Source organism: Bacillus sp. COPE52, from assembly GCF_003355115.1.
Classification (GTDB): Bacteria; Bacillota; Bacilli; order Bacillales; family Bacillaceae_G; genus Bacillus_A; species Bacillus_A toyonensis.
The window spans coordinates 3518038-3633380 of record NZ_CP031292.1 but is presented as its reverse complement, the minus strand read 5'-3'; the positions used below and the strand labels follow the sequence as shown (position 1 = coordinate 3633380).

General features: G+C 35.2%; 116 protein-coding genes and 3 pseudogenes (1 of these 119 running past the window's edge). 92 read left to right on the top strand and 27 right to left on the bottom strand.

What is annotated here, in order from left to right:
• From DPQ31_RS18230 to DPQ31_RS18180, 11 genes are all read left to right on the top strand, one after another.
• On the top strand, positions 1–801 hold the 3' portion of the coding sequence (locus DPQ31_RS18230; protein ID WP_097958477.1) for an aminotransferase class I/II-fold pyridoxal phosphate-dependent enzyme. Its footprint begins 363 nt before the window's first position; the window shows 801 of its 1164 coding nt (coding positions 364–1164); the start codon falls outside the window, past its left edge; it ends in the stop codon at positions 799–801.
• Positions 802–1092: 291 nt separating this feature from the next.
• Positions 1093–3030, top strand: a complete 1938-nt coding sequence (locus DPQ31_RS18225) for an asparagine synthase-related protein (RefSeq protein ID WP_097958475.1) — start codon at positions 1093–1095, stop codon at positions 3028–3030.
• Positions 3031–3045: 15 nt separating this feature from the next.
• Complete coding sequence (locus DPQ31_RS18220) at positions 3046–3171, top strand: paeninodin family lasso peptide (protein WP_000712621.1); 126 nt, start codon at positions 3046–3048, stop codon at positions 3169–3171.
• A 76-nt stretch (positions 3172–3247) separates the two neighbouring features.
• Positions 3248–4219 carry an aldolase gene (locus DPQ31_RS18215; protein WP_208730837.1) on the top strand — a complete coding sequence of 324 codons (972 nt, stop codon included), beginning with the start codon at positions 3248–3250 and terminating at the stop codon, positions 4217–4219.
• On the top strand, positions 4182–4490 hold the full coding sequence (locus tag DPQ31_RS18210) for a lasso peptide biosynthesis PqqD family chaperone (RefSeq protein WP_097958472.1): 309 nt from the start codon (positions 4182–4184) through the stop codon (positions 4488–4490). Before DPQ31_RS18215 ends, DPQ31_RS18210 begins: the two co-directional genes overlap by 38 nt.
• A 36-nt stretch (positions 4491–4526) precedes the next feature.
• Entirely contained in the window at positions 4527–5000 is a 474-nt protein-coding gene (locus DPQ31_RS18205) for a lasso peptide biosynthesis B2 protein (protein ID WP_208730835.1), read from the top strand.
• Position 5001: 1 nt separating this feature from the next.
• Positions 5002–6204 carry a nucleotidyltransferase domain-containing protein gene (locus tag DPQ31_RS18200; protein ID WP_016108920.1) on the top strand — a complete coding sequence of 401 codons (1203 nt, stop codon included), beginning with the start codon at positions 5002–5004 and terminating at the stop codon, positions 6202–6204.
• Positions 6201–8000, top strand: a complete 1800-nt coding sequence (locus DPQ31_RS18195) for an ABC transporter ATP-binding protein (RefSeq protein ID WP_098821725.1) — start codon at positions 6201–6203, stop codon at positions 7998–8000. The genes DPQ31_RS18200 and DPQ31_RS18195 overlap by 4 nt, the downstream gene beginning before the upstream one ends.
• A gap of 227 nt (positions 8001–8227) precedes the next feature.
• The gene (locus DPQ31_RS18190; RefSeq protein ID WP_001102631.1) at positions 8228–8551 is read left to right on the top strand and encodes a PadR family transcriptional regulator; all 324 of its coding nucleotides are present in this window, start codon (positions 8228–8230) and stop codon (positions 8549–8551) included.
• A complete protein-coding gene (locus DPQ31_RS18185) occupies positions 8544–9086 on the top strand; it encodes a DUF1700 domain-containing protein (protein ID WP_001031393.1) in 543 nt (180 codons plus the stop codon). Before DPQ31_RS18190 ends, DPQ31_RS18185 begins: the two co-directional genes overlap by 8 nt.
• Entirely contained in the window at positions 9087–9890 is an 804-nt protein-coding gene (locus DPQ31_RS18180) for a DUF4097 family beta strand repeat-containing protein (protein WP_208730833.1), read from the top strand.
• Positions 9891–10004: 114 nt separating this feature from the next.
• Here the strand turns inward: DPQ31_RS18180 and lexA are convergent, their stop codons facing one another.
• Entirely contained in the window at positions 10005–10625 is a 621-nt protein-coding gene (gene lexA, locus DPQ31_RS18175; protein ID WP_000413736.1) for a transcriptional repressor LexA, read from the bottom strand.
• Between the two features lie 141 nt (positions 10626–10766).
• On the opposite strand from lexA, the gene DPQ31_RS18170 reads away from it, so the two are divergent.
• Positions 10767–11423, top strand: a complete 657-nt coding sequence (locus DPQ31_RS18170) for a YneB family resolvase-like protein (protein ID WP_208730830.1) — start codon at positions 10767–10769, stop codon at positions 11421–11423.
• A 45-nt stretch (positions 11424–11468) separates the two neighbouring features.
• Positions 11469–11708 (top strand): DUF896 domain-containing protein, encoded by a 240-nt coding sequence (locus tag DPQ31_RS18165; protein ID WP_000931861.1) that lies wholly within the window; start codon positions 11469–11471, stop codon positions 11706–11708.
• A 31-nt stretch (positions 11709–11739) separates the two neighbouring features.
• On the opposite strand, the gene DPQ31_RS18160 is transcribed toward DPQ31_RS18165, so the two are convergent.
• Positions 11740–13323, bottom strand: coding sequence for a bifunctional metallophosphatase/5'-nucleotidase (locus DPQ31_RS18160; RefSeq protein ID WP_208730828.1), 1584 nt, complete (start codon positions 13321–13323; stop codon positions 11740–11742).
• A 185-nt stretch (positions 13324–13508) separates the two neighbouring features.
• On the opposite strand from DPQ31_RS18160, the gene DPQ31_RS18155 reads away from it, so the two are divergent.
• From DPQ31_RS18155 to DPQ31_RS18090, 14 genes are all read left to right on the top strand, one after another.
• Positions 13509–14447: a phosphate/phosphite/phosphonate ABC transporter substrate-binding protein gene (locus DPQ31_RS18155; protein WP_208730826.1), complete on the top strand. Its 939-nt coding sequence runs from the start codon at positions 13509–13511 to the stop codon at positions 14445–14447.
• Positions 14448–14542: 95 nt separating this feature from the next.
• Positions 14543–15316 (top strand): phosphonate ABC transporter ATP-binding protein, encoded by a 774-nt coding sequence (gene phnC, locus DPQ31_RS18150; RefSeq protein ID WP_000569223.1) that lies wholly within the window; start codon positions 14543–14545, stop codon positions 15314–15316.
• Positions 15313–16107 carry a phosphonate ABC transporter, permease protein PhnE gene (gene phnE / locus DPQ31_RS18145; protein ID WP_001000771.1) on the top strand — a complete coding sequence of 265 codons (795 nt, stop codon included), beginning with the start codon at positions 15313–15315 and terminating at the stop codon, positions 16105–16107. The genes phnC and phnE (DPQ31_RS18145) overlap by 4 nt, the downstream gene beginning before the upstream one ends.
• On the top strand, positions 16107–16910 hold the full coding sequence (phnE, locus tag DPQ31_RS18140; protein WP_208730824.1) for a phosphonate ABC transporter, permease protein PhnE: 804 nt from the start codon (positions 16107–16109) through the stop codon (positions 16908–16910). Before phnE (DPQ31_RS18145) ends, phnE (DPQ31_RS18140) begins: the two co-directional genes overlap by 1 nt.
• Before the next feature lie 289 nt (positions 16911–17199).
• Positions 17200–19200, top strand: a complete 2001-nt coding sequence (gene tkt / locus DPQ31_RS18135; RefSeq protein WP_199634240.1) for a transketolase — start codon at positions 17200–17202, stop codon at positions 19198–19200.
• A 156-nt stretch (positions 19201–19356) separates the two neighbouring features.
• Complete coding sequence (gene sirA, locus DPQ31_RS18130; protein WP_000860638.1) at positions 19357–19797, top strand: sporulation inhibitor of replication protein SirA; 441 nt, start codon at positions 19357–19359, stop codon at positions 19795–19797.
• A gap of 78 nt (positions 19798–19875) precedes the next feature.
• Positions 19876–20097, top strand: a complete 222-nt coding sequence (locus tag DPQ31_RS18125; RefSeq protein WP_001123316.1) for a YneF family protein — start codon at positions 19876–19878, stop codon at positions 20095–20097.
• Positions 20098–20221: 124 nt separating this feature from the next.
• A complete protein-coding gene (locus tag DPQ31_RS18120; RefSeq protein ID WP_000862305.1) occupies positions 20222–21973 on the top strand; it encodes an ABC transporter transmembrane domain-containing protein in 1752 nt (583 codons plus the stop codon).
• A complete protein-coding gene (locus DPQ31_RS18115; protein WP_000818434.1) occupies positions 21973–23736 on the top strand; it encodes an ABC transporter ATP-binding protein in 1764 nt (587 codons plus the stop codon). The genes DPQ31_RS18120 and DPQ31_RS18115 overlap by 1 nt, the downstream gene beginning before the upstream one ends.
• 134 nt (positions 23737–23870) lie before the next feature.
• Positions 23871–24914 (top strand): GH25 family lysozyme, encoded by a 1044-nt coding sequence (locus DPQ31_RS18110; RefSeq protein WP_001181410.1) that lies wholly within the window; start codon positions 23871–23873, stop codon positions 24912–24914.
• Positions 24915–25190: 276 nt separating this feature from the next.
• Positions 25191–26198, top strand: a complete 1008-nt coding sequence (locus tag DPQ31_RS18105; protein WP_000386795.1) for a nuclease-related domain-containing protein — start codon at positions 25191–25193, stop codon at positions 26196–26198.
• A 70-nt stretch (positions 26199–26268) separates the two neighbouring features.
• Positions 26269–26772: a hypothetical protein gene (locus DPQ31_RS18100; protein ID WP_208730822.1), complete on the top strand. Its 504-nt coding sequence runs from the start codon at positions 26269–26271 to the stop codon at positions 26770–26772.
• Positions 26773–27020: 248 nt separating this feature from the next.
• The gene (locus DPQ31_RS18095; RefSeq protein ID WP_000849372.1) at positions 27021–27167 is read left to right on the top strand and encodes a BC1881 family protein; all 147 of its coding nucleotides are present in this window, start codon (positions 27021–27023) and stop codon (positions 27165–27167) included.
• Between the two features lie 108 nt (positions 27168–27275).
• On the top strand, positions 27276–28031 hold the full coding sequence (locus tag DPQ31_RS18090) for a sulfite exporter TauE/SafE family protein (protein WP_000974640.1): 756 nt from the start codon (positions 27276–27278) through the stop codon (positions 28029–28031).
• Between the two features lie 318 nt (positions 28032–28349).
• On the opposite strand, the gene DPQ31_RS18085 is transcribed toward DPQ31_RS18090, so the two are convergent.
• The gene (locus tag DPQ31_RS18085) at positions 28350–28550 is read right to left on the bottom strand and encodes a DUF3903 domain-containing protein (protein WP_000624210.1); all 201 of its coding nucleotides are present in this window, start codon (positions 28548–28550) and stop codon (positions 28350–28352) included.
• A gap of 141 nt (positions 28551–28691) precedes the next feature.
• On the opposite strand from DPQ31_RS18085, the gene DPQ31_RS18080 reads away from it, so the two are divergent.
• A complete protein-coding gene (locus tag DPQ31_RS18080) occupies positions 28692–29105 on the top strand; it encodes an NUDIX hydrolase (RefSeq protein WP_000442987.1) in 414 nt (137 codons plus the stop codon).
• Between the two features lie 11 nt (positions 29106–29116).
• On the opposite strand, the gene DPQ31_RS18075 is transcribed toward DPQ31_RS18080, so the two are convergent.
• Positions 29117–29794 (bottom strand): LrgB family protein, encoded by a 678-nt coding sequence (locus DPQ31_RS18075; protein ID WP_098821720.1) that lies wholly within the window; start codon positions 29792–29794, stop codon positions 29117–29119.
• Positions 29791–30156 (bottom strand): CidA/LrgA family holin-like protein, encoded by a 366-nt coding sequence (locus DPQ31_RS18070; protein WP_000872363.1) that lies wholly within the window; start codon positions 30154–30156, stop codon positions 29791–29793. Before DPQ31_RS18070 ends, DPQ31_RS18075 begins: the two co-directional genes overlap by 4 nt.
• A gap of 152 nt (positions 30157–30308) precedes the next feature.
• On the opposite strand from DPQ31_RS18070, the gene alsR reads away from it, so the two are divergent.
• Positions 30309–31208, top strand: a complete 900-nt coding sequence (alsR, locus tag DPQ31_RS18065) for an acetoin biosynthesis transcriptional regulator AlsR (RefSeq protein ID WP_000423218.1) — start codon at positions 30309–30311, stop codon at positions 31206–31208.
• Positions 31209–31300: 92 nt separating this feature from the next.
• Here the strand turns inward: alsR and DPQ31_RS18060 are convergent, their stop codons facing one another.
• Positions 31301–31900 carry a hypothetical protein gene (locus DPQ31_RS18060; protein ID WP_001222410.1) on the bottom strand — a complete coding sequence of 200 codons (600 nt, stop codon included), beginning with the start codon at positions 31898–31900 and terminating at the stop codon, positions 31301–31303.
• Positions 31901–32073: 173 nt separating this feature from the next.
• Between DPQ31_RS18060 and DPQ31_RS18055 the strand changes: the two genes are divergently transcribed.
• The 3 genes from DPQ31_RS18055 (at position 32074) to DPQ31_RS18045 (ending at position 34588) form a co-directional block, all read left to right on the top strand.
• Positions 32074–32649: an FtsX-like permease family protein gene (locus DPQ31_RS18055; protein WP_097958444.1), complete on the top strand. Its 576-nt coding sequence runs from the start codon at positions 32074–32076 to the stop codon at positions 32647–32649.
• A 90-nt stretch (positions 32650–32739) separates the two neighbouring features.
• Positions 32740–33651 carry an ABC transporter ATP-binding protein gene (locus DPQ31_RS18050; protein ID WP_000180632.1) on the top strand — a complete coding sequence of 304 codons (912 nt, stop codon included), beginning with the start codon at positions 32740–32742 and terminating at the stop codon, positions 33649–33651.
• The gene (locus tag DPQ31_RS18045; RefSeq protein WP_000482778.1) at positions 33644–34588 is read left to right on the top strand and encodes an ABC transporter permease; all 945 of its coding nucleotides are present in this window, start codon (positions 33644–33646) and stop codon (positions 34586–34588) included. The genes DPQ31_RS18050 and DPQ31_RS18045 overlap by 8 nt, the downstream gene beginning before the upstream one ends.
• 40 nt (positions 34589–34628) lie before the next feature.
• Here the strand turns inward: DPQ31_RS18045 and DPQ31_RS18040 are convergent, their stop codons facing one another.
• Both DPQ31_RS18040 and DPQ31_RS18035 read right to left on the bottom strand, forming a co-directional pair.
• Complete coding sequence (locus DPQ31_RS18040; protein WP_097958442.1) at positions 34629–35774, bottom strand: M20 peptidase aminoacylase family protein; 1146 nt, start codon at positions 35772–35774, stop codon at positions 34629–34631.
• A gap of 156 nt (positions 35775–35930) precedes the next feature.
• Positions 35931–36839, bottom strand: coding sequence for an EamA family transporter (locus DPQ31_RS18035; RefSeq protein WP_000947021.1), 909 nt, complete (start codon positions 36837–36839; stop codon positions 35931–35933).
• Positions 36840–37156: 317 nt separating this feature from the next.
• Here DPQ31_RS18035 and DPQ31_RS29710 point away from each other — a divergent pair, with 317 nt between their 5' ends.
• The 3 genes from DPQ31_RS29710 (at position 37157) to DPQ31_RS18025 (ending at position 38627) form a co-directional block, all read left to right on the top strand.
• Complete coding sequence (locus DPQ31_RS29710; RefSeq protein WP_073990665.1) at positions 37157–37306, top strand: peptidase T; 150 nt, start codon at positions 37157–37159, stop codon at positions 37304–37306.
• A 16-nt stretch (positions 37307–37322) separates the two neighbouring features.
• Positions 37323–38030: a cytochrome c-type biogenesis protein CcdA gene (ccdA, locus tag DPQ31_RS18030; protein ID WP_208730820.1), complete on the top strand. Its 708-nt coding sequence runs from the start codon at positions 37323–37325 to the stop codon at positions 38028–38030.
• 90 nt (positions 38031–38120) lie between these two features.
• Entirely contained in the window at positions 38121–38627 is a 507-nt protein-coding gene (locus tag DPQ31_RS18025) for a CcdC family protein (RefSeq protein ID WP_001028440.1), read from the top strand.
• A gap of 70 nt (positions 38628–38697) precedes the next feature.
• Here DPQ31_RS18025 and DPQ31_RS18020 read toward each other — a convergent pair whose 3' ends face one another.
• Both DPQ31_RS18020 and DPQ31_RS18015 read right to left on the bottom strand, forming a co-directional pair.
• Entirely contained in the window at positions 38698–39129 is a 432-nt protein-coding gene (locus tag DPQ31_RS18020; protein WP_000889376.1) for a DUF2621 domain-containing protein, read from the bottom strand.
• Positions 39130–39233: 104 nt separating this feature from the next.
• A complete protein-coding gene (locus tag DPQ31_RS18015) occupies positions 39234–39530 on the bottom strand; it encodes a hypothetical protein (RefSeq protein ID WP_000262403.1) in 297 nt (98 codons plus the stop codon).
• A gap of 245 nt (positions 39531–39775) precedes the next feature.
• Here DPQ31_RS18015 and DPQ31_RS18010 point away from each other — a divergent pair, with 245 nt between their 5' ends.
• Positions 39776–40363, top strand: coding sequence for an AAA family ATPase (locus DPQ31_RS18010; RefSeq protein ID WP_140158429.1), 588 nt, complete (start codon positions 39776–39778; stop codon positions 40361–40363).
• Positions 40360–40920, top strand: a complete 561-nt coding sequence (locus DPQ31_RS18005) for a DJ-1/PfpI family protein (RefSeq protein WP_079996517.1) — start codon at positions 40360–40362, stop codon at positions 40918–40920. Before DPQ31_RS18010 ends, DPQ31_RS18005 begins: the two co-directional genes overlap by 4 nt.
• A gap of 28 nt (positions 40921–40948) precedes the next feature.
• Here DPQ31_RS18005 and DPQ31_RS18000 read toward each other — a convergent pair.
• Positions 40949–41893 (bottom strand): annotated as a pseudogene (locus DPQ31_RS18000) (class I SAM-dependent methyltransferase); the annotation flags it as partial.
• A 195-nt stretch (positions 41894–42088) separates the two neighbouring features.
• On the opposite strand from DPQ31_RS18000, the gene hutP reads away from it, so the two are divergent.
• The 10 genes from hutP (at position 42089) to DPQ31_RS17950 (ending at position 54094) form a co-directional block, all read left to right on the top strand.
• Positions 42089–42529 (top strand): histidine utilization transcription antiterminator HutP, encoded by a 441-nt coding sequence (gene hutP, locus DPQ31_RS17995; RefSeq protein WP_000926519.1) that lies wholly within the window; start codon positions 42089–42091, stop codon positions 42527–42529.
• 103 nt (positions 42530–42632) lie between these two features.
• A complete protein-coding gene (gene hutH, locus DPQ31_RS17990; RefSeq protein WP_016108912.1) occupies positions 42633–44150 on the top strand; it encodes a histidine ammonia-lyase in 1518 nt (505 codons plus the stop codon).
• Between the two features lie 23 nt (positions 44151–44173).
• Positions 44174–45832 (top strand): urocanate hydratase, encoded by a 1659-nt coding sequence (hutU, locus tag DPQ31_RS17985; protein WP_000416716.1) that lies wholly within the window; start codon positions 44174–44176, stop codon positions 45830–45832.
• A gap of 12 nt (positions 45833–45844) precedes the next feature.
• Positions 45845–47116 (top strand): imidazolonepropionase, encoded by a 1272-nt coding sequence (hutI, locus tag DPQ31_RS17980; RefSeq protein ID WP_208730816.1) that lies wholly within the window; start codon positions 45845–45847, stop codon positions 47114–47116.
• The gene (gene hutG / locus DPQ31_RS17975) at positions 47095–48066 is read left to right on the top strand and encodes a formimidoylglutamase (protein WP_000399860.1); all 972 of its coding nucleotides are present in this window, start codon (positions 47095–47097) and stop codon (positions 48064–48066) included. The genes hutI and hutG overlap by 22 nt, the downstream gene beginning before the upstream one ends.
• 280 nt (positions 48067–48346) lie before the next feature.
• Positions 48347–48808, top strand: coding sequence for a CarD family transcriptional regulator (locus DPQ31_RS17970; protein ID WP_000486323.1), 462 nt, complete (start codon positions 48347–48349; stop codon positions 48806–48808).
• Positions 48809–49372: 564 nt separating this feature from the next.
• A complete protein-coding gene (locus tag DPQ31_RS17965) occupies positions 49373–50500 on the top strand; it encodes an alkene reductase (RefSeq protein ID WP_000204424.1) in 1128 nt (375 codons plus the stop codon).
• 67 nt (positions 50501–50567) lie between these two features.
• Positions 50568–52142 carry an FMN-binding glutamate synthase family protein gene (locus DPQ31_RS17960; protein WP_208730814.1) on the top strand — a complete coding sequence of 525 codons (1575 nt, stop codon included), beginning with the start codon at positions 50568–50570 and terminating at the stop codon, positions 52140–52142.
• Positions 52143–52519: 377 nt separating this feature from the next.
• On the top strand, positions 52520–53458 hold the full coding sequence (locus DPQ31_RS17955) for a ring-cleaving dioxygenase (RefSeq protein ID WP_000412734.1): 939 nt from the start codon (positions 52520–52522) through the stop codon (positions 53456–53458).
• Between the two features lie 24 nt (positions 53459–53482).
• The gene (locus tag DPQ31_RS17950; RefSeq protein ID WP_000975464.1) at positions 53483–54094 is read left to right on the top strand and encodes an alpha/beta hydrolase; all 612 of its coding nucleotides are present in this window, start codon (positions 53483–53485) and stop codon (positions 54092–54094) included.
• Between the two features lie 53 nt (positions 54095–54147).
• On the opposite strand, the gene DPQ31_RS17945 is transcribed toward DPQ31_RS17950, so the two are convergent.
• Entirely contained in the window at positions 54148–55680 is a 1533-nt protein-coding gene (locus DPQ31_RS17945; RefSeq protein ID WP_016108908.1) for a BA3702 family sensor histidine kinase, read from the bottom strand.
• Between the two features lie 235 nt (positions 55681–55915).
• Here DPQ31_RS17945 and DPQ31_RS17940 point away from each other — a divergent pair, with 235 nt between their 5' ends.
• On the top strand, positions 55916–56287 hold the full coding sequence (locus DPQ31_RS17940; protein WP_000844356.1) for a VOC family protein: 372 nt from the start codon (positions 55916–55918) through the stop codon (positions 56285–56287).
• Positions 56288–56306: 19 nt separating this feature from the next.
• On the opposite strand, the gene DPQ31_RS17935 is transcribed toward DPQ31_RS17940, so the two are convergent.
• A complete protein-coding gene (locus tag DPQ31_RS17935) occupies positions 56307–57116 on the bottom strand; it encodes a YitT family protein (RefSeq protein ID WP_000617799.1) in 810 nt (269 codons plus the stop codon).
• Positions 57117–57260: 144 nt separating this feature from the next.
• Here DPQ31_RS17935 and DPQ31_RS17930 point away from each other — a divergent pair, with 144 nt between their 5' ends.
• Genes DPQ31_RS17930 through DPQ31_RS17920 form a run of 3 tightly spaced genes read left to right on the top strand, consistent with a single transcriptional unit; the run spans position 57261 to position 58801 of the window.
• Positions 57261–58064 (top strand): protein phosphatase 2C domain-containing protein, encoded by an 804-nt coding sequence (locus DPQ31_RS17930; RefSeq protein ID WP_001223366.1) that lies wholly within the window; start codon positions 57261–57263, stop codon positions 58062–58064.
• A 15-nt stretch (positions 58065–58079) separates the two neighbouring features.
• Positions 58080–58532, top strand: coding sequence for a peptidoglycan recognition protein family protein (locus tag DPQ31_RS17925; protein ID WP_000402959.1), 453 nt, complete (start codon positions 58080–58082; stop codon positions 58530–58532).
• Between the two features lie 17 nt (positions 58533–58549).
• Positions 58550–58801 carry a DUF2164 domain-containing protein gene (locus DPQ31_RS17920; RefSeq protein ID WP_002039315.1) on the top strand — a complete coding sequence of 84 codons (252 nt, stop codon included), beginning with the start codon at positions 58550–58552 and terminating at the stop codon, positions 58799–58801.
• 24 nt (positions 58802–58825) lie between these two features.
• Here the strand turns inward: DPQ31_RS17920 and DPQ31_RS17915 are convergent, their stop codons facing one another.
• Together DPQ31_RS17915 and DPQ31_RS17910 are read right to left on the bottom strand one after the other, a co-directional pair.
• Positions 58826–59038, bottom strand: coding sequence for a CsbD family protein (locus DPQ31_RS17915; RefSeq protein WP_000160404.1), 213 nt, complete (start codon positions 59036–59038; stop codon positions 58826–58828).
• A 171-nt stretch (positions 59039–59209) separates the two neighbouring features.
• Complete coding sequence (locus tag DPQ31_RS17910; protein ID WP_000061814.1) at positions 59210–60022, bottom strand: hypothetical protein; 813 nt, start codon at positions 60020–60022, stop codon at positions 59210–59212.
• Positions 60023–60175: 153 nt separating this feature from the next.
• On the opposite strand from DPQ31_RS17910, the gene DPQ31_RS17905 reads away from it, so the two are divergent.
• From DPQ31_RS17905 to DPQ31_RS17875, 7 genes are all read left to right on the top strand, one after another.
• Positions 60176–60379: a hypothetical protein gene (locus DPQ31_RS17905; RefSeq protein WP_000810202.1), complete on the top strand. Its 204-nt coding sequence runs from the start codon at positions 60176–60178 to the stop codon at positions 60377–60379.
• On the top strand, positions 60376–60936 hold the full coding sequence (locus tag DPQ31_RS17900) for a GNAT family N-acetyltransferase (RefSeq protein ID WP_142313861.1): 561 nt from the start codon (positions 60376–60378) through the stop codon (positions 60934–60936). The genes DPQ31_RS17905 and DPQ31_RS17900 overlap by 4 nt, the downstream gene beginning before the upstream one ends.
• A 267-nt stretch (positions 60937–61203) precedes the next feature.
• Entirely contained in the window at positions 61204–61992 is a 789-nt protein-coding gene (locus DPQ31_RS17895; RefSeq protein ID WP_000505607.1) for a helix-turn-helix domain-containing protein, read from the top strand.
• A 169-nt stretch (positions 61993–62161) separates the two neighbouring features.
• On the top strand, positions 62162–63775 hold the full coding sequence (locus DPQ31_RS17890; protein WP_199631906.1) for a long-chain fatty acid--CoA ligase: 1614 nt from the start codon (positions 62162–62164) through the stop codon (positions 63773–63775).
• Between the two features lie 123 nt (positions 63776–63898).
• Positions 63899–64474 (top strand): biotin transporter BioY, encoded by a 576-nt coding sequence (locus DPQ31_RS17885; RefSeq protein ID WP_097958426.1) that lies wholly within the window; start codon positions 63899–63901, stop codon positions 64472–64474.
• 65 nt (positions 64475–64539) lie between these two features.
• Complete coding sequence (locus DPQ31_RS17880) at positions 64540–66003, top strand: acyl-CoA synthetase (RefSeq protein WP_097958424.1); 1464 nt, start codon at positions 64540–64542, stop codon at positions 66001–66003.
• Positions 65996–67087, top strand: coding sequence for an acetyl-CoA C-acyltransferase (locus DPQ31_RS17875; RefSeq protein WP_070189662.1), 1092 nt, complete (start codon positions 65996–65998; stop codon positions 67085–67087). Before DPQ31_RS17880 ends, DPQ31_RS17875 begins: the two co-directional genes overlap by 8 nt.
• An 8-nt stretch (positions 67088–67095) precedes the next feature.
• Here DPQ31_RS17875 and DPQ31_RS17870 read toward each other — a convergent pair whose 3' ends face one another.
• A complete protein-coding gene (locus tag DPQ31_RS17870; RefSeq protein ID WP_001247736.1) occupies positions 67096–67677 on the bottom strand; it encodes a DUF6434 domain-containing protein in 582 nt (193 codons plus the stop codon).
• A gap of 104 nt (positions 67678–67781) precedes the next feature.
• Here DPQ31_RS17870 and DPQ31_RS17865 point away from each other — a divergent pair, with 104 nt between their 5' ends.
• Complete coding sequence (locus tag DPQ31_RS17865) at positions 67782–68225, top strand: NUDIX hydrolase (RefSeq protein ID WP_000432590.1); 444 nt, start codon at positions 67782–67784, stop codon at positions 68223–68225.
• Between the two features lie 199 nt (positions 68226–68424).
• On the opposite strand, the gene DPQ31_RS17860 is transcribed toward DPQ31_RS17865, so the two are convergent.
• Positions 68425–69627 (bottom strand): alanyl-tRNA editing protein, encoded by a 1203-nt coding sequence (locus tag DPQ31_RS17860; RefSeq protein ID WP_208730813.1) that lies wholly within the window; start codon positions 69625–69627, stop codon positions 68425–68427.
• A 136-nt stretch (positions 69628–69763) separates the two neighbouring features.
• On the opposite strand from DPQ31_RS17860, the gene DPQ31_RS17855 reads away from it, so the two are divergent.
• Positions 69764–70171, top strand: a complete 408-nt coding sequence (locus DPQ31_RS17855; protein WP_097958420.1) for a hypothetical protein — start codon at positions 69764–69766, stop codon at positions 70169–70171.
• Positions 70172–70238: 67 nt separating this feature from the next.
• The gene (locus DPQ31_RS17850) at positions 70239–71477 is read left to right on the top strand and encodes an MDR family MFS transporter (RefSeq protein WP_098711105.1); all 1239 of its coding nucleotides are present in this window, start codon (positions 70239–70241) and stop codon (positions 71475–71477) included.
• Positions 71478–71527: 50 nt separating this feature from the next.
• Here DPQ31_RS17850 and DPQ31_RS17845 read toward each other — a convergent pair whose 3' ends face one another.
• Together DPQ31_RS17845 and DPQ31_RS17840 are read right to left on the bottom strand one after the other, a co-directional pair.
• A complete protein-coding gene (locus DPQ31_RS17845) occupies positions 71528–71908 on the bottom strand; it encodes an Hsp20/alpha crystallin family protein (RefSeq protein ID WP_140158427.1) in 381 nt (126 codons plus the stop codon).
• 125 nt (positions 71909–72033) lie between these two features.
• Positions 72034–72156: a small acid-soluble spore protein P gene (locus DPQ31_RS17840; protein ID WP_000517651.1), complete on the bottom strand. Its 123-nt coding sequence runs from the start codon at positions 72154–72156 to the stop codon at positions 72034–72036.
• 121 nt (positions 72157–72277) lie between these two features.
• Between DPQ31_RS17840 and DPQ31_RS17835 the strand changes: the two genes are divergently transcribed.
• Together DPQ31_RS17835 and pdaB are read left to right on the top strand one after the other, a co-directional pair.
• On the top strand, positions 72278–72541 hold the full coding sequence (locus DPQ31_RS17835; protein ID WP_001146300.1) for a hypothetical protein: 264 nt from the start codon (positions 72278–72280) through the stop codon (positions 72539–72541).
• Between the two features lie 46 nt (positions 72542–72587).
• Positions 72588–73313, top strand: coding sequence for a polysaccharide deacetylase family sporulation protein PdaB (pdaB, locus tag DPQ31_RS17830; protein WP_002039311.1), 726 nt, complete (start codon positions 72588–72590; stop codon positions 73311–73313).
• A 39-nt stretch (positions 73314–73352) separates the two neighbouring features.
• On the opposite strand, the gene sspO is transcribed toward pdaB, so the two are convergent.
• Positions 73353–73502, bottom strand: coding sequence for a small acid-soluble spore protein SspO (sspO, locus tag DPQ31_RS17825; RefSeq protein WP_000044267.1), 150 nt, complete (start codon positions 73500–73502; stop codon positions 73353–73355).
• Positions 73503–73792: 290 nt separating this feature from the next.
• Here sspO and acnA point away from each other — a divergent pair, with 290 nt between their 5' ends.
• Positions 73793–76516, top strand: coding sequence for an aconitate hydratase AcnA (gene acnA, locus DPQ31_RS17820; RefSeq protein ID WP_087968847.1), 2724 nt, complete (start codon positions 73793–73795; stop codon positions 76514–76516).
• Between the two features lie 117 nt (positions 76517–76633).
• Complete coding sequence (locus DPQ31_RS17815) at positions 76634–78292, top strand: ABC transporter ATP-binding protein (protein ID WP_208730812.1); 1659 nt, start codon at positions 76634–76636, stop codon at positions 78290–78292.
• Between the two features lie 22 nt (positions 78293–78314).
• On the opposite strand, the gene DPQ31_RS17810 is transcribed toward DPQ31_RS17815, so the two are convergent.
• A complete protein-coding gene (locus DPQ31_RS17810; protein WP_097953676.1) occupies positions 78315–78647 on the bottom strand; it encodes a YmzC family protein in 333 nt (110 codons plus the stop codon).
• Positions 78648–78658: 11 nt separating this feature from the next.
• Complete coding sequence (locus DPQ31_RS17805) at positions 78659–78874, bottom strand: hypothetical protein (protein ID WP_097958413.1); 216 nt, start codon at positions 78872–78874, stop codon at positions 78659–78661.
• Between the two features lie 483 nt (positions 78875–79357).
• Here DPQ31_RS17805 and DPQ31_RS17800 point away from each other — a divergent pair, with 483 nt between their 5' ends.
• From DPQ31_RS17800 to sspN, 4 genes are all read left to right on the top strand, one after another.
• Entirely contained in the window at positions 79358–79933 is a 576-nt protein-coding gene (locus DPQ31_RS17800) for a redoxin domain-containing protein (RefSeq protein WP_000269081.1), read from the top strand.
• A 115-nt stretch (positions 79934–80048) separates the two neighbouring features.
• A complete protein-coding gene (locus DPQ31_RS17795; RefSeq protein ID WP_098711103.1) occupies positions 80049–80996 on the top strand; it encodes a 3'-5' exonuclease in 948 nt (315 codons plus the stop codon).
• A gap of 140 nt (positions 80997–81136) precedes the next feature.
• On the top strand, positions 81137–81280 hold the full coding sequence (locus tag DPQ31_RS17790; RefSeq protein WP_001254699.1) for an FbpB family small basic protein: 144 nt from the start codon (positions 81137–81139) through the stop codon (positions 81278–81280).
• Positions 81281–81323: 43 nt separating this feature from the next.
• Positions 81324–81458: an acid-soluble spore protein SspN gene (sspN, locus tag DPQ31_RS17785; protein ID WP_000527987.1), complete on the top strand. Its 135-nt coding sequence runs from the start codon at positions 81324–81326 to the stop codon at positions 81456–81458.
• An 83-nt stretch (positions 81459–81541) separates the two neighbouring features.
• Here sspN and DPQ31_RS17780 read toward each other — a convergent pair whose 3' ends face one another.
• On the bottom strand, positions 81542–82834 hold the full coding sequence (locus DPQ31_RS17780) for a glycoside hydrolase family 18 protein (RefSeq protein ID WP_000614830.1): 1293 nt from the start codon (positions 82832–82834) through the stop codon (positions 81542–81544).
• A 109-nt stretch (positions 82835–82943) separates the two neighbouring features.
• Between DPQ31_RS17780 and DPQ31_RS17775 the strand changes: the two genes are divergently transcribed.
• Positions 82944–83363, top strand: a complete 420-nt coding sequence (locus DPQ31_RS17775; RefSeq protein WP_000495823.1) for an acyl-CoA thioesterase — start codon at positions 82944–82946, stop codon at positions 83361–83363.
• Between the two features lie 28 nt (positions 83364–83391).
• Here DPQ31_RS17775 and DPQ31_RS17770 read toward each other — a convergent pair whose 3' ends face one another.
• Positions 83392–83682 carry a HesB/YadR/YfhF family protein gene (locus DPQ31_RS17770; protein WP_001054451.1) on the bottom strand — a complete coding sequence of 97 codons (291 nt, stop codon included), beginning with the start codon at positions 83680–83682 and terminating at the stop codon, positions 83392–83394.
• Between the two features lie 108 nt (positions 83683–83790).
• Positions 83791–84387: a glycerol-3-phosphate 1-O-acyltransferase PlsY gene (gene plsY / locus DPQ31_RS17765; protein ID WP_000258971.1), complete on the bottom strand. Its 597-nt coding sequence runs from the start codon at positions 84385–84387 to the stop codon at positions 83791–83793.
• 225 nt (positions 84388–84612) lie between these two features.
• Here plsY and DPQ31_RS17760 point away from each other — a divergent pair, with 225 nt between their 5' ends.
• The 8 genes from DPQ31_RS17760 (at position 84613) to DPQ31_RS17725 (ending at position 95616) form a co-directional block, all read left to right on the top strand.
• Positions 84613–86469, top strand: a complete 1857-nt coding sequence (locus tag DPQ31_RS17760; RefSeq protein ID WP_000941745.1) for an anaerobic ribonucleoside triphosphate reductase — start codon at positions 84613–84615, stop codon at positions 86467–86469.
• Positions 86466–86918: an anaerobic ribonucleoside-triphosphate reductase activating protein gene (nrdG, locus tag DPQ31_RS17755; RefSeq protein WP_097854488.1), complete on the top strand. Its 453-nt coding sequence runs from the start codon at positions 86466–86468 to the stop codon at positions 86916–86918. Before DPQ31_RS17760 ends, nrdG begins: the two co-directional genes overlap by 4 nt.
• A gap of 18 nt (positions 86919–86936) precedes the next feature.
• Positions 86937–87614 carry a response regulator transcription factor gene (locus tag DPQ31_RS17750; protein WP_001044679.1) on the top strand — a complete coding sequence of 226 codons (678 nt, stop codon included), beginning with the start codon at positions 86937–86939 and terminating at the stop codon, positions 87612–87614.
• A 204-nt stretch (positions 87615–87818) separates the two neighbouring features.
• A complete protein-coding gene (locus DPQ31_RS17745) occupies positions 87819–89060 on the top strand; it encodes a S1C family serine protease (RefSeq protein ID WP_000542629.1) in 1242 nt (413 codons plus the stop codon).
• 79 nt (positions 89061–89139) lie between these two features.
• Positions 89140–89553: a CoA-binding protein gene (locus DPQ31_RS17740; protein WP_000151385.1), complete on the top strand. Its 414-nt coding sequence runs from the start codon at positions 89140–89142 to the stop codon at positions 89551–89553.
• A gap of 374 nt (positions 89554–89927) precedes the next feature.
• Complete coding sequence (gene parE, locus DPQ31_RS17735) at positions 89928–91892, top strand: DNA topoisomerase IV subunit B (RefSeq protein WP_001062195.1); 1965 nt, start codon at positions 89928–89930, stop codon at positions 91890–91892.
• Between the two features lies 1 nt (position 91893).
• A complete protein-coding gene (gene parC, locus DPQ31_RS17730) occupies positions 91894–94317 on the top strand; it encodes a DNA topoisomerase IV subunit A (RefSeq protein WP_097854490.1) in 2424 nt (807 codons plus the stop codon).
• Positions 94318–94584: 267 nt separating this feature from the next.
• Positions 94585–95616, top strand: coding sequence for an oxidoreductase (locus tag DPQ31_RS17725; protein ID WP_208730811.1), 1032 nt, complete (start codon positions 94585–94587; stop codon positions 95614–95616).
• A gap of 25 nt (positions 95617–95641) precedes the next feature.
• Here DPQ31_RS17725 and DPQ31_RS17720 read toward each other — a convergent pair whose 3' ends face one another.
• Positions 95642–96235, bottom strand: a complete 594-nt coding sequence (locus tag DPQ31_RS17720; protein ID WP_001013009.1) for a TetR/AcrR family transcriptional regulator — start codon at positions 96233–96235, stop codon at positions 95642–95644.
• 164 nt (positions 96236–96399) lie between these two features.
• Between DPQ31_RS17720 and DPQ31_RS17715 the strand changes: the two genes are divergently transcribed.
• The 10 genes and pseudogenes from DPQ31_RS17715 to DPQ31_RS17670 all read left to right on the top strand — a co-directional run bounded on the left by DPQ31_RS17715 (position 96400) and on the right by DPQ31_RS17670 (position 108143).
• On the top strand, positions 96400–97293 hold the full coding sequence (locus tag DPQ31_RS17715) for an ABC transporter ATP-binding protein (protein WP_070173608.1): 894 nt from the start codon (positions 96400–96402) through the stop codon (positions 97291–97293).
• The gene (locus DPQ31_RS17710; protein ID WP_001041420.1) at positions 97286–98092 is read left to right on the top strand and encodes a DUF2705 family protein; all 807 of its coding nucleotides are present in this window, start codon (positions 97286–97288) and stop codon (positions 98090–98092) included. Before DPQ31_RS17715 ends, DPQ31_RS17710 begins: the two co-directional genes overlap by 8 nt.
• Before the next feature lie 195 nt (positions 98093–98287).
• A complete protein-coding gene (locus DPQ31_RS17705; protein WP_199632816.1) occupies positions 98288–98821 on the top strand; it encodes an RNA polymerase sigma factor in 534 nt (177 codons plus the stop codon).
• 12 nt (positions 98822–98833) lie between these two features.
• Complete coding sequence (locus tag DPQ31_RS17700; protein ID WP_097958405.1) at positions 98834–99832, top strand: anti-sigma factor; 999 nt, start codon at positions 98834–98836, stop codon at positions 99830–99832.
• Positions 99833–99849: 17 nt separating this feature from the next.
• Positions 99850–100887, top strand: coding sequence for an LCP family protein (locus DPQ31_RS17695; protein WP_199632815.1), 1038 nt, complete (start codon positions 99850–99852; stop codon positions 100885–100887).
• Positions 100888–100909: 22 nt separating this feature from the next.
• A pseudogene (locus DPQ31_RS17690) lies at positions 100910–101130 on the top strand (C4-dicarboxylate ABC transporter); the annotation flags it as partial.
• 348 nt (positions 101131–101478) lie between these two features.
• Entirely contained in the window at positions 101479–103182 is a 1704-nt protein-coding gene (locus DPQ31_RS17685) for a peptide ABC transporter substrate-binding protein (RefSeq protein ID WP_070173604.1), read from the top strand.
• A 304-nt stretch (positions 103183–103486) separates the two neighbouring features.
• Positions 103487–105202 (top strand): peptide ABC transporter substrate-binding protein, encoded by a 1716-nt coding sequence (locus tag DPQ31_RS17680; protein ID WP_141555910.1) that lies wholly within the window; start codon positions 103487–103489, stop codon positions 105200–105202.
• A gap of 444 nt (positions 105203–105646) precedes the next feature.
• Positions 105647–107341: a peptide ABC transporter substrate-binding protein gene (locus DPQ31_RS17675; protein ID WP_208730810.1), complete on the top strand. Its 1695-nt coding sequence runs from the start codon at positions 105647–105649 to the stop codon at positions 107339–107341.
• 82 nt (positions 107342–107423) lie between these two features.
• Complete coding sequence (locus tag DPQ31_RS17670; protein ID WP_000440863.1) at positions 107424–108143, top strand: class I SAM-dependent methyltransferase; 720 nt, start codon at positions 107424–107426, stop codon at positions 108141–108143.
• Positions 108144–108183: 40 nt separating this feature from the next.
• Here DPQ31_RS17670 and DPQ31_RS17665 read toward each other — a convergent pair whose 3' ends face one another.
• Positions 108184–108576 carry a hypothetical protein gene (locus DPQ31_RS17665; protein WP_000555013.1) on the bottom strand — a complete coding sequence of 131 codons (393 nt, stop codon included), beginning with the start codon at positions 108574–108576 and terminating at the stop codon, positions 108184–108186.
• A gap of 136 nt (positions 108577–108712) precedes the next feature.
• On the opposite strand from DPQ31_RS17665, the gene DPQ31_RS17660 reads away from it, so the two are divergent.
• From DPQ31_RS17660 to DPQ31_RS17645, 4 genes and pseudogenes are all read left to right on the top strand, one after another.
• A complete protein-coding gene (locus tag DPQ31_RS17660; protein WP_000842916.1) occupies positions 108713–109048 on the top strand; it encodes a hypothetical protein in 336 nt (111 codons plus the stop codon).
• Positions 109049–109208: 160 nt separating this feature from the next.
• Positions 109209–109541: pseudogene (locus DPQ31_RS17655) on the top strand (VOC family protein).
• Between the two features lie 257 nt (positions 109542–109798).
• Positions 109799–111898: a vWA domain-containing protein gene (locus tag DPQ31_RS17650; RefSeq protein WP_208730809.1), complete on the top strand. Its 2100-nt coding sequence runs from the start codon at positions 109799–109801 to the stop codon at positions 111896–111898.
• Between the two features lie 76 nt (positions 111899–111974).
• Entirely contained in the window at positions 111975–115337 is a 3363-nt protein-coding gene (locus tag DPQ31_RS17645; RefSeq protein ID WP_000175115.1) for a tubulin-like doman-containing protein, read from the top strand.
• Positions 115338–115343 lie beyond the last annotated feature (6 nt).

The following is a 115343-nucleotide window of genomic DNA, read 5'->3' as shown; positions in this document are numbered from 1 at the left end:
CATGCATTATATGAAGCTAATAAAATGGGGAATTTGCCTAAGGCTATCATTCTTGTTCATTTATATGGTCAGAGTGCTAAACTAGATGAAATTCTCTCACTTTGTCATCAATATAATGTTCCTATAGTTGAGGATGCAGCAGAATCTCTTGGATCTACATATAAAGGAAAAGCAAGCGGTACATTCGGAAAATTTGGTGTTTATTCATTTAATGGAAATAAAATTATTACAACTTCAGGTGGTGGAATGCTAGTTTCTAATGATGTAGAAGCATTGGAAAGAGCGAGATTTTTAGCGACACAAGCAAAGGATCCAGCTCCACATTATGAGCATAGTGAGATAGGGTATAATTATCGACTAAGTAATATTTTAGCTGGTATTGGTAGAGGACAATTAGAAGTGTTAGAAGATAGGGTGAGAGCTAGAAGATTTGTATATAAACGGTATTACGAAGCGCTATCTCACATGCCAGGGTTTTATTTTATGCCTGAATTAGAACATACTCGCCCAAATCGTTGGCTTACTACATTGACAATTGATGAAAAGGAATCTGGGATTTCTATTGGGAAATTGTTGAGAATTTTAGCAGAAGAGAACATTGAAGCGCGTCCTATGTGGAAGCCACTTCATATGCAGTCGCTCTTTAAAGAGAAGAAGTATTATCCGCATAGCAAAAATGAAGATGTGTCGCAGTACCTATTTCAAAGTGGAATTTGTTTGCCTTCAGGATCTAATATGTTAGCAGAAGATCAACAAAGGGTAATTCAAAGCATTTTAAAAGTTGTAGAATGGAAGAATTAAAAGAAAAGTAAGTGAAAATGGAATTTGAATTAGATTTGTATACGTACCACTAATTGTTCTTTATAATGAATCCTTTCTAGTGTTCAGTTTCAATTTACATAAAAAAAGGGAGGAGTATAGATTTGAAAATGTCTATAATATATAAGTCTGAAAGTAAATTAAAGCATGTAATTGAGAAAGTAATAAAAATAAATAATTTCGTTCTTTAAAAAGAATGATAAAGGGGTATGTTTAACGAATTTAATATGTAAATAGTAATTGTAGTAACTTTTCATATATTAGGAGGAAGAAATGAGCGCTATAACTGGCATTATTCACTTTAATAATGAACCTATATCAATTGAACATGGCACACGATTAATGAGTGAATTACAAAAGTACCCTGCTGACGATATTCAAATATGGCATAAAGAAAATGCTTTTCTAGGATGTCATGCACAATGGATTACACCAGAGTCAGTTGGTGAACAATTACCCTTTTATAATTATGAAAAGCAATTGGCAATTACAGCAGATGCTATTATTGATAATCGTGATGAGTTATTTGAAAAATTACAAGTGGATTATTCGGATAGAAAAAACATGACAGATAGTGAGTTGATTTTACTCTCTTATCAGAAATGGGGGGAATCGGCTCCGAAATATTTGGTAGGCGATTTTGCTTTTATGATTTGGGATGAGAAAAAACAAATTCTTTTTGGTGCCAGAGATTTTTCAGGAAGTCGGACTCTTTATTTTTATCGTGGTGAGGAAAAATTTGCTTTTTGTACCATTATAAATCCGTTATTTACTCTACCGTATATTGAGAAAAAATTGAATGAGCAGTGGCTTGCTGAATTTTTAGCTATACCTGTAAATTTCGAATCGGTAGATCCACAGTTAACAGTTTACAAATATATAGAACAAGTGCCTCCATCACACACTATTTTGGTAAAGGAAGGCGAAGTGAAGTTTTCACGATACTATACACCAACTGTTGGGAAAATGCTTAATTTAAAATCAAATGAAGAGTATGAAGAGGCGTTTCGAGAGGTGTATAAAAGTGCAGTGAAGGCACGTTTGCGAACACACCACCAAGTCGGAGCCCATTTGAGTGGAGGGTTAGACTCAGGTTCTGTCGTTAGTTTTGCTGCAAGGGATTTACGGACTGAAAATAAAAAATTACATACGTATAGTTATGTTCCAGTAGAAGGATTTGAAGATTGGACACACAAAGGTAGGATAGCTGACGAAAGACCATTTATTCAATCGACTGTAGAGCATGTAGGGAATATACAGGATTATTATTTAGAATTGCCAGAGAGAAGCCCACTATCGGAAATTGATGATTGGCTGGAAACAATGGAGATGCCATATAAATTTTTTGAGAATACTTTTTGGTTGAGTGGAGTTTATGAAAAAGCAGCTCAGCAGGGAATAGGAGTACTTCTTAGTGGTCAAAGAGGTAATTGGACAGTATCATGGGGACCTATTTTAGATTACCAGGCAATGTTATTGAAAAAGCTACATTGGATTCGTTTTTATCGTGAACTATATTTATATAGTAGAAATATAGGAGTAAAAAAATCACGTGTTTTTGAAGTGGTAAGAAGAAAGGCATTTCCATTTTTGCATCAGTTACTTTTTTCAGGAAAACAAGATGCAAATTCCGTAATAATTAATCCGGAATTTGCAAGGGAAATGAATGTTTTTGACAGACTTAGAGAACAAGAAATCGATATAACAGGCACCTCTATTTCTAATGCATATGACATGAAAAGAGAACAGTTTGAAAAACCATATTATTGGAGCATAAATGGCACGTATGAAACGAAATTATCATTACGTTATGCCTTATGGGATCGTGATCCCACAAATGACTTACGATTGATTCAATTTTGTTTATCAGTCCCAGAAGAACAGTATGTTCAAAATGGTTTAGATAGAGCCCTGATCCGGAGAGCCACAAAGAGCTTCCTTCCTGATAAAGTACGATTGAATCAACGGGTTCGCGGTATTCAAGGTGCAGATGGTGTTTACCGTATGGCTCCTTTTTGGAATGAATTTATTGAGGAAGTTGAAGAACTTAGTGTAGATCCAGTTATCTCTGAATTTCTAAATGTAGAGGTAATTAAGAAAGCTATCTCAAAAATTTGTAAAGAACCTCGACCAGAATATGCATTTGATTTAGATTTTAGAGTTTTAATGCGCAGCTTAATCTTTTATCGATTTATAAAAAAAGCAATATGAAAGGAGGTGATACGTATGAAAAAGGAATGGAAACAACCTGTATTAGAAGTACTTAATATTAATATGACTATGGCTGGGCCTGGGCATAAATATCCAGATGCTGTTCAACCTGACCCAGATGACCCAGTGAAGTACAGTTAAGTCACTGGAAAAATAAAGCTCTTATATAGCTTTATTATATAAGAGCTTTCAAAAAATTGACAATGTGGGGGATAGGATGTTTGATTCTGTGGGGAATGTGTTATATCAAGCCTTCGGGTTAAAAATAGTAAGTGAAATTCCATTACCCGAATTGTCTCAGCTGAATGAAAAAAAAGAGATGGCAGATGTTCAAGTTGAAATAACGGATTTGTCAGAACAGTGGAGTAAATATAGCGTAGAAAAGCAAAAAACAATTGTAGTGGAGGATGATGTAGTTATGTTTCATGTTCCTCAAACTGCAATATTTTCTGTACAAGCCGGCGAGAAAATCACCTTTTCACCTATGGCAGACGCAGAAGAAGATAAAATTCGCCTATATATTCTGGGCACTTGTATGGGGGCGCTTTTAATGCAACGTAAAACACTCCCATTGCATGGGAGTGTAATTGCCATAGATGGAAAAGCGTATGCATTAATTGGTGATTCAGGGGCTGGAAAATCAACGTTAGCCTCGGCTTTTTTGAATAAAGGATATCAGCTTTTAAGTGATGATGTAGTTGCCGTGTCTCTTTTGAATAAAAATACTGCAATAGTTCATCCTTCTTACGCACAACAAAAATTATGGCAAGAGAGCATAAATGAGTTAGGAATGGAAGTAGCGCAATTTAGCGCTTTATTTGAAAGAGAAACGAAGTATGCTGTTCCTGTTAATTATCAATTTTTTCCAGAACCATTACCTCTTGCTGGTGTTATTGAATTAGTAAAAACACAGGGAGAAGATATTGAGATGACCCGTATAGAAGGGCTCGCACGCTTGTATAAATTATACCGTCATACTTTTAGGAGTTCTTTGATTTCTAAATTAGGATTGATGGAATGGCATTTTGAAACTTCAACTCATATTGCAAGTGGAATGGAAATGTTTCAAGTAAGTCGCCCGACTTCAAGATTTACAGCTCATGAGCTTGTGGAAGTTATTTTAAATACTATACAGAAAGGGAGTATGGTTGATGGTTGTCCACTCGAGAAAAATATCATTAAAACATAACGTTGTCCAAAGTAAAGGTAATATAGTAAGCGATATGGATGGGGAAAAAGTTATGTTAAATGTCCAGAAAGGAAATTACTATAACTTAGGTGAAATAGGCGGAGAAATATGGGAGCTTATTGAAAAGCCAATAATAATTAATCAGCTTGTTACTATGCTAGTATCCAACTATGATATTGAACGAAAAGATTGTGAAGAGCAAGTTCTTACCTTTTTAGAGTGTTTATTTCAAGAAGGGTTAATTCAAATAAAAGATCAGCCTAATAGATAGATTTATAATTTCAATAGAACTGTTAGGAAGGGATTAATGAATATTGTGAAAAGGTTAAGGGTATTTTTATTGCTGAACATGGAAACAAAGCTTTTATTTTTAGAGGCTTTTATTTTTTTAGGATGGGCGCGTGTACTAAAAAGTATTACCTTTTCCAAAGTTGCACCTTCTTTAGGGGATTACATGAACGAAACATCAGTTGCTCAAATTCAGCAACACGAGGATACACTAAAGGAGGTGTCCGAAGCAATTTCTATTATGAGTCGTTATACTTTTTGGGAAAGTCAATGTCTCGTTAAAGCGATAGCTGGGATGAAAATGCTTGAAAAACGTGACATTGAGAGTACTCTTTATTTAGGAACTGCTAAGGATAATAGTGGGGCACTAATTGCACATGCATGGTTACGTAGCGGTTCTTTTTATGTTACTGGATTGGAAGGAATGGAGAAATTCACTGTCGTTGGATCATTTGCAAAGAGGCTAAGTGAGAACACTATTAAAGGAGAGTAAAATGGAGAAAGATTTTGGTCTTAATGTAGAGTTTATGTCTAAGGAATTGAAACTTCTTTTTGCAATTTTGAAGTTAAAAGATGATGAAACAATGCAAACTTACAGCAATGAATGGTTTTCGGATATTGATTGGGAATTATTTCTTGAACAGGCTGTGCATCATCGCGTTTATCCGGTGATATATCAAAAACTTAAACAGGTAGATGAGGAAATAATTCCTTCACATATTGTACAATCCTTGAATAGAAAATATAAAAAAAATACATTTCAAATGCTTTATTTAAGTGCTGAAATGGAACGAATAAATAAAATATGTAATGAAAATGAGATTCGTATGATTTTTCTAAAAGGGCCTGTACTATCTCAGGATTTATATGGAGATATTTCTTTACGAACATCCTGTGATTTGGACGTTCTTATTCCAATTCAAAATTTAGAAAAAGTAGAAATACTACTTTTAGAGCAGGGGTATGTAAAAGATGATTATATTCAAACGATATTAAATGATTGGAAATGGAGGCATCATCATATAACATTTTTTCATCCGACAAAGCAGATTAAGCTTGAGATTCATTGGCGGTTAAATCCCGGACCTAGTAAGGAACCTGGGTTTGAAGAGCTTTGGAAGCGAAAGAGAAAAAGCACCCTTACGAGTAATTCCGTATATATGCTAGGGAAGGAAGATTTATTTTTATTTCTTGTATCTCATGGTGCTAGACATGGTTGGTCCAGATTACGCTGGTTAGTAGATATAAAAAAAATTGTCAATCAAGATCTTAATTGGAGTGAGATTCATAAACTAATGAAAACATATCAAATGCTACATTTAGGAGGACAAGCATTAATTTTGTCATCTCAATTGCTAGGTGTACGGATGGATGAAAGAATGATGGAATTAGTAGCTAAAAAACATTCAAAACAGTTAGCGCAAGAAGCCTTGTTTTATTTCAAGCAAATGATAAACTTGCATACCGATCCGGTTCCTGAAGAAGTACTTGCTTATCATAGTCGACATTTATTTTCGTTAATGTCTAATCAGCAAAAAACTTTATTTATTATGAGCCAACTATATCCTTATCCAATTGATGCGAAAACATTGCCGTTACCTAAATTTCTTCATTTTTTATATTTTCCTTTACGTCCGTTTCTATGTATTTGGAGAAAAACGAAGAAGTTTGCTTTGTTATTGGGGGAACATCGATGAATTATATTATATATTTTATGAAGAAATTATATTCTTCAGCAGGAAAAATACTGTATGTGAATTTATTTGGTATGGTGTTAATAAGTTTACTTGAAGGGATAGGTATTATTTTATTACTTCCTATGATAAGTATGACTGGAATAATTAATGCAGGTGAGGAGACTTCTTTTATTGCACCTGTATATAGAATTTTGCAGAATTTCCCTAAAACAACAAGTTTAATTTCTATTTTAGGTATATATGTATTAATAGTGTTAAGTCAAAATATACTGCAAAGAAATATAACGTTAAGAGATGCGAGAACGCAACAAGTTTTTGTACGAAAGTTAAGAGTAGAAACATATAGTATGATTTTAAAAGCAAAGTGGAGATTTTTTTTAGAAAAAAGGAAAACAAATCTAATTAATATATTAACTACAGAATTAGCTCGTGTTAGTTATGGGATTAATTTAATTTTACAATTGCTAGCTACTATTCTATTTACATTCATACAGGTAGGGCTTGCGTTTTTATTATCTCCCCAAGTCACTGTATTTGTTTTGGGCTTTGGCTTATTGTTCTTGGTAGCTTCTCGTGTTTTTATAAAAAAAGCACGGATACTAGGCGGTAAGACCTCAGAATTGGCAAAAGACTATCTTTCTGGTATAACAGATCATTTCAATGGAATTAAAGATATAAAGAGCAATACTTTGGAAGGATCACGTTTGGATTGGTTTCAATCTATAACAAAAAAGATGAGTAGCGAACAAATGGAGTATATGAGAATAAGGTCAAACTCTCAATTGTTTTATAAAATTTCAATGGCTATATTAATTGCATTTTTTATATTTTTGTCAGTAAATATGTTTCAAGCGCAAACGGCCCAGTTACTATTAATCATTCTCATTTTTTCAAGATTATGGCCAAGGTTCATGACGATTCAGTCAAATTTAGAACAACTGGCTGCAAGTATTCCTGCCTTTAAGTCATTATGGGAATTGCAACAGGAGTGTAATGAAGCGGTTGAAATGCAGGATATATACATGCAAAAACATATAAAGCCGATTTGTATAAAACAAGGTATTGAGTGTAAGGATGTTTCTTTTCGTTATAATAAGCAAGAAGCTTTATATGCACTTCAAAACATTAATGTACAAATTCCAATAAATAGTATGACGGCAATTGTAGGACATTCTGGTGCTGGGAAAAGTACATTAATTGATGTGTTAATGGGGTTAATCCAACCAGAAAAAGGTCAAGTGTTAATAGATGGTATCCCTCTTACAACTGATAATTTATTATCATTAAGACGGGCTATTAGCTATGTACCACAAGATCCGTTCTTATTTAATGCTAGTATAAGAGAGAATTTAATGATGATTGACTCGAATGTAAATGAAGAACAAATTTGGGCTGCATTAGAATTTGCGGCAGCAACTGAATTTGTACGAATGCTTCCAAATGGACTTGATACACTGATTGGAGATCGTGGGGTGAGGCTTTCAGGTGGTGAACGTCAGCGACTTGTATTGGCTCGAGCTATTTTAAGAAAACCGTCGATTTTAGTATTAGATGAGGCTACGAGTGCGTTAGATACTGAAAATGAAGTGAAAATCCAATCAGCAATAGAAAGATTGAAAGGAACAATGACTATTGTTGTTATTGCACATCGCTTATCTACTATACGCAACGCAGATCAAGTTATTGTTTTAGGAAAAGGTGAAATTGTTCAAAAAGGTGAATTTAATCAACTAGCTAAAGAAAGAAAAGGTGTATTTCGAAATTTACTAGGGTCACAAATGGAAGTTGGTTCTTAGAGGAGAAAAATTGAATGAAGCTTTGTATGAATGCAGTTCGAATCGAATAAAATCTCGAATAATGGTGAACTACAACAGATTCTTATTCGGGATTTTATTTGCGCGTTTTTAAAGTCAGTGAATACATATAAACAAGTACCTTGCAATAAATAGTACCAAGTGGTATATTATGGATATATCTAGTACCGTGTATTGAACAGTACTAAACTAAGAAAGGAGGATTACATTTGAACGTTCAGTTTAAAAAAGGTGTGTTAGAGCTATGTGTTTTGGCACTTGTGAAACGTAAAGATAGTTACGGTTATGAACTTGTACAGCAAATTTCAAATAAATTTTTAATATCGGAAGGTTCAGTATATCCATTATTACGTCGTTTAACGAAAGAGGGATATTTTCAAACGTATTTAAAAGAGTCCACGGAAGGACCGCCTCGTAAATATTATCAGCTAACAGAGCAAGGGGAGACGCAACTTCATTTGTTAGTAACAGAGTGGAGTGATTTTGCGAAAGGGGTACAAGAAATTATTGAAGGGGTGAATTGGGATGAATAAAGAACAATTCCTTAGAGAATTATCGAATCAGCTTAGAAAGTTACCGGAAGAAGAGAGGAAAGATATTTTATTTGATTATGAAGAGCACTTTCAGTTTGGGATAGAAGAGGGGAAAACTGAATTAGAAATAATAAAAGGACTTGGTTCTCCTAAAGTAATTGCAAAAGAATTACTTGCGATGTATCGCTTCGATGAAATGAAAAAAGATCCATCGACTTCAAATGTTACAAGAGCTGTCATGGCGGCGATTGGACTTAGTTTATTTAATTTTATTATCGTGTTAGGCCCTTTAGTTGCAATTATCGGTTTTATATTTTCTTTTTGGGTCGGTGGGATTGCTAGTGTAGTGACACCATTTTTCGTTATTGTAAAAGTATTTATGGGCACTTTTATATGGTTGGATCTGTTCGTTAGTATAACATTTGTTGGAGTAGGTTTGTTGTTATGTATGATAGCTTATTATAGTACGAAGTGGTTTAAAAGATTGTGCGTACGTTATGTGATATGGAACTTCAAAATGATAAAAGGGGAGTAAATGATGAAAAAAATATTGTTAGTAGCTATCGCTTGTATCATTATTGGAGTAATAGGGATTTCACAAACATATGAAAAAGCAGTAAAAACTGCAGAAAAAGGCGATAAAGAAGACGTAATTAAAAACGAAACGCTAAAAAATATAGAAGTTAAGTTAGGTGCTGGGGATATTGTCGTCCAAAAATCTCCGGATTCCTCTTTTTATGTAAAGCAAACAGGAGATGTAAGTAAACAAGAACTTCGTATTACTGAAGATGGTGACACATTAAAAGTTATTGGGGAAAGAGAAAAAGATGTTTCGTTTGATTTTTCTTTTTACAATTTCGGATTTCAAACGTCTACATTGACTATATTTGTACCAGAACGTTCTTACCAAGAGATCAAAGTACATTCAGCCGCTGGACAAATAGAAATAAGTGATGTGAAAAGTGACCACGTAAATGTTGGAACGTTCGCAGGAGAAGTGGATTTGAAGCATGTAACAGCTAAGAACGTAGAGGGATCTACAAAAGCTGGTGAGGTGAACTTTAAAAAGGTTATAGGGAAAGTAACAGCAAAAACGACTAGTGGGGATGTATATATTATGGATCATGATCCTAAGTATGATGTAGAGGCAAGCTCAACTGCTGGAGATTTAACTATTACTTTATCGGAAAAACCAAAAGATGCAGTAATAACTGGGCAAACTCCCGCTGGAGACGTGACAATTTTTAATGAGGAAAATAAAAACGTAACAATTGGTAATGGGAGTAAAAAGGTTAGCGGCAAAACGGCTGCTGGAGATGTTACTATAGAAACACGTTAATAATAGATGAGAAGATAGAGTCATTCGAGTTTTTTGGAATGAATTAAAATCTACCAATATATAAAAGAAGATAATTCCCTATATAAATAAGGGAATTATCTTCTTTTATTATTTTTAATGTAAATCACGATATACGCCAATTACTTTTCCAATAACTGACACTTGTTTTAAAATGATAGGTTCTAATGAAGAGTTTTCCGGCTGTAGACGGAAGTGGTCTTTTTCTTTATAGAAACGTTTAACAGTTGCTTCGTTATCCTCTGTTAAGGCAACGACAATTTCACCGTTGTATGCAGATTGTTGTTGGCGAACAACAACTAAATCTCCATCAAAGATACCAGCTTCAATCATGCTATCTCCAGAAATACGTAACATAAATACTTGATCTGATCCAGAAACGATACTAGCTGGAAGTGGGAAGTGCTCTTCTACACTTTCGACTGCTGTAATCGGTAAACCGGCAGTAACTTTTCCGACGATTGGAACTTGAATAACAGATTGTGTTTCTGTATCCATTCGGTCATCGCCTAAAATTTCGATTGCTCGTGGTTTTGTTGGATCGCGTCGGATATACCCCTTTTCTTCTAGTCGTGATAAATGTCCGTGCACTGTAGAACTAGAAGCGAGGCCGACTGCTTGACCGATTTCACGTACGGAAGGTGGATATCCTTTTTCTTGTACTTTTAGCTTAATAAAGTCGAGAATGTCTTGCTGGCGTTTCGTTAACTTTTCCATGTTTTCTAACACCTCGTTTTCTTTCGTTTTTCTTATTAATAAGTATAACATGCGAAAAAACATTCTACAAACATAAGTTCGAACAAAAGGGAGATTTATGATACACTAGAGAGAAAATATAGCGAGAAAGAAGGGTTCAAAATGAATGCAATTGTTTATGCACGTGTGAGTACAACAAAAGAAGCACAAGAAACATCGTTATTGCGTCAAAAGGATGAATTATTGCATTTAGCTGAGCGCTATGAAATGAATGTGACAAAAGTGATTGAGGAACAGGCTAGTGGCTATACAATTGAACGTGATGGCATATTAGAAGTATTAGATACAATTCGAGATGAACAAGTTGATGTACTTCTAATACAAGATGAAACACGTCTTGGTAGAGGGAATGCGAAGATTGCATTAATGCATTGTTTACATAAAGAGGGAATAAAAGTATATACACATACGCATAATGGTGAATTACAATTGTCGGATTCTGATTCGATGGTATTAGATATAATTAGTATTGTTGAAGAATATCAAAGAAAGATTCATAACTTGAAAATTAAACGTGGTATGCAACGCGCGGTAGAAAAAGGCTATCGGCCAGAACATAATTTAAAAAATCGTCATTTAAGCGTAGGGCGAGAGAAAAAAGAAGTGCCAATTGAGGAAATTGTACGTTTGCGCAAGAGTGAACTCACTTTCGAAGAAATTGCGGCAACGCTTCGTGGATTTGGTCATAATGTGTCAAAAGCGACTGTACATCGTAGATACGTAGAGTATACAAAGCAATTGCTTGATAAAGAAGAGTAACTATTGTATGATAATAATCAGTTTTGATTAGAAGGGGGATTCGAGATGCTTAATCACGAACTCGTTGAACGCATTAACTTCTTAGCGAAAAAAGCAAAAGCTGAAGGTTTAACTGAAGAAGAACAACGTGAGCGTCAATCGCTACGAGAACAATATTTAAAAGGATTTCGTCAAAATATGTTAAACGAACTTAAAGGAATTAAAGTCGTTAACGAAGAAGGTACAGATGTTACACCAGCGAAATTAAAAGCTTTAAAAAAGCAAGATAATGCAAAATTAAATTAAAAGATGGGCGAAGCCCATCTTTTTTTATTTGTTATTTAATAACTTTCCAGTTGTTATTTCTCGTTGCTTCTATTCTTTTATGCTTCAATATATAGTTAGCAATAAGTTCAGACATATCTGTTGGAATATCTTTTATTACTGGTTTATTTTGAAACATGAAGAAGTTCCCTCCGCCGTTTGCTCGATAATTATTCATAACAACGTCATATTTTTCATTTATATCGAGTGTAGCGCCTTTATACTGTAAAGACTCTACTCTTTCATCAATTGGTTTTGAAATGTTTAATACATACGAAATCCCTTCCCACATATCGTAATTATAATGCGCAGGTTTTGGTTCTATGAATGCAGGATTAACAATTATATCTCCAACTTTATTTAATGTGAAATAAGAAGCAGAAAGTTCGAGAGCATCTTTTATATCGGCTCCAGTCACTCGAATAACTTTTAATGTGTTTGGGTAAATATAATTGGAAACGATATCCCGCATTGTGACATGTTTCGGGAATCCTGGAGATGTATTATGAAACAAACTTGTACAAGAAATAGAAACGTTAGCTATATCCATCTGGATTTTATTTATGAATTCAATAAAAGGATGGTCTTGCAAACGAGTTTGCATAGCATCTGAAATTCGCATGTCTCCATGAATGATGCCAATAGGCTGATCAAGCCATTTTTGTGTTTTCTCTTCATAATCGGCGACCAAGGAAAGAACATCTTTGTCGGCCTCGATTCCTTGCACAGGCAATAATTGTGCGTAACTATTTTTCTTTACCCATTTTTGTTCTGTTTTTTCGAATATTACTTTTACCTTTCCAACGGAGTGTCCATTGCATCCGGTCTGTAAAATTGTTACACCATTATCTAAAGTTTGAGCAATTTCTCGGTGTTGGTGACCTGTTAGTAAAATATCTATACCATCAATTTCATCATACATTGCGTATCCTTGGTTTTCACCTGTTAAAACTTCAGTCGGTACTCCAGTTTGAAAATCGCATTCAAATCCCCCGTGATAGGCTACGACTAGTAAATCGGGCTGCTCATGTTTACGGATGTAAGGAACCCACTTTTTTATTGTTTCTAATGCATCTTCAAATAGTAAATCTTTAATATGATGAGCCTGTTCCCAATTCGGGATGTAATGTGTTGTTGCCCCTAAAATAGCAATTTTTATATTTGATTCAATATGTTTTATTATATAAGGTTTCCCGAAATAAGGTTCTTTTATGTTTTTATCTAAAATGTTTGCTGATAAGTAAGGGAAGTTTGCAGTTTCTACAGCATGATTTAATATATCCATTCCATAATTAAATTCATGATTGCCGATAATTGCAGCATCATAATTTAAATAGTTGGCCAATAAGGACATTGGATTTTTCTTATCTTTTTCGTATGTAGCGTAATGATAAGTTAAGGGTGTTCCTTGTATGAAATCACCGTTATCAACTAAAAGAACGTTTGTATTTTTGGAACGTTCTTTTTTTATAAGAGTAGAAATTTTAGCTAAACCAATTTCTGCTTTGGAGTTATCTTGGTAATGAATTGGATACACAGTACCATGTACATCGCTTGTTAATAAAATATTTAAAGTTACAATTTGATTTTGATTCAATACCATTCACCTTTTCTATTGTGATCTTTCAATTAATCATATCAAATATATGAAAAGAATTTTAATGAGAATGTATAGAATGTGTAAAGATTCTGTAAATAAGTAATTGTTTGTAAAAATATGTGATATATTTCTTCATGTTTACGGAAGGTTATTTTATAACAACGAAAAATGGAGGCATTCATATGTTGAAAAAAGTTTTTGCAATGAGCACAACAGTTGTACTAGCAGCGGGGTTATTAAGTGGCTGTGGAACGAAGGAATCAAGTGCAAGTAAAAATGAGGATACGAAAAAAGGTTATGTACCGAAGACGTTAAATGTTCAATTTGTTCCTTCTCAAAATGCAGATACGTTAGAGGCAAAAGCAAAACCATTGGAAAAACTATTAAGTGATAAATTAAACATTCCGGTAAAAGTTAGTATTTCAACGAATTACAATACAATTGTAGAAGCTATGGCATCAAAACAAGTAGATGTAGGATTTTTACCTCCAACAGCGTATGTGTTAGCGCATGAGAAAAAGGCTGCAAACGTAATATTACAGGCGCAACGTTTTGGGGTAGATGATGAAACTGGAGCTCCCACAAAGGACTTAGTAGATTTTTATAAATCAGAGGTTGTTGTTAAGAAAGATTCTAATATTAACAGTGTAAAAGAATTAAAGGGTAAAAAAATTGGTTATCAAGATGTAACATCATCAGCAGGGTATGTATGGCCTGCTGCTGTATTGTTAAAAGAGGGAGTCGATCCGCTAAAGGATGTGAAACCTGTTACATTAAAAGGTCATGATCAGTCACTTATTGCTCTTTTAAATGGTGATGTTGATGCAGCTGTTGTATTCCAAGATGCTCGTAATATTGTAAAAAAAGATTATCCGAATATATTCGATCAAACGAAAATAGTAAAATTTACGGAGAAAATTCCAAACGATACGATTTCTGTACGTTCTGATTTAGATGCGGAGTGGAGCAAGAAATTACAAGATGCTTTCATTGAAATAGGAAAGAATGAAGAAGGGCACAAAATCATTAAAGAGGTATACTCACACGAAGGATATGTGAAATCTGATGATAGTAAATTTGATATCGTTCGTCACTATGGAAAGAAAGTGGAAACACAATAATACATATGGAAATGGCGACTAACTGGAAAGTGTGTGATTTCAGTTAGTTTGCCGTTTTTCAGTTATTGATAATACATAGAAGGTAGGTAAGATGTGTGATAGAGTTTCAAAATGTCTCCAAAGTGTATCCAAATGGTACGAAAGGATTGAAAAACATAAATTTAAAAATTCAAAAAGGTGAATTTGTTGTAATGGTCGGGCTATCTGGGGCTGGAAAATCTACACTCCTCAGATCAGTAAATCGCCTTCATGAGATTACAGAAGGAGAAATTATTATTGAAGGTGAGTCTATTACTGCTGCAAAAGGCAAAGAGTTACGACGCATGCGCCGAGATATTGGTATGATTTTTCAAAGCTTTAACCTTGTAAAGCGATCCACGGTACTGAAGAATGTATTAGCCGGGCGTGTTGGATATCATTCGACATTACGTACAACGTTAGGCTTGTTTCCGAAGGAAGATTTGGAACTTGCATTTCAGGCTTTGAACAGGGTAAATATTTTAGAAAAAGCATATGCACGAGCAGATGAATTATCAGGAGGACAACAGCAACGTGTATCGATTGCTAGAGCATTGGCACAAGAAGCGAAAATTATATTGGCAGATGAGCCTGTTGCTTCGTTAGACCCACTGACAACAAAGCAAGTAATGGATGATTTGAAAAAAATTAATGAAGATTTTGGAATTACGACAATTGTAAACTTACATTCTATTGATTTAGCGAGGCAATATGCTACACGCATTATTGGATTACATGCAGGTGAAATTGTTTTTGATGGTGTAGTAGATGAGGCAACGGATGAAAAATTTGCTGAAATTTATGGGGACGTAGCTCAGAAAAGCTCACTATTAGAGGTGGCAGCTAAATGAATGACGTGACGATATATTCGAAATCGATACCGAAGCCGCCGAGTAAATTGAAACATATGTTAACGGTTATTCTAGTTATTTTACTGTTGTGGGGTAGTAGTGTACAGGTCGACGCATCATTTTCAAAACTAGTAGTTGGTTTTCCAAATATGATGGATTTATTGAAGGAAATGGTGCCACCAGATTGGAGTTATTTTCAAGTTATTACAACAGCAATGTTAGATACAATACGCATGGCGATTATTGGAACGACTTTAGGAGCGATTTTAGCCATTCCACTTGCACTATTTGCAGCAAGTAATGTATTTACTAGTGTATTTTTGTACGGTCCAGCTCGATTGATTTTAAATTTTATACGAACGATACCAGATTTATTATTAGCGGCTATTTTTGTAGCGATTTTTGGAATAGGACCACTTCCAGGTATTTTGGCTCTTACTTGTTTCTCGGTTGGGCTCGTAGCGAAATTATTGTATGAGTCAATTGAATCAATTGATCCAGGTCCATTAGAAGCGATGACAGCTGTAGGAGCGAATAAGGTGCAATGGATTGTTTATGGGGTCATTCCGCAAGTGAAAGCGCACTTTGTTTCCTACGTACTTTATACATTTGAGGTGAATGTACGTGCCGCAGCCGTTCTAGGTTTAGTAGGAGCAGGTGGCATTGGTTTATATTATGATCGTACACTTGGATTTTTACAATATCAACAAACTGCTTCCATTATTATTTATACCCTTGTTGTTGTATTGTTAATTGATTACATAAGTACATTGTTGCGGGAGAAATTATAATGAGTAAAACGACGATAATCGTACCAAAACCGAAGAAACCGAGTGTAAATCACTGGATTATTTTTATAGCACTAACAGTTATATATGTATGGGCCTTTTCAGGTGTCCCACTCGAGGGAATAAAGAATACAGCGGGAGAAATTACAAAAGCAATTATGACAGGCGTGTTGAACCCAGATTGGTCGTATGTATCTTTGCCTGATGGTGAAGATTTATTACATGGTTTGATTGATACGTTGGCAATTGCGATATTAGGTACATTTATTTCTGCCTTTTTATCTGTTCCATTTGCTTTTTGGGCAGCAACAAATATGAGTAGTGGAAAATTAACTTCAGGTGCTGGGAAATTTGTACTTAGTTTCGTTCGTACATTTCCTGAATTAGTTATGGCTCTTTTATTTATAAAAGCTGTTGGGCCAGGCTCTTTTGCCGGAGTTCTAGCTTTGGGATTACACTCTATCGGAATGTTAGGGAAACTATATTCGGAAGGAATTGAAAATATAGATAAGGGACCGACCGAGGCGTTAATAGCAACAGGTGCAAATCGGTTTCAAATACTTTGGTATGCAGTATTACCACAAGTGTTACCAGATTTTCTATCGTATACGTTATACAGGTTCGAAATTAATGTAAGATCCGCTGCGATTTTAGGTGTAATTGGAGCAGGTGGTATTGGTACGCCATTAATTTTTGCATTAAGTTCACGGAATTGGTCTCGTGTGGGAATTATTTTATTGGGCATCATTCTAATGGTAATTATAATCGATTTTATTTCAAGTTCGATTCGAAAACGGATTGTTTAACGGATTTTAAAAGCATCGAAGTCAGATGCTTTTTTGTCTTTTTAAGTATTTATTAAAAGAAGTCTGTACATTTGTATAAATATACAGACAATTCCCTTTCTTTTTAAAATAAAAACAATAAAAAAGTATGTCATATTGAATACCCATACATTCCCGAAATCATTGGTTTTTTTATAAAAAATCAAAAAAACATCAACATATTTGTCGATACATGTTGTATAATCTTGCGTGGGAAGCTATCATATAAATGTATAAAACGTTTACTAATATAAGCGAAGGGAAGAATAGCATGTCACATTCAATCGAACAACTTTCTATCAACACGATTCGCACATTATCCATCGATGCGATTGAAAAAGCAAACTCTGGTCACCCAGGAATGCCAATGGGTGCAGCACCAATGGCTTATACATTATGGACTCAATTTATGAAACATAATCCAAATAACCCAACATGGTTTAACCGCGATCGTTTCGTATTATCTGCAGGTCATGGTTCAATGTTATTATACAGCCTACTTCACCTATCTGGTTATGATGTAACAATGGATGACTTAAAGAACTTCCGTCAATGGGGAAGTAAAACTCCAGGACATCCTGAGTACGGTCATACTGCAGGTGTAGACGCAACTACTGGTCCACTTGGACAAGGTATTGCAACTGCTGTAGGTATGGCAATGGCTGAAAGACATTTAGCGGCTAAATATAACCGTGATGCGTATAATGTAGTAGATCATCATACATACGCTATTTGTGGTGATGGAGATTTAATGGAAGGCGTTTCTGCTGAAGCATCTTCATTAGCTGCTCATTTACAATTAGGTCGTCTTGTTGTGCTTTACGATTCAAACGATATTTCATTAGATGGCGATTTAAATCGTTCATTCTCTGAAAGTGTAGAAGATCGTTACAAAGCATACGGATGGCAAGTAATCCGTGTTGAGGATGGAAACGATATTGAAGCAATCGCGAAAGCAATTGAAGAAGCGAAAGCTGACGAAAAACGCCCAACGCTAATTGAAGTAAGAACGACAATTGGTTTCGGTTCTCCAAACAAATCAGGAAAATCAGCTTCACACGGTTCTCCACTTGGTGTAGACGAAACAAAATTAACGAAAGAAGCATACGCTTGGACTGCTGAACAAGACTTCCATGTAGCAGAAGAAGTATATGACAACTTCCGTAAAACAGTACAAGATGTTGGTGAAACAGCGCAAGCAGCTTGGAACACGATGTTAGGTGAATATGCACAAGCATATCCAGAATTAGCAAACGAACTGCAAGCAGCAATGAACGGTCTTCTTCCAGAAGGTTGGGAACAAAGCTTACCAACTTATGAATTAGGATCAAAAGCAGCAACACGTAATTCTTCAGGTGCTGTAATTAATGCAATTGCAGAGTCTGTACCATCATTCTTCGGTGGATCTGCTGACCTTGCTGGTTCTAACAAAACATACATGAATAACGAAAAAGACTTTACAAGAGAAGATTACAGCGGTAAAAACATTTGGTACGGTGTACGTGAATTCGCAATGGGTGCAGCAATGAACGGTATTGCACTACATGGTGGTTTAAAAACTTACGGTGGTACGTTCTTCGTATTCTCTGATTACTTACGTCCAGCAATTCGTCTTGCAGCATTAATGCAATTGCCAGTAACGTATGTATTCACACACGACAGTATCGCTGTTGGTGAAGACGGTCCAACACATGAGCCAGTTGAGCAATTAGCAGCGCTTCGTGCAATGCCAAATGTATCTGTTATTCGTCCAGCTGACGGTAACGAATCTGTTGCGGCTTGGAGATTAGCTTTAGAATCTACAAAAACACCAACTGCTTTAGTATTAACTCGTCAAGATCTTCCAACATTAGAAGGCGCAAAAGACGATACGTATGAAAAAGTTGCAAAAGGTGCATATGTAGTTTCTGCAAGCAAGAAAGAAACAGCTGATGTAATTTTACTTGCATCTGGATCTGAAGTAAGTCTAGCTGTTGAAGCACAAAAAGCGTTAGCAGTAGACGGCGTTGACGCAGCTGTTGTCAGCATGCCATCTATGGATCGCTTTGAAGCTCAAACTGCTGAGTACAAAGAATCTGTATTACCAAAAGCAGTAACAAAACGTTTCGCAATCGAAATGGGTGCTACATTCGGATGGCACCGTTACGTAGGTTTTGAAGGAGATGTGTTAGGTATCGATACATTCGGTGCTTCTGCTCCTGGTGAGAAGATTATGGAAGAGTATGGATTTACTGTAGAGAACGTTGTTCGTAAAGTAAAAGAAATGCTTTAATGATTTTAGAAAAATCTCTCCGGCATGGAGAGGTTTTTCTATGTAAATGAGTTTTTTCGACAGAAAAAGTTTTTTATCTCTCCGCAGTCAGACAATCATTGCAAATTTTCTTCTATATAATGAAGAGAAAAGGTTGTCCAGATTGGGAGGCTGAAAATGAAAACGTATGAATTGTATTTAATTCAAGAGGATATTGCGAAAGCTTATTTTGGTCGTGAATATTTGTTTTTTGATTTATTTGCTCGATTTTCAGAATCTGGGTCCCTTTCGGAGAAAAAAGTGTTATATAAACAAATGATGTATATAACGATGCCATTACAAGTAATGAAAATTCATCATAAATTAGAGCAAGCTTTGCGTGTTCTTGGTAAATATGATAGAACACATCATACGCATACACTTTTTACGGGAGCGGAATATGGCGAAATAATAGTGAAACCACACTATATTCGCATGAATACCTCTGGAAATGTCTCTATGGAAACGACTTTCTTTGAGGTGTTAAGAAAGTGTGAACTAACATTTTTAGCTATGGATTATGAAAATACAAAATACGGATGGTTGAATCCTTTAAAACAAGTACGAACATATGTGTAAAAAATGTCGAATTCTATCTTGTCTTATTGAAAAGGTTTTAGTACACTGTAAGGTAGACAACATGAAGGAGGAAAATATATGCCAATTTGGTTAGGTATTCTAGTGGGCGTAGTAGCACTAGTAGCAGGCGTGGCGTTAGGATTTTTCATTGCCCGCAAATACATGATGAACTACTTAGAAAAAAATCCACCAATTAATGAACAAATGTTAAAAATGATGATGATGCAAATGGGACAAAAACCTTCCCAAAAGAAAATCAATCAAATGATGAGCGCGATGAGCAAGCAACAAACAAAATAAGCGCTAAAGGGCACTCGATAAGAGTGCCCTTTCCTATTGGAATTTTAAAGTGTTTAAAACTTTTAAAAATTCTGTATTTTTGTTAAACTGAAAACATCGCTCATTTTAAGGGAGGAGGATAAATATGAAAGTATTTTTTAATTTAGCTTGGTTTTTTAAACAAGAGAAACGAGCGTACATAATCGGGATTATTATGTTATTTGGTGTCGCGCTTCTTGAACTTGTAGCCCCGAAAGTACTAGGTATTGTAGTAGATGAAATTAATAATGGAACATTAACATCTGAAAAATTGTTGAAGTGGGTTATTCTGTTAGTTGTTGTAGGGATTACTATGTACATATTGCGTTATTTGTGGCGTATTATGATTTTTGGATCTTCTTTAAAATTAGCCCGTCAATTACGAAAGAATTTATATGAACATTTTACAAAGATGAGTCCAACTTTCTATCAATCACGTCGTACAGGCGATTTGATGGCACATGCGACCAATGATATTCAGGCAATTCAGCAAACTGCTGGATCGGGTGTTTTAACACTTGTTGACTCATTAGCAGTTGGAGGATGTGTACTTGTAGCGATGGGGTTTACAATTAGTTGGAAGTTGACATTATTAAGTTTAATTCCGATGCCAATTGTAGCGATTTCTACAAATTATTATGGAACTTTATTGCATAGAAGATTTCATAAAGCGCAGCAATCGTTTTCTGAAATCAACGATAAAGTACAAGAAAGTATGAGTGGGATGAAGGTAATTCGCTCGCTTGGACAAGAGAAAGAGGATTTGGAAGCATTTCGGAAGAAATCAGAAGATGTCGTACATAAAAATATGTTAGTCGCGCGTATTGACTCGTTATTCGATCCAACGATTGCACTTATTGTCGGGTTTTCGTTTTTAATCGCAGTTTGTTACGGATCTTTATTAGTAGTACGGGGCGAATTAACTGTAGGAGAGCTAGTAACGTTTACAACATACTTAGGGACTCTTGTATGGCCAATGTTAGCTTTTGGATGGTTGTTTAATATTATGGAACGTGGACGCGCTTCGTATGATCGTGTGGAGAAAATACTTTCACAAACTTCAGATGTAGTAAATAAGGAAAACGCTATAAATACTATAGCAAGTGGTGATGTTTCATTTGCTATTGATTCATTTTCTTATAAGAAAAATGAACTATTAAACTTAAAAGATATTTATGTTAATTTAAGAAAAGGTGAAACGCTAGGTATTGTGGGACGTACCGGTGCAGGGAAGACGACGTTGTTAAAATGTTTAATTCGAGAATATGATCATTTTAATGGTGAATTAAAAGTTGGTGAACGGGATATTCGAGATGTAACACTTCATGGTGTACGTTCTGCAATTTCATACGTGCCGCAAGATCATTTTTTATTTTCAGCGAGTATTGGAGAGAACATTGCATTCGGAAAGGTCGATGCTACATATAAAGAAATTGCTCGTGCTGCTGAAATTGCTTGTATTCATAATGATATCGTTCAATTTTCAGAAGGGTATGATACGGTAGTAGGTGAAAGAGGTGTTTCACTATCAGGAGGTCAAAAACAGCGGATTTCAATTGCGCGTGCTTTATTAACGAATGCTGAAATTTTAATTTTAGATGATTGTTTATCAGCTGTCGATGCAAAAACCGAAGAAACTATATTATCCGCATTGAAACGGGAAAGAGCAGAAAAAACGACGATTATTACTGCACACCGTTTAAGTGCAATTCAGCATGCAAACATTATTCTTGTGATTGATGAAGGAGCGGTAGTGCAACGAGGAACACATGAACAATTGATGGGAGAAAATGGTTGGTATAAAGAAATGTACGAAAGCCAGCAACTAGAGGCGTTAGTAGAGAAAGGAGGCGTATGATGGCTGAGAAAAAGCGGAGTGATTTAAGAAGATTACTTTCTTATATGAGACCATATAAAAGGTTATTAGCATTAGCATTTTTATTCCTAGTTGGTGCAACTGTAACTGAAATGATGGGTCCTTTTTTAATTAAACAATTTCTTGATGAACATTTAGTACCGCGTAACTTTGATCAATCAGCACTTGTTACTCTATTTGTAGTGTATATAATTGCACATTTATTAAAAGTATTATTTACGTATTTAGATTTATTGTACTTTCAAAATATAGCTTTTAAGATTGTTCAAGATATGCGAGTTGAAGTGTATGAACACGTTCAAAAATTGTCATTAAGTTTCTTTGATCGTACGCCGATAGGTACACTCGTATCTCGCATAACAAATGATACGGAAGCGATTAAGGATTTTTATGTAAGTGTACTATCAACATTCGTAAAAAATGTAGTGTTTTTAGTAGGGATTTTAGTGGCGATGTTTTTATTAGATGTAAAATTAGCACTATTTTCTCTTATATTAATTCCAATTATGTTTGCTATTATGGTGCTATATCGCCGGAAAAGTGCAGCTTTTTATTTAGAAGTACGTAATCAGTTAAGCGTATTAAATGCGAAGTTAAATGAGTCCATTCAAGGAATGAATATTGTTCAAGTATTCAGACAAGAAAAACGTATGAGAAAAGAATTTGAAGAAGTGAATAATAAACATTATAGTGCAGGACGACGCACGTTAAAGTTAGACGCATTACTTTTACGTCCAGCAACGGATTTAGTTCATATTGTAGCAATTGCATTAGTACTTGGTTTATTCGGAATTGACGCTTTAAAGAGTCCCGTTGAAGTAGGAGTTTTATATGCGTTTGTTAACTATATTCATCGTTTCTTCCAACCTGTAAATGAGATGATGATGAAATTATCATTTTTCCAACAGGCACTTGTTTCATCATCACGTGTATTTCATTTAATAGATGAGAAAGATTTAGCGCCGGTTCAAAAAGGGGATGGGAATCCTCAAGTAGTTAATGGAGATATTGAATTTAAAAATGTTACTTTTTCGTATGATGGAAAGCGTGATGTTTTAAAAAATGTATCTTTTCATGTGAAACAAGGGCAAACGGTTGCTTTTGTTGGGCATACTGGTAGCGGAAAAAGTACCATTATGAATTTACTAATGCGATTTTATAATATTAAGTCGGGAAACATTGTAATAGACGGTGTAGATTTAGAGAAATTTGAAGAACGAGAAATTAGAAAGAGAATAGGACTCGTATTGCAAGATGCATTTTTATTTGCAGGAAATGTAAAGCAAAATATTCGTATGTACAATGAAGAAATTACAGATGAAGAAGTAAAAGAAGCTGCGCAATTTGTGCAAGCCAATACGTTTATTGAAAAATTACCAAAGCAGTATGAAACAGAAGTAGTAGAAAGAGGAGCTGCATTTTCTAGTGGTCAACGACAATTAATTGCTTTTGCTAGAACGATAGCAACTAATCCGAAAGTGTTAGTATTAGATGAGGCAACAGCTAATATCGATACAGAAACAGAAGAGGCTATTCAAACAGCGTTGCAGCAAATGAGAAAAGGTAGAACGACGATAGCGATTGCTCACAGGTTATCTACAATTCAAGATGCAGATCAAATATTCGTTATGCATGATGGAGAGATAGTAGAAAGGGGAACACATCAAGAGTTACTGAGTGAGCAAGGGTTGTATTATAATATGTATTTACTACAAAATAAAGGAAGCTTGCAAAAGGCCTTGTAATATACAAGGTCTTTTTTACTTTGTATATAAAATATATTTACTCTTTGTTTTTATAGCATACATGTCGTGTCCATTTAGTAAAGTTGTACATATTGTATGTATACGGAATGAAAAAATTTGATAGGAGATTTTATATGCAAAACAGATCGAGTTCAAATGTTACGTTTATCGATGTGTCTCATTGGGAAGGGAGTATTGATTGGAATGCAGTGAAGGCATCTGGCATTCCAGCAGCATATGCAAAAGCGACAGAAGGTGTAAATTATCTTGATCCTACTTTTGTTCAAAATGTACAAGCGGCACGAAATGCGAATGTATTAATCGGTGCATACCATTTTGCACATCCAGAACAAAATGATGCAATTTCAGAAGCGAAATATTTTGTGAGTATATTACAAAGCAATCAAACAGACTTAATGCCAGTTCTAGATTTAGAGTCACCAACAGATCCGAGTAATAGTAATTTAACTGGTACCGCTATATCTAATTGGGCAAGAAGTTTCATAAATTATGTGAAACAGGCTACTGGAAAAAATGTAATGTTATATACAGGAGTTTGGTATATTAATGAGTTTGGAATTAACGGGTTAAGTGATATTCCACTTTGGATTGCTAGATATTCTAGTACACCGCCTGCTGATGCTGGTGGATGGACAGAGTGGACAGCGTGGCAATACACTGATTCTGGTCAAATTTCAGGTGTAGGAAATTGTGATGTATCAGCAGCAGTTTCATTAGAAGCTTTGCAAGGGAATGGATCGAGTGGTGGAGGGAATGTTTCTCCGCCTAATAATGCAACTCCAGTTTACGGTGTTGCTGTAATTAATGGCGATAATGTAAATTTACGGACTGGACCATCTTTACAATCTAGTGTAATTCGCCAGCTAAATCGAGGTGAATCATATGAAGTTTTGAGCGAACAAGATGGTTGGCTTGCTTTGGGTGGAAATGAATGGATATACTATGATTCGAGTTATATTCAGTATAAACATTATGTGGCGACTATTACTGGTGACAATGTGAATCTACGGGATGCTCCATCATTAAGTGGAAATGTTATAAGACAGTTACATCATGGTGAGGCATATCGAGTATGGTGTAAGCAAGATGGCTGGCTCGGATTAGGTGGAAATGAATGGATATATTATGATTCGAGTTATATTCAGTATGGTGTATAATAAAGTCAACGTAAAAGGTATCTCGCCTGAGATACCTTTTATCCCGCGATTTGCAGGCAGTAAGAATCTCGGCGAATGCGAAGAAGATAGGTGGGAGTTGCCCGTAAAAGGCCGATTGGTGAGGGCTAATAATGAGTGGGTGATAGAACAAAACACTGATTAACGTGTCACTCTATGAAAAAAGTAATTTTCACAAGATGTATATTAAAAGCATAGTATAATACAATGGGGATATTTATAAAAAATAATCAAAAATTGAAATAAAGGAGTAAAAATATGGATTATGTGCTAATAGGTGTAATTTTAATATTATTAGCTGCAGTATTCGTACTGTTTTATAAAAATAAACAGTTGGAATCAGAGAGCCAGCAGGTGGAATTTGAAAAAAAGCAAGCGATTGAAACGTATGAAAGTGAAATTGCAGCCACGGTTACAGAACATAAAGAGCAACAAAATACGTTAAAAAATATGGAACAGAAAAAGTATAATGATTTACAAGTTAGTACAGCTAGAGAACTTGAAAATATGCGTATGATGAAAAATCAATTAGCTATGCAACATAGTAAAGAACGTAGTGAAATGCAAGATAAACATAGTAATGAAATACATATGTTTCAAAAGTTAATTGCAGATTTACGAGAGTATACTAAAAATAGCGCTGAAGTAAATACGCATGAAACATTACATTATATGAAGCAAGGATTTTTAGAACAAGAAATCATACAAGAAGATGAATTTCATATTATGCCGAATGTTTTTATTAGAGATAAACTTGGAATAAACGATATTCGAATCCATCATCTTATCTTATATAAAACTGGTATGTATTTACTTGAGACGAGAGAGTGGACAGGAAAATTAATTCATGGTGTAACGAAAGAGAATGCTAGTATATATTCATTTATGCTTGATGAAATAGGTAAGTATCAACAAGAAATTAAAAAAGAAGAGACGCTTGAATGTATTACAGGTGAAGATTCGTTAACTATACAAGTGAAAAATGAAGGGAATCCAGTATATAAAGCGAAGAAACAATCTCAAATTTTATACAATTGTTTGAAAGAATTGCAAGTTGATATTGTAAAAGAAAACGTAAAGCCAATTGTATATTTTTATAATGAGAGTGGTAAAGAAGTACTAGATCTTTCTAATGAGGACACACCTAGATTAAAAGATAGGGAGCAAATCGTAGCGTTTTTCAAAAATGAAGTTTTAACAGGGGAAGTAATATATACAGCGCAAGAGTTACAAAAGATAAGAGAAATGCTTTGCCAGGTGAATTAAAAAGGGGGAGATTTTTCTGGGTGCTCTATTACATGGGATTTTGTATGTTTATTTTTGTTTGTATATAGTCATGTACATTGCGTTTTTTTTCGTTATCGATATAGTTCATATGTCATTAAGTGTAAAGAGTATTTTTGTAGTAGTTATGCCATTTATTTTATTAGTCATGATTCAAAGAGTCATCTTACGTGCTTCTACAAGTCGTAATAAAGAAAAGAAACAAATGTTACGTGTAATGATAGTAGGGATCATTCCATTAATAGTGTGTGCTGTACAATTAAGTATGAATGAGTACACTTCCAATTTTAATCGAGATCGGTGGTTAAATGACGAAGAGAAACGGGTACATATGGTAGATGATTTCATGCAAAAATATAAATTAATAGGGAAATCAAATGAAGAAATTACACAATTGTTAGGAACGCCTACTGAAACGAGAAATGAGGAAGAAGGGGTCATCACTTTGTACTATCTTGGGACAGAACGTGGCTTCATTCCAATAGATAGTGAACAGCTTATTTTCCAATTTGATAGAGATGGTAGAGTTTTGACATATAAGGTACAGAGAGGGTAAAGAAACTTAGAGAGAAGCTATATGTTATAGCTTCTTTTTATTTTTCAATATGTTATAGAAAGGGAATATGAATTTTGGATGGAATAAGGAATGAAAGTGGAGGTGATGCATATATATGGATGTATTGGGTTGTTTTTATCTCGCAAAAGCCTGGTTGATGAGGGCTAATAATCAGTGGGGGTGGCCAAAACCCCCACTGATTAAAGTGTCGCTTTATCATATTGTATAAATGAAAAGGAGGTAAGACGGTGAAGACGATACCGACTGAAGTCCTGAGTAAAGAATTGATGGAAAGAGAAGGTGTTATATCTATTACAGTAAAGGAATTTGAAAAGATAGAAGTAGCTGGAGTAGTCGTTGCTGGTCCTGCTGTTATTTTAATTAATCAAGATTGATTACATATTTTCAATATAGAAAAGTAGTGAAAGCATCCGGATAGGATGCTTTTTATTTGTATGGAAGAGGGCGTATAGTAGATAATTGAGATACTGGAGGGAGAGTATGTGGCAATTATTATAACGATGTTATTAATGGGTATTTTATTAGGATTTGTTGGAGCAGGGGGAGCTGGATTTATTATCGCGATACTCACTTTAGTATTTCATATTCCTATTCACGTTGCACTTGCAACATCTTTAACTGCTATGGCATTTACGACGTTATCTGGAGTTATAAGTCATTATCGTGAAGGAAATGTTGTACTTATGATAGGCGGGATTGTTGGTGGATTTGGAGCGCTTGGTTCTTATATCGGTTCAAAGTTTGGTTCGCTTATACCAGCACATCTTCTTCATTGGTTTACAGCTGGGATGTTATTTTTATCAGCAATTTTTATGTTTATTAAATTGATTATGTCTCGAAATAAGCAAAAGCCACCCTTATGTGGACAGAAAAAACTTTCAAAAAACAACTTGATGAAATGTATATGTTTAGGATTAGTTACTGGAATGTTGGCTGGTTCATTCGGGATTGGTTCAGCCCCTTTTATACAACTTGGACTAATGGTTCTTTTAGGATTAACGATACAGCAATCTGTAGGAACGACTATGCTTGTTATATTACCAATCGCAATTGGAGGCGGGATTGGATATAGTTCGGAAGGATATTTAGATTATATATTGTTATTGCAAGTATTAATTGGGACGATGTTAGGAGCATATATCGGTGCGAAGTTTACAAATTATGCACCACGCATGCTGTTGAGATTTTCAATGATTATGACGCCAGTTTTAGCCGGATGTATGTTATTGATGGAATAAAACTACTATAGCAAGGTATTAATATATTTTACGAATGAATTATATAAGTAATTCATATTTCCCATATGAAAGGATTTGCATTAATATTATGAGTATAAAGTTCGAGTATTCGAAGTACTACTTGAATTATATCCCTATCCCTTTTCTAAAAATGCGAACAAGTTTTGCCCTATTCTATTCAATACTTAATTGCATAGAAATATATTGTTCGATGACCATTATGGAACGTACATAATGGGAAAATCCCGATCCTTAAAGAGGATGCCCCTAATCTTCATGTGAAAATATGATCGGACAAGAAAGCTGGCCAACTGATGGTCAGCTTTCTTTTTGTTCTAAAACTATTTCTTCTTTAACCTCTGTTTGCAATAATAACGTTTTTCCAAAGCGGCGTTTACATTCAGCCCGCACTTTTTGAATAGCTAGTAGTTGAGAAGTGGCGGGAACTGTGACGGTAGCTTGGCGAGGTTTTCGATTTTCTTCACAAAAGACACATTCCACAACATATTTAGAAATCATAATTTCATCCTTCCGTTTTTAATTTCTAAGAAGGGACTGCCTATGAAGTTGATGTATTCTTTCGTCACCGTTTTATTTTTTTCCTCTTTTTTCAAGGGAAAAATAAAAAAGAAGGCGAATTTTAGTAGGGGAGGGATGTTTATGGAGAGATGGATAGGTACGGCAGCTATATGTATGAATGACAGAAATGAAATTTTAATGGTGCTGCAAGGCAAAGAAGGGGAAGAAAAAAGGTGGTCTGTACCAAGTGGAGGACTTGAAAAGGGAGAAACACTAGAAGAATGTTGTATCAGGGAAGTTTGGGAGGAAACAGGCTACAATGTGGAAGTTGTAAATAAAATATACGAAAAAGAAGGTATTACATACGGAATTCCAGTGTATGTTCATTATTACTTTGTTAAAAAAATAGGCGGTAGTATGAAAATTCAAGATCCTGATGAGTTAATACATGAAATTGACTGGAAAGGGATACAGGAAGTTGAAAAATTATCGTTAGCTTTTCCGGAGGATTACGAGTTAATATGTCAATATATAAATGAAAAAGCAAGTATGTAAATACTTGCTTTTTAATGTATCCAAGATAAGAAAAGCGGAACGATAACTAAACTAGCACCCGCTGTTAAAAGCATGGATAAACTTGCGATTGTTCCTTCAACAGGGCCGATTTCGAATGCTTTTGATGTACCAGTTCCATTTGCGCTCGTTCCTAACATAATACCTTTTGCGAGCGCGGTTTTAATGCGGCAAATACGTATAAGGGAAGGGCCGAGTAATGCTCCTGTTAAGGCAGTTAAAACGACAAATACAGCTGTTAATTGTGACATGCCACCAATCATTTCTGAAATAGCCATTGCGATTGGTGTCGTTACAATATGCGGTGCTAAACTATGTTCTAGTGACGAATCAATTTGAAAATAATTTGCTAGTAGTGCCGAAGTAATAACTGATAAAAATGAACCAACGATGACGTTAAGTAAGATGGCGATTCCGTATTTCTTTAATAAATCAAAGTATTTATAGATTGGCCATGCAAAAGCAACTGTTGCAGGTTTTAATAATTCTGTTAGCCATTGACCACCAGATTCATATGTTTCATAAGGTGTGTCTAGTCCAAGCAATAAAGCGATTAAAATAATGGGACAGACAAGGAGAGGAGAAAGTAAGCTCCAATTCCAACGTTGATACATTTTTTTAGATATCCAATATGTCAATAGTGTTAATAGTAAACAAAGAAAGCCGATCATTGCGTTGATCCTTTCCGCTTAAGTAGCAATTCTGTTAATAGTCCTGTTACGAGAGTAACACAAAGTGTACTAATCATAATAATTAAAATGAGATCGATTCCATATTGTGATAGTGTATCTTTGTAACGAATAACAGCGACTGCAGAAGGAATAAAAAATAAAATAAGTTCTTTTAATAAAAAGTCTGCTCCGTCCTGTATCCACTCTTTTTTAACTAGGTTAAATTTTAATGAAATTAATAATAAAAAAATACCGATTATACTTCCTGGAACTGGGAGGTGTGCCTGTTTTGCGATCCATTCACCTGTCCAAGCGAAACAAAATAATAATAAAATTTGTCCACTTAACTTCCACCATTTCATACAGTAACCACCTCTTTCTTTTTTTACATAAAAATTGTAAAAAAGAATTAACAATTTCTACTATACGTTCATTCAAAATATTTGTCTAATATATAAATTATATGTTATTAATATATTAGACGTATTAATTGAAAGTGAAAAGGGTGTCTAAAATGGAATTACGGCATTTGCAATATTTTGTTGTTGTGGCAGAAGAGTTACACTTTGGACGAGCGGCTGCTCGTTTACAAATGACACAACCGCCACTTAGTCAACAAATTCAGCAATTAGAAAAAGAAATGGGAGTTCTGTTATTTTCAAGAACGAAGAGAAAGGTTGAATTAACAGAAGCAGGAGAAATGTTTTTAAAAGAAGTAAAAAAAGCGTTTGAGCAAATTGAAAAAGCAGTAGAAGTTGCACAAAGTGCGCAAAGGGGAGAAGTTGGATCACTCTCAATTGGTTTTGTAGGTGCGGCGATATATGATATTTTACCGTCTATCGTCAGGGAGTATAGAAAGAAATTTCCGAGAGTGTCTGTCGCATTACATGAATTATCTACACCAGATCAAGTGCATGCACTTCATGATAATCGTATTGATATTGGATTTTTACGGCCGCCAATTTCAACACAATTATTAGAGTTAGAACCAATTCAAAGGTTATCTTGTACTTTATGTTTGCCAAAGGCACATCCACTTGCAGAGAAAGATGAAATACATATAGAAGATTTACGCGATGAACCGTTTGTATTTATTACGAGACCAGTATGGCCGGCGTTGTATGATACAATTTTATCTCTTTGTCGAGAGGTTGGCTTTAGTCCTCAAATTGTACAAGAAGCAACAGAATATCAAACAGTTATGGGGCTTGTAGCAGCAGGGATTGGGATTACAGTAATCCCTGTATCGGCAAATAAATTATATAAAACAGAAGTTGTATATAAAGAGTTATATGATTCTAATTTTGTTGCAGAAATGTCGGTAGCTTATAAAAAAATGAATAGTAATCCAGAGCTGTTAGAGTTTTTAAAAATTGCAAGAGAGAAGAAACGAATAGAAGTAGAAGATGAGTAATAGTAGTAACGGTAAATAGATTTAATTCGAATATATAAAAGTACACCTTATTAAACAATAAAACGGAAATGCAGCTTAAGTGCATTTCCGTTTTATTTTTCTTTTTTTAGCTCGATACTGAAAAGATAAACGTGTTCATTTTCTTTTAAGAGTAGGTCAATACCTGTTTCTTCATCAATTGTAGGGACGCTTACAGTTTCTTTACTTGTTTGGATTACAGTAGCTAAAATTGTTTTCTGATTATATCTTAAATTTTTTGCAGATTGAATTGTAGTAGTTACAGAACTATTTACACCTAGAGGTGCTTCTTCAGGAGCAAGCGTTGAACCACCGTCAATATTAATATACCATTGACCTTTTTCTTCTACATCTTTATCAAATTGGAAATGTGGTGGTATGAAAGAGAGTTTTATTTTCTTTTCTAGAAAATGTGATGAAGCGATGTTAGTAATCTCTTTTACTTTTTTACCATTTTGATAATAATCAATCGTAGCATTTATTTCATCTTTATCATTATTAAGTGTAACGTTATAAAACATACTATTTCCTTCTTGAATAGGCGTCATTTGTAAAATAGAAGACTGTTCCTTTGTTAACTTGTAAGCTTCTACAGAAGCAACTTCATTATTTTTTATTTGGTTACAACTAGTAAAGAAAAGTAAAGATAAGATAAATAATACGTTTATACGCATAGTATAAACCCTCCTCTTTTACAATTATAATTTAAATATGAATAAATTCCCATTTGCCTTTCTAGGACTAAAGACTTAGAAAAGATTCAGATTATAGTGCGATGTTTGTAATGTCATATTTTTATACACTAGTAGTATAGAATGCGTATGTTATAAGGTAGGGGAAGAAATTTATGTCTTTATGTCGGTTAGCGAGAAAAAATATAAGAACATTTGCTGCCAAAAGGATAAAGCAATTCATGTGGATTGCCATGTGTACTGCAATTTTGTTTTTTATGATGTCGCTACAATTTAATGAACTAGCGGCTGGGAAAGTAGGGGCAACATTTTTGTTTCAAATGTGTTTTTACACGCTGTTTATTGTATTGATTTTTATATGTATTTTTATTACGTATAAAATGACGAATTCTCTTCTGCAAGTGAGGAGAGAGGAATTTAAATCTTATGTAGTAGGGAATATGAAAAGAAATGAAATACTATGTTTATTATGTCAGGAGCAATTATTCATTTATGGAGCAGCGTTTGTTTTCGGTCTAGTTCATGGGATGTTATTTTTGAAATTATTCACGATTATCTTTATGAAAATAGCAGGGATACAAGGAATAAATAGTGCACCAATTACAATATATGCAATAGCAGTTGTTGGTATAATTATGATGGCTGTCGTCGTATTATCGATGATGCAATGTTGTCGATTTGTTCGAAGTTTAAAAGACGGAAATTTGTTTCAGTTTGAGAAAAAGGCATGAAAAATCATGCCTTTTTCTATTTTACACATGAAAATAATCGTGTTAGAGTGAAAAGACCTGACAAAGAATGGGAAGGAAAGGTTGTATAGAATGACAAATGAACAATCAATTGTAAAAGTTGAGCGGTTAACGAAGCGAATCGGTTCAAAGACACTTGTAGAAAATATTAGTTTCGAAGTTAAAAAAGGTGAAGTTGTTGGCCTGCTAGGACCAAATGGTGCTGGAAAAACGACTTTAATGAGAATGATGGTCGGTATGATCCGTATGACAGAAGGTGAAGTATGGATTGATGGTCAATCTGTAAAACAGCAATTTGAAAAAACTGCTGCGAAAATTGGTGCAGTAATTGAGACACCGGAATTTTATCCTTTTTTGAGCGGCTACGAAAATTTAACATATTTCGGCCGAATGAATGGGAATGTGACAGAAGAACGTATCGATGAAGTAGTGAAATTGTTAGGAATGGGACAAGTAATTGACCGTAAAGTAAAAGCATATTCACTCGGTATGAGACAACGTTTAGGGATTGCTCAGGCGCTTATTCATAATCCAGATGTATTGGTACTAGATGAACCAACGAATGGACTAGACCCAAGTGGAATACATGAAATGAGAATGTACATAAAGAAAATTGCACATGAACAAGGAAAAGCAGTACTTGTATCTAGTCACTTACTTTCAGAAGTTGAATTAATGTGTGACAGAGTTATTATTATTCAACACGGAGAATATGTAGCGACGCAAAATATTCAGCATAGTCATAGTGAAGAGATGGAGACGATCCGTATACGTGTAGATGATGCAAATAAAGCAGCGGAAATGTTAGAATGTGATGTTGTAATAAAAGGTAATGATCTACTTATCAATGTAAAAGATGAAGAAATCCCAAATGTTATTCGTACTTTGCTTGAGAAAAATATTCAAGTTTATCGTGTATATGAAGAAAGAAAAACGTTAGAAGAGCAATTTTTAGAATTAACAGGGGGAAAAGATATTGTTTAATTTAGTGTATAACGAGCTGTATAAAATATTTAAGCGTAAAAGAACGATTATTCCTTTTGCGGTTATTGCAGTATTAATAATTGGATTAGGATGGGTTACGGTAAAGTATTTAGAACCAGAAACAAAGGGTTGGAAAGCAGATTATACAGAACGTACGGTAGAAATTGAGAAAAAGCTTGGTATGAAAAAAGAAGCTATTTTAGCAGAAAGGTCGGGGGACGAGCTTGTAAAGGAATATCAGCTTAAAATGAAGCATTTAGATACGGATATAGCACCAGCAAGCAGTTCTCCACTTTCTTTCATGAGAGATACAGGTTTTATCGTATTTCCAATTTTGCTTCCATTTATCCTCGTGTATGCAAGTACAATTTTTGCGAATGAATATAGCTGGGGAACATATAAATTTTTAACAATCCGTCCGGCGAGTCGATTTAAAATTTTAACAGCAAAATTTTTAGCAATCGTTATATTTGCAGCTTTATTGTTTATATTTAATATGATTTTCTCCGCTTTAAGTGGACTTGTTATTTATAAATTCCAACAGCCTGCATGGAGTGAATTTATTTTTCAAGATGGAAATATTATAAAACAAAATATTTTTGTGGAAGTAAGTAAATATTATATTTTATCGTGGTTGCCAACTCTTGTGTACGCAGCGTTTGCATTTATGATTTCTGTGTTAACAAGATCTAGTGGGGGCGCGATCGGTATTTCACTGTTTCTTGCTTTATCAGGAAATATTGCGTTACTAGCAGCAACTAGATATAATTGGGTGAAATATTTATTGCCGGCAAACACAGATTTATACGGTATTGCCAAGAATGGAAGTTTTATTGAAGGAGTAACCTTCCCATTTGCTTCATGTATGTTATTGCTGTATTTATTTGTATTTTTAAGTATTTCCTATACAGTATTTTTAAAACGCGATTTAACTTAATAAGAAAAGCCGTTAAGTACCCCTTAACGGCTTTTTTTTTCTATGAGAATTGTTTAAGAGCTTTTTCAGCTAGCAAAGCAAAGTATTTTGCACTTATAGGGAGTGCTCGTTCATCAATTGTAAAAGAAGGATGATGCCACTCATGTGTACCGCTCGTTCCCATAAAGACGAATGAACCTGGTATTTCTTGTTGGTAAAAGGAGAAGTCTTCTCCGGCCATTGATGGGTTAGGAGAAATAATATTTAAATTCATTTTTTCGGCAACTTGAGTAGATAAGTCGGTTAGAGATGTATCGTTATGAACAGCAGGAGGACCTGAATAAAAACGGAATTCTGTTTTTACGCTTAATGCATCAGAAACTCCTTTAATAATACGTTCCATTAAAGCTGGTATCTTTTCTCGTGTTTCATTTTGGAATGTACGAACTGTTCCTTCTAATGTTGCCTTTTCAGGAATAACGTTCCACGTATTTCCTGAATGAATGTTTGTAACACTTACAACGGCATTATGTGAAGAGCTAATATTTCGACTTACAATTGTTTGTAGTGCCATAACAATTTGAGAGGATGCGACGATAGGGTCAACACCAGCATCTGGTACAGCTGCGTGCGTCCCGACACCGTGAATTTCAATTTCAAATCGATCTACTCCAGCCATTAGTGGACCATCTTTAATGCCAATTGTACCTACTGGTAAATCAGGTTTATTATGCATACCGAAAATAGCTTGTACATCATGTAAATGTCCAGCTTCAATAACTTTGCAAGCACCATTGCTACTTTCTTCAGCTGGTTGGAATATAAAGCGAACCGTTCCATTTAGGGAAGATTCCTTTTCTTTTAATAAGAAAGCTGTACCTAAAATAGCTGCTGTATGAAAATCATGTCCGCAAGCATGCATTTTACCTTGAATTTTTGAAGTGTATGGTAAGTTTGTTTCTTCTTGAATAGGAAGGGCATCAATATCAGCACGAATTGCTATAATTGGACCATTTTGATTACCAGAAATTTCAGCGATAATTCCTGTTTCTAAATTGGAATCAATAATAGCAATATTTGCTTCTTCTAACCAATTTTTTATCGCTTTTGTTGTTTCAAACTCTTCATATGATAGTTCTGGATACTCATGTAAATGTCGGCGAATGGAAATAAGTTTTTCTGTTAGTTGATTTGGAATAGATGCCACGTATTATGCCCTCTTTCTTAAGCGAAGTATTTACTATAAGTATACAACAATAAAAGAGAGGATTCTCAAATGAAAATCCTCTCTCGTTAATGCCCGAGTGATGTGAGCTAATAATTAGTGGGGATGAACAAAATCCCCACTAATTAAAGTTTCACTTTATGCTGCCACTTTTTTATGTGTATGATGTTTTTGATAACGTCCACGCATTGCATATGCAATTTGCGGAATTGCAATACCGATTAAAATAAGTGATACACCTATCCACTGTGAAGATAGTACAGCTTCTTTTAAAACGAATACAGACATAATTGTTGTAACTGGTAGCTCTGCTGCACCAAGAATAGTCGCTAAGCCAGAACCGATTTTTGGAATACCAATTGTAAAGGCAATAGACGGAATAACGATACTAAATATTCCTAATCCTAAGCCGTATTTCCAAAGTCCTTGAGAAATGGCACCGTTCATAATAAATGTTGGCGGGAATACGATCATAACTAAAGTTAAAGCGCCAGCCATTAACAGGACACCACGTGGTAATGAAGGTACTTCAACAGCAACTTTTCCGCTCACAAAAATGTATGTTGCAAATGTAATAGCAGATAATAGCCCTAAAATGATTCCTGTTGTATCGAAAGTACCTGCCGATTTTTCCAGTAAACCACTTGATAAAAATGTACCTACAAGTAAGAAAATAACCGAAATAACTTTTTCCCTTGAAGGTAATGTTTTTGTTACAATAGCTTCAATAATAATACCGACCCAAACGAATTGGAACAAAAGAATAATTGCGATAGAAGCTGGTACAGTTTTTAATGAAGCATAATAAAAAATTCCAGTAAAACTTGCAGATGTTCCTGCAACGAATAAAATTAATGCTTGTTTTAATGGAACGCGGTGTCTAGAAAATAGAAGTGTAATAGCCAGCAAAATAATCCAACCGAACAAATATTGGCTGCCAATTACCTCTCCAAGTGAAAATCCTTCTGCATATGCAAGTTTAACAAAAATAGCTAAAATTCCATAACTACACGCTCCTAATAAAACTAAAAGAGAATAACGAAGCATGAAAAATTCCTCCCATCTATGTGAAGTTGTTCCGTAACGAAAATATATCTAGAGGGAAGTATACAAAATTAAAAATGTAGGGTCAAATAAAAGAAAAGTGCGACATTTTATAGAATAATAATAAAAGTATGATATTTATGCATAATCTTGAAATTGTTAATTATAAAAGTATTGTAAAATCAGCTTTGTATTGTATAAAGACAGCATTTGAAAAAAATTTTTTAAATCAATATGCATATAAACGTACGTATACGTGCTAATCATTTGAGAAACTATGTTACCTTTGTTATGTTAATAACAATTAAAGGAGTTTCCTAATCCAATTGAGATTTTTCTATATAATAGAAGGAAATGAAAACGTTTTATTAGAAACTGTGAGAAAGAGTGGTTTTTCTTATTACCACGTTGTAAAAGTGAGTTCACGAATTGTTCATAGTATTTTTATGTGTTTTTGCTACAATATGTAAGGAGAGGAGTGGAATTATGCAAGATATTAGTATTTTTTTAGCGTTTGGCGCTGGGTTCTTATCATTTATTTCCCCATGTTGCTTACCGCTTTATCCGGCATTTTTATCGTACATAACAGGTATGTCGGTTTCTGAATTGAAAGAAGAAAATGCAATGCTTCGCAAAAGAAGTATGATACATACAGCGTTTTTCTTACTTGGATTTTCAATTATATTTATTGCAATTGGATTTGGTACAAGTTTTATCGGAGGAATCTTTACAGATTATAAAGATTTAATTAGACAGCTAGGTGGTATATTTATCATCGTGTTCGGTCTTATTATTGTTGGGGTATTTAAGCCGAAGTTTTTAATGCAAGATCGTAAATTTACATTTAAAAATCGTCCGAGTGGCTATTTTGGATCAGTTCTAATTGGATTGGCCTTTGCTGCAGGATGGACGCCATGTACTGGACCTATTTTAGTGTCCGTAATTGGATTAGCAGCAACAAACCCAGAATCAGCAATGATTTATATGATTGCTTACATACTTGGATTTGCTATCCCATTTTTCGTACTTTCATTCTTTATTACGAAAATGTCTTGGATTAAAAGAAATAGTCTGGCCTTTATGAAAGTCGGAGGATACATTATGATTGTCATGGGTATCTTCTTATACTTTAATTGGATGACGAAAATTATCGTATATTTCTCAAGTTTATTTGGTGGTTTTACCGGTTTTTAGTATTATTCTGTGAAAATGTTGGAAATACTAACGGAAAAGCATATAATGAAAGTATATTTTGCATATAGCCACAAAAAAGGATGAGAAAATATGAACATAGTTCTTTTATCAAGTATCGTTGCTGTTTGTATGGCTGTCGGTGCGATGTTTATTCGTTTAAAAGCAGCTAAGAAACCTGCAACATTGAAAAAAATTATACTTCCGCCATTTTTTATGAGTACGGGAGCATTGATGTATGTTTTTCCTGAATTTCGATTAACTCCAGCAGAAATGTTAGAAGCAATTGGTGTTGGTTTGATTTTCTCTATTTTTCTTATTAAAACATCTAAATTTGAAATTAGAGGACAAGAGATTTACTTGAAGCGTTCAAAAGCATTTGTTTTTATATTAATTGGATTACTTGTAGTACGGATTGTATTTAAAACATACTTAAGTCAATCTCTTGATTTAGGACAACTTAGCGGCATGTTCTTCTTACTTGCGTTTGCGATGATTGTATCATGGAGAATTGCGATGTACCGTTCCTTTACGAAATTACAGAAGGAAATGGAAAAAGAAGATGGTTTTTATAATGAAAAAGATATGAAACTAACTTAAAACTGTATATGTATAAAATAAAAAAGACAGCGTCAAAGGCGCTGTCTTTTTTATCGAAAATAATGTGAAGTTATTTTGCGAGTAAAGACTTGTAGTTTGAATAATCAATCTCTTTTTCTTGTAGCTTTTTTACTAAAAATTTATGATCACGCTTTGGTGTGGCAATAATATATCCTTTAATAATTAAGTCTTGTGTAATTTGAGAGGCATTTTCTTGTAATGCAAGTTCTCCAATTTTACCAGCGATTTTGGATTTAGCAACGTCGCGAAATAGTTCTGGAACAGGACTTACAAGCTCTTCTAGCAATTGTTTTTGTTCGTCAGCCCATAAATGTCTCGTTTTATTTATGTAGTGTTCTTCCCAATCTAAAATGGACATACCATCTTCTTTTGGTAATCGTTTTAAAAATTTTCTGAACATAAAGTATCCACCGATAGACATAAGTCCTAATAAAATGACAGTCCATAATACAATGAACCAACTGAACCATCCTTCGAGCAAGTATATCCCCCCTTAAATGATTTCGATTTTCTTTTATTCATATTATAAACATTGAGATTCATAGAAAGCAAGAACGCTTGGTCATTTTGACCAAGCGTAATCATTTAAACAAAGTATAGTTGTTCAACACATAAATTATTATTATCGTCTTCAACATACTCAATAATAAGTGTGCCAACTTTACGATCTTTATCTTCAGTTGTGAAAATAGAGTAAGAAGTAAAACGTGCTGTTGATAGGCCGCTTATATGTGTAGGTAAAGAAATGTAGTCGTTATCGCGGAAGAATTCCATTAGTTCAATATCTTCAAATTCTTTTCGGTCAACTTGTTTGTTTGTATAGCGGCGTTGAAGTTGTTTTAAGGATTCATTCCAAGAAATTGCTTTTGTGTCGTATACCATTGTTCTATCTCCTTACTGTATGTAATCGTTAAGAACATACGTTCTAATCTAGTATACTCTTTTTATTAGAAAAGGGAAAGCAAAAAATAATGTAAGCTTGGATTTCCAAGCTTACATTATTTTTGCGTTCGTCATAATCTCTAACTTTTATTATAAGTTACATAAGAATAAGAAACAAGATGATATATATTTTGTTGATAGTTTTCAAAATTCTGTATATTATCAATGTATTATATGGAAAGGGAATGAGTGGGATGGCATATGTAATTTCACTACAAGGACCAATGGCAAGTGGGAAAACAACAGTAGCTAAAAGGCTAGAGCAACATGGGTTATCAGTGATATATGAAAATCCATATCGAATTGTAGAAAAGCGAAAAGAATTAAATTTAGATATGAATTCAAAAGAGGGTTTTATAACAAATCAAAAAATGTTCATTGGAGCAAAAATAAAAGAGTTTCAAAATATCCAGGAATCAACGGTGATTTTTGATCGTGGGCCAGAAGATATTGAGTTCTATACACTTTTTTATCCGAAATTAATAGGGAAAGAGTGGGATATAGAAACAGAATTGCAAGATGATTTATGTGAACTAAGAAAATGCCGTTCGGATGCAATTTTTTATTTAGACGTTTCGAAAGAGAATGTATATGATAGAAAAAATAATGATAGGGTAAGAAACCGAAGTACATTTGAAGAACAACTTAAATTAGTAGAAACTGAAAAAGAATGGTATAAACAATTTCCTGTAACTTATGTGGACACGAATAGATTAACAGTGGACGAATTAGAGGCATATTTTATGAAATGGTTGAAGGAGAGAGGGTTATGAAAAAAATACTTTTATTTGTGTACCCAACATTTGCCGAGTTTGAAATAACGGTAGCAACGGCATTGCTGAAAAATAAATATGAAATCATTACAGCAGGTTTAACTAAGGAACTGGTTATAAGTGAAACGGGGTTGCAAGTGCAGCCGCATATAGAATTAAGTGAAGTGCGTGTAGATGAGTATGAGGGGATACTTATTCCAGGTGGAGAAGAAGTACAGTTGAAAGATGCAAAACCTCTTTTTTCAATCATTCATCAATTTTATGAACAAGAAAAATTAGTGGCAGCAATTTGTGCTGGACCGTATGCGTTGGCAAAGGCAGGCTTATTGAAAGGGGGATCTTATACAGCGACCATAGATTATAAAAGATTCGATTGTTTTCCAGTAGAAAATTTCGTGTATAAAGAAGTTGTGCAGCATTCAAGTATCATTACAGCACAAGGGCATGCGTTTGTACCATTCGGAATAGCGATTGCTTCTTATTTTGGAGTAGCAGACGAACATAATACAAATTTTTATTGTGGTAAAGGCAATGTAGTGATGGAGAAACTTTTATGAGAAAATGTGTAAAAGCTACTATTTGCTGATTTTTTTCTTTTTTACATCGATAAATCGCTATCGTTTTCGGATCATGCCATATACCATTATGAAGTGATAATTCATTTTCTATTTCTTTTTGTATCCATTCCTTCATTTCAGCGTGAAGATACATATTGTCTGGTATATTCAGTGATGGGAACATGCTAGAAATATAGTTTACGATCGGAGTAGCGTGATGAAAAACGAGCGCATTATGAATAACTGTTTCTACAACAGTTGGAAAAACAGATTGTAATATCTCCTTACCATTTTCTAAACAAAATGGAGCAAACGCTGCTGATGTTTGCGGTAAATCAAATGCGACTAACATGTTGTTACACATTTCAACTATACGAGGTAATGAAACGTTAGAATTTGTTGTAGCTAAAAGTGTACCGTCAGGACGAATGACTTTATAAAAATCTTGAATTGTTCTTTTTACATCTTTCACGTGGTATAACATATGTCTTGCGATTATCCAGTCATAACAATTATCTTCGAATGGAAGTTTACTAGCATCACCCTGTTTCCATTCAATTCTAGTACTTTTTTTAGCGGCCTCAGAAAGCATGGCTTTCGATTGATCAAATCCAGTTAATGGGCCTTTATGACCGTTAGTTTGTAAAAGGGAAAGGAATTTTCCGCTCGCGCACCCAACTTCTAATATGTTTTCTTTTCCTTGAAGTTGTAAATGTTCAATGACGATTTCATCTAAATTCACTTGTTTCTCTTCGAAACGTTTATGCGTATGGATACGTGTTTGTAAATGGTTGCTGACGCTGTATTGGCGTTTTACATCATTCATTTTTTCGGGTTCCACCTTCGTACAAAATTGCTGAATCGCATGTGTTAATACATCTGTCTTCTTTAAGCCTTCGTAATGGAGTGCTGCTTCAAACCTTTCAAGTAAATTTTCTTCAATTCGAAAATGAATATTTTTTCGTTTCGCCACTGAAAACTCGCCTCTTTTCATTTGTTAGGGAGAATATAGCATGCCTGGAAATTTTGTGTAAATAATTTGTGTACACAAAATTAGGGGAGGTGAAAAAATGTTTGAATATGAGTTTAAACTATTGACGATTTAACCGTTTTCATTTATTCTTAAATTAAGAAATATTCAAATAATTAAAAGAAATGAGAGAGTCACATGCTTCTTCAAGGAACACATCGAATTGGTCGTATGGCCATGCTGTTGGCACTTGCGGATGAGAATGAAAGTCCTGTATTATCTATTCCAAAAGGTTGGAAATATTGTACAGGGAAAGTGGGTTCGATGAATTCGCAAAAGGTCGTAGCGGCAATGGAAACAGCGGCTAAAAGCAACCGAGTTATTGAAACGGATGTTTACAGAGAAACACATGCACTTTATCATGCAATAATGGAAGCTTTGTACGGAGTGACGAGAGGTCAAATTCAGTTAGCAGACGTTCTTCGTACAGTAGGACTTCGTTTTGCAATTGTGCGCGGTACACCATACGACGGAAAAAAAGAAGGCGAATGGGTTGCTGTTGCACTTTATGGAACGATTGGTGCACCTGTAAAAGGATCTGAGCATGAGGCGATTGGTTTAGGAATTAATCACATATGATTTGCCCATAGTCTATTAGTTAGAAGGGGGCCTTACTTTTTAGGACAGAAGTCTGTCTTAAAAAGATAAGGTCCCCTTTTGCCTTTTTAAGGAGGAAAAAAGAATGATTACGTTAACAGGACATACATTGACAGTTGAAGAAATGAAGAAGTTATTACTTGAAGGGGAAGGTGTAACAGCTTGCCCAACTAGTATGCAAAAGGTGGCGGAGTGCCGCGAAGTAGTTGAGAAAATCGTAGAAGACGGAAAAGTTGTTTACGGTATTACAACTGGATTTGGAAAGTTTAGTGATGTGCTTATTCAAAAAGAGGATGTAAAGGCACTTCAACATAATTTAATTCAGTCACATGCATGCGGGATAGGTGATCCATTCCCGGAAGAAGTATCTCGCGGTATGTTAATTTTACGAGCGAACACGATGCTTAAAGGAGTATCTGGCGTTAGACCGCTTGTTGTAAATATGCTTCTTGAGTTTGTAAATCGCAAAATTCACCCAGTCGTTCCGCAACAAGGTTCACTTGGTGCGAGTGGAGACTTAGCACCTTTATCTCATCTTGCGCTCGTATTATTAGGCGAAGGTGAAGTGTTCTATAAAGGGAAAAGAGTCCATGCAATGGTTGCTCTTACAGAAGAAGGTCTTGAACCGATTGAACTTGAAGCGAAAGAAGGGCTTGCATTAATCAATGGTACACAGGCGATGACAGCGCAAGGAGTTCTTTCTTATATAGAAGCAGAAGCAACTGCATATCAAGCGGAATTAATTGCTTCGATGACAATTGAAGGATTACAAGGCATTATTGATGCATTTGATGAAAATGTTCATAAAGCACGTGGTTATAAAGAGCAAGTGGAAGTCGCGAGCAGAATTCGTGACATCCTTCAAGATAGTAAGTTAACAACAAAACAAGGAGAACTACGTGTACAGGATGCGTATTCACTTCGCTGTATCCCGCAAGTACACGGTGCTTCTTGGCAAGTTTTAAATTATGTGAAAGAAAAATTAGAAATTGAAATGAATGCAGCAACAGATAATCCGCTTATCTTTGATGGCGGAGAAAAAGTAATTTCGGGTGGTAATTTCCATGGTCAACCGATTGCGTTTGCGATGGACTTCTTAAAAGTAGGAATGGCGGAACTTGCAAATATTTCAGAACGTCGTATTGAGCGTTTAGTAAATCCGCAATTAAATGATTTACCTCCATTTTTAAGTCCAGAACCAGGATTGCAGTCTGGTGCAATGATTATGCAATACGCAGCTGCGTCACTTGTTTCTGAAAATAAAACGTTAGCACATCCGGCGAGTGTTGATTCAATCCCGTCATCAGCTAACCAAGAAGATCACGTAAGTATGGGAACAATCGCTTCACGCCATGCACATCAAATTATTCAAAATGTAAGACGTGTTCTTTCAATTGAGATGATTTGTGCGATGCAAGCAGCGGAATATCGCGGAATTGAAAACATGAGTACAGTGACGAAGAGCTTCTACCATCAAGGCCGTCAGCAAGTACCTTCTATTACAAATGACCGTATATTCTCAACAGATATTGAAAATATTACACATTGGTTAAAAACGAATGATTTGATAAAAGAAAGATTAGATGTAAACGCAGCACTATAAAATGAGAAAAGGGAGAGATTGAAATGGAAAAAGTAAAACAAACAATTCGCGCGCCAAGAGGTACGGAGTTACAAACGAAAGGGTGGGTTCAAGAAGCTGCACTTCGTATGTTAATGAACAATTTAGATCCTGAAGTTGCTGAAAAACCAGAAGAATTAGTTGTATATGGCGGAATTGGCCGTGCAGCTCGTAACTGGGAAAGCTATCAGGCAATTGTAGATTCATTAAAAACGTTAGAAAGCGATGAAACGTTACTTGTTCAATCAGGGAAACCAGTAGCAATCTTCAAATCACATGAAGATGCACCTCGCGTTCTGTTAGCGAACTCAAACTTAGTACCAAAATGGGCGAACTGGGATCACTTCCGTGAATTAGAGAAAAAAGGTCTTATGATGTACGGACAAATGACAGCGGGTAGTTGGATTTACATTGGAACTCAAGGGATTTTACAAGGAACATATGAAACGTTTGGTGAAGCGGCTCGTCAACATTTCGGTGGTTCATTAAAAGGTACATTAACACTTACTGCTGGTTTAGGTGGGATGGGTGGTGCACAGCCTCTTGCTGTAACGATGAACGGCGGTGTTGTCATTGCTATTGATGTTGATAAGCGCAGCATTGATCGTCGTATTGAAAAGAGATACTGTGATATGTATACAGAATCATTAGAAGAAGCGTTAACTGTTGCGAACGAGTATAAAGAGAAGAAAGAACCGATTTCTATTGGTTTATTAGGAAATGCGGCAGAAATTTTACCAGAACTAGTGAAGCGTAATATTACGCCAGATTTAGTTACGGATCAAACATCTGCTCATGATCCATTAAACGGTTATATTCCAGTAGGTTACACATTAGAAGAAGCAGCGAAACTTCGTGAAGAAGATCCAGAACGTTACGTACAATTATCAAAAGAAAGCATGACAAAACATGTGGAAGCAATGCTTGCGATGCAAGAAAAAGGCGCAATTACATTTGATTATGGAAATAACATTCGCCAAGTTGCTTTCGATGAAGGTTTGAAAAATGCTTTTGATTTCCCGGGATTCGTTCCAGCATTTATTCGTCCATTATTCTGTGAAGGAAAAGGACCATTCCGCTGGGTAGCACTTTCTGGTGATCCAGAAGATATTTATAAAACAGACGAAGTAATTTTACGTGAGTTCGCTGATAATGAACATTTATGTAACTGGATTCGTATGGCTCGTCAGCAAGTTGAGTTCCAAGGTCTTCCATCACGTATTTGTTGGTTAGGTTACGGTGAGCGTGCGAAGTTTGGCCGCATTATTAATGAAATGGTGGCGAATGGTGAATTATCAGCACCGATCGTTATCGGCCGTGACCATTTAGATTGCGGATCAGTAGCATCTCCAAACCGTGAAACGGAATCGATGAAAGACGGTAGTGATGCAGTAGCAGATTGGCCAATTTTAAATGCATTAATTAACAGTGTAAACGGTGCAAGCTGGGTATCTGTTCACCACGGTGGTGGCGTTGGCATGGGGTATTCACTTCACGCTGGAATGGTTATCGTTGCAGATGGAACAGAAGCGGCAGCAAAACGTATTGAGCGCGTATTAACTTCTGACCCTGGAATGGGTGTTGTTCGTCACGTAGATGCTGGATATGACTTAGCTGTTGAAACAGCGAAAGAAAAAGGCGTTAACATTCCAATGATGAAATAAGGAGGAGAAAACATGCTGGACACTTTACTAATAAATATCGGTCAATTACTAACAATGGATCAAGAAGATGGCTTGTTAAGACGGGAAGCGATGAACACGCTTCCTGTTATTGAAAACGGTGTGGTTGGAATTGAAAATGGCGTAATCACTTTCGTTGGAACAGCGGAAGAAGCAAAAGGAATACAAGCGAAAGAAGTTATTGATTGCGGCGGTAAAATGGTTTCTCCTGGTCTTGTTGACCCGCATACTCATCTTGTATTTGGTGGATCTCGTGAAAATGAAATCGCGCTAAAATTACAAGGAGTTCCGTACTTAGAAATTTTAGAACAAGGTGGAGGCATTCTTTCGACTGTAAATGCAACGAAACAAGCATCGAAAGAAGAACTTGTTCAAAAAGCGAAATTCCATTTAGACCGTATGCTATCTTTCGGTGTGACAACTGTAGAAGCGAAGAGTGGTTACGGATTAGATGATGAGACGGAATGGAAACAATTAGAGGCAACTGTACAATTACAAAAAGAGCATCCAATCGATTTAGTTTCAACATTTTTAGGTGCCCATGCAGTTCCGAAAGAGTATAAAGGAAGATCAAAAGAATTTTTACAATGGATGCTAGACCTACTGCCAGAAATGAAAGAGAAGCAATTAGCGGAATTCGTTGATATTTTCTGCGAAACAGGTGTGTTCTCTGTAGAAGAATCAAAAGAGTTTTTATTAAAAGCGAAAGAACTTGGCTTTGACGTGAAAATTCATGCAGATGAAATCGACCCTCTTGGTGGTGCGGAAGCAGCAGCTGAAATTGGTGCAGCATCAGCGGACCATTTAGTTGGCGCTTCTGATAAAGGAATTGAAATGCTTGCAAACTCTAATACAGTAGCAACGCTATTACCAGGAACAACTTTCTATTTAAATAAAGAAAGCTTTGCTCGCGGTCGTAAAATGATTGATGAAGGTGTTGCAGTTGCGTTAGCTACAGACTTTAACCCAGGTAGCTGTCCAACTGAAAACATTCAGCTTATTATGAGCATCGCAATGCTGAAGCTGAAAATGACACCAGAAGAAGTTTGGAATGCCGTAACCGTTAACTCTTCTTATGCCATTAATCGAGGCCATGTAGCTGGGAAAATTAGAGTTGGTCGCAAGGCAGATTTAGTTTTATGGGATGCTTACAATTATGCTTACGTACCGTATCATTACGGCGTAAGTCATGTGAATACAGTATGGAAGAATGGTAATATCGCATATACAAGAGGTGAACAATCGTGGAGCACGGCCACTATTTAAAGAAAAATGCAAAGTTTATTGATCGTGAAGTGACGAAATGGAGTGAGATGATTAAAGATTGGGAGGAAGGCGTGGAAATATTCAGTGCTGCCTTAATTGGAGCACCCCTCTCTAAACCATCTATTAGTCATTCAGGAGCAAGTTTTGCTCCAAAAACAATTCGTGCGATGTTAGATGCATATAGCACGTATGCAATTACAGAAGAACACGATATGAAAGAAAGTGTCTTATATGATTGCGGTGATATTACAATGCATGTGACAGATATAAAAGAAAGTCATAACCGAATTGCAAAAACAGTTGGGCATCTAACGAAAGTAAATCCGAACATGATACCAATCGTTCTTGGCGGGGACCATTCGATTAGTTTTCCGAGTATAACAGGATTTGCAAATAGTAAAGGAAAGGTCGGTATTATTCAATTTGATGCTCATCATGATTTGCGTAATTTAGATGATGGTGGTCCATCAAATGGTACACCGTTCCGTAGTTTACTAGAAAATGGTGTCATTACAGGAAAACAACTCGTTCAAATTGGAATTCGTAATTTTTCTAATGCACGTGCGTACCATGAATATGCAAAAGAGCACGGTGTGACAGTGTATACAATGAAAGATGTACGAGAGAGAGAAATAAAAGATATTATGACAGAAAGCATTGAAGTATTAAGAAAACAAGGTGTGACTTCTATTTACATTTCTCTTGATATGGATGTACTAGATCAAGCATTCGCGCCAGGTTGTCCAGCAATTGGCCCTGGAGGAATGGATAGCTCAACTTTACTTGATGCGATTGAATTTCTTGGCAAAGAACCCCTCGTGCAAGGGATGGATATAGTAGAAATTGATCCAACTCTTGATTTCAGGGATATGACGAGCAGAGTAGCTGCGCAAGTAATTATGAGTTTTCTTTTAGCGCGAGAAACGATTCGTAAGCAAGTTAGTATATAGGTTGGAAATTAAAAGTGAATTTTTAGCTATGTCTTATAAAAACACATTACTACTTATATTGTAGTAATGTGTTTTTGTATTGTAAGAGGTTTGTAAAATTAAAATGGGTGTATATGAAAAAGTTGGAGGAATTGCGGTTTTGCAGTGTTATTATGTGGATTAATTAAATTGTTTTGAATGAATTGACACAGGAAATAATTTTATGATAAAATAAAAATTTTGCTAAAAAAATGAATATATGTTAAACTTGAGAAGGTTACCATATATGGAGGTGGATTATTTGTTTCAAATTGGCGATAACATTGTGTATCCAATGCAGGGAGCAGGTATAATTAAAGCCATAGAAGAGAAAGAAATCGCAGGAAAAAAACAACAATATTATGTTATAAAAATGTCGGCTAATAATATGGAAATAATGATTCCTGAAGGGAAAATATTGAATTCAAATATACGACCAGTTACGGATATCACGGCATTAATACACATAATAGATATTTTTCAGCATGGGGAATCAGATAGATTACTTACGTGGAAACAAAGGTATAAAGTGAACACTGATAAAATAAAAACGGGTAAAATGCAAGAAGGTGCTGAAGTTGTGCGTGATTTAATGCGTATACAGAAAGAAAAAGCACTTAATGCAAGCGAAAAGAAAATGTTAGATAACGCACATGAATTTTTGATTAGTGAACTTGGATTAATTGAAGGTATCACAGAGAATCAAATAAAAAGCTTTTGTTAAGGTTCATTACAAATAATGTATTGCATCCCAAAAAAGATCTTGAATTTTTTGGGAACATAATTATAGGCAATTAATCATTTCAAAGACATTCAACTCTTTCAAACCACTTTTAAAGCATTAACCTCTTTTGTTATTACTACAATCAAATCCATTTTTATTTTAAATTTCTTTTACGAATGTTCGAAGTTTAATTCAATACTTCGATAAAATAGTTACTTGATTTTTGCAATCCTGATTCACACTGGCACGGACGAGGAGCCGTAAGGATGAAAGAGAGGTAGGGCTTTCATTGTTTTAGGTATATGAGTTATTATTTTTAGAAGAATACGGAACCATTTTCACTTCTATTGATAAGGGATTCTTTATGTTAAGGAGATAGACGAATTGATAGCCATATATGGTCAACTAAAAAGGTTTCCTACTAAGGAAACCTTTTTAATTTTATTTAGAGTATTCTATTTTTTTGATATTCGAATGTTTCATGGCAAAGTCGTATAAATTGACGCTACTATTTAAAAGTAAGTATGATGCAATTATAGTAAGAATTTTTTAGGGGGAAGAAAAATGACAAGTTCAAATAATAAAACCGCAAGTATTTATGAAGGAACGAATATAAACGCTGGTGGAACTTTTGAAAACGTTGAAGAAACGAAGTTATTTAATCCGATACAAATTGGGTCTTGGTCTCTTCGTAATCGCATAGCGATGGCACCGATGACGAGATGCTTTGCAGACAGTGAAACGGGTGTAGTTGGTGCTGACGTAGTTGAGTATTATCGCAAGCGTGCTGCTGATAGCATTGGGTTAATTATTACAGAAGGAATTGTCATTAGCCCAAGAGCAAAAGGGAACCCAGGGGTACCAGGTATGTATACACAAGCACAAATAGATTCTTGGAAACCTGTTACGGAAGCAGTACATAAAGAAGGCGGGACTATTATTGCTCAAATATGGCATGTTGGACGTATGAGCCATCACGAAATAATTGGCGGTCAATTACCACAAGCACCGTCAGCAATCGCTGCAGAGGGAAATGTTCCGCGTTTCCGTAAACCGTTTGATACACCAGAAGCAATGACAATAGAAGAAATAAAAGAGGTTATTGGTCAATACGCACAAGCAGCGAAAAATGCGATTGAAGCAGGATTCGATGGTGTAGAGATTCACGGTGCGCACGGATATTTAATAGATCAATTTACTTATGAATTTGCGAATAAGCGAACAGATAAATATGGCGGCGATTTAAAGAAAAGGTTAACATTTATGAAAGAAGTAACTGAGGCTGTAATAGAAGCAGTTGGAGCTGATAAAACACTTCTGCGCTTCTCTGCTTTCAAAGGTGATAATCCTACTTATATGTGGGAAAATCCAGAACTTGCAATTGAAACGTTTGTAAATATGTTCAAAGAAGTTGGATTAACGATGATTCACCCTTCAACGATGAATTATACGCAAGTGATTGCTGATGGCAAAAATTTTCATCAATTAGTAAGAAAATATTGGGATGGTACGATTGTTGGGGTTGGTAATTTAAATCCGAAAGAGGCTGAAGAAGCGTTGCAAGAAGGAACGATTGATGTAGCGGCATTCGGAAGACCATTAATCGCTAATCCAGATTTTGTTCATCGAATTAAACATGCTGAAAGTTTAGTTGAATATGACGCGAAAGAGCATCTTGCTACATTAGTGTGAATAAAGATAAAAGGAGAACATATAAAGTGTTCTCCTTTTATTATGGAATTTCATAGGGGGAAGCGGGATGAGTGAAACGCTACTCGTTATTATTAGTATATTGCTTTTTTTGATGTTGCTTTTAATCGTATTTTTTATTATTACATTTTTTATAAAAAAAAGAACGCATCACTCTATATTAAAACTTCATCCATACTTAGGGAGAATGCGCTATTTACTTGAAAAGATAGGGCCGGAATTTCGGCAATATTGGTTTGATCATGATACGGATGGAAAACCTTTTTCACGTTACGATTTTCAAAGTGTTATGTTTTTAGCGAAATATCGTTCTGAAATACTTGGTTTTGGATCGAAACGAGATTTTGATGCATCGGGCTATTATATTGCGAATACATTGTTTCCAATTTTAACAGATGAATTAAGTGTGAATCTTAGGCAAGAACGTGAGGGGAAAAAATATGTGATTCATAAAGAAGGGTTATTTTCAAGAAGAGAGAAATTGACAGCGGATACAACAAATCTTTGGTTATATGAAGATGACGATGCAATTATAGTCGGTGAAAATCGCAAATACCAATGGGAATTACATGGAATGTTTGGAGCATCAGCGACATCTTACGGTGCGATTGGAGAGAATTATATTTTAGCGAGCGGTTTTGGTGCGGAAATGGCAGGCGGATCGTGGATTAATACTGGAGAAGGTGGCGTAATTCCAGAACATTTACATACAGGTGCGAATATCGTTGCACAAATTGGCCCTGGATTATTTGGATACCGTGATGAGAATGGCAATTTTTCAATGGAGAAATTTATGGAGAAAGCGAAAGAAAATAATATCAAGGCATTCGAATTAAAATTTGCGCAAGGTGCGAAAATACGTGGTGGTCATCTAGAGGGACAAAAAGTAAATGAGAAAATTGCCTCTGTTAGGAATGTACGAGAAGGAGAGACAATTAATTCGCCGAATCGATTTTCATTTTTAAATAATGCAGTGGATACACTTTCTTTTATTCAGCAGTTGCAAGAAAGTGGTGGTAAACCAGTCGGGATGAAAATTGTAATTGGTCAGCAGGAGCCTTTGGAAGATTTAATAAAAACAATGAAAGAATTAAACATTTATCCAGATTTTATTACAATAGACGGTTCAGAAGGCGGATCAGGGGCAACGTATAAATCGATGGCAGATAGTATGGGACTGCCGCTTATTCCAGCATTACTTACATTTATTGATACAGCGAATCATTATAGTGTCCGTGATAAATTCAAAGTGTTTGCTTCTGGGAAGTTAATAACACCGGATAAGGTGGCAATTGCTTTAGCAATTGGAGCGGATGCTGTAAATTCAGCCCGCGGATTTATGATGGCGAGCGGCTGTATTATGGCGCTTCAATGTAATTCCGGACAGTGTCCATCTGGGGTTGCAACGACGAATCCGCACTACCAAAAAGCGTTAGATCCGTATGAGAAGAAATGGCGAGTGATGAATTACATTATTAGTATGAGATATAGTCTGTTTTCATTAGCGGCAGCAGCGGGGGTGAAAAGCCCGCGCCATTTAACGAGGGAGCATATTATATTTAAGGATGAAAGAGGAGGAATTGTACCGCTGTCAGAATTGTTCCCTATAGTAAATAGGAGATAAAATATATGTGTTAAAAGTCATACATTTGTATGACTTTTTTATTCGATAATAAAGTTAATCAAGAGAACAATAATTTAAATAAGGAACTGATTGACAATGAAAAGTAAGTAACTTATAATAAATCTTGAGTTCGAGATAAATCGTATTCTAAATAAAGACTTATTATGATTATAAATCGAACAAATATATTTTTGTGAATTATCTCGAATTCGAGATAATTCCAGTGGATCGAATGTTATTGTATAATTTTAAAGTGTTTATCTCGAATTCGAGGTAAAATTATAATAGCGGATTTTACTTTGCAGTATGGACAAAATGAATAATGAATTTGAATGTAAAACAAATTTTTATAATGAAATAAAAAAGGAGTGGCAGAAATGGAAAAGAAAACAATGGGGATTCATCATATTACAGCAATTGTAGGGCATCCACAAGAAAATGTAGACTTTTATGCTGGTGTATTAGGATTACGTTTAGTGAAACAAACAGTGAATTTTGATGATCCAGGTACATACCATCTTTATTTTGGTAATGAAGGAGGAAAACCTGGAACAATTATTACGTTTTTCCCATGGGCAGGTGCTCGCCAAGGAATTATTGGAGACGGTCAAGTAGGCATTACTTCATATGTCGTACCAAAAGGTGCAATGGAGTTTTGGGAAAGTAGACTAGAAAAGTTTGATGTTTCATATACAAAAATGACTCGATTTGGGGAGCAATATTTAGAATTTGATGATCCACATGGTTTGCATATAGAATTAGTTGAAAGAGAAGAAGGCGAATTAAATAATTGGACTTTTGGAGAAGTTACGCCAGAAGTAGCAATTAAAGGATTTGGCGGTGCTGTTCTTTTATCTGCACAACCTCAAAAAACAGCTGAATTGTTAGAACACGTTATGGGTCTTGAGAAAATTGGAGAAGAGGGTGAATTTGTCCGATTCCGTTCTTCTGCTGATATTGGAAATATTATTGATTTAAAATTATCAACAATTGGACGCGGTCAGATGGGCGTTGGTACAGTTCATCATATTGCTTGGAGAGCGAGCGACGATGCTGATCAACTAGATTGGAGAGAACATGTATCTCGCTTTGGGTACGGTGTAACTCCTGTACAAGATCGAAATTATTTTAATGCAATTTATTTTAGAGAACACGGTGAAATTTTATTTGAAATTGCAACAGATCCTCCTGGTTTTGCTCATGACGAATCGTTAGAGACGATGGGTGAGGAATTAAAGTTACCGGAGCGATATGAACCAAATAGAAAACAGATTGAACAAACACTTTTACCATTTGAAGTGAGAAATTTAGATTAAAGTAATTGAAAGGGGAAAAGGATTATGATGAAACATGTTTTTCAAAAAGGAAAAGATACTTCAAAACCAGTGTTGTTATTACTTCATGGTACGGGCGGTAATGAACTAGATTTATTACCACTTGCAGAAATAATTGATCCGGGAGCTTCGGTATTAAGTGTTCGTGGAAATGTATTAGAGAATGGGATGCCACGTTTCTTCCGTAGATTAGCAGAAGGTATTTTTGATGAAGAAGATTTAATTTTCCGTACGAAGGAGTTAAATGAATTTTTAAACGAAGCGGCAAAAACATATGAATTTGATAGAAATAACATTATAGCTATCGGTTATTCAAATGGAGCTAACATTGCAGCGAGCTTATTATTCCATTATGAAGATGCGTTAAAAGCTGCTGTTCTTCATCATCCAATGGTGCCTAGAAGAGGAATCCAATTGCCTAATTTAGCAGAAACAGCGGTATTTATCGCAGCTGGGACAAATGATCCAATTTGTGCGCCTTCTGAGTCAGAAGAATTGAAGACGTTATTAGAAAATGCAAACGCTAATGTAACAATGCATTGGGAAAATAGAGGGCATCAATTAACAATGGGTGAAGTAGAAAAAGCAAAAGAATGGTATGACAATACAGTATTATAGAAGGAAATAAAAAAGAAGCATTTGCTAATCGTTAGCAGATGCTTCTTTTTTATTTAAGACTGGATTGCAAGATGGGATGAAGAAAGTGGTAATTGAATATCAACGATGGTACCTTTGTTTAGTTCACTTGAAATGTGTAATTTACCATGGTGCTCTTCAATTATTTTGTAACACATCATGAGTCCTAGGCCGGTACCTTTTTCTTTTAAACTATAAAATGGTTCACCTAAACGTGATATACGATCTTCTGGAATGCCACAGCCTTCGTCAATTATACGAATTACGATGAAATTATTGTCTAACGATTTGATTTGAATGAAAATATTACCGCCATTTGGCATCGCTTCTATTGCGTTTTTTAATATGTTAATAAAAACTTGTTTTAATTGATTACCATCGCATTGGATGTCATGTTTATGGTTAAAATGATCCATAATAATATGGACGCTATGCATGATGGCAGTCGGTAAAAGAAATGTGACTACCTCTTCAATTAAAGTTTGTATGTTGTAAGTTTGAACGGATAAAACTTGAGGTTTAGACATCGCCATAAATTGACTCGTAATGGATTCCATTTGTGATATTTCACTTAGCATAACATCTACATACCATTTATTCTCCTCATTTATTTCAGGAAGTAGCAATGTTAAAAAACCTTTTAGAGAAGTGAGTGGATTTCGAATTTCATGGGCAATTCCAGCTGTCAGTTGTCCAACTACGGCGAGCTTTTCTGATTTCCGTAATAATTTTTCAGTCTCTTTTAGCTCGGTAACGTCCCTTCCCATCACGATAAGGCCTTTACGGGAACCGTCAGGATGATAAAGAGGGACTTTTGATATACTTAAGATGAGGTCGAAATCATCTCTGTGTATAATAAATTCCTCCCCGTGAAGAATTTGTCTTTGCTGCCATGCTAGTTCATCTACTTCTTCACAGTGTAAAAAAGCTTCTCGGTACGCTGCATTATATTGGATGAGTTCACTGTCCTTTTTCCCGTGATAAGGTACATGATGGAAATTAAAGCAGGAAAGTGCATAGTCATTTGCTTCAAGCCAGCGACCTTCATGATCTTTAAATATAACAAACGCAGGCATTGCATTCATTAATGTACGTAATCTTTTCTCGCTTTCTTGTAACATTTTTTCGATTCTTTCTGATTTTTCAAGAGGTTTCATAATCGCATAGACACCTGTTAGACGATGTTGGACAAAAATAGGAACTAGTTTTGTTACGACGTCTAATAAGTAGCCATCTTTATGATAAATAGATAGGATATACTCTTGCTGATTGTCTGCTTCGGTATTCTTTATATATTGTAATACTTGCTCAGAAATATGAGCTTCTAAAATAGAGATAATGTTTTTCCGTTCTAATTCTAAAGAAGTGTAGCCTAGTATTCTTTCTGCAGAAGGATTGATATGTAGAATAATTCCCTCTAAATTCAATGAAATAATACTATCAGGATTATGTTCGAACAGAGATGCGTACATTTCTGCTAAAGAACGATCTTGTATATGGTTTCGCAAACGTCCAGAAATGTTCGGATGACGTTTTCTTAGAGTTGATGAATATTTTTTACGACTCATAATATTTCCTCCGTACAACTAGCATCTAAAAGATTTGTCTAATAATAACTATAATATAGATGTAATGTGTATTTCTATAAAAAATGGAAGTTACAGAAAAAAATTTGTTTTCTTTATTTTTTGCAAAAGGAATATAAGGTGGTAATAAGGGAAGCTTATATTGTTTTATAAAGTTTTTGTAAGTTACAGGGGTGTGTTTTCTTTATAATATTAGAATAGAAGAGGGGGAGAGAAAATGAAAAGTTATATTCAAGGAATCGATCATGTACAAGTAGCTGCACCTGTAGGGTGTGAAGAAGAGGCACGTGCATTCTATGGTAAAAAAATTGGTATGGAAGAAATTCCAAAGCCAGAAGAGTTAAAAAAACGAGGTGGATGTTGGTTTAAGTGTGGGAATCAAGAAATCCATATTGGTGTGGAACAGAATTTTACACCAGCTAAAAAGGCACATCCAGCTTTTTATGTGACTCAAATTAATGAATTTAAGCAAATGCTTATAGAACAAGGGATTGAAGTGATTGATGATCATGCCCGGCCAGATGTGATTAGATTTTATGTGTCTGATCCATTTGGAAATAGAATTGAATTTATGCAAAATAAAGACTAGGTGGCTTCCCACCTAGTCTTTAACCTCTTCTGAAAAGCCCTAATACTTCTACAGTTTCTGTAATATTAACGAACGCATGCGGATCAATTTCAGAAATTGTTAGTTTCATACTTGCTAATTCTTCACGAGAAACGACTGTCATAAGTACACGTTTTTTCTCGCTTGAATAAGCACCTTCTCCATCAAGTAATGTAATACCACGTACAACAGTTGAAAGAAGCTGTTTTTTCATTTTTTCCGCTTCATTTGTTACAATCATAAGTGTAACTTTACGATGTTTCGTATGAACAGCATCAATTACTTTACCAGTTACATAAATTGAAAGTAAACTTGTAAGTGCAACATCCCAAGTGAAGAAGAATCCTGCAATTACTACAACGACTGCATTTAAAACAATAAGGAATCCACCAAGTTTAATGTCACGTTTACGAGATAACAACATACCGATAATATCAAATCCACCAGTGGATCCATTACAATTAAAAACAAGACCAATACCAGCTCCGGCAATAACACCTCCGAAGATAGATGATAAAAGTGGATCTGTTGCTACGATTTTTACTGGAACGTAGTATAATGCAACAGATAATACAATTACAGAGATAACTGTGTTAAAAATTACTTTTTTTCCAAGACCTATGTATCCTAAAATAAGGATAGGTAAGTTTAATACGAAGTTAATAATACCTGTGTTTACAGGAGTTACAATCCCTAAAATAATAGCAATTCCGCCAATTCCACTACTTAAAATTTTGTGGGGGATAAGGAAAAGATTAAAGGCAATCGCAATAATAAAAGAACCAATAATAACACCGAGAAATCTGATCATCTTTTTCCCGTCCTTCACTAAAAAATTCATATTATTTCAAGATTATATATGATATTGAAAGTTTTGGGTAAAAACAGTTTATTTCGGAAAATTAGATTAATCGAAACAATTTGATTGTTTTGTAATTTGAAAGGGGATACAGAAATGAGGATAACGACTTATCAACAAAAAAGCCCGTTGAAGCAAGAGTGTGAGGATTCTTATTTTTGTAATGAAGACAAAAATATTTATGGTGTATGTGATGGTGCAACACCGCTCGTTCCGTTTCGTGACGAAAAGGAACATAATGGAGCATACATCGCTTCACATTTATTTGCAAGACATTTTACTTCATTACGGGAAAATCTTAGTTTACAAGTCGCAGTTGCAAGAGCAAATGAGTTATTGCAGAACAAGATGCTAGAATATAAGGTTGATACGAGAAAAAAAGAGCATTTGTGGTGTACATGTATTGCAGCAGTTCAAATAAATGGTGAGAAAATTGAATATGCGCAGTTAGGGGACTGTATGATCGTTGCAATTCTTCAAAATGGAACGATGCAAGTAGTAACGAAAGACACAGTTAAAGGAATTAGTAAACGAGCTAAAAAGAAGAGAGAAGAAGATCGTAAAAAAGGTTTATTTGTGCCAGAAGAACATGTTTTTCAAGATGTTCGAGAACAGTTAAAATACAACCGTTATCTTGCAAATATGGAGGGCGGGTATTCCGTTGCAAACGGAATGAAAGAAGCCATCCATTATTTACAACACGGTGAATTACATATAGATGAAGTGAGTGGGATTTTTATTTGTTCAGATGGGTTATTTCATCCAGATTGGTCACTCGAACAAACTGTTGCATATATAAGAAAGAATAGTATAAACGAATACGTAGCAATCATTGAAGAGTTAGAAGGGAAAAAGAGAATAAGGCCAGATGATAAGACAATTATTATGATCGATTTTTAAGAGGAGGAAGTTCATATGGAAATTAAATGTGTAAATTTAATATTTCAAGATGAGTTAGTTCCTTTAGGGAAAGTAAATAAACTTATTATTCACCATACGTCAGAAGATGGATGGGATGTGTATAAAACACATGAATTTCATCAAACTGTAAGAGGGTGGAGCGGGATTGGTTACAATTATTTTATTGAAGAGGACGGAACGGTAATTGAAGGAAGAGGGTTACATATTGGAGCACATGCGAAAGACAATAATCGAGATACAATTGGAATATGTATGACGGGTAATTTTGATAAGTATGATCCAACTACTGCACAAATGAATGCATTATATTCTTTATGTAAAATGTTTATGAAACAGTTTGCTATAAAGAAGGAAAATATACTAGGTCATAGGGAGCTAGTAGGAGTAACAAAAAGTTGTCCTGGAAATCGTTTTTCTATGGTAGAGTTAAGAAAAATAGTATCTTAAATATAGAGGAGTAACAAATGATGATGAATATAAAAATACCAAATGATAAAAAAGAAGAGCTTGTAGCACAAATTCAGCAATTCTTCATGGAAGAAGATTTAGATGAAATTGGACGTTTCCAAGCAGAACGTTTAATAGAAGAAATGATAAAATTAGTTGGTCCATTTGCCTATAATCAAGCAATTGGAGATGCAAGAAAGCTTGTAAGCGAGAAATTAACGAATATTGAAGAAGATTTGTATGTGTTAGAGAAGAATGAAGGGAAATAAAAAAAGAGCCGAATGGCTCTTTTTTTATTTGTCTTCTTTATGTTCTTTATACTCGTGTGCTTTTTCTTTTACATTACCGACAGTGCTTTTTGCATTGCCTTTTATTTTATCCCATTTTCCTTCGGCTTGTAATTTTTTGTTATCCGTTACTTTCCCGACAACTTCTTTTACTTCACCTTTTACCTTATCAATGGCACCTTCTACTTTTTCTTTTAAACCATGATCATGCTTTGTCATACATTTCTCCTCCTTGTAGTTTGATTAGAATTCTCTTTTCATATTGCAAGTTGAATGATGTATCTAATAATAGCGTAAGAAATATAGTTTGAATATTCAAATGATTAATAGGATAGAAAAGGAATTGTCAAACAATGTATAAAATTGTAATGGAAAGAGAAAGAATGTTAATTACATGTCTTTTGCAGTCCATATTGATTTTGTATAAGCGATTTTCAAATGAGCGCGTTCCATATTATTTTGACTACTACTACCGAACCTTGCTTGTCCAATTATTAAATTACAATCGGATTTAATAGCTGCCTCAATTCTTTTTTGAATTAATGTAGTGTGACAGCCTATACGCTGAAATTCTGGCAAAGTAGCAGAAGCAGCTAATGATGCAATTCCCTTATTTATATATAGGACACCAATGCCCGCAGGAATATTTTGAACTTCTGCTATGAAAAAATACCAGCCTGGTTCATTGTAAAGAATTTCGTTATTTTGACGTACACCATCCTTTGTAAAGGAAGGCATATTAAATCCGCGTACATATATGTCTGCAAAAATATCAAATTCATTTTTTTTTAGTTGGCGCACTGAAATGTTAGAAGGAATAAGGGATGGATCTTCTTTCGGTATACTATATAAAGCGGTATGGAAGCTAGATTGATAAAAACCTTTTTTTGATAAGTATTGAAATAGTTCAGCTGTACCTTGCGCTGGTGTAATTTCAAAACGGCAAGGGATTTGTAGTGATTCATAATAAGAGATGATTTCATCTATCGCATCTGTATTTGTATATGTAATGCCTTTTACTGTATTAAAAGCAGGACCAGTAATTACTTTTGATGAAAAGGCAGTGGCACTCCCGAAATTTTTCATTTGTATTTGCATTGGATTTCCGCTTATTGCTTGTAGTAGCGCTAATCTAGAAGAGAGCATATCTATTTCTGCGTTTTCAATTTCTTGTGCTACATTGAATGTCATAATCATACTCATAAGATTCCTCCGTCAATTAATATAGTTCATAGTACATATACGATTTTTATTCTGAGATTCCTGTTGAAATGTAAGAGAATAAGAGGTTTTTTGGAAGGGAAATGGAAGTGAACTGTCGAAGGGAAGTGGAAACAGATTAAAGGTGGTGCTCTCATGAAACAGAAAGACGTGCAGACATGCCCTAATTGCGGCTCTCAAAACATAGGAGAAGGTGAGTTTATCGGTTATGCACAAATACGGAAAAAGGAAACGATGTTCACATCTTCACCAGTAGATGCTTATATTTGTACAGATTGCGGGAATATCCTTTCATTGAAGGTACGGAATTATGAAAAGTTTAAGCAGAAGCCGTTATGATTGTTGAGAGGTGGTCATATCCAGCGTTGTATACGAAACATCTTATATTACGGAGAATTAATATGAGTGATATTTTACATATATATGAGTATGCCTCAGATAAAGAAATGTCAACGTATACTGTATGGGATGCTCATCAATCGTTACATGACACACAAAAATATATAGAAGAAATTGTGAGTCAATATGAAAAAGAAAAAGTAGCCCCCCTTGGAATTGTATTAAGAGAGGAACAAAAACTCATAGGGACTTGTGGATTTATAAAATATGATGTAATTGAACATAAAGCGGAAATTGCATACGCCTTATCACGAAAATATGGGGGTAGAGGATTAGCTACTGAGGCGGCGTCAGCTTTTTTTAGCTATGGTTTTAATGAGTTACGTCTTAATAGTATTGAAGCAGGATGTAATTCAGAAAATGAAGCATCTGAAAAATTAATGAAACGTTTGAATATGGAATACGAATGTACAATTCAAAAGGATTTGTTCATTAAAGGTAAGTATCGTGATACGAAAAGATATTGTATATCTAGGGAAAGATATATGAATCAATGAAATATTTTATATTGAAAACTCCTTTAATTTAATAAGGGGGTTTTTATTTTTTTATAACAATAATTACCTTTAATTGTTATAATTGGTTATTGAAAGTTATTGTGTTTCTTAATATCACAATTATAGAAGAAAACTAGCTAAATCGTATAGAAAACCTCTATATAACATGATCGCAACCGTAAGTTGACAAAGTGCAACCGCAGGAAGATAGAGATAAAGACAATGTTTACATACAATTTAGTTAAGAAAATAAAGGGGGACACACATATGGGATTTGGTGAAAAGCTTTTTAAATTAAGAAAGGAAAAGGGCCTTTCTCAAGAAGCGTTAGCTGAGAAACTAAACACGACAAGGCAAGCAGTTAGTAAATGGGAAAACGGTCAAGGTTTTCCTGAAACTGAAAAGTTAATAATGATTGGAAATGTATTTGAAGTCTCTCTTGATTACTTATTAAAAGAAACTGCCGAGCAAAGTAATGAAAAGGAAAATGGTTATTATGTAAGTAAGGAAATGGCGGAAGGGTATGTAGTGTATGGACAAAAAATTTCTAAATATATCGCATTAGGATTTAGCTTGCTTATTTTATCTACAATACCGTATTTATTATTTAAAGAAAATGCAACACTGTCTACATTCCTTGTCATTATCATTGCGGTCCTTGGAATTGGAGCAATGATGGTACCTGTAACACTAGAAGAGAGTCGATACAATGTATTAAAAAAGGAAGAATTACTGTTTGATCAAAACTTTCTAAAAGAATTGACAAAAAGATATGCGACTATTAAGAAGAAGTATGCAGCAGTAGTGATCGTTGGATTTTGTTTTATCGCAGCAGGAGCAATACCATTTTTATTTGAGAAAAAACGAATCACGTCAGGAGAGCTCGTGCAGTATTACCCTTATTGTGTTGTACTTATTGCTATTGGAGTTTATCTTTTTGTTCGTGTGTTAGGCGTGTTAGAGACGTATCGAATTTTAGTAGAAAATAAAGAATATAGTAATCGTTTTATCTTTAAACTCAAAAAGAAAGTAAGAAAAAAGGTAGATAGTTTATAAGCAAGAGAAAAACGTGTTTTGGATCATTGTATTCAAAACATGTTTTTTATTGTTCTGAATTATTTCCAAAGAAATAATTCAGAAAATACAGAAAAATATCGTAATTATTTGTAGAAGTCTGTTATAATATACGAAAATGAAAACGCTTTAAAGGGAGGCTGTAAACAATATGATGATGAATGTACCGCTAACAATTAGTTCTATGATGGAAAGAGCAGAGAGACTGTTTTCGAAGAAAGAAATTGTTTCACGGACACATGATACAGTTACAACGTTAACGTATAAGCAGTTAGGGGAAAGGACGAGAAGACTTTCAAGTGCGCTAAAAAAATTAGGAATAAAAGAAGGCGAGCGTATAGGAACGTTAGCGTGGAATCATCATCGACATGTGGAGGCGTATTTTGCTATTCCAGGTATTGCTTCCGTTTTACACACAATTAATATTCGTTTATCTCCTCAACATATTTCATACATTATTCAGCACGCAGAAGATCGCATTCTACTTATAGATGAAGATCTCGTACCACTCGTTGAAAATATTCAATCACAATTATCAACTGTACAAGCCTACATTATTATGACTGATAAAGATGAACTTCCAAATACTACGCTAGAACCTGTATATCATTATGAAAAGTTATTAGAAGAAGGCGATCCAAATTTCCAATTTGTAAAAGATATTGATGAAAATACACCTGCTGGTATGTGTTATACGTCAGCGACTACAGGAAACCCAAAAGGTGTTGTATATACGCATCGTAGTACTGTATTGCATTGTATGGCACTTGGTTTAGCGGATACAGCTGCTTTATCGGAAAGTGATGCGGCGATGGCAATTGTACCGATGTTCCATGTGAACGCTTGGGGGCTTCCTTTCGCTGCTACTTGGTTTGGAACAAAACAAGTTCTTCCAGGACCGATGTTTACGCCAAAAATTTTATTAGAAATGATTCAAGCTGAAAAAGTAACGATAGCAGCAGGTGTGCCGACAATTTGGCTCGGTGTATTACAAGAGTTAGAAAATAATAGTTACGATTTATCTAGTATAACGAGAATATTATGCGGTGGTGCAGCTGCACCGAAAAGCGTTATTAAAGCATTTGAGCAAAAATATAATGTTCCTTTCGTACATGCATATGGTATGACTGAAACGAGTCCACTCGTAACGCTTGCACGTTTAAAAAGTTATGAAACAGAATTATCATATGAAGAGCAATTAGAAATCCGCTCCAAACAAGGATATCTTGTACCTGGTGTAGAGATGAAAGTAGTCGGTACAAATGGTGAAGTGAAGTGGGATGGTACGGAGATGGGAGAATTATGTTTACGAGCACCTTGGATCGCTGAAAGCTATTATAACGATGATCGTACTGCCGAAGGATTCCGTGACGGTTGGTTATATACTGGCGATGTCGTTACAGTTGATGAGGAAGGCTGCGTGAAAATTGTTGATCGTACGAAGGATGTTATTAAAAGCGGGGGCGAGTGGATTTCTTCAGTCGATCTTGAAAATGCTTTAATGGCACATGATGCTATATTTGAAGCGGCTGTCGTTGCAATTCCTCATCCGCAGTGGCAAGAACGCCCAGTTGCCTGCGTTGTTCAAAAGAAAAATAGTACGGTTACAAAAGAAGAAATATATGAGTTTTTAAAACCGCAGTTTGCGAAGTGGTGGTTACCAGATGATATTGTATTTATGGAAGAAATACCGAAAACATCTGTTGGAAAGTTTTTAAAACAGGCACTTCGAAAAGAACTTGAGCATTTGCATAAAGAGAAATAACAGAATTGTCATTTGTAAACTTACATTAATTTATGGTTGACAAAAGAAAAGTAGGAAGATAATATAACTCCTATAATATGTTATCTAAAAACGATTTTAAGTTTACAAATAGGAGAAGTAAATATGAATACAAAAAATTTAGTTTTCGTCGCTTTATTTAGTTCTATTATGGGAGTGTTAGGGTTAATACCTCCAATTGCTCTTTCTATCACACCAGTTCCGATTACATTACAATCACTTGGTGTTATGCTTGCAGGTGGCCTGTTAGGATCACGTCTTGGGGCATTAAGTCAGCTCGTTTTCTTACTTATAGTTGGAGTTGGAGCACCATTACTTGCGGGTGGACGTGGGGGTCCAGGTGTATTTGTTGGACCAAGTGCAGGATATTTACTTGGTTATATCGTTGGAGCGTTTGTAATTGGATATTTAATTGAGCGTTTACGTGAAGTTTCTATTATAAAAGTATTATGTATTAATATAATTGGTGGTATTTTCGTAGTTTACGTATTTGGCATTACTGTACAAGCTTTCTTAATGGATGTTTCTGTATGGGAGACAATGAAAGTGAGTGCTGTGTTTTTACCAGGGGATTGCATAAAAGCAATTATTGCAGCAATTCTCGTGACAAAATTACATCGTTCATTGAAACACATTATTACGCCCGCTTTAAAGAATGAAAAATATACAAATGCGGGATGATAAAGAGAAGAAACACGTTCATTACGTGTTTCTTTTTGTTATTTTGTAAAGAAAGGACATCTCAAATGGGGATTATAAAAGAATATAAAAAGCATGCCTCTTTACAACCGAATAAAATAGCGATAAAGGAAAATGATAGAGCTTTAACATATAAAGAGTGGTTTGAATCAGTTTGTAAAGTAGCAAACTGGTTGCGCGTAACAGAATCGAAGAATAAAACAATAGCAATTGTATTAGAAAATCGTATGGAGTTTTTACAACTATTTGCGGGTGCTGCTATGGCTGGGTGGGTTTGTGTACCATTAGATGTGAAATGGAAAAAGGATGAGCTAAAAGAAAGACTAGCAATTAGTAATTCGGATATGGTTGTGACGGAAGGGTATAAGTTAAATGATATTTTAGATGAAGAAAGAAGAGTATTTGCAATTGATGAATGGAAACAAATAATAGAGAACTACCTTCCTAGAGATTATCTCGGAGAAAATGTACAAAATGCCCCTTTTTATATGGGGTTTACATCAGGATCGACTGGAAAGGCAAAAGCATTTTTGCGTGCACAACAATCGTGGGTTCATAGTTTTGATTGTAATGTACATGACTTTCATATGAGAAAGGAGGATTCTATTTTAATAGCTGGAACGCTCGTTCACTCTCTTTTCTTATACGGCGCAATAAGTGCATTATATGAAGGACAAACGGTGCACGTTATGAGAAAGTTTATTCCAGATCAAGTGTTGGATAAGTTAGAGACTGAAAATATTTCGGTCATGTATACAGTACCAACAATGCTGGAGTCTTTATATAAAGAAAATAGAATAATAGAAAATAAGATGAAAATTATTTCGTCAGGAGCAAAATGGGAAGCTGAAGCGAAAGAAAAAATAAAGAGTATATTTCCTTATGCAAAAAAATACGAATTTTACGGTGCATCGGAACTAAGTTTTGTAACAGCATTAGTCGATGATGAGAGTGAAAAAAAGCCAAATTCAGTAGGGAAACCCTGTCATAATGTGCAAGTTCGAATATGTAATGAAGCAGGAGAAGAAGTACAGCTAGGTGAGATAGGAACAGTTTATGTGAAAAGTGATCAGTTTTTTATGGGATACATATTAGATGGTGTTTTAGTTCCAGAGCTAACTGAAGAGGGCTGGATGACAGTACATGATGTAGGCTATCAAGATGAGGAAGGGTTTATATATATAGTTGGTAGAGAGAAAAATATGATTCTATTTGGTGGAATTAATATTTATCCAGAAGAGATAGAAAGTGTGTTATATACGCATCAAGCTGTTGAAGAAATTGTTGTTGTTGGTGTAAAAGATAGTTATTGGGGTGAAAAGCCTGTCGCTATCGTAAAAGGAAGTGCTACGAAGCAACAATTAAAGAGCTTTTGCTTACAGAGATTATCCTCTTTTAAAATACCGAAAGAATGGTATTTTGTAGATGAAATACCTTATACAAATAGCGGGAAAGTAGCCCGCATTGCAGCCGAAAGTATAGTTAGAAATCAGGAGAAGATACATGAATAGAGCAGTTATTGTAGAGGCGAAAAGAACGCCCATTGGTAAGAAGAATGGGATATTGAAAGACTATGAAGTTCAGCAATTAGTAGCACCACTTCTTTCATTTCTAGGTAAAGGAATTGAGAGGGAAATAGACGATGTTATATTAGGGAATGTTGTTGGACCAGGGGGTAATATTGCAAGATTATCTGTTTTAGAAGCAGGACTTAGTTATCATATTCCTGGTGTAACGATTGATCGGCAATGTGGTGCTGGTTTAGAAGCGATTCGTACCGCGTGTCATCTCATTCAAGGTGGGGCAGGTAAGTGCTATATCGCCGGGGGAGTAGAGAGTACAAGTACGTCACCTTTTCAAAATAGAGCGCGATTTTCACCTGAAACAATAGGTGATCCTGATATGGGAGTAGCGGCTGAATTTGTTGCAGAGCGTTATAACATAACGAGAGAAATGCAAGATGAGTACGCTTGCTTAAGTTATAAGCGGACGCTACAAGCATTAGAAAATGGATATATACAAGATGAAGTATTGTCACTTAATGGATTACTAGATGAAGTAATAAAGCGAGAAATGCAGTATGAAAGAATGATTAAGAGAACAAAACCTGCATTTTTACAAAATGGAACGGTGACGGCAGGGAATTCGTGTGGTGTAAATGATGGGGCGTGTGCTGTACTTGTAATGGAAGAGGGGCAAGCTCGAAAATTAGGATATAAGCCAGTTCTTCGTTTCGTTCGCAGTGCTGTAGTTGGAGTGGATCCAAACCTCCCGGGAACTGGTCCGATATTTGCTGTGCAAAAACTACTTAGAGAAATGAATTTAGCAATAGAAGATATTGATTGTATTGAGATGAATGAAGCGTTCGCTTCGAAAATTGTTGCTTGTGCAAAGGAATTACAAATTCCATATGAGAAGCTCAATGTGAATGGTGGTGCAATTGCGCTCGGGCATCCGTACGGTGCATCTGGCGCTATGCTTGTGACACGTTTGTTTTATCAGGCAAAAAGAGATTCTATGAAATATGGAATGGCGACATTAGGAATTGGGGGCGGAATAGGACTTGCTCTATTATTTGAGAAAGTAGAAGACTAGCAAGATAACTAGTTTTCTACTTTTTGAGGAATATAGGCATTGCTACCAGGTTTTACTTTTATTTCGTTCCAAGCAGCGATAACGTCAGCTTTTGATTTTCCTTTGTTATTTGGATCTTCAAAAAAATCGCGAGTAAAACGATTGTATTCAAACTGTGTACCAATAGTTGTTTTATACGTAGGGTCTTTTTTACGTTCGTTTTCCTCATACCAAAACGTTATAGCGTCTTCATATGTTTTTCCGATATTTTCTTTAAAAAACTTTTGAAGAGCTACTGTAAAGCGGAAGTTTTCTCCAATTTTTTCTTTAAAAAAAGCACGTACATCTTCGCTACATCGATGATTTTCAGTGATAATCGTTTGCAGGGAAAGATCTTTATTGGATAGGGAAGCTTTACTCACCTTTTGATGAGAACTGTTTTTTAATACTTTACCTGTAGTTAAATAATGTGAGATACGACCGCTTATTTCGATCTTAGAGCCACTAGCTGGTAAATCATACTCACGACAAAATATTTGTAGTTCAGCTTTCAACCAATAATAGTTTTGGAAATCTTCAAGAGATATAGACTTTGTTAAAGGTGGACGCATGAATGTAACAACTTCTTTCTTCCATAATTTTCTTTAATTATAAAACGTACGTTCTTTTTGTGGAAGGATTAATTTGTAAATGTAATAGGAAGAGGAGATTACATATGGAAAATGTAATGCAAGTTCGTGTTACTGGAATTTTAATTGAAAGCGAAAAGGTATTGCTAGTAAAGCAAAAAGTTGCTAATCGGGATTGGTCTTTACCTGGGGGAAGGGTAGAGAATGGTGAAACGTTAGAAGAAGCGATGATTCGAGAAATGAAAGAAGAAACGGGATTAGATGTTAAGGTTAAGAATTTATTGTATGTTTGTGATAAACCAGATGCTCTCCCGTCTTTATTACATATTACATTTCTGCTTGAAAGGATGGAAGGTGAAATCACTTTACCTTCTAACGAGTTTGATCATAATCCAATTCAGGATGTACAAATGGTGCGAATAGAAGAATTAAGTAGTTATGGTTTCTCTGAGAAATTTACTAAACTTGCATCTGAAAAATTTCTGAATGCAGGAAGTTACCAAGGTTTAAAACAAAATATTGGCTTGTAAATATAAACTACTTTGAATATTGCTTTTTTCGGTAAATCGATATTTCTTGTCGAATCGTCGATATATGGTAAGTTATGATTGATAAAGTCAAAATGTCGTTCCTGAAATTTCATTTATCGTATTACTATGTATGAAGCAAAAAATAAGGAGATGTCCCTAGTTTGAAATTTCGCTAGACGACATCTCCTTAAGAAATGTTTTACACTGCAGATTGTAAAGAAGAAATAAGCTGATGTAAAAACTCATCACCGCTCATAATCGCTTTCCCACCACCGCGAGCGCTCTTTTTATTTCCGCCACCTTTTCCTTCAATTGCAGGAAGTTCATCTTTTAAAAGAGCATTCATATCGAGCGTTACTGTTTTTCCACAAGCGAGGATGCATTGTAGTTTGTCATCATTTTCAATGACGAAATATGTAATTGCATGCTCTTGTTGTTCTATAATGATAGCAGATAGTTTGGCAACTTCTTGCATAGAACGATTTATAAATACTTTAGAAATAAGGAATCCAGCATGTATTTCTGCAGGCTGTTGTAATAGTTCATTTGCCTCTGCAAATAATAATTTTTCATTCATTGTCTGTATCGCTTTTTCGTTTTCTTTTTGAGAGATAAGAAGCTGTGCTACTTTTGCTGGAATATCAGTTTCGCTACTATTTAATTGTTTAGAAACATCTTTCATAATTTGTTGCTGTTGTCCCATTAATTTCAGTGTGCGCCAGCCAGCGATAAACGTTAATCGAATACCACCTTTATTGCGCTCCCAATTAAGTACTTGAATAAGACCTACTTCACCTGTACGTCTCAGATGAGTTCCACCACAGCCGTTATAATCAAAGTTTTCGATAATAACAACGCGTATATTTTCGGTTAAAGTCGGTTCTTTACGAAGAGGTAACGTTTTCGCTTCCTCTAAGTTCATCCACTGAATACGGATTGGGTGGTTTTCAAAAACAATATTGTTGGCAATTTGCACTGCTTTTTCAATCGTTTCTGCAGGAAGATTTTCTGTTTCTAAATCAATTGTCACCGTATCTTTTCCAAGGTGGAATCCGATAGTGGGTATGTTAAAATGATCCCAAAAAGCAGCAGATAAAATGTGCTGAGCTGCATGTTGCTGCATATGATCAAAACGGCGCTCCCAATTAATTTTACCTTCTACTTCTGCTGTTTCTAATTGTTCTGCAATGAAGTGGCGGATTTCTCCATTTACTTCTTCAACATTAGTGACTAAGGTACCATTTAGTGTGCCAGTATCATATGGTTGTCCACCGCCTGTTGGGTAAAATGCCGTTTCATTTAAAACAACATATAAGTTATCTTCTTTATCATAATCTTGCTTTATAATTTTCGTAGTAAAGTCTTTCGTATAAGCGTCGATGTAATATAATTTTTGCTCCAATTTTCTTTCCCCTTTCGTATTCACTAGTTTCATTGTAAAACAATTGAAATAAGTTTCCTAATATTTCAGAAGAAAGAAACTATTTTTAGAATTTTCTTGCTATAATAAGGAAAAGAAAATGCGGGGGTGGAATGAAATGCTATATGAAAACGGCGTAGATAAACTGCTTAGTTTAAACAGAAATATTTCTGAATTATACCGAGAATTAAATGAAATGGCCCGGATTTTAACGGAGTGTAATCGAGAAAGCGTGAAATTTGATCGGTTATATGTAAAAGAGTTACTGTGGAAAAAAGAAGATGTGATAGAGAAGTATGATCAATTACTTGTGCAGCTTTGTATGAATGAATGCTTTGATTTAAAAAGTGTAATTACTGGCGAATATAAGTATACATATGAAGAAGTAGAAAGTATTGTTTTACAATTTAATGAAAAGTATAACGTAGCAATTTTAATTAAAGATATTTGTAAAGAATTACAGTTTACATATGGCATTGATATGGACATATCGAGAGCGGCTCGGGTGCAAACATCTCAAGTATAAAAAGGAAAAAGAAAGCAGATCCTTTGCTTTCTTTTTTTATGTAAGAAAAGGGAGAGTAGGTTTAAAGATGAAGGGGAAGTTACAAAATATTCATCCACTTGGCATGACAATTATAATAGGGACATTATTTGCAAGGTTTGCAACTTCAATGAGTATTCCTTTTTTAGCAATTTATTTAACAACTGTTAAAGACGTTTCAGCTGGAATGACGGGTGCTATTATTGGAACGAGTGCGCTTGTTGGAGTGTTTGCTAGTTTTATTGGGGGCAATTTATCGGATCGATTTGGTCGGAAGATGATTATAATATGGTCCATGATTGTTTGGGTGTTTGTATTTATCGGATTTTCAGTTGCAGATCATGTTTTGAGTTTCTTTTTATTAAACGCTTTGAATGGATTATGTCGTTCTTTTTTTGAACCGACATCAAGAGCGTTATTATCAGATTTAACAAAGCCAGAGTATCGGTTACTCGTCTATAACTTACGATATGGTGCAATAAATGTTGGGGTTGCGATTGGACCAATTGTTGGATTACAGCTCGGAAGTGCAAAATCAACAATTCCTTTTTTAGTAGCCGCTGGAGTTTACATTCTATATACAGCTATATTAGCACTGCAATTTAAGAAATATCCACTTAGTAAAAAGAAAATGAATACAGAAAATCCTGTTACAATGCTAAATGCAATTCGTATATTGCGAAAGGATGTAGTATTTTTAGTTGCGTTAGTCGGTATTATTTTGAGTAATAGTGGTTTTTCACATTTAACGACGACAGTATCTCAATATTTTGCTAATGCACATATATTTCAGGATGGGGTAAAGTTGTTCTCATATATGCTAGCTTTAAATGCAATTGTAGTAGTGGTTATTCAATACCCTGTCATTCAAATGTGTAAAAAGTATACACCGTTAGCATCAATTATGGTTGGAACGTTATTTGTGAGTGGGGGATTATTTGGATTTGGACTAGTAGAATCTATGTTAGGAGCAGCTATTTGTACCATTATTTTCACATTTGGAGAAGTTTTAATGTTTTCAATGACAGATGTATTTATTGATGAGATCGCTGATTCCAACCTGAAAGGAACATACTTCGGAGCGATGGGCTTTTCAGGAATTGGAGGAGTAATTGGTCCTTGGTTTGGGGGAGTACTACTCGATTATTACGGGTATCAAAATGGGTTTGTAGTATTTTTAGCGCTAGCCCTATTTTCAACTGTAGCATTTCCTGTACTTTTAGTTACAAAAGATTTATTGAAAAAAAGGTACGATAGAAATTATAATATAGAAATACAAGTGAAATAAAATAAGCCCCAGCAACTTGCTGGGGCTTATTTTTGTATTTACGTTAACTCTCAATTTGAAAAAAGAACCTTCTTTTCATGCTTATTGGCAACTTCATTTTTGGAAATATGAATGGCTAAAAATCCATTCTCTAAGCAGGCTAGCATCTTCTTATAAATGATAGTAGTAGGTAAAGAGATTGTTCGCTGTAAAGAAGTATTTTTATGAAGTATGCATATATTTAGGCCTGTCTCCATCTTTTTAATGCGTACATTTTGTTCAGTCACATTTGGTACATCTGTTTCCAAAATGTATTCTTCCTCTGTTTCACAAAGATCGATATGAATTTCATTTGGAAAACTAAAGTTGCTACAAGAATCAGAACAAAATTGATCCATCCATTCTTCGAAACCATCAACATGAAAAAGACAATCCTTCTTTTTCTTGCCCATGTAAGACACCCTCCGTAAAATATCAATTCATATCATGTTATGCATGAATGAAATAGAGGTGAAGAATAAATGGCAAAATATAAACATTTTATGTCGAATATACACAGTATGTGAATATTTTCTTATTACATATCATGATGCGCATGGTTTTTTTGGCGTGAATGGTTACGATTTTTTACTTTATGAGATCCGCTTAATGGTTCAGGTTGTCCTTTTTTTTCTTTCGATTCACGATTGTTTTTTCCCATTGTATGTGACACCTCCTCTTTCTATTTAGAATGAGAGAAGTTTGTAAATTTATACGAGAATGTTTTTAGAAAAAAGGGTAAAGATAAATGGGACTAACTATTATGGAAAGGGGATTGTATAATGCCATATCATAAAGATAAGCAACAAGCTTTTCAAGCAGCTCAGCAAGGGGTTACACAAGCAGAAAATTCATTTAACAATATCGTGAAAAATGATCCGAACTACGGTCATGATTTAAAAGAGTTACGTCAAGAGGTTCAGGAAGCGTATGAACAAATTCAAAATGCACTAGAAGTAGCTTCGGAAACGCAACGTCCACAACTTGAGCAATACGAAAATAATCTTCAAAATATTATGCGAAATGTAGATCAACTAGAAAAGTAAAAGAGGTTGTTGCGTATTCGACAACCTTATTACTTTAACGAACGCTATGTTAAAACAGAAGGTTTTTCTATTAGTTTTTTCTTTACTATGTGCAGTACATATATTTCAAGTGGAAAAAGTGGAAGCGAAAATGTTGCTTAGAAAAGAGCTAGAACCAACTGGCTATGTAACGTGGGAAGTACCTAATAGTGAAAAAATTATCGCAATTACATTTGACGATGGACCTGATCCAACTTATACACCACAAATATTAAATTTATTACGCCAATATAAAGCAGAAGCGACTTTTTTTATGATTGGATTCCGTGTGCAGCGTAATCCATATTTAGTAAAGCAAGTGTTAAAAGAGGGGCATGAAATTGGAAATCATACGATGAATCATTTGTATGCGAGTAATTCATCTGATGAAAAATTAGAAAATGATATTTTAGATGGAAAGAAATACTTTAAAAAATGGGTGAAAGAACCTTTGTTGTTCCGTCCTCCAGGCGGATATATTAACGATGCTGTATTTAAAACAGCTAAAGAAGCTGGTTATCAAACTGTTCTATGGTCGTGGCATCAAGACCCTCGTGATTGGGCGAATCCAGGTACTGAGTCCATTGTAAATCATGTTGTGAAACATGCTAAAAGTGGAGATATTGTACTGTTGCACGATGGAGGAAGTGATCGTAGTCAAACAGTGGCAGCGTTATCGAAAATTTTACCTGAGCTTAAAAAGCAAGGATATCGATTTGTAACGGTTTCGGAGTTATTACGTTATAAACATTAGAAAAAAACCAAAAGGCAGACATACCTTTTGGTTTTTTTGTTACTGATTCTTTTTACGTTTCTTATTATTTTGTCGCTCTGCTGGAGTTAACGCCTCATTTGAAAACTCTTCGTTATAACCAGCACCTTGTCCTTGTGCGGATGCAACATTCATTCCTGAAATAGTATGATTTGCTTTTCGTTTACTCATTTTTCTCACCTCTATAATGTTTTTTTATAGATAAAACATGAGCTGTTCATAACATATATGAACGTAAAGTAAAGCGCTGAAAGAGTACTTTACTTTATGGTAATAGTATTCATAAGGAGCATGAACACTATTCAAATTTAGAAATATAAAGAAAACTTATGATAATCCATAAGTTTCTTATTATTTACTTATTTAGAAAGTTGTAATAAGATATTATCGTAAGGTATTGAAAAGTTTGTCTACATTTTATATTCAGACAACTTAGTCACGTTTAACAGGGGGGAAACATAATGGTCAAACATAATCCATTTCAATCACGCGCAACTTTCGAAGTAGATGGAAAAACGTATCATTATTATCAATTGAAAGCGCTTGAAAACGCAGGGGTTGGCAACGTATCTCAATTACCATATTCCGTGAAAGTTTTACTTGAATCTGTACTGCGTCAAGTAGACGGACGCGTAATTACAGAAGAACATGTTACAAATTTAGCGAAATGGGGAACGAAAGATGTTCAAGATATCGATGTTCCATTTAAACCATCTCGTGTAATTTTACAAGACTTCACAGGTGTTCCAGCTGTTGTAGATTTGGCTTCGCTTCGTAAAGCAATGGCAGACATGGGCGGAGATCCTGATAAAATTAATCCAGAAATTACTGTAGACCTTGTAATTGATCACTCTGTACAGGTTGATAGAGCGGGTACGGCAGATGCGCTTGCATTCAACATGGACTTAGAGTTTAAACGTAATGAAGAACGTTATAAATTTTTAAGCTGGGCACAAAAATCATTTGATAACTATCGTGCAGTTCCACCAGCAACAGGTATCGTACACCAAGTAAACCTTGAATATTTAGCACCAGTTGTTCACGCGGTGAAAAATGCTGAAGGCGATTTAGTTGCATACCCAGATTCATTAGTTGGAACAGACTCACATACAACGATGATTAACGGTATCGGCGTTCTTGGATGGGGCGTTGGTGGTATTGAAGCAGAAGCAGGAATGCTTGGACAGCCTTCATACTTCCCAGTACCTGAAGTAATCGGTGTGAAATTAACTGGTACACTTCCAAGTGGTACTACAGCAACTGACGTTGCATTAAAAGTAACACAAGTATTACGTCAAAAAGGTGTAGTTGGTAAATTCGTTGAGTTCTTCGGTGATGGACTAAAGAGCATGCCTTTAGCTGACCGTGCAACAATTTCAAACATGGCACCAGAATACGGTGCAACTTGTGGATTCTTCCCAATTGACGATATTTCATTAGAATACTTACGTTTAACAGGTAGAGATGAAGAACAAATTCGCGTTGTTGAAGAATATTGTAAAGCGAACGGCTTATTCTATACAGCAGGCAGCAAAGATCCAATTTACACTGACCTTGTTGAAATTGATTTAAATACAATTGAATCTAACCTTTCTGGACCGAAACGCCCACAAGATTTAATTCCACTTTCAGATATGAAAGATGCGTTCCACAAAGCTGTTGTAGCACCAGTTGGAACACAAGGACTTGGATTTAATGCGCAAGAGTTCGATAAAGAAGTGAAGGTTACATTAGAAGATAAAGAAGTAACGATGAAAACAGGTGCAATTGCAATCGCTGCAATTACAAGCTGTACAAATACATCAAACCCATACGTATTAATTGGGGCAGGTCTAGTTGCGAAGAAAGCAATTGAAAAAGGGCTTGTAGTACCTGAGTACGTAAAAACATCATTAGCACCAGGATCTAAAGTTGTTACTGAGTACTTAGATAAATCAGGTTTAACAACATATTTAGATCAATTAGGTTTCCAAACAGTTGGTTACGGCTGTACGACTTGTATCGGTAACTCTGGTCCACTAGCAGAGGAATTAGAAGAAGCAATCGCAGCAAACGATTTATTAGTAACATCTGTTTTATCTGGTAACCGTAACTTTGAAGGTCGTATTCACCCGCTTGTAAAAGCAAACTATTTAGCATCACCACCACTTGTTGTGGCATATGCACTTGCAGGTACTGTTGATATTGACCTGAAAAATGATGAAATTGGTAAAGATGCAAATGGCAATGCTGTATACTTCAATGATATTTGGCCATCAGCTAAAGAAATTGAAGATGTAGTTCAAAGTGTTGTTACATCTGAATTGTTCAAGAAAGAATATGCACAAGTATTTAACAGCAATGAGCGTTGGAATGAAATCCAAACTTCAAATGAAGCTTTATATACTTGGGATAATGATTCAACATACATTCAAAATCCACCATTCTTTGAAGGATTATCTAAAGAACCAGGTGAAGTTGAAACATTATCAGGTTTACGCATTGTTGGTAAATTTGGAGATTCTGTAACGACAGACCATATTTCACCAGCAGGTTCAATTGGTAAGCACACACCAGCTGGACGCTACTTATTAGAAAACGGCGTACAACCAGTTGACTTTAACTCTTACGGTTCTCGTCGTGGTAACCATGAAGTTATGATGCGTGGTACATTCGCGAACATCCGTATTAAAAACCAAATCGCACCAGGAACAGAAGGCGGATATACAACATATTGGCCAACTGGGGAAGTAACATCTATCTATGATGCTGCTATGAAATATAAAGAAGATGGCACAGGCCTTCTAGTTGTTGCTGGTAAAGATTACGGTATGGGAAGTTCTCGTGACTGGGCTGCGAAAGGTACAAACTTATTAGGTATTAAAGCAGTAATCGCAGAAAGCTTCGAGCGTATTCACCGTAGTAACTTAGTGTTAATGGGTGTGTTACCACTTCAATTTAAAGATGGCGAAAGTGCTGAAACGTTAGGTCTTGTTGGTAACGAGTCATTTGAAATTCAAATTGACAAAACAGTTAGACCACGCGATCTTGTAAAAGTAGTTGCAACTGATGTAGATGGCAACGAAAAACAATTTGAAGTAGTAGCTCGTTTCGATAGTGAAGTTGAAATTGACTACTACCGTCACGGTGGTATCTTACAAATGGTTCTTCGTGAGAAAATTGAAGAATCTAAAGTGTCGAACTAAATAATTGAAATGAACGAGAAGGAAGCTAACAACTGTTAGCTTCCTTATTTTATGGAAAGGGATGAAACCATTTGGTTTCATCCCTTTCTTTTTACTATAAAAAATGGAGGAAACGTCATGAAAGAATATAAAAGAATATTGTTACCGTTACAGAAAGAAAAATTATTAGTAATAGCAGCTGTATGTAGTGGATGCTTTGCTGCTATTTTAAACTTATCCCGTCCACTATTCATGGGGCTAATTGTAGATAACCTGATTCAGCGGGAGTTAAAAGCTACGTATGTATATATTGCATTGTTTGTGGGGAGCCGCTTGTTGATGTGGGTGAACAATCTTTCATTTGATTATGTAAGCTCAAAAGCGAGTCAACGAATATTGCGAAAGAAGCGTATAGATGTATTGCGTCATTTTTTCTTATTACCATTTGAAGAGAGTGAGAAGATTAAGCAAGGAGAGTTAGAGACGCTAGTTGTGTCTGATATTCCGAATTGGGTCAGATTATATGGTTCTATATTAATAGAATATATTCACGCTATTGCGCAATTTATAGGTGCGTTCATAGCACTACAACATATAGATATGAAGTTTATATTGTGGGTAACTCCGTTTTTATTTTTTAGTGCAATGGTTCCGATGTTGATGGGGAAAAAGGTCAGGAATATCGCAAGCATCGCTCAAAACAATCAATCAAGTGTTGTAGAGATGGTGTCGCAGTTTGTAAAAGGCGTACAAGATTTACGTAGTTTGCAAAAAGAAAAGTGGGCCATTCGCTTATTTAAAGGAGTAACAGCACAATCCTATAAAACAGAAGTAAAGAAGACGATGATGCAACACTGTATTGGAGTAGTTGGAACAGTGATTGAAACAGGAGCATATATCGTTGTTCTCATTATAGGCGCGCAGAAAATAATGAAGGGGGAAATGGAAGTTGGTGCACTTGTTGCCGTGTTAGCTACAATTGAAATGCTCTTTTTTCCAGTTCGTTACGTTGGCGATTTATTAATGATGACACAAGTTGCAGCTGCTTCGGCAAATAGAGTTTTTTCTTTTTTAGATAAACGAGGGGCAGATAGTAAGGTAGAAAGAGCGATGGGGATGACGATAACAAATGTTTCATTTCAGGAAAGTGATGGAGAGAAATGCAGAATTCATAATATTGATTTGCAAATTCACCCTGGTGAACTCGTTATTATTGTGGGAGAAAGTGGCGCAGGAAAGACGACGCTTTTAAAATTAATGACAGGTTTGTATAAACCATCTAACGGTAGCATTGTTTATTATGGTAATGAGGCTCGTATGACTACAGTGTGGCAAGAACCTCGTTTCTTTCGGACGACAGTAAAAGAGAATGTGCATTTCGGAGAAGAGTATTTAGAAAATCAATTAGAAAAAAATATTGAACTTGTAAATGTGAAACCGATTATTAGAGATTTATCAGAAGGGATTGAAACTGAACTACATAAAAGCGGTGTAGAATTTTCTGGAGGGGAAAGAAAACGTCTTGCATTATTACGTGCCATTGTTTCAAATCCGAATCTTATTATTTTAGATGAACCAACCGCGGGATTAGATCCGAGAAATCAAGAAACTGTTTGGAATATGATAGAAGGATTAGGAAGAGAGGTCACGAGAATTGTGGCAACACATGATGTCGAGAGGGCGATGATAGCGGATTGGGTTGTTGTCATGAATAATGGAATTGTTGTGGAATGTGGGGATCCTAGAGAGTTATTAACATATAAGTCATTTTTCAAAAAGATGTTAATAAAAAGATAAGAGCGATATAATGCTCTTATCTTTATTCATTCTTATTAAGTTGATACGTATAAGGCTCAGTATCGTTAGTACTAAACTCTTTCATTAGAGTCAGTTGGTTTGTATCTGGATTATATTTGAAAATTTTGACCGTATGTTCGCTACTTAGAGATGAATTATATTCTTGAATGGCAAATGTATTTTCAGCAATCTGTGTCATATTACTGGTCGAAACATTTTCTATAGAATCATGATTTGTAGAAATTTCAACGACTCTTTCACCATTGAAAAATACAAGAACAATTACCAAAACAACTAAACATATTCGTATATAACGAAGTTCTTTACTTATAGGATGTTCTCCCAAAATAATCATCCCTCCTATAACTATTGTATAGTAGTGGTGGTAGTCGTCGTGAAGAAACTAAGAACACCAAGGCCGGCTAATAGGATAAATGAGATAAGAGCGATATAGAGACAAATAAGTCCCACTTGCTTTTTTTCAGGATCTTTACTGAAGAGCGAGATAATCCAAGTGATAATGCCAATTGGGGAAAATATAAAACTAAGAATATATAATAGTATTTTTTCAAGTAAATTCATAAAAATATCCTCCTTTTTGACATTTCTATATGTGCCGTTTTCTTCTTATTACTGCTGCCGTTATGTAGGAAAGTACAGAATAAACAGCACTAAAAACAATCCAAGCATCAAAGCTTTGTAAAGCTAGGTGTATGTCAAATTCAGAGACGGTAATGAAAAATATAATAGGGACAGTAAAAGAAATAATAATAGCAGCCCATTTAAATTTATATAGCAAGCTGCTAAAACAAATACATAGTAATGGTAAAGTGAAAAAAATGAAAGTGAAAGGGTTGATAAGCAATTGTAAAATATATATCACCTCGCATTTTTTGTATATATTTCTAATTATATGATAAAAAGGTAAATATTTCATGTATATTACAAATATTCCGATTATTTTGACTGTGAATATTTCCAAGCTCGTCCGTATAAGCTAAAATAAGGTATATAGTATTTTGATGAATTTGTTAAAAGTACATAAACACGTTAGGGTGATATAAAATGTGGCGGAAGCTTACGATTATTGTAGTGTTACTTTGTTTAGCGGGATATGCAGCTTATGAACAGTTCGGTAATAAAGATCAGGCGGTACAAGGGAAGCAAGAAAAAAGTGAAGCTGCTATGAAAGAGATGATTGCAAGTAATGGTATTGAAGTAGGAAAGAGTGCACCAAACTTTGAATTAACTAAGTTAGATGGAACGAATGTAAAGCTATCGGATTTAAAAGGAAAGAAAGTTATTTTAAATTTTTGGGCAACGTGGTGTGGGCCTTGTCAGCAAGAAATGCCTGATATGGAGGCTTTCTATAAAGAACATAAAGAAAACGTAGAAATTTTAGCAATAAATTATACGCCTTCAGAAAAAGGTGGGGGAGAAGAAAAAGTAAGCAATTTTGCTAAGGAAAAAGGGATTACTTTTCCTATTTTATTGGACAAGAACATTGATGTGACAACAGCTTATAAAGTAATTACGATCCCAACTTCGTATTTTATAGATACGAAAGGCGTCATTCAGGATAAGTTCATTGGACCGATGACGCAAAAAGAGATGGAAAAACGAATTGCTAAATTAAAATAACGGTGAAAAGGTAGAGGTGGAGAGTTCCCATTTCTGCCTTTTCTTTTTCAAGTAGTCATAACTTCATGATATGATGTAAGAAATATAAACGTTTAGAGATAAAGGAGTGTATGGAGTGGGGAATGTATCCTTACCGTTAGATTATGTTGTAATTGATTTTGAAACAACAGGATTTAACCCTTATAATGATAAAATTATTCAAGTTGCAGCTGTGAAATATCGTAATCATGAACTGGTAGATCAATTTGTTTCATACGTGAATCCAGAGCGTCAGATTCCGAGCCGAATTACGAGTTTAACAGGTATTACAAATTATCGTGTTTCAGATGCACCCACGATTGAAGAAGTTTTACCTTTATTTTTAGCATTTTTACATAAAAATGTTATTGTGGCTCATAATGCTTCTTTTGACATGCGCTTTTTGAAAAGTAATGTAAATATGCTTGGGTTTCCTGAACCTAAAAATAAGGTGATTGACACTGTGTTTTTAGCAAAAAAATATATGAAGCACGCACCTAATCATAAACTTGAGACGTTAAAGCGAATGCTTGGAATTCGTCTAAGTTCTCATAATGCATTTGACGACTGTATTACGTGTGCAGCTGTTTATCAAAAATGTACATCTATTGAAGAAAAAGGGAAACGAAAAGTAAATAAGGCTGTGCTTGATGAAACTGCGGTATACGAAGCGGTGAAAGAAATACTTGTCCGCAATAAACGCAATGTAGAATGGCTGCGTTGTATGAACGTAGGAAGTTATTTAGATATAAAAGCTTTTTATCCAGTTATGAGATTAAAAGTAAAAGGACGAAAGAAATACGTATTAACAGAAATAGTAGAAGATGATGTGAAAGAAATATGTACGAGCTTAATATGTGAACCTGCTCTAAAAAGTGAAGTTGGTAATACAAGAGTTATGCTTAATAGCTTAGCGGATGTCTTGAAATTAGAAAGTTATATTTTAGAACAGTATGATTTTGTATTACAAGCACTTGATACGTATAGAGAAAATGAAACGAATGCAGATGAGAAGCTCAAAGAGTATTTAAATGTTATGGTATAAAAAACGCTATGTACAAATTATTGTACATAGCGTTTTTTTTAGGAGTACTAAAACATAAAATTTTCTTGCAAATCTGATTAAAGAGTTTTTTGTTTGCTCATACTATGTAGTAAGAATGAGAAAGAGAGAGGGTGAACAGCATGAGAAGAAGTCGCCGCAAATCGTTTGAAGAACTTGTAAATGAAAATAAACAACAATTATTAAGCGATCGTGATGCAATTGATCGCATTGAAGAGCGTATTGAGAAACGTTATGAAATGAAACTTTTTAAGCAAGCTGAATAATTCTTAACACTAGTACGATACTAGTGTTAAGGAGGCGATAGTAATGGGTAATCCGAAAAAGAATTCAAAAGATTTTGCACCGAATCATATTGGAACGCAATCGAAAAAAGCTGGTGGCAATAAAGGAAAACAAATGCAAGACCAAACTGGTAAACAACCGATTGTTGATAACGGTTAAAAGGAGAATGTTATCATTCTTCTTTTTTATGAGGGAATGAAAGACGTTTTGTAACAGTAATATGAAAAAAGGGCTGACAAAAGTCAGCCCTTTTTTGTAATCGTAAAGTTTTCAACGAGTAAACGCCAATTTTGCGGGAATGGTAAACCAATCTTCCAATAACTAATACCACCGATGCCCTGTTCTTTCATTAAATTAAATTTACTTTGTACGGACCGTGAATCTTCAAACCAAACTTCGTGTTGTACGCCGTTTTCGTCAAAGTAATTGAAATGAGGAGCTTGAGCCGTGAAATCATAGCGGATAGGAACATTATATTTACGAGCTAGTGCAACAGCTGCAACAGAGCTGATTGCTTTTGCGGGTGGATTTCCTTGTTTGAACGGAAGTTTCCAATCGAAACCGTATAAATTTTGCCCCATCATAATTTTTTGTGGTGGCATTTGAGATTTCGCATATTGAAGTACTTCTTTCACAGGACCAATAGGAGAAATCGCCATCGGTGGCCCGCCTTGCCAACCCCAGTCGTATGTCATAATGACGACGAAATCAACAATTTGTCCTTGTGCTTTATAATCGTGAGCCTCAAAAAATTTCCCTTTTTGATTGGAACTGGTTTTGGGTACAAGCGTTGTACTTAATGTGTACCCGCTAGGTAAGCGTGTTTTCACATTTCGTAAAAAGCGATTGTATGCCTCGCGGTCTTCGGGTGCCACACTCTCGAAATCGAAATGAATGTCTCGCATGCCATATTTTTCAGCTGTTTGCAAAATGTTAGTAATAAACTTGTTTTGGATTGTTGCATCGCGTAAAATAACCGATGTCAGATCGGCACTGAAATTTCCATTTTCAATATTTGTAATAACGAGCATAGGGATGGTTTTACCTTGCGTTGCAATATTAGCGATTTTCGCTGTTTCCGTTGGTTCTTTTAAAGTGCCGTCTCTTTTTGCTTCAAAGCTGAAGTAGGCTAAATATGTTAAAAATGGATTAATAGCACGTGTAGCATTTACTAAACTTTCTTTTATCGGTATTGTTGAAGGTTGTAAATAAGCGATGGATTCTACTGCTCGTTTTGTACCTTTTGGTATATATAATTGTTGTCCGACATGGAGAATAGATTTTAATGAAAGGTTATTAACTTTAGCTAAGCTAGCGAGAGGAACGTTATACGTTTGAGAAATTCGATATAAGCTGTCACCAGGCTGTACATAATAATTATTTCCTTTTGTATTAACGATAAGTGCCTGACCAACAACGAGTGTTTCAGCAGGATTTAGTCCATTGTCTTTTACAATTTCTTCAGGTGTAGATCCGTACTTTGATGCTAAACCATAAACACTATCACCGCTACGAACAGTTACAATTTGGATCATGTGTTTGCCCCTTTCGGTAAAAGATTCACTGTTTTTATTTTATTTTTGATTCCACTGTATTATGATTAAATGTATGCAAGGTAGCAGAAGTGAAAGAAGGCGAATAGAAATGTTTGTAGCAGAATATGAAGTTGAAATCCGCTATGCGGAAACAGACCAGATGGGTGTTGTTTACCATTCAAACTATTTAGTGTGGCTGGAACTTGGGCGCACGAAACTTATACAAGAATTAGGATTTTCATATGTTGAAATGGAGAAAGAGGGAATTATTTCTCCTGTATTAGATTTGCAAATTTCATATCGTAAAGCGATGCGTTACGGAGAAAAAGCAATTGTGAAAACGTGGATTGATACTGTGAGCCCGCTTCGTGTTGTATATGGTTATGAAATATATAACGGTGATGGTGAGCTTTGCATCACTGCAAGTACGACGAATATTTGTGCGAAAAAAGAAGGGTTCCGCCCTGTATCATTTAAAAAATTATATCCTGAGTGGTATGCGAAATATGAGGAAATTAAAAAGAAATAAAAAAAGCGTGGCAGAAGCCACGCTTTTTTTACTTCTCATAATTAAATTGAGGGAAATCATCACCGTCGTTAAGTGTAACAGATAAATTATGTCCATCGAAGAACCACTCATCATCGCCTTCAATAAAGAAGTTAATACCTTCTTCTTGAGTTTGAACAGCAGGATGTGCAGGGTCATCTTTACGAATACCTAAAGAAAGTCCTTTTTGCACAGTACTGCAACCGCCGTATTGTACGAAAAGGCGTAGTGTTTCACCTGATTGTAAGTTTAATTCGTTTTTATACCATTGTGCTGCTTCTTTTGTTACGGAAAGATTCATGTATAGTTCCTCCAAATTATGTTGCTTTTTCTTTAGTATAAAAAATAACGCAAAAAGACGCTATTAATATGCTTCACGTTTTCTTTTTGCGTTATGTGGGTTACAACCTTATTTTTGCTTTTTTGAGAAGTTTGCTTTCGGTTCGGTTTTATTTATAATTCGTCCGATATTTGCACGGTGTTTATAAATAACCATACCTGCTAATAAACACATCGCAATAATGAAGATTTTATCCCCGCTAACAATGGATGCAATAACAGCAACGACAGCTGTTACCATAGAAGAAAGTGATACGTATCTTGTTGTAAATAAAAGGGTGAAAAATACAACAGCTAATATTGCAAAAACAACTGGTGAGTAGCATAATAGCACCCCGGCAGAAGTTGCAACTGCTTTACCACCACGGAATTTTGCAAAAATCGGATATACATGTCCAAGAACAGCTGCTAATCCGAACCATAGTGGGTGAATATCTAATCCGAAAATTATCGGTAGACCTGTTGCTAATGTCCCTTTTAAAATGTCAGCAATTGTAACGGTAAAACCTGCTTTTTTCCCTAATGTGCGGAATGTATTTGTTCCGCCTAAATTACCGCTTCCGTGCTCACGAATGTCGATTCCATAGCCGATTTTTCCAACGACTAATGCAAATGGAATCGAGCCAAGTAAGTAGGCAACGATAAATAAAAGATATGTAGTAACCATAAGTTCAGTCTCCTTTATTCAAATGTGTTGATAAAGGGTAAAAAGAGTTTTTCCCGTTTATTGTACCATACATTTGTAAAGAGCACATTTCTTTTTTGTAAATGAAAAATTCATTATTTCGTGAAAAAAAATTCACAGGAATGTTACATTTCTCACAGAAACAACAAGACTATATGTTGTAACATTTTAATCAAAAGATAACAACATATTGATGGAGGGTTATAAATGTTACAACGAAATACACGTGGAGAAGAATTAATGAAAGTGTTTGGGACAATTGTCCACGGCAATGAACAAGATTTAATGCAAGAGAATGCAAATGTAGATGGGCGCTCTCCGATGGGAGTAATGGGAACGTTCGCATCTGAGAGTGCAAAATATTATGCAGTTGAAAATTTATTGTCAGACCAAGTGAAAAAAGCGATAAATGAAAATATATTATATCCACATGATTTAGATTTTTATGCGACAGGAACGACGACTTGTTCGCAAATTCCGTTAGCACAAATGCTTGCTAACGGTTTTCATACTGGACATGGACATATGAGACAACCGCAAGACATTAAAAGTGCGTTGGCACTTTCGTCTATTATTTTTCAAGCGAATCAAAATATGCAGCACGGTGGTCAATCGTTTGCACTCTTTGATATTGATTTAGCTCCCTATGTGAGAAAAACCGTACTGAGACATAAAAAGCGACTACAATCATATCCGCTTACGAAAGAACAAATTGAGGAATTCGCATGGAAAGAAACAGAAAGCGATACGTATCAGGCGTGTGAAGCTTTCGTTCATAATTCAAATAGTATGCATAGTAGGGGCGGGGGACAAGTACCGTTTATTTCTATTAATTACGGAACAGACACATCGAGAGAGGGAAGGCTTTTAATTAAACAGCTGTTAAAAGCAACGCAAGCTGGACTTGGAAAAGGAGAAACACCGATTTTCCCTATTCAAATTTTTAAAATGAAAAAAGGTGTAAACTTTGAAGAATGTGACCCGAACTATGATTTGTTTGAATTAGCACTAGAGACGACAGCAGAGCGATTATTCCCTAATTTTTCATTTTTAGATGCGTCGTTTAATGCAGTGCACTATGATGGACGACCTGAAAGTGAAGTATGTTACATGGGATGTCGCACTCGTGTTATGTCTAATATACATGGAGAAGAAACGGCAATAGGAAGAGGTAATTTGTCGTTTACTTCTATTAATTTAGTGAAATTAGGGCTAATTAGTGGATCGAAAGAAGCGTTTTTTGAAGCGCTAAATTATTACTTGGATTTAGGAATTAAGCAATTATTAGAGAGATTCGCGTATCAATGTACGAAGCGAGCGAGAGATTTTCGATTTTTATATTCACAAGGTGTATGGCGTGGCGGAGAAACATTACAGCCTGAAGATTCTGTAGCACCTATTTTAAAGCAAGGGACGTTAAGTATTGGTTTTATCGGTCTTGCGGAATGTTTAGTAGCTTTAACAGGAAAGCATCATGGGGAAGATGAAGAGTCATGGAAACTTGGATATGAAATTATTTCCTTTATGAGGGAGAGAATGGATAAGGCGACGGAAGAACATCAACTGAATTTCTCAATAATTGCAACTCCTGCAGAAGGTTTATCAGGGAAGTTTGTGAAAAAAGATAGAGAGGAATTTGGTGAGATTAGCGGTATAACGAACCATAATTACTATACGAATTCATTCCATATTCCAGTTTATTATAACATTCAAGCGATAAATAAAATCCGTTTAGAAGGACCTTTTCATGCTCTATGTAATGGGGGGCATATTACGTATATTGAATTAGACGGAGCAGCGATGCATAATCAAAAGGCGTTAAAACAAATTGTACAAGCGATGGCAGAGCATGGCGTTGGGTACGGTTCAATTAATCATCCTGTTGATCGTTGTACATGCTGCAGCTATCACGGAGTTATTGGAAATGAATGTCCAAGCTGCGGAAATGAAGACGAGACCAATATAGAAAGAATTCGCCGTATAACTGGCTATCTTGTGGGAGATATGTCGAAGTGGAATAGTGCGAAACGTAGCGAAGAGATGGATCGGGTGAAGCATAAATGAAAGTGATGAATATCATTCATGATAGTGTAGTAGATGGAGAAGGGTTGCGGACAGTCGTGTTTTTTGCGGGCTGTCCGCATCGTTGTTTCGGGTGTCATAACCCGAAATCTTGGAATATTTGCAATGGAACTGAAATGACGGTAGAAGAAGTTGTGAAAGAGATTGCAAGTAATCCATTAACTGATGTAACATTTTCAGGTGGAGATCCGTTTTTTCAAGCTGTTGAAGTGAAAAAAGTAGCAAAAGCCGTGAAAGATTTGAAAAAAAATCTATGGATGTATACAGGTTATACGTTAGAAGAGATACAGAGTTCTCAAAATAATGATATGATAGAGTTGTTACACTATGGGGATGTTTTAGTCGATGGAAGATTTGAAATCGAGAAAAGAGATTTAACACTTCCATTTCGCGGAAGCTCCAATCAATGTATTATTCGATTGAAAGAGTAAAAAGGCGGGATAGATTATATGAATAAAACAGTATTACTTGTTGAAGACGAAAGAAGATTACGTGAAATTGTTAGTGATTATTTTCGTAATGAAGGCTTTGAAGTAATCGAAGCAGAAGATGGAAAAAAAGCGCTAGAGTTATTTGCAGAGCATGAAATTGATTTAATTATGTTAGATATTATGTTACCAGAAATAGATGGATGGTCTGTTTGTAGACGAATTAGAAAAGAATCAGCAGTACCAATTATTATGCTAACAGCACGTTCGGATGAGGATGATACATTGCTAGGTTTCGAATTAGGTGCAGACGAGTATGTAACGAAACCATTTAGCCCGAAAGTGTTAGTAGCTCGCGCGAAGACGTTATTGAAACGTGCGGATGGTGCGGTAGGAGTAGCGGAAGAAAATGCTATGTCTTTAGCTGGAATAGAAGTGAATCGTCTATCTAGAACTGTTTTAGTAGATGGAGAAGAAATTATATTGACGCATAAAGAATTTGAACTTCTCGTTTATTTAATGGAGAACAAAGGAATTGTGTTGTCACGTCAACATTTATTAGATCAGTTATGGGGATATGATTACTACGGTGATGACCGAACGGTTGATACGCATATTAAAAAATTGCGAAATAAGCTAGGAGATAAAGCGAAGCATATCGGTACTGTTATTCGAGTTGGTTATAAATTCGAAGAATAATCTGGAATGAATTGTGCACTTTAGCCCGGGAATTTAGCAATTTTATATCCTCTTTTTGAAGGTAGAATGTTCAAAAAATAATTTTCTTGTCTACAATGGTAGATAGGAGTATTTTTTTAATTGGATTTCACGATGAGTTCACAAGAAGGACACAAAACGTGACTATACTGAAAATACGAATTCACCAGAGAGGGGAAATAAAAAATGGGATATTACGACGGACCAAATTTGAATGAAGAGCATAGTGAAACGAGAGAAGTGAAAAAATCAGGAAGTAAAAAAGGTTATTTCTTCACAGGTTTAGTGGGAGCTGTAGTCGGGGCGGTTTCGATTAGTTTTGCAGCACCTTATATGCCATGGGTGCAAAATAATGGAGCGGCAGTTTCATCATTCAATTCTAATAAACAAGTAGAAGGTACTGTAGTTCCTGTTGTCAATAAATCAAAAAACGAAACTGATTTGCCAGGTATGGTTGAAGGTGCGAAAGATGTTGTTGTAGGTGTTATTAATATGCAACAAAGTGTCGATCCATTTGCAATGCAACCGACAGGTCAAGAACAACAAGCTGGTTCAGGATCAGGTGTTATTTATAAAAAAGCAGGAAATAAAGCATATATCGTAACGAACAACCACGTAGTAGATGGAGCGAATAAACTTGCTGTGAAACTAAGTGATGGAAAGCAAGTTGATGCAAAATTAGTTGGTAAGGATCCTTGGTTAGACTTAGCTGTTGTTGAAATTGACGGATCTAATGTAAATAAAGTTGCAAGTCTAGGTGACTCCAGTAAACTTCGTGCTGGTGAAAAAGCGATTGCAATCGGAAACCCACTTGGATTTGATGGCAGTGTAACGGAAGGTATAATCAGTAGTAAAGAACGCGAAATTCCAGTTGATATTGATGGGGACAAACGCCCAGATTGGCAAGCACAAGTTATTCAAACAGATGCAGCGATTAACCCTGGCAATAGTGGTGGTGCATTATTTAACCAAAACGGTGAAGTAATCGGTATTAACTCGAGTAAAATTGCGCAGCAAGAAGTTGAAGGAATCGGATTTGCAATTCCGATTAATATTGCAAAACCAGTCATCGAATCGCTTGAAAAAGATGGAGTAGTGAAACGTCCAGCGCTTGGAGTAGGTGTCGTTTCATTAGAAGATGTGCAAACATATGCAGTAAATCAGCTGAAAGTGCCAAAAGAAGTCACAAATGGCGTTGTATTAGGTAAAATCTATCCAATATCACCGGCAGAAAAAGCAGGTTTAGAGCAATATGATCTTGTAGTAGCATTAGATAATCAAAAGGTAGAGAATGCTCTTCAATTCCGTAAATATTTATATGAAAAGAAAAAAGTTGGCGAGAAAGTAGAAGTTACATTCTATCGCAATGGTCAAAAAATGACGAAATCAGCTACGTTAGCAGATAATTCAGCTACTAAGAATCAATAATCGGAATAAAAGAAAGTCTCTTTCATGTTGAAAGAGACTTTCTTTATCGGATATACTAAAGGAATAGGAGGGACTAATTATGACAATTGAAAACCCAACTCGTACGGAAATTGGTGAAGTATTGAAGAAAAGTAAAACGATTGCGGTTGTTGGATTATCAGATAAACCAGAACGTACATCGTATATGGTTTCAAAAGCGATGCAAGATGCAGGGTACCGCATTATACCGGTAAATCCAACAGTTGATGAAGTACTTGGAGAAAAGGCAGTTCCTTCACTGGCGGATATTAAAGAACATGTTGATATCGTAAACGTATTCCGCCGTTCAGAATTTTTAATGGGTGTTGCGAAAGAGTTTGTAGAGATTGATGCAGATGTTTTTTGGGCACAACTAGGAGTACAAGATGAAGATACATATAAACTTTTAAAAGAAAAAGACTATACTGTAATAATGGACCGTTGTATTAAAGTAGAACATGCGATGACAAAATAGTATAGATTTTAAAGATAGAAAGATTGATTCAGCCCTCGTTATAGATAAGTAGGGCCGATGAACGAGGTGTTCATCATGAGATTTTTTAAAGGCTGTTTTTGGGGATTGTTACTTGTTATCCCGTTTTGGATATTGATCATTTGGATCATGATAAAGGTTTGGAATGTGTAATCTTGGAATACATATCCATTTCTCGTTGACAAACGATTATTTTTCTGAAATAGTAGCCTAGAGGAATCCTTGTGAAAAAACAAGGATTTTTCTATTGAAAATGGTATATAAAAGAGATAAGATAACTTGCCAAAACTATAGTCGAGGCGTTATTCTATAATAGAAACATATGTTCTAATTTGATTAGGAAAGGGGCAAGGAGTTTGGCGAAGCATCAGTTCCAATACAATGAAGATGCAATTCAAGTGTTAGAAGGACTTGAAGCCGTTCGAAAACGCCCGGGTATGTATATCGGGAGTACGGATAGCCGTGGATTGCATCATTTAGTATATGAAATAGTAGATAACTCCGTTGACGAAGCGTTAGCGGGATTTGGCGACGAAATTTCTGTCGTAATACATAAAGATAATAGTATTAGCGTTATTGATAAAGGGCGAGGAATGCCTACGGGAATGCATAAACTTGGGAAACCTACACCTGAAGTTATTTTAACTGTACTTCATGCAGGTGGTAAGTTTGGTCAAGGTGGCTATAAAACGAGTGGTGGTTTACATGGTGTTGGGGCATCAGTTGTAAACGCCTTGTCAGAATGGTTAGTAGTAACAATTAAACGTGATGGTAACATTTATGAACAACGCTTTGAAAATGGTGGCGTTCCTGCAACGACGTTAGAAAAAATCGGAAAAACAAAAGAGTCTGGTACGACAATGCACTTCAAACCAGATACAACGATTTTCAGTACGACAAATTACAATTATGAAACATTATGTGAGAGATTACGTGAATCTGCATTCTTATTAAAAGGAATGAAAATCTCGATAAAAGACGAACGTAATGATTTAGAAGATATATTTCATTATGAAACAGGAATTGAAGCTTTCGTTTCATACTTAAACGAAGAAAAAGATTCAATTCATCCAGTTGTATATTTCACTGGTGAACAAAACGGGATTGAAGCAGAACTAGCATTCCAGTTTAATGATGGTTACTCAGAAAATATTCTTTCGTTTGTAAACAACGTACGTACAAAAGATGGTGGAACACACGAAGCTGGATTTAAAACAGCGATGACACGTGTGTTTAATGAGTATGCTCGTAAAGTTTCATTATTAAAAGAAAAAGATAAAAACTTAGAAGGTACAGATATTCGTGAAGGTGTAGCGGCTATCGTTTCTGTACGTGTACCAGAAGAAGTACTGCAGTTTGAAGGACAAACAAAAGGGAAACTTGGTACAAGTGAAGCCCGTTCTTCTATTGATGCAATTGTATCAGAGCATTTAGCTTACTTTTTAGAAGAAAACCCGGATGTAGCTACACTTCTTGTGAGAAAGGCAGTTAAAGCAGCGCAAGCACGTGAGGCTGCTCGTAAAGCGAGAGAAGAAGCACGTAGTGGTAAGAAAAAGAAAAAATCAGAAGGTACTTTAAGCGGGAAGTTAACACCTGCACAATCACGTAACCCTCAAAAAAACGAATTGTATTTAGTAGAGGGTGACTCGGCCGGCGGTTCAGCAAAGCAAGGGCGAGATCGTCGTTTTCAAGCGGTACTACCATTGCGTGGTAAAGTAATTAACACGGAGAAAGCAAAGCTTGCTGATATTTTTAAGAATGAAGAGATTAATACAATTATTTATGCAATTGGCGGCGGTGTAGGAAATGAATTCGCTGTTGAAGATATTAACTACGATAAAGTTGTTATTATGACCGATGCAGATACGGATGGAGCTCATATTCAAGTATTGTTATTAACTTTCTTCTACAGATATATGAAACCACTTATCGAAGCTGGTAAAGTATTTATTGCACTTCCACCTTTATATAAAGTAAGTAAAGGGAAAGGGAAAAGTGAAGTAATTGAATATGCATGGTCTGATGAAGAATTAGATGGTGTAACGAAAAAGGTCGGTAAAGGTTATATGTTGCAGCGCTATAAAGGACTTGGTGAAATGAATGCAGATCAGTTATGGGAAACGACGATGAACCCTGAAACGCGTACATTAATCCGAGTGAAAATTGATGATGCAGCAAGAGCAGAGCGCCGTGTAACTACATTAATGGGCGATAAAGTAGAACCGCGCCGTAAATGGATTGAGCGTAATGTACAATTTGGTATGCAAGAAGAAGGAAATATTTTAGAAAACGAAATGATTATGGAGACGGAGGTGGAATAACATGCAGGCAGAGAAGTTTCATGACCTCCCGCTTGAAGACGTGTTAGGTGACCGCTTTGCACGTTATAGTAAATATATAATCCAAGACCGCGCGCTTCCAGATGCGCGTGACGGTTTAAAGCCAGTACAAAGACGTATATTATATTCTATGTATGTAGAAGGAAACGTACATGATAAAGCGTTTCGTAAATCAGCTAAAACAGTTGGTAACGTTATTGGTAATTACCATCCACATGGTGATTCTTCTGTATATGAGGCGATGGTACGTTTAAGTCAAACTTGGAAAGTACGTAATGTTTTAGTTGAAATGCATGGTAATAATGGTAGTGTTGATGGTGATCCAGCAGCGGCAATGCGTTATACAGAAGCTCGTTTATCACCAATCGCATCTGAATTATTACGTGATCTTGATAAAGAAACAGTTGAATTCGTGTCAAACTTTGATGATACGAGTGAAGAACCGGTTGTATTACCAGCAGCGTTCCCGAATTTATTAGTAAACGGATCTACAGGAATTTCCGCTGGTTATGCAACAGAAATTCCTCCGCATCATCTTGGAGAAGTTATTGACGCTACAATGATGCGTATTGATAAGCCAAATAGTACTGTTGATGATTTATTAACAGTTATGAAAGGACCAGATTTCCCAACAGGCGGTATTATTCAAGGGATTGATGGTATTAAAAAGGCGTATGAAACAGGAAAAGGTAAAATTATTATTCGCGGAAAAGCAGAAATTGAAACAGTGCGCGGTGGGAAACAACAAATTGTAATCACTGAAATTCCTTACGAAGTGAATAAGGCAAACCTTGTAAAGAAAATGGATGAATTACGTCTAGATAAAAAGTTAGATGGCATTGCTGAAGTACGTGATGAGACAGATCGTACTGGTTTACGAATCGTTGTTGAATTAAAGAAAGAAGTAAACGCCGAAGGTATTTTAAATTATTTATATAAAAATACAGATTTACAAATTCCATATAACTTTAATATGGTAGCGATCAATAATCGCCGTCCAACACTTATGACATTACCGAAAATTTTGGATGCTTATATTGGACATCAAAAAGAGGTTATTACGAGACGTTCGCAATATGAATTAAGAAAAGCAGAAAATCGTCAACATATTGTAGAAGGTTTAAAGAAAGCATTATCGATTTTAGACCAAGTAATCGAGACAATTCGAGCTTCAAAAGATAAACGTAATGCGAAAGATAATTTAAGTGCAAAATTTGGCTTTACAGAAGCACAAGCAGAAGCAATTGTATCCTTGCAATTATATCGCTTAACGAATACAGACATTACGGCGTTACAAGAAGAAGCCGATGAGCTTAATAAGAAAATTCTAGAGCTACAGTCAATTTTACAAAGTGAAAAAAGATTACTTCAAGTCATTAAAACTGATTTGAAGAGAGTGAAGAAAACATATAGTGATGATCGTCGCGCTATTATTGAAGAACAAATTGAAGAAATTAAAATAGACGTAGAAGTGATGATTCCACAAGAAGATGTCATCGTTACTGTAACGAAAGAAGGATATGTGAAACGTACTGGATGGCGCTCACATAATGCATCAAACGGCAAAGACTTCGGTATGAAAGAGGGTGACATCTTACTTGAACGATTCGATACGAATACGACTGAAACAGTTCTTTTATTCACAAGTAAAGGAAACTATATATATCTTCCAGTATACGAAATGCCAGATATTCGTTGGAAAGATTTAGGTCAGCACGTTGCAAATATCGTTTCACTCGACCGAGATGAAACAATCATTTGGGCAACGGTTGTACCGAACTTTGAGGAAGAAAAACGATTTATCGTATTTGTAACGCGAAATGGTATGATAAAGAAAACAGAATTAAATCAATATAAAGTTCAGCGTTATTCAAGGGCATTCGTTGCTGTAAACTTGAAAAAAGATGATGAAGTTGTTGATATATTTGCGACAGATGGAACGAGTGATATCGTTCTTGCGACACATGGTGCATATGCACTGATTTTCCATGAAGATGAAGTAAGTCCAGTTGGTGTAAGAGCTGCTGGTGTAAAAGCGATTAATTTAAAAGAAGATGACTATGTCGCTTCTGGTAAACCGTTAAATGGTGACAAAGATCAACTTATTCTCGTAACGCAACGCGGTGCTATAAAGCGTTTAAAAGCATCAGAAATTGAAAAGTCAACGAGAGCGAAGCGAGGTCTTGTTATTTTCAAAGAGTTAAAACGTAATCCATACCGTATTGTAGGTATTGAAATTGTACGAGACGATGAACTAGTTTACATGAAGACAGAGAAAAATATTGTAGAAGAGGTTGATCCGAAAGCGTATCGAAACAAAGACCGGTATAGTAATGGTAGTTTAGTACTAGATGTTAATGATACTGGTGAAGTAGTAGAAACGTGGACGAAGAAAAGACCGGAATAAAGGAAGCATCTTGCTATGAATAATAGCGAGATGCTTTTTTCTAAGCGAATTATTATGTATATGAAAATAATCTTGTTATAATAGTGAAATGAAATCGTTCTCATAAAGTGAAACTTTAATCAGTGGGGGGCTTTATTCCCTACTGATTATTAGTTGAACTAATCGGGCTTTTACGGACAGTAAGGCCCTCACCTAACTTTTTAGTTTTCGCTGAATTTTGAGGAGGGATCTTACTGTCCGTTAGTGCGGGATAATTGGAGGGGCAACATGAAAAAAATAGGTGTAGGGATTGTAGGATTTGGATTTTCTAGTACAACATTTCACATCCCGCTATTACAAACGATAAAAGAATATGATATTCGAGCTATTTTATCTTCAAAAGAAGAAGTAGTGAAACAAACTTTACCAAATGCTGCTGTTGTTGACACAATTGATGAATTAGTAAAGCGATCTGATATTGAACTAGTTGTCATTACTTCACCGAATACAACTCATTTTCTATATGTAAAAGAAGCGATTTTACATGGTAAGCATGTTGTAGTGGAAAAACCATTTGTTGTTTCAATTGAAGAAGGGGAAGAACTTATCTCATTAGCAAAGCAGCATAATGTGATGTTAAGTGTATATCATAATCGTCGTTTTGATAATGATTTCCTAACAATTAAGAAATTGTTAGAAGAAAATAGAATAGGAAATGTATACGCATATGAAGCGCATTTTGATCGTTTCCGTCCACATGTACGCGATCGATGGAGAGAAAAGAATTTACCAGGTTCAGGTATATTATATGATTTAGGATCGCATTTAATTGACCAAGCGCTATCATTATTCGGAAAACCAGATGCGATAAGCGCAGATGTAATAAAACAAAGGCCAGGTGCGGAGATTGATGACTATTTCCACGTAGTACTTCATTATGGAGTTAAGCGTGTCATTTTACGTAGTAGCAGTTACGTGAAACAAGCAGGACCGCATTTTACATTACATGGGGACAAAGGTTCTATCGTGAAATACGGTATGGATTCGCAGGAAGAACAATTAAAAAATGGAATGAAGCCAGGCGATATAGGTTATGGAGTAGATGCTGAAGAGAATTTTGCTACTTTAGAAACAGAAGAAACTTTAAATCGTATTTCAACAGAAGTCGGTTGCTATGACATGTACTATAAAGGTGTAAGAGATAGTATATTAAATGGTGAGAAACTACCTGTAACAGCGCAAGATGGTTTAAATGTTATTAAACTAATTCAATTAGCGGTTGAAAGTAGTGAAACGGGTAGAGTCATTTCGCTAAAATAAAAAAGACACGAATTTCGTGTCTTTTTTATTTTGTTGGAACAGAAAGGCCGTAAAAGAACATCGTAACGATATCTTGTATATGTTTTTCTCGATCTCCTTCAAGAAGCTGTGCCCCGAAATCATCACCTAACTTAGTAAACATTTGAATGTAAAGTAACATCATTTCTTTCGTAAGGTGTGGATTAATTTCGTTTTTGCGCTGAGCTCGTTCTAATATTTCTAAATACCAGGGAAGGATTTTTTCATTTTGATAACTATAAATAAACTTACGGAGTTCTTCGTCCCTTTGCATCATTTGTAGTAACATATCAGGTTGAAATAACCCGCCAGTATTCATTTTTCTTACAATCATTTTTTGCATCATATCATGAAAAGGTAATTTTTCTTCTGCAAGCCCTTTATAATATTGAAATTCAGATATGATAAATTCTTGTATAAGCTCCCTAAATAACGCATCTTTACTTCCGAAATGATTATAAATTGTAACTTGAGAAACGTTTGCTTCTTTTGCAATATGTTCTATTTTTACTTCATTAAATCCACGTTCTGAAAATAATACGAAGGCCGCCTCTTTAATGGCGCGTTTTTTCTTTTCTTTCACTTTTTCAAAGCCGTTCAATGTAATCACCTCACTTAAAATATACAAGAAAAAATAATGGAAAACAATATTTTTGAAATATGGACTAATGAATATTTCAAAAAGTTGTTGCGAATATGAAAGATGAGGAGTACAATAATTTTGAAATATCATATATTAAATATTTCAAAAAATGAGGTGGACTTATGATTTCAGTTCAAGATGTTACAAAACAGTTTTCGAATGGAAAAGGTTTGTTTCATATTACATTTGATGTAAAAGAGGGAGAAGTATTTGGTTATTTAGGACCGAATGGTGCCGGAAAATCAACGACAATTCGTAATTTAATGGGATTTATAAAACCGACAGCTGGTAAAGCGACAATTTTTGGATTAGATTGTTGGAATGAAGCAGCGAAAATTCAAAGGGAAGTTGGTTATTTACCGGGTGAAATTTCTTTTATTGAAGGAATGAACGGATTAGAGTTTTTAAAATTAATGCAAGGAATGCGTGGATTAAAGGATACGAAAAGACGAGATGAACTGATAGATCGTCTGCAATTTGATGTGAAAACACCGATTCGCAAAATGTCTAAAGGAATGAAGCAAAAAGTAGGGATAGTCGCTGCATTTATGCACGATCCAGAGGTGTTAATTTTAGATGAACCAACATCTGGACTTGATCCACTGATGCAGCAAGTATTTATAGAACTAATAGTAGAGGAAAAACAAAGAGGAAAAACGATTCTTATGTCTTCACATATTTTTACTGAAATTGAGAGAACTTGTGACAGAGTAGCTATTATTAAAGATGGTCGACTCGTAACAGTTGAAAATATTCATGATTTACAAAGTATGAGACGACAGGTAATAGATGTAACTGTATCATCGCAAGAAGAAATTGAATCTCTTACAAAGTGTAATTTGCAATTTGAAGCGGTAAAAGGCAGAGAGGCATCTATTATTGTACAAGGAAACTATCAAACTGTTTTACAAACACTTTCAAACTATAATGTAACGGCACTTCAAACGAGAGCGATGGATTTAGAACATTTATTTATGCATTATTACGATAAGAAAGAAGGGGTAACGCATGAATAAGCAATTGTTTTTAGCTAGTTTGAAAGAAACACAAAAAAGTATTTTTAGTTATGCGATTGGTGCGGCTCTCTATTTATGGTTATTAATTTGGATATTCCCATCAATGGTATCAGCGAAAGGGTTAAATGAATTAATAAGTGCTATGCCTGATAGTGTGAAAAAAATTGTTGGTATGGAAAGTCCGATTCAAAACGTAATGGATTTTTTAGCTGGGGAGTATTACAGTCTATTGTTTATTATCATTTTAACAATTTTTTGCGTAACAGTTGCGACACATTTAATTGCGCGTCATGTAGATAAAGGAGCGATGGCATACTTGCTAGCAACGCCTGTATCCAGAGTGAAAATTGCCATTACGCAAGCTACTGTTCTCATATTGGGGCTACTTATCATTGTAATTGTCACGTATGTAGCAGGTATAGTAGGAGCAGAATGGTTTTTAAAAGATAATAATTTAAATAAAGAATTATTTTTGAAGATTAATGTAGTCGGAGGGCTCATATTTTTAGTCGTTAGTGCGTATTCATTTTTCTTTTCTTGTATATGTAATGATGAAAGAAAGGCACTTAGTTATTCAGCAAGTTTAACTATATTATTTTTCGTACTAGATATGGTAGGGAAATTAAGTGATAAGTTAGAGTGGATGAAAAGCCTATCTTTATTTACGCTGTTTCGTCCGAAAGAAATTGCTGAAGGAACATATAATATATGGCCGGTAAGTTTAGGTTTAACCGTTGGGGCAGTTTGCATCTTTTTGTTAGCAATAGTTATGTTTAGAAAGAGAGATTTACCGTTATAAAGTAGCAAGTCCACTGTGAAAGTGGACTTTTTTGTTTGTAAATTTGAACCGATATGTTCATTGTGTGCCACCATAAAAAGGATATTTATCTTTTTATTTACAAAAATATTCAAAAAAATGAACCTTTTTATAGGCTACGCAGTCTAATACGTGTAAAGTTAAATTTGAAGTGAGGATGAAACAGGAGGAGCAATTGTGAAAGTAATCCCTTTATATAAAATGATTGTAAAAGAAGAAACGGATGTTTCCTTAGCGAAAAAAGGTGATCATGAAGCCTTTATGGCGCTTATACATACGGAGAAAGTGAAGATGTATCGCATTGCAAAGGCGATGTTACATGATGAGACAAACATAGAGGATGCGATACAGACAACAATTTTAAAAGCTTATGAAAATATAAAAAAACTAAAAAAAGAAGCGTTTTTTCAAACTTGGTTAATTCGAATTTTAATAAATGAGTGTAACAATATAATTAAGTCATATAAAAAACTAATTATAATCGAGGATCATGATAGTAGTATGATAGCGTTCGACCGATATAAAGATATTGATCTTTGTAATGCCATTCAGTCTTTAACGGAAGAATTAAGAGCTGTAACTGTACTTTATTATTATGAAGATATGAATCAAGAGAGTATTGCGTCCCTTTTAGAAATTCCAAAAGGGACGGTTAAGTCAAGGCTGTCACGTGCAAGGGAACTATTAGAAGAGCGATTAAAGATGGAATAGGGGGTGTATAGAATGGATAGTGAAAAATCATTTGATGAGAAATTAAAAAAGAGAATAAAAGATGAAAATGTTATTTTACCGCCAAAGTTAAATGGAAAGATTAATGATACACTGCATGATCTTCCAGTAAAAAAGAAGAGTTACAGAGTTCATATGATGGTAATTAGTGCCGCGGTTCTAGCGCTTTCTATTGTTTCTATGTCTGAATTTTCTATACAAAGCTTTGCACAAAATGGTGGAGTATTTGAATATGTGAAGAAAAAGGCGTTTTCTGATTATGAAAATGAAGAAGAAATAAAATTGAATGTAAATTATCCAGATAAGGAAAAAATTCATATAAAGATGTTGGATTCAATTGATCATTTTAAAAATATTTCAGGACAATTTGAGGAATATTCTAGCTCTACAAGAATGGCTACAACATACAAGTATGCGATTGATACGGAGAAACAAAGAGGCATTGCATCTCAAGAAGATAAACGATTGAAAAAAAGAACGATTATATATAACGAGGGTAGAAAAAAAGAGTTTGATGATGAGAACTATACATATAAAGAGACAAAATGGAGCCCAGAGGAAAGAAATAATGAACTATTAAAACTAAATCCTACGGAAAGATTGTTGAGAAAATCAGGTGAGAGGAAACGGTATGATGGCGAATATGTGGGATTGGCTAAGCATAGTATTCAATCAGAATTCGCAGATTTGTTAATTCGATATAAAGATTGGAATTATAAAGAAACGAAATATCTAGGACTCGATTGTTACAAAATTGAAGGGGTAATTAATATAGAGATGCCTATTAGCGCCTCTGAAGATGTAAGAGGGAAATTTGAAATGGTTGTGGAGAAAAACACAGGGGTTATGTTAAAGTTTCTTAGTTTTCATGAAGGTATGATTCAATATTCAGTTACTACCGAATGGATACAAATAGATAAAGGGCTGAAAGAAAGTATGTTTCAAAAGGATAGCACGAAATATGAAAAAATGAAAAATATATTGGATGAATAGAAACAGGAGGAGAATAAATGGGGAATCATTCGTCTTCAAGAGAAGAGAAAAATAAGCGGAAATATAAAAAGACAACGATAATAAGTTTACTACTAGGAGTATTACTATTTGGCGGGGTTGGATATGGCACCTATGTATATATGAAAACTTCTAATCTTGTACAAAAATCTAATTTGAATTTAGCGCGTGGTGAAAAATCAAATTTACGTGAGAAAGCAGTAAAACCAATTGCAAACAATGTTTCACTTTTAATTATGGGCATTGATGAAAATCAAGAACGTCAAAAGGAGTATAGTGGTGCATTTCATACAGATGCGTTATTGCTGGCAACTTTTAATAAAGATGATAAGACAGTGAAATTAACAAGTATACCACGTGATACGTATACATATGTCCCGATTGAAAAGAAAAAGGATAAAATAACGCATGCATATGGAAGAGGGCTTGTTAAAAATGGTAAAGATGGAGGGCCACAAGCATCTGTTGAAGCAGTAGAAAAATTGTTACAAGTCCCCGTTGATTATTTTGTGAAGTTTAATTTTAGCTCATTTATTAAAATTGTTGATGGATTAGATGGTATTGAAATAGATGTCCCAGTTGAATTTACAGAACAAAATAGTAAAGATGAACCTGATGCGATTCATTTGAAAAAAGGACTACAAAAATTAACGGGAGAAGAAGCACTTGCGCTGACAAGAACGCGTCATATTGACAGTGATGCAATGAGAGGGCAACGTCAACAACTTGTTATTGAAGCGATGTTAAATAAATTAAAAAGCGCAGGTTCGATTACAAAACTAGAGAAAATGGTTGAGGCGGTTGATGGTGATTTTAAAACAAATTTAGCCATGGATGATATTTTATCTTTTTATAAATATGGTTTAAATGGTTCAGTTGAAAAGACTCAATTAGCTGGTGATGATCTTTATTTACCTAATGGCCCAAATGGACAACGTGTCTATTACTATAATCCTAATAAAAAAGACCTACAAAGTTTGAGTGATACTCTTAGAACACATCTAGGATTAAGTGCGAAGCAGATTGAGGAAAATTAAAGCAGACGAAATGTCTGCTTTTTTATTAGCATCTACTCTATCTGCAATGAATGTTATCTCATTAGAAGGGTTAGCGCTACTACTTTGGGTAGATCGTTTCATGTCAGAAGCACGTGCTATCTCGTTAATTTAATTGGTAACGGTATTGCGACTGTAGTTGTTGCAAAAAGTGAAAGTGAGTTTGATGATGAGAAGTATAAGAGAGTGGTAGAGGAAATGAAAAGAGAAAAAATTGCCGGGTAAAAAAAGTCAGTTTAGCTGACTTTTTTATTTTTGTAGAAAAGATGTTTTTAGATATATGCATTATTTATTAGCAATAATTAACAAGTATTCAAGCGGTAAATGAGATGAAAGTGATTAAATCAACGAATGTGTATAAATGAGAAATAAGGTTTGAACAACATATGGCATTTTTATGAATATTACTGTAAAAAAATAATTTTTTAAAAATTTTCAATAATAATACTTTACAAAATTTAAAAAATTAGTAGAATAAGAAGTAGTAAGAATCGTCTGATAAATATATAGAGAAAAACAGAATTATCAGAAAATTCTTTAATAGCTATCGTTAAGAATTAGGGAGGGTACAAAATGAAAAAGAAACAAATGAAAAAACTAACAGCAGTTGTAGCACCGGTTTTAGCAATGAGCATGGCGTTAACAGCATGTTCTACATCAGGTGGAGATAAGAAGACAAGCACAGATTCTAGCTCTAGTGGAGATAGTAAATCAGAAGGAAAACTAGCAGCGAAACAAGTGCTAAATCGTACAGTAACGCAAGAGATTCCAACGATGGATTCTTCAAAATCAACAGATACAGTATCTTCACAAATGCTAGGGAATACAATGGAAGGGTTATATCGTCTTGATAAAGATAATAAGCCTATTCCAGCTGCTGCAGAATCTAGTACGAAAAGTGAAGATGGTAAAAAATATACATTTAAACTACGTAAAGATGCAAAATGGTCAAATGGTGATCCAGTAACTGCGAAAGATTTCGTATATGCTTGGCAACGTCTATTAGATCCAAAAACAGCTGCTGAGTATGCATTTATCGCATTCCCGATTAAAAATGCAGAAGTGGTTAATAAAGGAGAAAAACCTGTAACTGAATTAGGAGTGAAAGCGGTAGATGATCTTACGCTTGAAGTTGAATTAGAGCAAGCGGTGCCGTACTTCTTAAACTTAGTAGCATTCCCATCATACTATCCATTAAACGAAAAGTTCGTAAAAGAAAAAGGCGAGAAATTCGGTTTAGAGTCTGATACAACAGTTTATAATGGACCATTCGTTCTTAAAGATTGGAAGCATGAACAAGGATGGCAATTAAAGAAAAATGATCAATATTGGGATAAAAAGACTGTAAAACTTGAAGAAGTTAACTTCAGTGTTGTTAAAGAGGCTGCGACTTTAGTCAATTTATATGACAGCGGTCAAGTTGACTTTGCATTATTAAATGGAGAGTTCGTTGATAAATACAGAAGTAAGAAAGGTGAATTCGGAACATATTCACAAGTGAGCACGTATTTCATTCGTATGAACCAAAAACGTGATGGACAAGATACACCATTAAAGAGTAAAAAATTACGTGAAGCAATTGCGCTATCAGTTGATAAAAAGAATTTAGCAAACGTAATTTTAAATGATGGATCAAAAGAAGCGGACTTCTTAGTGCCAAAAGGTTTAGCAACTGGACCGGACGGTAAAGATTTCCAAGAAACGTTTAAAAATGGTTTAAAACCAAATGCTAAAAAAGCTGCTGCAGCTTGGGAAGAAGCGAAAAAAGAGCTAGGTAAAGACCAAGTTACAATTGAATTCTTAAACTATGATACTGGTAATGCGAAAAAAGTTGGAGAATATATTAAGGACCAGATTGAGAAAAACTTAAAAGGTGTAACAGTTAATATTAAACTTCAACCATTTAAGCAAAAACTAAAATTAGAAACTGAGCAACAATATGATATTTCGTATGGCGGATGGAATCCAGATTATGCAGATCCAATGACGTTCTTAGATATGTTTGAGACTGGACATTCTCATAACCAAATGAGCTTCTCTGACCCTAAATATGACGGCATGGTGAAAAAAGCTGGAACGGAATTAATGAGCGATGCGAAGAAACGTTGGGAAGAGTTAGGAAAAGCTGAAAAAACGTTACTCGAAGAAGATGTAGCGATTGTACCTTTATATCAACGTGGAGATTCTTATGTTTTACAACCAAATGTAAAAGGTGTAGTAAAACATAATATTAGTCCAGAATTTAGCTTTAAATGGGCATATGTAACTGAAAAATAAAAGAGTTGAAAAAGCATTTCAAAGTAGCTTAGCTACCTTGAAATGCTTTTTTGTATATTGGAAATTAAAATGTAAATTTGTAGTATAGCAAAATAGAGAAGAATAAGGAGTAAAGTATGTACATATGGTAGATGGGGGATAAATCATACTAAATTACGAAGTTTAAAATCAGAATATTTAAAATAAAACTATTTACAAATGTGAAAAAAAGAGTAGAATAACATTAGTTGTAATTTTCTGAAAAATATTTAACAAGGAGTCTTTCAAGGTTGGTAATGTACATATAATTAGGGAGGGTTAAAAAATGAAGAGAAAAAAAATGAAAAAATTAACAGCAGTTGTAGTACCAGTTTTAGCGATGAGTGTTGCATTGACAGCGTGCTCTAGTTCAGGTGGAGAAAAGAAAACGACTACTACATCTAATAGTGGAGAAGAAAAAACATCTGATATTAAATATGCAGCGAAGCAAGTATTGAATCGTACGGAAAATCAAGAAATTCCGACGATGGATACTTCTAAATCTACTGATACGTTAGGGGCACAAATTTTAGGAAACACGATGGAAGGCCTATATCGTCTTGATAAAGATAATAAGCCAATTCCTGCTGCGGCAGAATCTAGTACGAAAAGTGAAGATGGTAAAAAGTATACGTTTAAACTGCGAAAAGATGCAAAATGGTCGAATGGAGATCCTGTAACAGCGAAAGATTTCGTTTTCGCATGGCAGCGCTTACTTGATAAGAATACTGCGGCAGAATATGCATTTATTGCTTACTATATTAAAAATGCAGAAGCGATTAATAAAGGTGAAAAACCTATAACTGAATTAGGAGCGAAGGCGGTAGATGATTACACGCTAGAAGTAGAATTAGAAAAACCGGTACCGTATTTCTTAAATTTATTAGCATTCCCATCATACTATCCATTAAATGAAAAATTCGTAAAAGAAAAAGGCGATAAGTACGGTTTAGAAGCAGATACAACTGTATATAACGGGCCATTTGTTATGTCTTCATGGAAACATGAACAAGGTTGGCAGCTGAAGAAAAATGATAAGTACTGGGATAAAAAGACTGTGAAATTAGAAGAAATTAATTATAGTGTTGTAAAAGAAGTAGCTACAAAAGTAAATTTATATGATACAGGATCAATTGACTTTACATTACTATCAGGAGAATTTGTAGATAAATATAAATCGAATAAAGATGAGTACGGTGAGTATGCAGAATCAAGTACATTCTTCTTACGTTTAAATCAAAAACGTAACGGACAAGATACGCCATTAAAGAGCAAAAAGCTTCGTGAAGCAATTGCATTATCAGTCGATAAAAAAGGATTGGCGAATGTAATTTTAAATAATGGATCAAAAGCAACGGATCAATTGGTTCCGAAAGGGCTTGCGACAGGACCTGATGGAAAAGATTATCAAGATACATTTAAAAATGGTCTGAAATATGATCCGAAAAAAGGTGCAGCAGCTTGGGAAGAAGCGAAAAAAGAACTTGGAAAAGATCAAGTTACAATTGAATTACTAAGCTATGATGATGGAACTGCGAAAAAGATTGCTGATTATGTTAAAGATCAAATTGAGAAAAATTTAAAAGGTGTAACGATTAATACGAAAATTCAGCCGTTCAAACAAAAATTAAAATTAGAGACTGCACAAGATTATGAAATCTCTTATGCAGGTTGGAGTCCAGATTATGCGGATCCAATGACATTTATTGATATGTTTGAATCGAAGAGCCCGTATAACCAAATGAGTTATTCAAATCCAAAATACGATGAAATGGTAGGAAAAGCAGGTAATGAATTAATGAGTGATGCGAAAAAACGCTGGGAAACGTTAGGGAAAGCTGAAAAATTATTCCTTGAAGAAGATGCAGGATTAGTTCCTTTATATCAAACAGGAAGATCGTACGTAATGAAACCGCATGTAAAAGGAATCGTGAAACATAACATCAGTCCAGAATATAGCTTTAAGTGGGCGTATGTAACTGAGGATGGCGGAAAAAAATAAAGTGAAAGCATTTCAAAAGTGGCTGAGCTGCTTTTGAAATGCTTTTTAGTATGTATAAGGGAAATATATCTCGTTAGCCTATTGAGAAACGGGTAGGGAATTAGGAAGATTCTATCGGAGGACATTAGAGAGAGTTCAGTAAGTAGTAAGACAGATGAATGATAGTAAGAGATCTCATGCTAATAAGAAAAATATAGAACGTAGTAATAGAGTGGAATAAGGGGAGGGATGTTTACATATAGTAGACGGGGGATAATTCATAAAGTAGTTAAAACAACAAGTTACTATCACAAAAAAATAAATATTTAGAAAATTTACAAAAATACTTTACAAAACTCAGAAAAATAGTAGAATATTAATTAATAAGAATTTTCTGATAACGAAAGTTAATAGAGAATTTCTAAATGTTAATATCGTACATATAATTGGGGAGGGTACAAGAAAATGAAGAGAAAAAAGATGAAAAAATTGACAGCGGTCGTAGCACCAGTTTTAGTAATGAGTATGGCATTAACAGCTTGCTCTGGATCAGGGGAAAAAGATAAGGCAAGCACAACACCAAAAAGCGGTGAAAAAGAAGGCGGAAAATTAGCAGCGAAGCAAGTGTTGAATTTAACAGAGAGCCAAGAGATTCCATCTATGGATTCTGTTAAAGCGACAGACCAAGTATCGTTTCTTGCTTTAAACAACGTAATGGAAGGTTTATATCGACTGGATAAAGATAATAAAGCAACACCAGGGGTTGCTGAATCATATAAAAAGAGTGATGATGGTAAGAAGTATACATTTACATTAAATAAAAATGCAAAATGGTCAAATGGAGAGCCTGTAACAGCGAAAGATTTCGTATTTTCTTGGAAACGTGCTGTAGATAAAAATACAGCAGCGGAATATGCATACATTATGTTCGATGTAAAAAATGCAAAAGCAATTAATGAAGGAAAAGCAGCGCTTGATACGTTAGGTGTAAAAGCTGTAGATGACTATACGTTAGAAGTAGAATTAGAAAATGCAGTTCCTTACTTTGTTGAATTAACTTCATTCGGAACATTCTATCCACAAAATGAAAAATTCGTAAATGAAAAAGGTGCAAAATTCGGTTTAGAAGCAGATACAACATTATACAACGGACCATTTACATTAACAGACTGGAAACATGAAGAAGGTTGGAAATTAAAGAAAAACGCACAGTACTGGGATAATAAAACAGTTAAGTTAGAAGAAATCAACTTTAACGTAGTAAAAGATAGCGGTACACGTGTCAACTTATATGAAAGTGGACAGATTGACCGTGCAGGATTAGTATCTGAATTTGTTGACAAATATAAATCGAATCCAGATTTCTATACACAAAAAACACCATCAACGTTCTTCTTACGTTTAAATCAAAAACGTGGTGGTCAAGATACGGTGTTAAAGAACAAAGATTTACGTTTAGCAATTGCAAAGGCGTATGATAAAAAAGGTTTAACGAATGTTATTTTAAATGACGGATCTACACCTGCAGATTACTTAGTACCAAAAGAATTTGCTAAGAGTCCGGATGGAAAAGACTTCCGTAAAGAAAATGGAGATATTTTAAAAACGGATGTGAAAAAGGCAAAAGAGCATTGGGACAAAGCGAAAAAAGAGCTTGGAAAAGATCAAGTAACAATTGAGCTGCTAAACTATGATAGCGATAATGCGAAAAAAGTAGGGGAGTTCTTAAAAGGAGAGCTTGAGAAAAACTTACCAGGCTTAACAGTGAACTTGAAAAACCAGCCGTTTAAACAAAAATTAAAATTAGAATCAGATCTAGATTATGATTTATCTTACGCTGGTTGGGGACCTGACTACTTAGATCCAATGACATTCATTGATATGTTCGTTACAGATGGACCTCATAACCAAACTGGTTACTCAAATAAGAAATATGATGAAATTGTAGAAAAAGGTAAAGGTGAGCTATTAACGAAAACGAAAGAGCGTTGGGATAGCTTACTGAAAGCTGAGAAAATGTTACTTGAAGATGCAGCAATTGCACCATTATATCAACGTGGTGATGCAATTGTTCAAAGAGCAAAAGTAAAAGGAATTGTTCACCACCCAGTTGGTGGAGATTACAGCTACAAATGGGCATATATCGGTGAGGAAAAATAAGCTGAGGGGGCGCGTGATGCGCCCTTTTTTTATGCACTTTTCATTCTTCCTTGAATATATAAAATAAAAAAGGGAGAATCCCATGGAACGAAATACTTACATCGATTTCTTAGCTTATTACGGAATAGGAAGTGCTCATCCTGGTGGTTTTACGTTAACAAAACAATTGCTAGCACAACTGCCTCTTAGACAAGGAGCGGATGTCCTTGAGATAGGTTGTGGTACGGGGAAAACAGCGGCTTACATGACAAAAGAATTCGGTTATAAAGTAACAGCGATTGAAAAGAATGAAATTATGATTCAAAAAGCGAAAGATAGATGGTTGTTTGAAAGATTGAATGTACAATTGATTCAAGGTGATGCAGAGCGATTACCTTGTTTAAATGATTCATTTGAGTTTGTGCTTGGGGAATCGATACTCGCTTTTACAGATAAAGAAAGGGTTATATCAGAGTGCTATCGTGTATTACAGAAGGATGGTAAGCTTGTTGTCATTGAAATGATTATTAATACACATATTGAGAAGAGTGAGGAAGAAAAAATTGCCCAATTATATGGCATGAAAGAATTATTAACTGAGAATGAGTGGGTACAACTATTTCAGAAAGCAAATTTCAAAAGAATTACAATTGCTGGCGGTGGTACAATTGCAGAAACGATATCTAGCTATATAGAAGAGCCGGAATGGAATGTATCAACATATATTCCGAATGAGTTATATGAGGCATGGGTACAACATGAAAACGTACGACGTATGTACCAACATGTTTTAGGACACCGTATATTTATATGTGAAAAGTAGAGAAAAAGAGTTGGCTAAAGGTAGTCAACTCTTTACTATGTTAAATGAAAAATAATGCAGCTAAAGTAATTCCGAAGATGAAACCAAATCCAAGTTCAACGCCCCAGCCACAACCGCCACCCCAGCCGCCGCCACCACAATTACCGCAACCACGACCGCCACATCCACAGCTACTGAATCCACCACCGCAACCGAATCCGCAACTATCACATCTGCTAATGCCGCCGCAAAGATCACAACCACCGTTTGTATATGCGTCATAGTATCCGAATCCTGTATCAAAAGATGAGCGCTGTTGCATTGGTTCGATCCATACAGATTCATTTGTCACATCGATTATTTTGCCTAAATGAATGCGACCATCACGATCTTCAATTCGAACAACTTTACCGAAATAACGTCGGCACGTATCATAACATCTTTGTCTATGCATGTTCTGTCCTCCTTCCCCCTTACAGTAATACGATATGTAAGGGGGACAAGTGCGGCTTGTACGAATGACCTACCTATCATAATTGTTATATGAAAGGGGAAATATAAAGAAAGGATATAGTAAGGAGGGAAAGGCAATGAAATCTACAGATCAGTTTCAAACATACGAAGTACCGTGGAAAGAATTTATAGAAGCATTGCGAGATGAAATGAAGAAACAAGTAGGAGCGGATATTATTGATACAGTAGTTTGCAATTTAGAAGATGGATTTGAAGTGTATACATATATACAGGGGGATTTAGAGTTTGAATATAAAGAAGCGCTTGAAAGAAAATACGGAAGTGATGCTAAGACTCCTAATTTGTTAACGATTATGCTATTAGCCAGCATTTATAATACGAGTGAAGCGAATATACGCTTACATGCAGATAACAAAGATAATCCAATTGTTGAAGTATATGTGAAGCAATGAAACACGCTGTGAAAGGCGTGTTTTTTATTTATCCTGCTATTTTTGGGCAGTAAAACTCCTACCAAAAAATTTGGCTGGAGCAAAAAAATTAGGGGGAGCCAGACTGTCCGTAAACGCCCCACTGATCAAAGTTTTACTTTATATGATAAAGTATTAGAAAATTAGGCATCTTAATTTAACGGTTACAGATGTAGTAGCTACTAGAGAATTTTCAGAAAAATATTTTGGATTAATTTGAAGTGGAACGAGGGGAAATGGCTTTGCAGTTATGCGTGATAAGGATGGGTTTATACTAAATTTAATGAAAGGGAAAGAAGTTCAGTATCCTAAAACATTTCATGTAGGATTTCCGCAAGAAAATGAGGAACTAATAAATAAAATGAATCAAAGATTGAAGGAAGATGGATTTTTGGTTGAACCTCCTAAACATGCACATGCGTATACGTTTTATGTTGAAGCGCCTGGTGGATTTACAATTGAAGTAATGTGCTAATTAAAAAATCAAACTTTTTGTTGTGTGTTTTTAATATGAAAAGTAGGAAAAGTCTGTTTTAAGTATGGAGCTTAGACAGGCTTTTTTGCCTATATAATTGGATAGAAAATGCTATAAAGAATATTACCAAGTGTGTATATATGTTTACATAATAAAGTTATGGTGGGTTAGTTGTCCTAAAATACAAGTCATATATCTTGTTTCCTCTCATAAATTTAAACATAGGAATTTGTCTACAAAGGTGGCGAAGCCTCATCATGAAAATTCGAATTTGTGCCACATTCATGTTGTTTCTATTTATATGGTTACATCCTTATTGGACTTTTGCAAAAGGAGAGGAGGCAAAGGAAAGGGTCGTTTCACTTGTATATGATGATTCGGGCAGCATGAGAAATAACGATCGCTGGAAATATGCCAATTACGCTTTGCAAAGTTTAGTTGCGCTATTAGATGAAAAAGATACATTTTCTTATGTTCCAATGAGCAAGCCGAATAATCCGTTAAACATTTCGTTAACGAAGGATAAAAGGCAAACAGAAATTGAAGGAATTGGAGCGTGGAAAACGTATTTAAATACTCCTTTTAGCGCAGTAGAGACGGCGATGCAATCTATAAAAAAGGAAGCAGATATAGATGGAAAACGTGAATTTTGGCTTATTGTATTAACTGACGGGGCATTTAATGATCTAGAAAAAGATAAAGTTGGCGGAAAAGAACAAATTACAAAGAAACTAACAGACTTTAAGAAAGAAATGGATGTAAAAAAGATATCTTTACATCCTATCTTAATTACGATGGAAGAGGATTTAGGGCAGCAAGAAAAAGAACAATTAAATACGTTTAAAGAAATATGGAAGAAAGAGATAAACGGAGTTACGATGCCGTCAAGCGGAGAGGATGGCATTGTAAAAAGTGTAAATCAAGTGGCAGCATTAGTTGCGAATCGTGATCCATTCTCCTCCGTTGAATCGATTGTAAAAACGAAAGTAGTAGGAAAGAAAGTAGAGATTACAACGCCGTTCCCATTAAAGCGTATGACGCTTGTACGACAATCGCCTTCGCTGTCTAATTATCAGGTCACACAAATTTCGAAACCATTACAGTTACAGTCTTCTTTTTCCATACATGCACCCGGAAAAGCGAAATTATTCGGAAATATAGCTCATATAAGCACGGAAAATCAGGAAGTCATTAAACCAGGAACATATACGATAGAAGTGGATCGGGATATTGAGAAAGAAGGATTGCAAGTACTTGTTGAACCAGCGCTTAACTATACGGTTTCTACTTATGACAAAGATGATAATAGTCAAAAAAATGTTGAACAAATGTACGAAGGTGTTACTGCTGTTATTGAAGCAAAGCCTACTGAGTTACCAATTCAGTCTTCTTACTTTCAAGCAGAAGTAGAAATAGACGGAAAACAATATCCGATGAAGTGGAACGATAAGAGGCATGTGTTTTATTACGAAACGAAGATTGGTAAAGGGTTAGTACGTGGAAAAGTTCATATGAATATAAAGGGATTTTACAGACAGACGAAAGAATTCAAAATTGAAACAACAGAAAAGCCAAAATTATCACTTCAAACTGTTACGAAAGATTATGAAGAAAAAGTAACGAATTTAGAGAATAGTAAACCGTTTATTTTACAACCAAAGTTAGATGGTAAGCCGATGACAGAAGGGGCTGTAAAGAAACTATTAAAATCTACTGGTGTCACATCTAAACAATCAATCAACTATGAAATAAAACAACGTGGTAATCAAATTTACGTTTATCCTCGTCCTTATTACTCCGACACATTCAATTTCACAGATACTGGCACCGTAGAAGCTACCATCGTTATACAAGATGCGAAATTACAAGAAGTAAAGAAGCAAATATCACTCCATATTCAAAGTGCGCCGTTTTATGAAAAGTATGCGCTTATTTTTAAGTTTGTCATTCCTATCACTTTATTGCTGCTAGTAGTAGGCATAATCGTTTTAGGATGGATTGTTCGTCCAAGATTTCACCGGAAAGCGCTATTGTATTACGAATGGGATCAAGAAGTAGCGAAAGATTGGTTATATCAATCTGAACCAGAATTACTTCGAAATAAATGGTGGAAACATTATTTTGGTATCCCATTTCGAGCAGAAAGAAAAACTGTGCAATCCGTTACGTTTATAGCCAAGAAAGGCTCGAAATCTGTCTTTGTAGCGAAAGAGTCACAAGTAGTAGGAATGATTATTGATGGGATGTTTATAACAGAGGAAGAAGTAGGAATGGAGCATAAGACACTATATCCAAATGAACTTTTATTAATTGATAGAGGATATGGTAAGGAGATTTACAAATATGAATGTGAATAGTAGGTAGGGATAAGAGGGGAGTCTTAGCTTTCTTTCCCTTTCTTTTTAAACAAGCAAGAATAGGAAGGTGGTTCACATGACATTACAAGTTCCAACGATATTAATTGGATTAGGTGGAATCGGTAGTACTGTGACGCATCAAATATATGAAAAACTGCCTGAAGAGCGCCGAAAAAAGGTAGCGATGCACGTATTTGATACAGATGTGAATACATTGAGTAAATTTGATCATATTCGAAAGTTTAAGACACAAACGAGTTCAAGTAAAACGCCTAGAGAGTATATTGCAGGAGATCCAACGATTCCAGAGTGGTTTCCAATGGATCCAACTATACTTGATAAACCATTAACAGAAGGAGCAGGACAGTTACGCGTCATTTCACGTTTAGCGTTACGTGCTGCGATGAAAGAAGATAAATTGACGTCCTTTTGGCAAGAAATTGAGAAGATTTTTCCGGTTACAAGTGATCAAACGGAATATGGTGTGCGAGTTATTATTGTAACATCACTAGCAGGCGGAACAGGTTCGGGGATGTTTCTGCAAATTGCATTATATTTACGTGAAATGCTTCGGAAAAAACTGCAGCATCATAACATTTTAATACGCGGTGCATTTTTAATGCCTGATGTGTTAGTGAAGACGAGAACGGTTAGTGCGAAAGAATTTGAAACGGTGCAAGCAAATGGTTATGCGTCTTTAAAAGAATTGCATGCCATTACGCTCGGTTCAACTGGAGAATTATCAAAACGCGGTGGTGTAACGATTGAATTAGAATACCGTCCGGATCAAGTAGATGAGGATGGAAGAACGAATCATACGATTAAACAACATCATTTACCGTACAATTATTGTTTCTTATACGATTACGAAAACTTACATGGACACCATTTACACAATTTATCGGATTATATGGAGCAGATGGCAAATACGATTTATTTACAGTTATTTAGTCCGATGTCCACAAGTCATTTTGCACAGGAAGATAATCAAATTCAGCAATTGGCAGAATCAAGCGGGAAAGGACGATATTGCGGGGCAGGAACAGCAAAGCTCATTTATCCATATGAACATGTGTTAAAATATTGTGCTTTAAAATGGGCTGTGCAAGGTTTAGACGAATCGTGGCTTCATTTGGATCAACTCTTTCAAGAAAAGAAGCAAAGGTACGACCAAGATGTAAAACGTGGTATGCAGCGTGAAAAGCCAGAGCGTGGCAAAAGTTATTTAGAGGATTTAGAACATCTTGCTACCCGTCCAGAACAAGCCCATATTTTCTATAGACAAATGTACAATGAAACGCGTGAAGGAGCAGAGGGCGGTAAGCTCGGAGTTGCGAAATCTAAACTGTTTTTAGAAGCTGTAGAAAGCTATGTACAGCGCACAGTGCAAAAAGATGAGGAATTAAATCGTTTGCAGCACGAGTGTAAAATTTCAGCTGCGAAACTAAAAATGATGGAACAAATGAAAGGAGAAGTAGCGAGAGTAGATCATGCGGTTCGTTTATATGCGTATGCGATTCCGAGCCGTGTACATGAACATGTAACGACACTTTTATATGACATGATTGAATCAGACCGTTTTTCACCAAGTGGGTCTGAAGGACAGTCCTATCAATTAAATACATGGTTTTTAAAGAAAACAGACCCTGTTCATCCAGTAGCAGCGCGTTTTATGTTATATGAAATTCGAAAGCAGTTAGTAGAAAAAATGAATCGACTACATGAAAATAATGAACAGAAGCGTAATGTAATTCAAAATTATGATAAAAAATTTAATGTAGGTAATATAGATGGAACGGTAACTGCTGTACGCCGCGTTGAAATCGCTCAGCAACAAGGTTGGTTTGGAAAAATGGTGAATAATCAACAACGTTTATTTAAAAAAGAATTTGAAGATATCGTAACGCAATATGTACACAAATTAAATGAGTACAGAAAAGAAATGCTGTTAGAACTCGTTTATCAATCGTTATATCAAGCAGTTAATAAAATGATTCAATATTGGGAAAGGTTTTTTGATAATTTACATGAAACACGTGAAAATTTATTGTTTGAAATTCAAAAAAGAAGTAAGGAGTTTGAAGGGAAAACAAACCCAACGAATGTATACGTATTAGCGGAAGAGAAGTTGCAAGAAAAAATATGGCAAGATATGCAGCAACATTTAAATTTAGGTGTATTGCCGAAAGATATATCAGCAGAAATTTATATGAGTTTGTATGGGGAATATTGTCGGGATGCGAAAACGGAAGAGATTCAATCGAAAAAGGTAGAAGATTTTTATCGTGAACATATATTGAGCTATTGTTATGATGAATTACAAGTACGTTATCGTGATAAATTAGAACTTAATATTATAGAGGCATTGCGAAAAGAAGCGGATTATAAGAAGCGTGATCGTGATGAATACGTTCGTGAAAAAATTGAAGATCTGTTCCATTTAGCTAGTCCATTCGTGCCGAAAGTTTCTCACCATAGGGAATTACAATATTGGGGTATACATCCAACTTTAAAGAAAGAACTGCAAGAAGAATTAATTCAAGAAATGTTTAAAGAAAAAGATACAGTACATGAAGCTTTTTCACCATTTGAAGTGATCTGTTACCGGGCACATTACGGTTTATCATTGCAAGATTTTCCTAAATTATCATCAGGACACATTGCGAACGGTTTTATGAATGATAAAGGTGACTACTTCCAATCATATTATCGCCGTGTGAACAAATTAAATAGTAAAAAATCTAGTTTAACGCCGCATTTAGATAAGTATTGGCACTTACCAGCCTTTATGCCCGACTTGAATGCGACTCAAACGAAGTTAGACTACGATAAATGTAATCGTGCCCTTCTATATGCGTATATGTATCGCTGGATTAGTTTAGTTGCTGTTGATGGGCAGTTTGTGTATCAATATAACGGCGTTGGACGTAGCTTCTTAATTCAGTCGATGGGGAAAAATATTTCAAGTGAAAGTTATAAATTACACAGAGCATTACTTCATAATCCGTTTATTTATGAAAACATCTTGTCCAGATTTGAAGAAGAGCAAGAAAAGGCAATGATTCAAGGTGGACATTTATATACACATCCGTTCGTATTAGGAGCTCAAGATGTAAGATGGCTTAGAAAAGAACATGTTCACAATCTTTTAGATATGATTTTAATGTATGACCGTGAAGCGAAGTATGATCCGACGTTAGAAGAAACGTCAGATGAATTATTAAGATTATTCCTTGATGAAATCGAACTATACTTTCAAAACTATTACGGTACAGGTGCCGATATGGTTGCGAAGAAAGAGAAAGAAATGTTTATTAAACAATTGTGGGATCGTTCGTATGCAAAAGGGTATGTGGATCCGAATAGCGCTCCTTATAAAAAGTGGCAAAATTTATTAAGTGTTCAAGATGAAGAAGAAACGCCAAAAACGAATGTATAATGAATG

Excerpts from the sequence above, each read along its gene's own strand:
- DPQ31_RS17935 (WP_000617799.1), bottom strand. The coding sequence starts at position 57,116 with ATGATCAGATTTCTCGGTGTTATTATTGGTTCTTTTATTATTGCGATT.
- DPQ31_RS17650 (WP_208730809.1), top strand. The coding sequence starts at position 109,799 with ATGAAAATTCGAATTTGTGCCACATTCATGTTGTTTCTATTTATATGG.
- DPQ31_RS18110 (WP_001181410.1), top strand. The coding sequence starts at position 23,871 with ATGCAAAACAGATCGAGTTCAAATGTTACGTTTATCGATGTGTCTCAT.
- lexA (WP_000413736.1), bottom strand. The coding sequence starts at position 10,625 with ATGGAAAAGTTAACGAAACGCCAGCAAGACATTCTCGACTTTATTAAG.
- DPQ31_RS17900 (WP_142313861.1), top strand. The coding sequence starts at position 60,376 with ATGATTGTTGAGAGGTGGTCATATCCAGCGTTGTATACGAAACATCTT.
- DPQ31_RS17670 (WP_000440863.1), top strand. The coding sequence starts at position 107,424 with ATGGAACGAAATACTTACATCGATTTCTTAGCTTATTACGGAATAGGA.
- DPQ31_RS18085 (WP_000624210.1), bottom strand. The coding sequence starts at position 28,550 with ATGATTTCTAAATATGTTGTGGAATGTGTCTTTTGTGAAGAAAATCGA.
- DPQ31_RS17955 (WP_000412734.1), top strand. The coding sequence starts at position 52,520 with ATGGAAAAGAAAACAATGGGGATTCATCATATTACAGCAATTGTAGGG.
- sirA (WP_000860638.1), top strand. The coding sequence starts at position 19,357 with ATGAAAACGTATGAATTGTATTTAATTCAAGAGGATATTGCGAAAGCT.
- DPQ31_RS17945 (WP_016108908.1), bottom strand. The coding sequence starts at position 55,680 with ATGAGTCGTAAAAAATATTCATCAACTCTAAGAAAACGTCATCCGAAC.
- DPQ31_RS18205 (WP_208730835.1), top strand. The coding sequence starts at position 4,527 with ATGAATATTGTGAAAAGGTTAAGGGTATTTTTATTGCTGAACATGGAA.
- DPQ31_RS18075 (WP_098821720.1), bottom strand. The coding sequence starts at position 29,794 with ATGATCGGCTTTCTTTGTTTACTATTAACACTATTGACATATTGGATA.
- DPQ31_RS17940 (WP_000844356.1), top strand. The coding sequence starts at position 55,916 with ATGAAAAGTTATATTCAAGGAATCGATCATGTACAAGTAGCTGCACCT.
- DPQ31_RS17750 (WP_001044679.1), top strand. The coding sequence starts at position 86,937 with ATGAATAAAACAGTATTACTTGTTGAAGACGAAAGAAGATTACGTGAA.
- DPQ31_RS18015 (WP_000262403.1), bottom strand. The coding sequence starts at position 39,530 with ATGGTATACGACACAAAAGCAATTTCTTGGAATGAATCCTTAAAACAA.
- DPQ31_RS17780 (WP_000614830.1), bottom strand. The coding sequence starts at position 82,834 with ATGATCCAAATTGTAACTGTTCGTAGCGGTGATAGTGTTTATGGTTTA.
- DPQ31_RS17915 (WP_000160404.1), bottom strand. The coding sequence starts at position 59,038 with ATGACAAAGCATGATCATGGTTTAAAAGAAAAAGTAGAAGGTGCCATT.
- DPQ31_RS18080 (WP_000442987.1), top strand. The coding sequence starts at position 28,692 with ATGGAGAGATGGATAGGTACGGCAGCTATATGTATGAATGACAGAAAT.
- DPQ31_RS17775 (WP_000495823.1), top strand. The coding sequence starts at position 82,944 with ATGTTTGTAGCAGAATATGAAGTTGAAATCCGCTATGCGGAAACAGAC.
- sspO (WP_000044267.1), bottom strand. The coding sequence starts at position 73,502 with ATGAGTAAACGAAAAGCAAATCATACTATTTCAGGAATGAATGTTGCA.
- tkt (WP_199634240.1), top strand. The coding sequence starts at position 17,200 with ATGTCACATTCAATCGAACAACTTTCTATCAACACGATTCGCACATTA.
- DPQ31_RS17805 (WP_097958413.1), bottom strand. The coding sequence starts at position 78,874 with ATGAATTTACTTGAAAAAATACTATTATATATTCTTAGTTTTATATTT.
- DPQ31_RS17790 (WP_001254699.1), top strand. The coding sequence starts at position 81,137 with ATGAGAAGAAGTCGCCGCAAATCGTTTGAAGAACTTGTAAATGAAAAT.
- DPQ31_RS17910 (WP_000061814.1), bottom strand. The coding sequence starts at position 60,022 with ATGAGTATGATTATGACATTCAATGTAGCACAAGAAATTGAAAACGCA.
- DPQ31_RS18050 (WP_000180632.1), top strand. The coding sequence starts at position 32,740 with ATGACAAATGAACAATCAATTGTAAAAGTTGAGCGGTTAACGAAGCGA.
- plsY (WP_000258971.1), bottom strand. The coding sequence starts at position 84,387 with ATGGTTACTACATATCTTTTATTTATCGTTGCCTACTTACTTGGCTCG.
- DPQ31_RS17740 (WP_000151385.1), top strand. The coding sequence starts at position 89,140 with ATGACAATTGAAAACCCAACTCGTACGGAAATTGGTGAAGTATTGAAG.
- DPQ31_RS17875 (WP_070189662.1), top strand. The coding sequence starts at position 65,996 with ATGAATAGAGCAGTTATTGTAGAGGCGAAAAGAACGCCCATTGGTAAG.
- DPQ31_RS18025 (WP_001028440.1), top strand. The coding sequence starts at position 38,121 with ATGAACATAGTTCTTTTATCAAGTATCGTTGCTGTTTGTATGGCTGTC.
- DPQ31_RS18115 (WP_000818434.1), top strand. The coding sequence starts at position 21,973 with ATGGCTGAGAAAAAGCGGAGTGATTTAAGAAGATTACTTTCTTATATG.
- DPQ31_RS17840 (WP_000517651.1), bottom strand. The coding sequence starts at position 72,156 with ATGGGAAAAAACAATCGTGAATCGAAAGAAAAAAAAGGACAACCTGAA.
- hutU (WP_000416716.1), top strand. The coding sequence starts at position 44,174 with ATGGAAAAAGTAAAACAAACAATTCGCGCGCCAAGAGGTACGGAGTTA.
- DPQ31_RS17880 (WP_097958424.1), top strand. The coding sequence starts at position 64,540 with ATGGGGATTATAAAAGAATATAAAAAGCATGCCTCTTTACAACCGAAT.
- hutH (WP_016108912.1), top strand. The coding sequence starts at position 42,633 with ATGATTACGTTAACAGGACATACATTGACAGTTGAAGAAATGAAGAAG.
- DPQ31_RS17715 (WP_070173608.1), top strand. The coding sequence starts at position 96,400 with ATGATTTCAGTTCAAGATGTTACAAAACAGTTTTCGAATGGAAAAGGT.
- DPQ31_RS17965 (WP_000204424.1), top strand. The coding sequence starts at position 49,373 with ATGACAAGTTCAAATAATAAAACCGCAAGTATTTATGAAGGAACGAAT.
- DPQ31_RS17710 (WP_001041420.1), top strand. The coding sequence starts at position 97,286 with ATGAATAAGCAATTGTTTTTAGCTAGTTTGAAAGAAACACAAAAAAGT.
- hutI (WP_208730816.1), top strand. The coding sequence starts at position 45,845 with ATGCTGGACACTTTACTAATAAATATCGGTCAATTACTAACAATGGAT.
- DPQ31_RS17685 (WP_070173604.1), top strand. The coding sequence starts at position 101,479 with ATGAAAAAGAAACAAATGAAAAAACTAACAGCAGTTGTAGCACCGGTT.
- DPQ31_RS17700 (WP_097958405.1), top strand. The coding sequence starts at position 98,834 with ATGGATAGTGAAAAATCATTTGATGAGAAATTAAAAAAGAGAATAAAA.
- DPQ31_RS17660 (WP_000842916.1), top strand. The coding sequence starts at position 108,713 with ATGAAATCTACAGATCAGTTTCAAACATACGAAGTACCGTGGAAAGAA.
- DPQ31_RS18035 (WP_000947021.1), bottom strand. The coding sequence starts at position 36,839 with ATGCTTCGTTATTCTCTTTTAGTTTTATTAGGAGCGTGTAGTTATGGA.
- DPQ31_RS18225 (WP_097958475.1), top strand. The coding sequence starts at position 1,093 with ATGAGCGCTATAACTGGCATTATTCACTTTAATAATGAACCTATATCA.
- DPQ31_RS18125 (WP_001123316.1), top strand. The coding sequence starts at position 19,876 with ATGCCAATTTGGTTAGGTATTCTAGTGGGCGTAGTAGCACTAGTAGCA.
- DPQ31_RS18070 (WP_000872363.1), bottom strand. The coding sequence starts at position 30,156 with ATGAAATGGTGGAAGTTAAGTGGACAAATTTTATTATTATTTTGTTTC.
- DPQ31_RS18220 (WP_000712621.1), top strand. The coding sequence starts at position 3,046 with ATGAAAAAGGAATGGAAACAACCTGTATTAGAAGTACTTAATATTAAT.
- DPQ31_RS17770 (WP_001054451.1), bottom strand. The coding sequence starts at position 83,682 with ATGAATCTTTCCGTAACAAAAGAAGCAGCACAATGGTATAAAAACGAA.
- DPQ31_RS17960 (WP_208730814.1), top strand. The coding sequence starts at position 50,568 with ATGAGTGAAACGCTACTCGTTATTATTAGTATATTGCTTTTTTTGATG.
- DPQ31_RS17865 (WP_000432590.1), top strand. The coding sequence starts at position 67,782 with ATGGAAAATGTAATGCAAGTTCGTGTTACTGGAATTTTAATTGAAAGC.
- DPQ31_RS17695 (WP_199632815.1), top strand. The coding sequence starts at position 99,850 with ATGGGGAATCATTCGTCTTCAAGAGAAGAGAAAAATAAGCGGAAATAT.
- DPQ31_RS17950 (WP_000975464.1), top strand. The coding sequence starts at position 53,483 with ATGATGAAACATGTTTTTCAAAAAGGAAAAGATACTTCAAAACCAGTG.
- DPQ31_RS17815 (WP_208730812.1), top strand. The coding sequence starts at position 76,634 with ATGAAAGAATATAAAAGAATATTGTTACCGTTACAGAAAGAAAAATTA.
- DPQ31_RS17855 (WP_097958420.1), top strand. The coding sequence starts at position 69,764 with ATGCTATATGAAAACGGCGTAGATAAACTGCTTAGTTTAAACAGAAAT.
- DPQ31_RS18155 (WP_208730826.1), top strand. The coding sequence starts at position 13,509 with ATGTTGAAAAAAGTTTTTGCAATGAGCACAACAGTTGTACTAGCAGCG.
- DPQ31_RS18200 (WP_016108920.1), top strand. The coding sequence starts at position 5,002 with ATGGAGAAAGATTTTGGTCTTAATGTAGAGTTTATGTCTAAGGAATTG.
- DPQ31_RS17680 (WP_141555910.1), top strand. The coding sequence starts at position 103,487 with ATGAAGAGAAAAAAAATGAAAAAATTAACAGCAGTTGTAGTACCAGTT.
- nrdG (WP_097854488.1), top strand. The coding sequence starts at position 86,466 with ATGAAAGTGATGAATATCATTCATGATAGTGTAGTAGATGGAGAAGGG.
- DPQ31_RS17845 (WP_140158427.1), bottom strand. The coding sequence starts at position 71,908 with ATGGGCAAGAAAAAGAAGGATTGTCTTTTTCATGTTGATGGTTTCGAA.
- DPQ31_RS17905 (WP_000810202.1), top strand. The coding sequence starts at position 60,176 with ATGAAACAGAAAGACGTGCAGACATGCCCTAATTGCGGCTCTCAAAAC.
- parC (WP_097854490.1), top strand. The coding sequence starts at position 91,894 with ATGCAGGCAGAGAAGTTTCATGACCTCCCGCTTGAAGACGTGTTAGGT.
- DPQ31_RS17835 (WP_001146300.1), top strand. The coding sequence starts at position 72,278 with ATGCCATATCATAAAGATAAGCAACAAGCTTTTCAAGCAGCTCAGCAA.
- DPQ31_RS18120 (WP_000862305.1), top strand. The coding sequence starts at position 20,222 with ATGAAAGTATTTTTTAATTTAGCTTGGTTTTTTAAACAAGAGAAACGA.
- DPQ31_RS18180 (WP_208730833.1), top strand. The coding sequence starts at position 9,087 with ATGATGAAAAAAATATTGTTAGTAGCTATCGCTTGTATCATTATTGGA.
- DPQ31_RS17725 (WP_208730811.1), top strand. The coding sequence starts at position 94,585 with ATGAAAAAAATAGGTGTAGGGATTGTAGGATTTGGATTTTCTAGTACA.
- DPQ31_RS17810 (WP_097953676.1), bottom strand. The coding sequence starts at position 78,647 with ATGATTATTTTGGGAGAACATCCTATAAGTAAAGAACTTCGTTATATA.
- DPQ31_RS17885 (WP_097958426.1), top strand. The coding sequence starts at position 63,899 with ATGAATACAAAAAATTTAGTTTTCGTCGCTTTATTTAGTTCTATTATG.
- DPQ31_RS17760 (WP_000941745.1), top strand. The coding sequence starts at position 84,613 with ATGTTACAACGAAATACACGTGGAGAAGAATTAATGAAAGTGTTTGGG.
- DPQ31_RS18210 (WP_097958472.1), top strand. The coding sequence starts at position 4,182 with ATGGTTGTCCACTCGAGAAAAATATCATTAAAACATAACGTTGTCCAA.
- alsR (WP_000423218.1), top strand. The coding sequence starts at position 30,309 with ATGGAATTACGGCATTTGCAATATTTTGTTGTTGTGGCAGAAGAGTTA.
- DPQ31_RS18170 (WP_208730830.1), top strand. The coding sequence starts at position 10,767 with ATGAATGCAATTGTTTATGCACGTGTGAGTACAACAAAAGAAGCACAA.
- DPQ31_RS18010 (WP_140158429.1), top strand. The coding sequence starts at position 39,776 with ATGAGTGGGATGGCATATGTAATTTCACTACAAGGACCAATGGCAAGT.
- DPQ31_RS17645 (WP_000175115.1), top strand. The coding sequence starts at position 111,975 with ATGACATTACAAGTTCCAACGATATTAATTGGATTAGGTGGAATCGGT.
- DPQ31_RS17920 (WP_002039315.1), top strand. The coding sequence starts at position 58,550 with ATGATGATGAATATAAAAATACCAAATGATAAAAAAGAAGAGCTTGTA.
- DPQ31_RS18165 (WP_000931861.1), top strand. The coding sequence starts at position 11,469 with ATGCTTAATCACGAACTCGTTGAACGCATTAACTTCTTAGCGAAAAAA.
- ccdA (WP_208730820.1), top strand. The coding sequence starts at position 37,323 with ATGCAAGATATTAGTATTTTTTTAGCGTTTGGCGCTGGGTTCTTATCA.
- hutP (WP_000926519.1), top strand. The coding sequence starts at position 42,089 with ATGCTTCTTCAAGGAACACATCGAATTGGTCGTATGGCCATGCTGTTG.
- DPQ31_RS18060 (WP_001222410.1), bottom strand. The coding sequence starts at position 31,900 with ATGCGTATAAACGTATTATTTATCTTATCTTTACTTTTCTTTACTAGT.
- DPQ31_RS17890 (WP_199631906.1), top strand. The coding sequence starts at position 62,162 with ATGATGATGAATGTACCGCTAACAATTAGTTCTATGATGGAAAGAGCA.
- DPQ31_RS17895 (WP_000505607.1), top strand. The coding sequence starts at position 61,204 with ATGGGATTTGGTGAAAAGCTTTTTAAATTAAGAAAGGAAAAGGGCCTT.
- pdaB (WP_002039311.1), top strand. The coding sequence starts at position 72,588 with ATGTTAAAACAGAAGGTTTTTCTATTAGTTTTTTCTTTACTATGTGCA.
- DPQ31_RS17925 (WP_000402959.1), top strand. The coding sequence starts at position 58,080 with ATGGAAATTAAATGTGTAAATTTAATATTTCAAGATGAGTTAGTTCCT.
- DPQ31_RS17745 (WP_000542629.1), top strand. The coding sequence starts at position 87,819 with ATGGGATATTACGACGGACCAAATTTGAATGAAGAGCATAGTGAAACG.
- DPQ31_RS18055 (WP_097958444.1), top strand. The coding sequence starts at position 32,074 with ATGTCTTTATGTCGGTTAGCGAGAAAAAATATAAGAACATTTGCTGCC.
- DPQ31_RS17665 (WP_000555013.1), bottom strand. The coding sequence starts at position 108,576 with ATGCATAGACAAAGATGTTATGATACGTGCCGACGTTATTTCGGTAAA.
- sspN (WP_000527987.1), top strand. The coding sequence starts at position 81,324 with ATGGGTAATCCGAAAAAGAATTCAAAAGATTTTGCACCGAATCATATT.
- DPQ31_RS17930 (WP_001223366.1), top strand. The coding sequence starts at position 57,261 with ATGAGGATAACGACTTATCAACAAAAAAGCCCGTTGAAGCAAGAGTGT.
- DPQ31_RS18105 (WP_000386795.1), top strand. The coding sequence starts at position 25,191 with ATGGATTATGTGCTAATAGGTGTAATTTTAATATTATTAGCTGCAGTA.
- DPQ31_RS17800 (WP_000269081.1), top strand. The coding sequence starts at position 79,358 with ATGTGGCGGAAGCTTACGATTATTGTAGTGTTACTTTGTTTAGCGGGA.
- acnA (WP_087968847.1), top strand. The coding sequence starts at position 73,793 with ATGGTCAAACATAATCCATTTCAATCACGCGCAACTTTCGAAGTAGAT.
- DPQ31_RS18215 (WP_208730837.1), top strand. The coding sequence starts at position 3,248 with ATGTTTGATTCTGTGGGGAATGTGTTATATCAAGCCTTCGGGTTAAAA.
- DPQ31_RS18005 (WP_079996517.1), top strand. The coding sequence starts at position 40,360 with ATGAAAAAAATACTTTTATTTGTGTACCCAACATTTGCCGAGTTTGAA.
- DPQ31_RS17675 (WP_208730810.1), top strand. The coding sequence starts at position 105,647 with ATGAAGAGAAAAAAGATGAAAAAATTGACAGCGGTCGTAGCACCAGTT.
- DPQ31_RS18195 (WP_098821725.1), top strand. The coding sequence starts at position 6,201 with ATGAATTATATTATATATTTTATGAAGAAATTATATTCTTCAGCAGGA.
- phnE (WP_001000771.1), top strand. The coding sequence starts at position 15,313 with ATGAATGACGTGACGATATATTCGAAATCGATACCGAAGCCGCCGAGT.
- DPQ31_RS18100 (WP_208730822.1), top strand. The coding sequence starts at position 26,269 with ATGTACATTGCGTTTTTTTTCGTTATCGATATAGTTCATATGTCATTA.
- DPQ31_RS17870 (WP_001247736.1), bottom strand. The coding sequence starts at position 67,677 with ATGCGTCCACCTTTAACAAAGTCTATATCTCTTGAAGATTTCCAAAAC.
- phnE (WP_208730824.1), top strand. The coding sequence starts at position 16,107 with ATGAGTAAAACGACGATAATCGTACCAAAACCGAAGAAACCGAGTGTA.
- DPQ31_RS18185 (WP_001031393.1), top strand. The coding sequence starts at position 8,544 with ATGAATAAAGAACAATTCCTTAGAGAATTATCGAATCAGCTTAGAAAG.
- DPQ31_RS17850 (WP_098711105.1), top strand. The coding sequence starts at position 70,239 with ATGAAGGGGAAGTTACAAAATATTCATCCACTTGGCATGACAATTATA.